This is a genomic window from Pseudobacteroides cellulosolvens ATCC 35603 = DSM 2933 (assembly GCF_001262605.1).
In the GTDB taxonomy this organism is placed as follows: domain Bacteria; phylum Bacillota; class Clostridia; order Acetivibrionales; family DSM-2933; genus Pseudobacteroides; species Pseudobacteroides cellulosolvens.
Genome location: NZ_LGTC01000001.1, coordinates 6,068,187 through 6,183,529 on the forward strand (window position 1 = coordinate 6,068,187; position 115,343 = coordinate 6,183,529).

General features: G+C 35.9%; 84 protein-coding genes, 1 tRNA gene, 1 other RNA gene, 4 pseudogenes and 3 riboswitches (2 of these 93 cut by a window edge). Of the genes and pseudogenes, 56 read left to right on the plus strand and 34 right to left on the minus strand.

Annotation, left to right across the window (positions count from 1 at the left end):
* The 6 genes from yedF to Bccel_RS25175 all read right to left on the minus strand — a co-directional run.
* A protein-coding gene (yedF, locus tag Bccel_RS25150) for a sulfurtransferase-like selenium metabolism protein YedF (protein WP_036943553.1) crosses the window boundary here: on the minus strand, positions 1 to 125 show its 5' end (the start). It extends 211 nt beyond the left edge of the window; 125 of the gene's 336 nt are visible here — the first part of the coding sequence; its start codon is at positions 123 to 125; the stop codon falls past the left edge of the window.
* A 216-nt stretch (positions 126 to 341) separates the two neighbouring features.
* Positions 342 to 977, minus strand: coding sequence for a CatB-related O-acetyltransferase (locus Bccel_RS25155; RefSeq protein ID WP_036943555.1), 636 nt, complete (start codon positions 975 to 977; stop codon positions 342 to 344).
* A 154-nt stretch (positions 978 to 1,131) separates the two neighbouring features.
* Complete coding sequence (locus tag Bccel_RS25160; protein ID WP_036943557.1) at positions 1,132 to 1,458, minus strand: DUF3795 domain-containing protein; 327 nt, start codon at positions 1,456 to 1,458, stop codon at positions 1,132 to 1,134.
* 134 nt (positions 1,459 to 1,592) lie between these two features.
* Entirely contained in the window at positions 1,593 to 2,039 is a 447-nt protein-coding gene (locus Bccel_RS25165) for a GNAT family N-acetyltransferase (protein WP_036943559.1), read from the minus strand.
* Between the two features lie 78 nt (positions 2,040 to 2,117).
* On the minus strand, positions 2,118 to 2,354 hold the full coding sequence (locus Bccel_RS25170; protein WP_036943561.1) for a hypothetical protein: 237 nt from the start codon (positions 2,352 to 2,354) through the stop codon (positions 2,118 to 2,120).
* A gap of 442 nt (positions 2,355 to 2,796) precedes the next feature.
* A complete protein-coding gene (locus Bccel_RS25175) occupies positions 2,797 to 3,513 on the minus strand; it encodes an MBL fold metallo-hydrolase (RefSeq protein WP_036943563.1) in 717 nt (238 codons plus the stop codon).
* Positions 3,514 to 4,390: 877 nt separating this feature from the next.
* Between Bccel_RS25175 and Bccel_RS25180 the strand changes: the two genes are divergently transcribed.
* The 9 genes from Bccel_RS25180 (at position 4,391) to ssrS (ending at position 14,726) form a co-directional block, all read left to right on the plus strand.
* Positions 4,391 to 5,794, plus strand: coding sequence for a VWA domain-containing protein (locus Bccel_RS25180; protein ID WP_036943565.1), 1,404 nt, complete (start codon positions 4,391 to 4,393; stop codon positions 5,792 to 5,794).
* Between the two features lie 193 nt (positions 5,795 to 5,987).
* Positions 5,988 to 7,358, plus strand: a complete 1,371-nt coding sequence (locus Bccel_RS25185; protein WP_050753841.1) for an S-layer homology domain-containing protein — start codon at positions 5,988 to 5,990, stop codon at positions 7,356 to 7,358.
* A 148-nt stretch (positions 7,359 to 7,506) separates the two neighbouring features.
* Positions 7,507 to 9,075, plus strand: a complete 1,569-nt coding sequence (locus Bccel_RS25190) for a rhomboid family intramembrane serine protease (protein WP_036943567.1) — start codon at positions 7,507 to 7,509, stop codon at positions 9,073 to 9,075.
* Positions 9,076 to 9,339: 264 nt separating this feature from the next.
* Positions 9,340 to 9,723 carry a BlaI/MecI/CopY family transcriptional regulator gene (locus tag Bccel_RS25195; protein ID WP_036943569.1) on the plus strand — a complete coding sequence of 128 codons (384 nt, stop codon included), beginning with the start codon at positions 9,340 to 9,342 and terminating at the stop codon, positions 9,721 to 9,723.
* Positions 9,716 to 12,127: a M56 family metallopeptidase gene (locus Bccel_RS25200; RefSeq protein ID WP_050753842.1), complete on the plus strand. Its 2,412-nt coding sequence runs from the start codon at positions 9,716 to 9,718 to the stop codon at positions 12,125 to 12,127. Before Bccel_RS25195 ends, Bccel_RS25200 begins: the two co-directional genes overlap by 8 nt.
* Before the next feature lie 204 nt (positions 12,128 to 12,331).
* Positions 12,332 to 13,075 (plus strand): stalk domain-containing protein, encoded by a 744-nt coding sequence (locus Bccel_RS25205; protein WP_036943571.1) that lies wholly within the window; start codon positions 12,332 to 12,334, stop codon positions 13,073 to 13,075.
* A 166-nt stretch (positions 13,076 to 13,241) separates the two neighbouring features.
* Positions 13,242 to 13,502 carry a YkuS family protein gene (locus Bccel_RS25210; RefSeq protein WP_036943573.1) on the plus strand — a complete coding sequence of 87 codons (261 nt, stop codon included), beginning with the start codon at positions 13,242 to 13,244 and terminating at the stop codon, positions 13,500 to 13,502.
* Between the two features lie 152 nt (positions 13,503 to 13,654).
* Entirely contained in the window at positions 13,655 to 14,374 is a 720-nt protein-coding gene (locus Bccel_RS25215) for a DUF421 domain-containing protein (protein WP_036943575.1), read from the plus strand.
* A gap of 140 nt (positions 14,375 to 14,514) precedes the next feature.
* Positions 14,515 to 14,726, plus strand: a non-coding RNA gene (gene ssrS / locus Bccel_RS29260) — 6S RNA.
* A 130-nt stretch (positions 14,727 to 14,856) separates the two neighbouring features.
* On the opposite strand, the gene cphA is transcribed toward ssrS, so the two are convergent.
* Complete coding sequence (gene cphA, locus Bccel_RS25220) at positions 14,857 to 17,496, minus strand: cyanophycin synthetase (RefSeq protein ID WP_036943576.1); 2,640 nt, start codon at positions 17,494 to 17,496, stop codon at positions 14,857 to 14,859.
* 314 nt (positions 17,497 to 17,810) lie between these two features.
* On the opposite strand from cphA, the gene Bccel_RS25225 reads away from it, so the two are divergent.
* The 4 genes from Bccel_RS25225 (at position 17,811) to Bccel_RS25240 (ending at position 23,853) form a co-directional block, all read left to right on the plus strand.
* Positions 17,811 to 18,284: an RNA polymerase sigma factor gene (locus tag Bccel_RS25225; RefSeq protein ID WP_036943578.1), complete on the plus strand. Its 474-nt coding sequence runs from the start codon at positions 17,811 to 17,813 to the stop codon at positions 18,282 to 18,284.
* A complete protein-coding gene (locus tag Bccel_RS25230; protein WP_036943580.1) occupies positions 18,271 to 19,485 on the plus strand; it encodes a zf-HC2 domain-containing protein in 1,215 nt (404 codons plus the stop codon). Before Bccel_RS25225 ends, Bccel_RS25230 begins: the two co-directional genes overlap by 14 nt.
* A gap of 40 nt (positions 19,486 to 19,525) precedes the next feature.
* Entirely contained in the window at positions 19,526 to 19,861 is a 336-nt protein-coding gene (locus Bccel_RS25235) for a hypothetical protein (RefSeq protein WP_036943582.1), read from the plus strand.
* A 566-nt stretch (positions 19,862 to 20,427) separates the two neighbouring features.
* Complete coding sequence (locus tag Bccel_RS25240; RefSeq protein WP_036943584.1) at positions 20,428 to 23,853, plus strand: NAD(P)-binding protein; 3,426 nt, start codon at positions 20,428 to 20,430, stop codon at positions 23,851 to 23,853.
* A 148-nt stretch (positions 23,854 to 24,001) separates the two neighbouring features.
* Here Bccel_RS25240 and Bccel_RS25245 read toward each other — a convergent pair whose 3' ends face one another.
* The 3 genes from Bccel_RS25245 to Bccel_RS25255 form a co-directional block, all read right to left on the minus strand.
* On the minus strand, positions 24,002 to 26,554 hold the full coding sequence (locus Bccel_RS25245; RefSeq protein WP_050753843.1) for a glycoside hydrolase family 9 protein: 2,553 nt from the start codon (positions 26,552 to 26,554) through the stop codon (positions 24,002 to 24,004).
* Between the two features lie 298 nt (positions 26,555 to 26,852).
* Positions 26,853 to 28,241 (minus strand): dockerin type I domain-containing protein, encoded by a 1,389-nt coding sequence (locus tag Bccel_RS30480; RefSeq protein WP_036943585.1) that lies wholly within the window; start codon positions 28,239 to 28,241, stop codon positions 26,853 to 26,855.
* Between the two features lie 378 nt (positions 28,242 to 28,619).
* On the minus strand, positions 28,620 to 29,948 hold the full coding sequence (locus Bccel_RS25255) for a dockerin type I domain-containing protein (protein WP_036943587.1): 1,329 nt from the start codon (positions 29,946 to 29,948) through the stop codon (positions 28,620 to 28,622).
* Positions 29,949 to 30,252: 304 nt separating this feature from the next.
* Between Bccel_RS25255 and Bccel_RS25260 the strand changes: the two genes are divergently transcribed.
* Both Bccel_RS25260 and Bccel_RS25265 read left to right on the plus strand, forming a co-directional pair.
* The gene (locus Bccel_RS25260) at positions 30,253 to 30,900 is read left to right on the plus strand and encodes a superoxide dismutase (RefSeq protein ID WP_036943588.1); all 648 of its coding nucleotides are present in this window, start codon (positions 30,253 to 30,255) and stop codon (positions 30,898 to 30,900) included.
* A 177-nt stretch (positions 30,901 to 31,077) separates the two neighbouring features.
* A complete protein-coding gene (locus tag Bccel_RS25265; RefSeq protein WP_050753844.1) occupies positions 31,078 to 33,198 on the plus strand; it encodes a sensor domain-containing protein in 2,121 nt (706 codons plus the stop codon).
* Between the two features lie 70 nt (positions 33,199 to 33,268).
* Here Bccel_RS25265 and Bccel_RS25270 read toward each other — a convergent pair whose 3' ends face one another.
* The 5 genes from Bccel_RS25270 to Bccel_RS25290 all read right to left on the minus strand — a co-directional run bounded on the left by Bccel_RS25270 (position 33,269) and on the right by Bccel_RS25290 (position 39,939).
* Positions 33,269 to 36,508 (minus strand): S-layer homology domain-containing protein, encoded by a 3,240-nt coding sequence (locus Bccel_RS25270; protein WP_036943590.1) that lies wholly within the window; start codon positions 36,506 to 36,508, stop codon positions 33,269 to 33,271.
* Positions 36,509 to 36,743: 235 nt separating this feature from the next.
* Positions 36,744 to 37,337 (minus strand): DJ-1/PfpI family protein, encoded by a 594-nt coding sequence (locus tag Bccel_RS25275; RefSeq protein WP_036943591.1) that lies wholly within the window; start codon positions 37,335 to 37,337, stop codon positions 36,744 to 36,746.
* A gap of 106 nt (positions 37,338 to 37,443) precedes the next feature.
* On the minus strand, positions 37,444 to 38,136 hold the full coding sequence (locus Bccel_RS25280; protein WP_036943593.1) for an SDR family oxidoreductase: 693 nt from the start codon (positions 38,134 to 38,136) through the stop codon (positions 37,444 to 37,446).
* Positions 38,133 to 39,143, minus strand: coding sequence for an SPL family radical SAM protein (locus Bccel_RS25285; protein ID WP_036943594.1), 1,011 nt, complete (start codon positions 39,141 to 39,143; stop codon positions 38,133 to 38,135). Before Bccel_RS25285 ends, Bccel_RS25280 begins: the two co-directional genes overlap by 4 nt.
* Complete coding sequence (locus Bccel_RS25290) at positions 39,103 to 39,939, minus strand: 5'-methylthioadenosine/S-adenosylhomocysteine nucleosidase family protein (protein WP_036943596.1); 837 nt, start codon at positions 39,937 to 39,939, stop codon at positions 39,103 to 39,105. The genes Bccel_RS25285 and Bccel_RS25290 overlap by 41 nt, the downstream gene beginning before the upstream one ends.
* Positions 39,940 to 40,193: 254 nt before the next feature.
* Here Bccel_RS25290 and Bccel_RS25295 point away from each other — a divergent pair, with 254 nt between their 5' ends.
* The 4 genes and pseudogenes from Bccel_RS25295 (at position 40,194) to Bccel_RS25310 (ending at position 46,857) form a co-directional block, all read left to right on the plus strand.
* A complete protein-coding gene (locus Bccel_RS25295; RefSeq protein WP_036943598.1) occupies positions 40,194 to 41,813 on the plus strand; it encodes a hypothetical protein in 1,620 nt (539 codons plus the stop codon).
* A 27-nt stretch (positions 41,814 to 41,840) separates the two neighbouring features.
* Positions 41,841 to 43,649: a hypothetical protein gene (locus Bccel_RS25300; protein WP_036943600.1), complete on the plus strand. Its 1,809-nt coding sequence runs from the start codon at positions 41,841 to 41,843 to the stop codon at positions 43,647 to 43,649.
* A 486-nt stretch (positions 43,650 to 44,135) separates the two neighbouring features.
* Complete coding sequence (pdxR, locus tag Bccel_RS25305; protein ID WP_242853144.1) at positions 44,136 to 45,668, plus strand: MocR-like pyridoxine biosynthesis transcription factor PdxR; 1,533 nt, start codon at positions 44,136 to 44,138, stop codon at positions 45,666 to 45,668.
* 23 nt (positions 45,669 to 45,691) lie between these two features.
* Positions 45,692 to 46,857, plus strand: a pseudogene (locus Bccel_RS25310) (aminotransferase-like domain-containing protein).
* A 43-nt stretch (positions 46,858 to 46,900) separates the two neighbouring features.
* On the opposite strand, the gene Bccel_RS25315 reads toward Bccel_RS25310, so the two are convergent.
* Together Bccel_RS25315 and Bccel_RS25320 are read right to left on the minus strand one after the other, a co-directional pair.
* Positions 46,901 to 47,866, minus strand: a complete 966-nt coding sequence (locus tag Bccel_RS25315) for an ImmA/IrrE family metallo-endopeptidase (RefSeq protein WP_050753845.1) — start codon at positions 47,864 to 47,866, stop codon at positions 46,901 to 46,903.
* Between the two features lie 162 nt (positions 47,867 to 48,028).
* Positions 48,029 to 48,463, minus strand: a complete 435-nt coding sequence (locus Bccel_RS25320; RefSeq protein ID WP_036943601.1) for a helix-turn-helix domain-containing protein — start codon at positions 48,461 to 48,463, stop codon at positions 48,029 to 48,031.
* Positions 48,464 to 48,628: 165 nt separating this feature from the next.
* On the opposite strand from Bccel_RS25320, the gene Bccel_RS25325 reads away from it, so the two are divergent.
* The 13 genes from Bccel_RS25325 (at position 48,629) to Bccel_RS25385 (ending at position 62,648) form a co-directional block, all read left to right on the plus strand.
* Complete coding sequence (locus tag Bccel_RS25325) at positions 48,629 to 49,276, plus strand: hypothetical protein (protein ID WP_036943603.1); 648 nt, start codon at positions 48,629 to 48,631, stop codon at positions 49,274 to 49,276.
* Complete coding sequence (locus Bccel_RS25330; RefSeq protein ID WP_036943605.1) at positions 49,258 to 51,870, plus strand: Ig-like domain repeat protein; 2,613 nt, start codon at positions 49,258 to 49,260, stop codon at positions 51,868 to 51,870. Before Bccel_RS25325 ends, Bccel_RS25330 begins: the two co-directional genes overlap by 19 nt.
* Before the next feature lie 541 nt (positions 51,871 to 52,411).
* Positions 52,412 to 52,552 (plus strand): SHOCT domain-containing protein, encoded by a 141-nt coding sequence (locus Bccel_RS30485; protein ID WP_154673484.1) that lies wholly within the window; start codon positions 52,412 to 52,414, stop codon positions 52,550 to 52,552.
* A 505-nt stretch (positions 52,553 to 53,057) separates the two neighbouring features.
* Positions 53,058 to 53,435 carry a response regulator gene (locus tag Bccel_RS25340; protein WP_036943609.1) on the plus strand — a complete coding sequence of 126 codons (378 nt, stop codon included), beginning with the start codon at positions 53,058 to 53,060 and terminating at the stop codon, positions 53,433 to 53,435.
* Between the two features lie 4 nt (positions 53,436 to 53,439).
* The gene (locus tag Bccel_RS25345) at positions 53,440 to 54,324 is read left to right on the plus strand and encodes a cyclic di-GMP-binding domain-containing protein, MshE-related (RefSeq protein ID WP_036943611.1); all 885 of its coding nucleotides are present in this window, start codon (positions 53,440 to 53,442) and stop codon (positions 54,322 to 54,324) included.
* A 321-nt stretch (positions 54,325 to 54,645) separates the two neighbouring features.
* The gene (locus Bccel_RS25350) at positions 54,646 to 55,011 is read left to right on the plus strand and encodes a hypothetical protein (RefSeq protein WP_036943613.1); all 366 of its coding nucleotides are present in this window, start codon (positions 54,646 to 54,648) and stop codon (positions 55,009 to 55,011) included.
* Positions 55,012 to 55,149: 138 nt separating this feature from the next.
* Positions 55,150 to 56,400, plus strand: coding sequence for a DUF4261 domain-containing protein (locus Bccel_RS25355; RefSeq protein WP_152966088.1), 1,251 nt, complete (start codon positions 55,150 to 55,152; stop codon positions 56,398 to 56,400).
* Between the two features lie 454 nt (positions 56,401 to 56,854).
* Positions 56,855 to 57,238, plus strand: coding sequence for an STAS domain-containing protein (locus tag Bccel_RS25360; RefSeq protein WP_036943614.1), 384 nt, complete (start codon positions 56,855 to 56,857; stop codon positions 57,236 to 57,238).
* 379 nt (positions 57,239 to 57,617) lie between these two features.
* Positions 57,618 to 59,186, plus strand: a complete 1,569-nt coding sequence (locus tag Bccel_RS25365; RefSeq protein ID WP_050753846.1) for a response regulator — start codon at positions 57,618 to 57,620, stop codon at positions 59,184 to 59,186.
* Between the two features lie 35 nt (positions 59,187 to 59,221).
* Positions 59,222 to 60,286 carry a sugar ABC transporter substrate-binding protein gene (locus Bccel_RS25370; protein WP_036943616.1) on the plus strand — a complete coding sequence of 355 codons (1,065 nt, stop codon included), beginning with the start codon at positions 59,222 to 59,224 and terminating at the stop codon, positions 60,284 to 60,286.
* 147 nt (positions 60,287 to 60,433) lie between these two features.
* Complete coding sequence (locus tag Bccel_RS25375; protein ID WP_050753847.1) at positions 60,434 to 61,525, plus strand: HAMP domain-containing protein; 1,092 nt, start codon at positions 60,434 to 60,436, stop codon at positions 61,523 to 61,525.
* Complete coding sequence (locus Bccel_RS25380; RefSeq protein WP_050753848.1) at positions 61,522 to 62,088, plus strand: sensor histidine kinase; 567 nt, start codon at positions 61,522 to 61,524, stop codon at positions 62,086 to 62,088. Before Bccel_RS25375 ends, Bccel_RS25380 begins: the two co-directional genes overlap by 4 nt.
* 475 nt (positions 62,089 to 62,563) lie before the next feature.
* Positions 62,564 to 62,648: transfer RNA gene (locus tag Bccel_RS25385), tRNA-Leu, on the plus strand.
* Positions 62,649 to 62,800: 152 nt separating this feature from the next.
* Here the strand turns inward: Bccel_RS25385 and Bccel_RS30680 are convergent.
* The 5 genes and pseudogenes from Bccel_RS30680 to Bccel_RS32220 form a co-directional block, all read right to left on the minus strand.
* The gene (locus Bccel_RS30680; protein ID WP_162181905.1) at positions 62,801 to 62,968 is read right to left on the minus strand and encodes a hypothetical protein; all 168 of its coding nucleotides are present in this window, start codon (positions 62,966 to 62,968) and stop codon (positions 62,801 to 62,803) included.
* A gap of 85 nt (positions 62,969 to 63,053) precedes the next feature.
* A pseudogene (locus Bccel_RS29270) lies at positions 63,054 to 63,273 on the minus strand (DMT family transporter); the annotation flags it as partial.
* 59 nt (positions 63,274 to 63,332) lie between these two features.
* A riboswitch (guanidine-I (ykkC/yxkD leader) is annotated at positions 63,333 to 63,436 on the minus strand.
* Between the two features lie 160 nt (positions 63,437 to 63,596).
* Positions 63,597 to 64,100: a cysteine hydrolase family protein gene (locus Bccel_RS25390; protein ID WP_036943619.1), complete on the minus strand. Its 504-nt coding sequence runs from the start codon at positions 64,098 to 64,100 to the stop codon at positions 63,597 to 63,599.
* A gap of 135 nt (positions 64,101 to 64,235) precedes the next feature.
* A complete protein-coding gene (locus Bccel_RS25395; protein ID WP_036943621.1) occupies positions 64,236 to 64,835 on the minus strand; it encodes a suppressor of fused domain protein in 600 nt (199 codons plus the stop codon).
* Complete coding sequence (locus Bccel_RS32220; RefSeq protein ID WP_276326156.1) at positions 64,832 to 64,954, minus strand: hypothetical protein; 123 nt, start codon at positions 64,952 to 64,954, stop codon at positions 64,832 to 64,834. Before Bccel_RS32220 ends, Bccel_RS25395 begins: the two co-directional genes overlap by 4 nt.
* Positions 64,955 to 65,438: 484 nt before the next feature.
* A riboswitch (cyclic di-GMP riboswitch) is annotated at positions 65,439 to 65,522 on the minus strand.
* 385 nt (positions 65,523 to 65,907) lie between these two features.
* Here Bccel_RS32220 and Bccel_RS25400 point away from each other — a divergent pair.
* The 11 genes and pseudogenes from Bccel_RS25400 to Bccel_RS25445 all read left to right on the plus strand — a co-directional run bounded on the left by Bccel_RS25400 (position 65,908) and on the right by Bccel_RS25445 (position 78,413).
* Positions 65,908 to 67,035 (plus strand): DUF2087 domain-containing protein, encoded by a 1,128-nt coding sequence (locus Bccel_RS25400; protein WP_036943622.1) that lies wholly within the window; start codon positions 65,908 to 65,910, stop codon positions 67,033 to 67,035.
* Between the two features lie 304 nt (positions 67,036 to 67,339).
* A complete protein-coding gene (locus Bccel_RS25405; protein WP_036943624.1) occupies positions 67,340 to 69,661 on the plus strand; it encodes an anaerobic ribonucleoside triphosphate reductase in 2,322 nt (773 codons plus the stop codon).
* Between the two features lie 18 nt (positions 69,662 to 69,679).
* A complete protein-coding gene (nrdG, locus tag Bccel_RS25410; RefSeq protein WP_036943626.1) occupies positions 69,680 to 70,189 on the plus strand; it encodes an anaerobic ribonucleoside-triphosphate reductase activating protein in 510 nt (169 codons plus the stop codon).
* Positions 70,190 to 70,467: 278 nt separating this feature from the next.
* Entirely contained in the window at positions 70,468 to 72,666 is a 2,199-nt protein-coding gene (locus Bccel_RS25415) for a sensor domain-containing protein (protein ID WP_050753849.1), read from the plus strand.
* A 93-nt stretch (positions 72,667 to 72,759) separates the two neighbouring features.
* A riboswitch (TPP riboswitch) is annotated at positions 72,760 to 72,871 on the plus strand.
* A gap of 95 nt (positions 72,872 to 72,966) precedes the next feature.
* Positions 72,967 to 73,740, plus strand: a complete 774-nt coding sequence (locus tag Bccel_RS25420) for a thiazole synthase (protein ID WP_036943628.1) — start codon at positions 72,967 to 72,969, stop codon at positions 73,738 to 73,740.
* A gap of 43 nt (positions 73,741 to 73,783) precedes the next feature.
* Positions 73,784 to 74,884 carry a 2-iminoacetate synthase ThiH gene (gene thiH / locus Bccel_RS25425; RefSeq protein ID WP_036943630.1) on the plus strand — a complete coding sequence of 367 codons (1,101 nt, stop codon included), beginning with the start codon at positions 73,784 to 73,786 and terminating at the stop codon, positions 74,882 to 74,884.
* Positions 74,885 to 74,915: 31 nt separating this feature from the next.
* A pseudogene (locus Bccel_RS32895) lies at positions 74,916 to 75,293 on the plus strand (hypothetical protein); the annotation flags it as partial.
* A gap of 42 nt (positions 75,294 to 75,335) precedes the next feature.
* Complete coding sequence (gene thiE, locus Bccel_RS32900; RefSeq protein ID WP_036943693.1) at positions 75,336 to 75,980, plus strand: thiamine phosphate synthase; 645 nt, start codon at positions 75,336 to 75,338, stop codon at positions 75,978 to 75,980.
* Positions 75,970 to 77,271 (plus strand): phosphomethylpyrimidine synthase ThiC, encoded by a 1,302-nt coding sequence (gene thiC / locus Bccel_RS25435; RefSeq protein ID WP_036943632.1) that lies wholly within the window; start codon positions 75,970 to 75,972, stop codon positions 77,269 to 77,271. The genes thiE and thiC overlap by 11 nt, the downstream gene beginning before the upstream one ends.
* A gap of 95 nt (positions 77,272 to 77,366) precedes the next feature.
* Positions 77,367 to 77,570 carry a sulfur carrier protein ThiS gene (gene thiS / locus Bccel_RS25440; RefSeq protein ID WP_036943634.1) on the plus strand — a complete coding sequence of 68 codons (204 nt, stop codon included), beginning with the start codon at positions 77,367 to 77,369 and terminating at the stop codon, positions 77,568 to 77,570.
* A gap of 6 nt (positions 77,571 to 77,576) precedes the next feature.
* Positions 77,577 to 78,413 carry a HesA/MoeB/ThiF family protein gene (locus Bccel_RS25445; protein ID WP_036943636.1) on the plus strand — a complete coding sequence of 279 codons (837 nt, stop codon included), beginning with the start codon at positions 77,577 to 77,579 and terminating at the stop codon, positions 78,411 to 78,413.
* Positions 78,414 to 78,640: 227 nt separating this feature from the next.
* Here the strand turns inward: Bccel_RS25445 and Bccel_RS25450 are convergent, their stop codons facing one another.
* Entirely contained in the window at positions 78,641 to 80,611 is a 1,971-nt protein-coding gene (locus Bccel_RS25450; protein ID WP_036943638.1) for a DNA topoisomerase 3, read from the minus strand.
* A gap of 162 nt (positions 80,612 to 80,773) precedes the next feature.
* On the opposite strand from Bccel_RS25450, the gene Bccel_RS25455 reads away from it, so the two are divergent.
* From Bccel_RS25455 to Bccel_RS25470, 4 genes are read left to right on the plus strand one after another with little or no spacing between them, the layout of a single operon-like run.
* On the plus strand, positions 80,774 to 81,205 hold the full coding sequence (locus tag Bccel_RS25455) for a YaiI/YqxD family protein (protein WP_036943639.1): 432 nt from the start codon (positions 80,774 to 80,776) through the stop codon (positions 81,203 to 81,205).
* A gap of 48 nt (positions 81,206 to 81,253) precedes the next feature.
* Complete coding sequence (locus tag Bccel_RS25460; RefSeq protein ID WP_036943640.1) at positions 81,254 to 81,697, plus strand: FHA domain-containing protein; 444 nt, start codon at positions 81,254 to 81,256, stop codon at positions 81,695 to 81,697.
* Between the two features lie 11 nt (positions 81,698 to 81,708).
* Positions 81,709 to 82,998 (plus strand): FtsW/RodA/SpoVE family cell cycle protein, encoded by a 1,290-nt coding sequence (locus Bccel_RS25465; RefSeq protein WP_036943642.1) that lies wholly within the window; start codon positions 81,709 to 81,711, stop codon positions 82,996 to 82,998.
* On the plus strand, positions 82,982 to 84,397 hold the full coding sequence (locus Bccel_RS25470) for a peptidoglycan D,D-transpeptidase FtsI family protein (RefSeq protein ID WP_036943644.1): 1,416 nt from the start codon (positions 82,982 to 82,984) through the stop codon (positions 84,395 to 84,397). The genes Bccel_RS25465 and Bccel_RS25470 overlap by 17 nt, the downstream gene beginning before the upstream one ends.
* A 105-nt stretch (positions 84,398 to 84,502) precedes the next feature.
* Here Bccel_RS25470 and Bccel_RS25475 read toward each other — a convergent pair whose 3' ends face one another.
* From Bccel_RS25475 to Bccel_RS32685, 7 genes and pseudogenes are all read right to left on the minus strand, one after another.
* Complete coding sequence (locus Bccel_RS25475) at positions 84,503 to 85,873, minus strand: carbohydrate-binding domain-containing protein (RefSeq protein ID WP_242853145.1); 1,371 nt, start codon at positions 85,871 to 85,873, stop codon at positions 84,503 to 84,505.
* Positions 85,800 to 86,234: a peptidase associated/transthyretin-like domain-containing protein gene (locus Bccel_RS25480; protein ID WP_036943646.1), complete on the minus strand. Its 435-nt coding sequence runs from the start codon at positions 86,232 to 86,234 to the stop codon at positions 85,800 to 85,802. Before Bccel_RS25480 ends, Bccel_RS25475 begins: the two co-directional genes overlap by 74 nt.
* Before the next feature lie 280 nt (positions 86,235 to 86,514).
* A complete protein-coding gene (locus Bccel_RS25485) occupies positions 86,515 to 88,482 on the minus strand; it encodes a carbohydrate-binding domain-containing protein (protein WP_050753851.1) in 1,968 nt (655 codons plus the stop codon).
* 253 nt (positions 88,483 to 88,735) lie between these two features.
* A complete protein-coding gene (locus tag Bccel_RS31820) occupies positions 88,736 to 90,988 on the minus strand; it encodes a carbohydrate-binding domain-containing protein (RefSeq protein ID WP_050753852.1) in 2,253 nt (750 codons plus the stop codon).
* A 176-nt stretch (positions 90,989 to 91,164) separates the two neighbouring features.
* On the minus strand, positions 91,165 to 91,854 hold the full coding sequence (locus Bccel_RS25495; protein ID WP_036943648.1) for a DUF4956 domain-containing protein: 690 nt from the start codon (positions 91,852 to 91,854) through the stop codon (positions 91,165 to 91,167).
* A gap of 87 nt (positions 91,855 to 91,941) precedes the next feature.
* On the minus strand, positions 91,942 to 92,676 hold the full coding sequence (locus Bccel_RS25500; RefSeq protein WP_036943650.1) for a polyphosphate polymerase domain-containing protein: 735 nt from the start codon (positions 92,674 to 92,676) through the stop codon (positions 91,942 to 91,944).
* Between the two features lie 320 nt (positions 92,677 to 92,996).
* A pseudogene (locus Bccel_RS32685) lies at positions 92,997 to 95,806 on the minus strand (beta-propeller domain-containing protein).
* A gap of 408 nt (positions 95,807 to 96,214) precedes the next feature.
* Between Bccel_RS32685 and Bccel_RS25515 the strand changes: the two are divergent.
* The 5 genes from Bccel_RS25515 (at position 96,215) to Bccel_RS25535 (ending at position 105,922) form a co-directional block, all read left to right on the plus strand.
* Positions 96,215 to 97,837 (plus strand): IS1182 family transposase, encoded by a 1,623-nt coding sequence (locus tag Bccel_RS25515; RefSeq protein ID WP_050753179.1) that lies wholly within the window; start codon positions 96,215 to 96,217, stop codon positions 97,835 to 97,837.
* Positions 97,838 to 98,235: 398 nt separating this feature from the next.
* On the plus strand, positions 98,236 to 99,444 hold the full coding sequence (locus Bccel_RS30490) for a hypothetical protein (protein WP_050753855.1): 1,209 nt from the start codon (positions 98,236 to 98,238) through the stop codon (positions 99,442 to 99,444).
* Positions 99,441 to 102,845: a glycosyl hydrolase gene (locus Bccel_RS25525; protein WP_050753856.1), complete on the plus strand. Its 3,405-nt coding sequence runs from the start codon at positions 99,441 to 99,443 to the stop codon at positions 102,843 to 102,845. The genes Bccel_RS30490 and Bccel_RS25525 overlap by 4 nt, the downstream gene beginning before the upstream one ends.
* A gap of 149 nt (positions 102,846 to 102,994) precedes the next feature.
* On the plus strand, positions 102,995 to 104,341 hold the full coding sequence (locus tag Bccel_RS25530; RefSeq protein WP_036945027.1) for an ATP-binding protein: 1,347 nt from the start codon (positions 102,995 to 102,997) through the stop codon (positions 104,339 to 104,341).
* 255 nt (positions 104,342 to 104,596) lie between these two features.
* Positions 104,597 to 105,922: a sensor histidine kinase gene (locus Bccel_RS25535; protein ID WP_036945026.1), complete on the plus strand. Its 1,326-nt coding sequence runs from the start codon at positions 104,597 to 104,599 to the stop codon at positions 105,920 to 105,922.
* A gap of 46 nt (positions 105,923 to 105,968) precedes the next feature.
* Here Bccel_RS25535 and Bccel_RS29880 read toward each other — a convergent pair whose 3' ends face one another.
* The gene (locus tag Bccel_RS29880) at positions 105,969 to 106,103 is read right to left on the minus strand and encodes an AgrD family cyclic lactone autoinducer peptide (RefSeq protein WP_152966091.1); all 135 of its coding nucleotides are present in this window, start codon (positions 106,101 to 106,103) and stop codon (positions 105,969 to 105,971) included.
* A gap of 44 nt (positions 106,104 to 106,147) precedes the next feature.
* Entirely contained in the window at positions 106,148 to 106,762 is a 615-nt protein-coding gene (locus Bccel_RS25540) for an accessory gene regulator ArgB-like protein (protein ID WP_050753857.1), read from the minus strand.
* 274 nt (positions 106,763 to 107,036) lie between these two features.
* Between Bccel_RS25540 and Bccel_RS25545 the strand changes: the two genes are divergently transcribed.
* Entirely contained in the window at positions 107,037 to 108,548 is a 1,512-nt protein-coding gene (locus Bccel_RS25545) for a hybrid sensor histidine kinase/response regulator (protein WP_036945024.1), read from the plus strand.
* Here Bccel_RS25545 and Bccel_RS25550 read toward each other — a convergent pair.
* Positions 108,529 to 109,263, minus strand: a complete 735-nt coding sequence (locus tag Bccel_RS25550; protein WP_036945023.1) for a LytR/AlgR family response regulator transcription factor — start codon at positions 109,261 to 109,263, stop codon at positions 108,529 to 108,531. The two genes, Bccel_RS25545 and Bccel_RS25550, sit on opposite strands and share 20 nt — an antisense overlap.
* Positions 109,264 to 109,467: 204 nt before the next feature.
* On the opposite strand from Bccel_RS25550, the gene Bccel_RS25555 reads away from it, so the two are divergent.
* Entirely contained in the window at positions 109,468 to 110,355 is an 888-nt protein-coding gene (locus Bccel_RS25555; protein ID WP_036945022.1) for a phosphatidylserine decarboxylase, read from the plus strand.
* A gap of 202 nt (positions 110,356 to 110,557) precedes the next feature.
* The gene (locus Bccel_RS25560; RefSeq protein WP_050753858.1) at positions 110,558 to 112,708 is read left to right on the plus strand and encodes a substrate-binding domain-containing protein; all 2,151 of its coding nucleotides are present in this window, start codon (positions 110,558 to 110,560) and stop codon (positions 112,706 to 112,708) included.
* 197 nt (positions 112,709 to 112,905) lie between these two features.
* Here the strand turns inward: Bccel_RS25560 and Bccel_RS25565 are convergent, their stop codons facing one another.
* A complete protein-coding gene (locus Bccel_RS25565) occupies positions 112,906 to 113,967 on the minus strand; it encodes a peptidylprolyl isomerase (RefSeq protein ID WP_036945021.1) in 1,062 nt (353 codons plus the stop codon).
* Between the two features lie 140 nt (positions 113,968 to 114,107).
* Between Bccel_RS25565 and Bccel_RS25570 the strand changes: the two genes are divergently transcribed.
* Positions 114,108 to 115,343: the 5' portion of a DNA topoisomerase III gene (locus Bccel_RS25570; RefSeq protein ID WP_036945020.1), read on the plus strand. 930 nt of this gene lie beyond the right edge of the window; the window shows 1,236 of its 2,166 coding nt (coding positions 1–1,236); the start codon lies at positions 114,108 to 114,110; its stop codon lies beyond the right edge, outside the window.

Sequence of the window (115,343 nt, forward strand, 5' to 3'; positions counted from 1 at the left end):
ATGATAACATCGGGTAATTTCTCAGATGCCCAAAGCTTTCTTAAAAAAGCACCTAAAAGCTTTATGCCTAATTCATCATCACCTTTTCCAAAAGATTCATTATTTATAATAATTGCTGTTTTCATTCAGTGTCCTCCCCAAGATAAAATGCAAATACGTTTGTACAACATTGTATTATAGCAAAAAATAAGACCAATATATAGAGTAAATCAAGAACTCCGTCCCATTTCTACCAATTCAGATCAATTATGGCCAGGCAAAGCGTGTGGTTGCTTATATTGTTAAGTGTCCACAACGCCCACTGACCTTAGATAGCTTCTATTATAACCTTCAATGAAGAATTATTCAAAGAACAGTTTATCAATTTCCCCATTCATTATATAGGGTAAAAATTGTTGTATCTTTTCAAAAGACCAATCCCACCATTGTATCTGCTGCAATTTATTAATAGTTTCATCATTAAAACGCTTTTTGATTTCTTTCGCAGGAATACCACCAACAACAGTATATGGAGGAATATCCTTTGTTACAACTGCTCGTGTTCCGATAATTGCACCATCACCAATATGAACGCCAGATAAGATAACCGCTTCATATCCTATCCAAACATCATTACCAATTGCAATGTCTCCCTTATTATCCCATGCAGACTTTACATGCTCTTTATTTAATTTCCATTCTTCAAAAAATAATGGAAATGGATAAGTTGAAAGTGATTTAAGAGTGTGATTGGCACTTGTAAAAAGGAACTTTGCCCCACAAGCTATGGAACAAAACTTGCCTATAATCAATCTATCTTTATTTATGGGATAGTGATATAGCACATTATTCTTTTCGAATTGCATGGGGTCAGACACAAAATCATTATACATAGTATAATCGCCAATTATAATATTGGGATTTGTAATTGTATCTTTCAAATATATTGTTTCAGAGTCATTTGTTCTGGGGTATATTTTTTTATCTGGAATAGTCATATAGATCCTCCTAAGTTTTATTATTTAATAAACTATTCCAGTAATTACAATGCACTTTTTCACATTATCACCATCCTTCAATTATATTAAAAGTAAACTTTGATCATAATCTGTATTCCTACTTACAATATGTTTAACATATATACTATTGTTTTTACTCTTTTGTTATATTCTTTTGATTCCAATTCTCAAGCCACCTTTTTACTCCCATAATCCTCAATTGCTGCTGATTTAATATTAAATCTTGTCCAAGTTTAATCCAACTCTCTGAAAACTTTTTGAATCTACTGCAAGGAAACGTTTTACATTCAAAACAGAATTCATATCCTTTTTTTTCTTTACAACACACATAAATACTTTTACAATTTCTTTCCTTGCAGTGTTTTTCTGCACCTAAACATGGATTTTTATATCTTAAATAATTGGGACATCCTCCACAATAAATTCCACAAGGAGGTACAAAACCATTATATTTTTTCATATAAAATCACGCCTCCTATCATGCTAAAAAACTTAATCTTAGATAGACCAAAAAGCTAGACCCCGATAGCAGATATGTAGTATAATGTCGGCATCTGCGACGGCATTTCTCGGGCTTTTTTGGGGAGGCCCCGCTTATTTTCGAAATATAAATTTTTGATTAGGATATCCAAATTCCATTACAAGTTCGTCTTCGACAAACCCCATTTTCTTATATAATGCTCTTGGTGCATGGCCTTTTGGATCATCTTCCCTAAATGTAGTCACCCATATTTCTGAATTTTCCGGAAACATTGTAATCATTTTCTCAATCATTGCTGTTGCAATTCCCATTTGTCGATGGCCTGGATGTACAGCCATACATGATAAGGTTTTCTGCTTAAGTGAATATATTAATATACCAACTATTGTTTCCTTATGTTTTACACAAATTGCACTTTGCCGGTTGATATTCTTTACAAGCATTTGCCGATAATCTTGCATTACTAAACCCGGAAAATTATCTTTTACAACATCAACCAGCCGTATCCAATCTTCAACATCACTTAGTTCTGCAAAAGTGCAAGTATATCCTGTTTTCATACAAATTCCCCTCTCATAGTATATAAAAGATTTTATTTCACAATAAATAACATATGTAGATTAACTAAATCTCCAAAACTACTTCTGTTGCAATATTTGATTCTTACACACCTTATAATAAAATTCAATATTACCTTCATCGCCATTCTTAAGTCTCTTATATACCTTACCAATGGGGTAACATTCAAAACTCTTAAGATGTATAGTAATAACTTTAGTATTTTGGTTTGAAATAATTTGCTGATGAATAATTTCACACAATTGTTCAACCTTCTCAACACTATTCTCACTATAATCCAACTCAATATCATACATCTGAGCTAATCCAAAAACATGACTTGATCAATCACCAATAATACTTTGTAATGAACTATCTGACATTTTCTTATCCTCCAAAGAAAAACTTCGAAGCTTTTCTTACTAAACTGCATCTATGGATGGATTCAATAACAACTAATTACATATAAATAAAGCAAATAAACGAACTATTTTCGGTTATGCTTTATTTAATATATCCATTCAAGTAATTTTTTTTCGTAATTTTATCTTATCATGATTCAACGATAGTTAATATGACAATACAAAAATTAATAGCATCATACAAGTAATTTTTATCTATTTTAGCTATATGTTTTGCAATAGGGGATTATAGCATGAAATAGGACTGTGACGCACCGATTTTTGTTCTTTTCCCTTCTTTATTAATAAAAAATCCCACAAATCATTCTTGCAGGTATATTTTTGTGAGGAGTCAAAATCACAGAAGCAGTTCTTCATAGCAGAATTCTGGAATTATTATATTTCTAACTTCTCTTCCTTCTATTTCATTTTTTATATCTTTAACATTTACTGTCCAGTCACAATTAATTAAATGATTACCTATTATGTATCTGGGTTTTAACCTTTCTTGAATTTCACCCAATTCCTGTATATGTAGATTAGAGGCCTCTCTACTGCACATTTTACCCATTACCATATCTTTGATTACCAAACTATAAACCAAAGCATCTAAATTATATACTTCAGGGTCTTCAAAATAAAACGCATGGCTATCACCAGTGATATATATCTTCTTTTCTTTATACTTGAGCAAGAAACTAATATGGTCTGGTTCCCAATCAATAAAATGCTTTGTTTGATACACTTTTATTTTAAGTTTGTCTACCTCTAGTTCGATAGGACTACTTATATTTGGTGGGTATACTATTTTTAAATAATCCGGATTTAGGCTTGTATTTGCTAATAATGGATAAGCTATACTAGGTGGTCCAATTATTAGATTATTAGTTGTAGAGTTAAGAATTTTTGGAGCACTAAAATGATCTCCATCACTGTGACTAAATAAAACTATATCTTTACTACTTAATTTAGGTGGAGTTAAATAATTGTTGAAAGCGTCAATAAATACGCTAAAATCTTCAAATTTAATTTCAAGACTACCAATTCCTAACAACTTAATTTTTATAATACTCATTCTATCCTCCGAATTTCATTTAGTAATTCAATATTTAATTGCACACAGATAACATATAAGATGGGGTAGGTTCTGCAATTTCGCTGTTAGCTCACAGATTTTCGTATGATTTCCGGTTCCGCTAGTATTTCCACCCCCAGAAAGAGCCTGAATTATTTCAGCATTCTTTGGTAGTGGTTCATTATTTATGCTTTTATTTTCCCATCTTTGTTCATTTGTATGCTCCCATTTATTATTCTTTTCTACAATGCTTTTCTTATCTTTAAAATCACCACAATGTTGCTTTTTTCAGCTTCTGTTCTTATAGAATCAATATTTAGAATAATATATCTTGGCTTTTTATCTGAATTGGATAAAGAAGGAATGTAATCTACTAATAATTTGTAATATTTCTGTATGGTTTAAATTCTAACTTCATGTTTCTCCTCCTTTGAAGCCAAACTTATAAAACCTGCGACACGATACCGCAACCTGCATCCGATTTTAGTAAATAAGACAAATAAACTAACTATTTTGATTATGTCATATTCAATATATCCATTCATGTAATTTTTTTATAATTGCATTTTATCATGATTTAAAGGTAATTAATAGTATTTTAGCTAACGAAAGGAGTATAACAAGTTGTAAAACTCTCTATATGTAAACAACAGGCAATATAAAAAGCTTGATTAAATAGGTATGTACTGGAAAACGCAATGGCTATACAGTGCTTCTAAAGAACTATTAAAATTATATATAAACACGCTTACAACTTTTTCAGAGTTTGATATAATTTATAAAATAAGGTATTTTCAAATTAAGAAATATAATGGATACAACAATTGGGCGGAACAATAATTGTAGTGATTATAGAATAAAACGGAGGATTACCTGAATGAATAGTATGATTAAAGGCCAAAAGGCAAAGATTCTGGATGTTGTAGGCTCAGAAGTGTTTGAAGTAGGAGTATTTATCGATGCGTCAATGACTGTTGATATTACCTGTTTTGGGCTGGATGATAAAAAGCAGTTATCTGACGATAGATATATGATATTTTACAACCAGATGAGCTCACCTGAGAAAAGCTTAGAAATGACAGAAAACAAGCAAAACAGGGGAACCTTCAAAGTAAACCTTTCAATGCTGTCTTCTACAATTAAAAACCTTGTTTTTACTGCGACAATTGACGGCGAAGATAAAATGTCGGATATCGTATCTGGAGAATTCCATATTTCTGCTAATGGACAAAAAATGGTCAGCTACCAATTTAATAATAAGGATTTCAAGAATGAAAGGGCGGTAATAATTTCGGAAATATATTTTAAGGATGTATGGAGAGTCGGAGTAGTGGGTGATGGCTTTGATGGAGGACTAAGTGCCTTGCTAAAGCATTTCGGCGGGGTGGATGCGGATGAGCAGTCGGTGCAACAGCCGGTACAGCAACCGATGCAACAAGCAACAGCACAGAGCTCTGATGCAGAGAAACAAAACTCTATACCAGTAGGACAAACTGTTAACCTTGAAAAGAGGATAAAGCTTGAGAAAAAAATGGAAGAAAGGGCACCGCAAATTCTTTCCCTCGCTAAGAAAGCAACAGTTTCTTTAAAGAAAGCGGGATTGGAGAATCATACTGCCAAGGTTGCTCTTTGCTTGGACATTTCAGGCTCTATGAGTTCTCTTTACAAATCCGGCAAAATTCAAAATTTTGCTGAAAGAATTTTAGCTCTTGGTTGCAAGTTTGATGATGATGGATCTATTGATGTGTTCCTGTTCGGAGCCAAAGCTCATGAAGCGGGGGAGTTTAGTATTGATAATTTTAATGGCTATATAACATCTCTTACACAAAGATATCCTCTTGAAGGAGGAACTTATTACGGCAAGGCTATGAAGATTATCAGAGAATTCTACTTTCCAAACAGTATTAATCGCAAAATAACAAAGGCAAAATATCCTGTATACGTAATGTTTGTTACTGACGGTGCTACATTTGATGAAGATGTGACATGTGCTAACTTGCAGGATTCTTCATATGAAGGTATATTCTGGCAGTATATGGCAATAGGAAAGTCTTCCAAGGATGTGAAAACAAAAGGAATAGGAGGGTTCTTTAGAAGTCTTGCTGCAAGTGATTTCAGATTTTTGGAGGAATTGGACAACCTTCAGGGAAGATTGATTGATAATGCAAACTTCTTTAGTGTAGAGGATCCTTCAAACATTTCAGATGAGGAATTATATGATTTGTTAATGAAAGAGTATCCGACATGGCTGAAACAGGCCAGTGAGAAAGGTCTGATTTGATAATATGGTCAATTCACTGATATAAGTCTATATATAACTACACAAAAATATGCGAACAGTCAGCTATTCGCATATTTTTTGTTTGTATATACGCGTGCTTTTTACTCTTGACTGATTAAAATCATTTTTTGACTAATGGATTTTTGCATGATATCATATTAAATGCTATATAAAGGTTAGGAGATATTTGGTAATGAGAAAAGAAAGATTAAAGGCAGTCATGGCAATGGCACTTATTATTCCGGCTTTATGCATGCCTGCAAAAGTTACAGCTGATATAAACAATAGCTTTAGTGACATACACTCGAATAATTGGTTTTATTCCCCGGTTCTAAGGTTAAATTCTTTAAAAGCAATTTCAGGTTTTCCGGATAACACATTCAGGCCTTACAACTATACTACAAAGGCTGAATTTGTTAAGATTTTATTGGATGCATTCAAAATACCTGTTGAAAATGGGCATGACTACTCCAACATAAAGGATCATTGGGCTGACAATTATGTGTCTACTGCAATAGCCAATGGAATAATTCCTGAAAGTACATATAATGGTAGCTTCATGCCTGATAAGCTAATTACAAGGATTGAAATGGCGTCTATGATACTGTCTATGCTGAATGTTCAATATGTTAATGATAAAAGTCCTTTCGATGATATTTCCAATGAGGTATCCACTACAGCTTTTCATGAATACTTGATAATGGGAAGCATTAAAGATGGAAAAAGATATTTTAAGCCTTATTCCAATGTAACCAGGGCTGAAGCAAGTGCAGCTATAGTCAGGGCTATTGATTATATGGAAAACTCCAATGGATACAAGAAAAATTCACATAAAGAGTTGGTGCAGCAGGAAAAATTAATTGCAAAGCAAAAAGAAGAAATCAGAACACAAGAATTGTACAATACTCTTGTTAAGCCATCGGCTGTTATAGCACAAGTCACTGAAAATGCAAAATTATTTTCGTCATACTATGCACCGTATAACGTTGTAGGAACAGTGAATAAAGGTACTAAGGTAGAAATTATCTACGGTATGTATACGCAGTGGTTTTATGTATCCTACGGCAATGTCAAGGGATGGGTTTCTGGAAAGGTGCTTTCAATACCCCCTGATCCGCCTACGAATACCAATAAGATGACAAAGGAGCAGCTTGAAGGGTTTGTAAACTATAAGGGATTTGCCAGCAATGCTCCATATTTTGTGTGGGTTGATATTGACAGGCAATTGACTCATGTATTTTCAGGATCAAAGGGAAATTGGAAGCTAAATAAAACGATTCAGTGTGCAACAGGTAAAAATGAGTCGCCAACCATCAGAGGAATATTTACTGTATCTAGAAGAGGAGACTGGTTCTACAACCCCAGATATAGGAGTGGTGCCAAGTATTGGGTGGAATTTAGCGGGGACTACCTTTTCCATTCAATCTCCTTAGATTCGTATGGAAATATAAAGGATCCTACATTAGGCAAAAGAGCATCATCCGGTTGTATTAGATTGTCAATTGAGGACAGCAAGTGGATTTATACTTATATTCCCGCAGGTACTACTGTATGGGTATATTAGTCATTCCTTAAAAAGGTATATAATTAGTTTTTTATAAAATGCCTGAATTTTACTCAAAATCAATGATATAATAAATTATAAATATATGAAAAGATTAGTAATACTTTTATTAGAATTTAGGGCAATTAATTTAAATTAGAGGTGGCAGATGAAAAGAGAGTTTACTTATTCATTATTACAAGCTTTAATTAAAGACCGTGATTTCATGCCTTTGCAGGACGCAGAAGGTAAATACAGCATATATGATAAAATAAATATTCTTACAAAGGATGCTTATGGAGCATTAGTTATTGTTGAATTATTGGATGGAGATAGTTTGACAAGCGAGGAGATTGAAGAAAGACTTAGAGGAAACCAAAACATTATTTACCAGATAGAAGAAGGAATTGCACAATATATTTATGAGGTGTTCATTTTTAGCTCATATCCCGAGCAGGATAAACTGAATGTAATTAAAGCAGCACAGTATCAAAAAGCAAAAGATAGGAAATATATCAAATGCTTAAGTGTAAACCTGGAAAACAAGTCAGTTGAAAGGTATTTTAAATTGCCTCTCACCGATGAGGGAATAAGCAAGAACATAAAAGCTATAATGAAGCAAGGGATATCTAGAGAAATCGTAGATGTTGATATCGAAGAAGTTGTAATGCAAAAAAGGAATGAGTTTCACATTAAGTTAGAAGCTAAGACACCTATTCTGTCCTATGCATTAATAGCTTTGAATGTAATAATATGGATTGCATTGAGCTTATATTCGGCACAATCAGGCACAAATTTTAATGAATTACTGCTTAAGTTTGGTGCAAAAGAAAATACACATATATTATCAGGTGAGTATTGGAGGTTTATAACTCCAGTATTTTTACACTTTGATATACCCCATCTTGTACTCAATTGCTATTCGTTGTATGCATTAAACATTGTGGAAAGAGTATTCGGGCATGTGAAGTTTTTGGCAGTTTACTTAATTGCAGGTATTATGGGGAATATTGCAAGCTTTTTGTTTTCAATGGGCCTGGGGGCTGGAGCATCAGGTGCTATATTCGGCCTGCTTGGGTCACTGCTTTATTTCGGTTTGCAAAGGCCTACACTTTTCAAAGCTTATTTTGGTGCTAATGTATTTGTTATGATTTTTATTAACCTTGCATATGGTTTTTCAAGATCGGGAATTGACAATTTTGCACATATTGGTGGTCTTATAGGTGGGTTTTTAGCTACAGGTGCGGTTTCAGCTTCAGATAAAACCAAGTGGTACTTAAATAGATTTATTTACATCGCTGTAACTATAGTGATAGTTGTATCAAGCCTTTTCTATGGTTTTGGTAATCCGGAAAGTAAAATAACCTTGAAGGTAAATGAAATGGAGGAACTTGATAAAAACCAGAATTGGAATGAGGTAATAAAGGCTGGCAAAGAAATTTTAGCACTAAACCCAAAGAGTGAATCAAATAGAATATCGGTATATTGGACTTTGGCAAAAGCACAGGGAATGACAGGGGAGTTTGATGATGCTGTCGAGAATGCAAAAAAATTGGTTGAGATTGATCCAACGAACGGACGTTATATTTTAGGATTGCTTTACCATGATATGGGACAGTTTGAAAAGGCCAGGGATGAGCTGCTTGAAGCAAAGAAATTAATGAGTGATAAGGGTAATGGAGGAAGTAAGGAGATTATATCAAATATTGATAGTATTTTACGGAATATGGGTTATTGATATTGTTTAATGTATTAGAACTTATTTATTGATTTAAATGTAAATCTATATAAAACTGTATAGCAGGCAGGTGAGGTGAAAAATCTTACCTGCTATTATTTTTATGTCTGTGAAATTACAGTTTATGCTGCTCATTAATCTCTTGCGGTAGCATCAAAGCTGCAGAAATGCAAGCGACTTTGTTCTAAAAGAACCTTGACATATTGAGGTTACAGTTGTAAACTGATAATGGGTTACAACTGTAACCTTTAAGGAGGTAATGATATGGGTTCATTAGCAGCAAAAATAACAGATTCAGAAGCAGAAATAATGCGAGTATTATGGGAAGCAGGATGCGAGCTTCCTATTGCGGAGATAAGAAAAATATTGGAGGAAAACAGTAATTGGGAAACTTCCACAATTAAGACACTGCTTCGGAGGCTATGTGAAAAGGGCGTTGTTTTGGCAATAAAAAGGGAAGTATTCTATTACAAGCCTCTTGTTAGTGAGGCTGAATTTAATGAATACTCTACCCAAAACCTGATTGATCGTTTGTTTGCAGGCAGTGCCAAAAAGCTAGTGGCATCCTTAGTAGGAAGCAAGAAACTGAATAAGTCGGACATTGATGAGCTTCGGAATATGTTTAAAGTAGGTGATAAGGATGAATGAAATCGTTAAGGTTGTGTTGTCCCTCTCATTGTCCGGCAGCATTCTTGCCTTGTTTGTACTTGTATTGAAACCATTAATAAGGCATAAAGTATCAAAATCCATACAATTTTTACTTTGGATAGTAGTTGTTTTTAGATTTTTATTACCATTCTCTTTTGAAAGCAGCTTTATTAATGAGTTGTTTTATAATCGCGATGTAATAAATCATCCCATAAGCTCTCAGAATCCTATAACCCAAAATTCAGACAGCATAGACAAAACTTTAGATTCAACCGACCCCAACTATTCAATCAATTTATCAGAATTATCAGAATCATCGAAATCAAATAATTCATCTAATTCATCTGTAGAGGCCCAAACTTCAGGCTTTCATGGAAATGTGGCTCATAGTCAAACAATAAGTTGGGAACATTTTATTGCAAACTTAAAAGATCTCCTTAACAGATATGCCCTATATATTTGGATATTAGGAATATTAACAGTTTTAATTTACAATCTGGCAGTATACATAAGATTCATAAAGCAAATAAAAAAATCAAATATACCGACAACTGATGAGCAAAACCAGGTTTTAAATAACTTATTAAATGGACGTTACAAGCTGAAACTTTTTCTAAATCCATATGTGGAAACACCAATGCTGATTGGCGTAGCTAGCCCTATGGTTATCATTCCCGACATAGACTTTTCGGAAAGGCAGCTTAAGTATATTCTGCTTCATGAGATTAACCACATGAAGAGGTTTGACATAGCAGTAAAGTGGCTGACAACGATAGCTCAATCCATTCACTGGTTTAATCCTCTGATGTACCTTGTAAGGAAGGAAATCAACCATGCCTGCGAATTAGCTTGCGACGAAGCTGTCATAAAAAGCCTAAGTGAAAAAGAAAAGCAGGACTATGGGGATACCCTTATAGATGTTGCAGCAGTTGGTAAACATCATATAGGAGCATTACAAGCAACCATGTATGAAGAAAAAAAGAGCCTCAAGGATAGACTTATAGCCATAATGAATCATAAAAAGAAGTCAAAAGCCATAATACTTCTATCTGTAGTTCTATTTGTATCCGTTATAGCAGGTGCCTTGTATTTAGGAGCAGGTATTGGAATGAGTGCTAATACTCCAAATATTTATATTAGTGCTGAATATGAAAATACAAAGACAGCAGTAATTGGAACCTATTCATGGAATTCTGTTCATGCTGACTCGGTAAGTCCGCTTGATATGAAATACAAGCCTGACAATGTAGTTAACATAAGCTCAAGACAGCAATTGTCAATAAGCACACAAAAATTAAAAATTGACAGGAAATATGATTTCACATTAAAGAGTCTTAAGGTTTATAAGGATGGCAAAAAGGTACAGTTTGAGTCTCCTGAAACAAGTATAATGAATGGGGTTTTATACTGTCAGGCACCGATTGATAGCGGTGAATATATATATGAAGTTATTCTGGGGTTTAAAGATAGAGGGCAGGTGAGTTATTATTTTGTTGTTCGAGTTGATATGATGACCTTTGATTTAAACCGGATTTCAAAGTTCAGAACACCTTATGTAGGTGATGCACCCAAGGTTTCGGATTTGGCACAAAACTTGCCTCCGCCCGAAAAAAGTTTTAATCAAAGATATATTTCATTGGAAACAAATAAGCGACCCTATGGACTGACTATGTTTTATGAACTTAAATATGACGGCACATATGTTAGTGAATGGCCGCTTATAAAAAGAGGCGATGGAAGCTATTCCAATCTGCAGAAGAATGCACTGGTTTTATTTTGTATGATTGATAATGTAGATAAGGTGACATTTGCATTCCGCAAATCACCGTCTGATGGAAAGCTTGATGAAGCAAAATATGACTCGAAATTTACTTTCTTGCGGAGCGATTATGAAAGGTATGGGGATCTTTTTGTACTAGGTAAAGACCTTCACAGGCTTCTTGGTGTTTTGGAAGGTAAGAATATTGATATAAAGGCTATAGACGATGCAAATAATATAAATAAGCAAGAATTCTCTAACGAAGAGATTATGGCAGCAAGTGCGGTCATTGAAGAATACTTTCGTGCCGTTAAGGCAAAGGATGAAAAAGCTATTTTAAAAACCTTAACACCAAGATACAGTGGTCCAAATGTAAGATTGTATGGTGATGAAACCGTTACATTAATATCAAGCCAAGGTAATTCTGATGATCCTATGAGATACAGCTATGTTCAAAATGGCCGAGGAAAAATAAATGGTACAAATGTGGAAAATGTGATCGTGTTTAAAGTGAAATATAACGTCCATTACCCGAAGGGGGTTGTTACTGGCCCACTTAATGAGGGTGATTATTCAGATTGGAATGTGATTCTAGTCCGTAAGGATAAAAATTCTCCGTGGCTCATAGACGATCAGGGATATTGAATGTAAAAACTTGTAAACATAATATTGTGTTTTGTCCTACAATTTTGTTTTAAACGAGTTTAATAAATCCATATATACTATGAAAATAGAGGAAAATCAGCTTGTATCATCCTTTTTTCAACCTAATATTGGTTGACATAAAGCATGCAACATTATACAATTATATAGGAAAAACTATCTTAATAATAAAAGGAGTAGAAACTTATGAAAAAAGGTATAATGGTACGAATTGCAGTTTTAGCCAGTGTTTTTATGTTCTGTATTGGAGTTGTTGCTTTTGGGGCTTCAATGAGTACTGAAATAAAAGCCATACTCAGCAAAGAGATTAAAATCAGGTATTCAGGAGCTGTTCAGGAAATGAAAGATGCATCAGGAAATGCTGTGTATCCCATTTTATATAATGGCACTACATATATTCCCGTTCGTTCTGTCAGCAATATGTTGAATATACCTATAAACTGGGATGGTGATACAAAAACTGTTATTATCGGAACAGAAGAAAAACAGCCCAAAAGTGTATTGAGTTTCAAGGCGAAGACATCCGGTCATAGCAGTAAAGTAACAGATAAAGGTTCGTTAACTGTAAAAGGAGAATTTGGAGCAGATATAAAATATAATGATGGAATAGCTTATGAGCTTTGGAATGGTGGTGCTTCTGAGGGAATTAGTCCGGCATATAAGGCTGAAGTAGGCGGAACATATAGTAAATTGTCATTTGATGTGTATCTTTCAACTAAAGATGCACATATTGGCAAACAATTTACAATATATATTTATAATGTTGATACTGGAGAAACCTTGGCAAATATTAAAGTTGATGGAGGACAGATTAAAAAAGTTGAAGAAATTGATATAACAGGAGTAAAAACAATAGGATTCTCAGCAAATGGTATCTCTGGAGCAGGAAGTCACGGCTATGCATATTTCTTTAATCCTACAGTTAAATAATTTATAAATTAGAGTAAAATACATAAAAAGATGGCATCTTTTAAATGGATGTCATCTTTTGCTATGTCTGGGAAATCGTCATATATACTGTGCCTTAATAACCTGCATCATTTTTACATGTATACCAGCACTTCATGAGGGAAAAATAACGACGAGGTGATGACATATGAAAAAAATAGGTGTAGAAAAAGGTTTGACTAACGTTGCAGACTATTTAAAAAATCAAGGATATAAGGTAGAGATACTAAGTGAAAATATTGAAAATAATATTGCAAAATATGGCAATCTGGACGTAATTGTTACTGCAGATTATAACACTAATATGATGGGCTTTTCTGATACGTCCACCAACATTCCTGTTATTACTGCCAGCGGGCTTACAGCAGAAGAAGTAAAGAACATGATAGACCAGAAGGCTGCTAAATAAAACCAAATTTGAAGCGATTAGTAAACTGACAATTAGTCATCAACCCTCCTACCTGTGTATCTCAAGGGGCAGGAGGGTTGAGTCATTATAGCGTGATTTGAATATTGGACCACAGGCTGTAGACATAATTTTCCAAAGGAGGAGTTAAGATTATGAAACAAATAATACTTGAATCCATATTGTATACTGTAATAGGCTATTTTATAGCTTTACTAATCGCAAGGGCAGTTGGCAGAAAAATGATTTCCCAAATGACTTTTTTTGATTATGTTATAGGGGTTTCTTTGGGTTCAGTAACAGCAAATTTAGCTATGGTATCGCAGATTCCGAATTCATCTGCTATTAGTGTATTAATTACATTGGCTGCTCTTACCGTTCTACTGGACTATGTTCACATTAAAAGTTTTTTTATAAGAAAGAAACTGGACTCGGAACCAACAGTTCTAATTGAAAATGGTAAGATAATTAACCAAAACATGAAAAAAAGTCATGTTACGATCAATGAACTCTTGATGCAGTTAAGAGGAAAAAATATGTTCAATATAGCCGATGTGGAGTTTGCTATTTTAGAAACGGATGGAAGTTTATCGGTGCAACCCAAATCACAAAATTTGCCTTTAACTCCATCAGATTTAAATATTTCAACAAAGTATAAGGGACTGACTAAGGATTTGGTGATTGACGGCAGCATTATGTCTGAAAACCTTAAAGATATCAAGCTTGATGAACAATGGCTTTATAGTAGAATCAAAGATTATGGAGTGACAGATATAAAGGATGTATTTTATGCAGGTCTGGACTCTTTAGGTAACTTGTTTGTATCCAAAAGGCAAAAAGGCAGTGAAAGGCATGGACAGCATGGTATTGAATAGAAGATAATATACATAAAAAATCTTGTATAACAACGCATTCCTAAGCAAGCCTTCATCAGATTATATTAAATAGTATTAAAAGACTTTAAGTAGTGTTGCTATATATTCATAATCCAGATATAATAAGATTCAGATGTAAAGTTGACCTGAGATGTACGGGAAAGCTTGTTGTTTGAACCTACAAATGAAATAAGGGAGTCTAGCTTTGAAAGATGAAATCAGACCTCAGTACTAATACCGCCATACTGCATAAGCAGTGTGCAACGGCAGGGGAAGGTTGAAGTTTTCAACAGGACACCCACCTAGTTAAGGCTAGGTGTCAAACAGCAAGTGAAGGCATTTTGGGTATTTAATTACTTAATAATTAATAGATAATTTTAATATAAATATAAGAGTACTCTTTGATAGGCAGAAAGCCCATAGAATTTAAAGTGGTATTAATCACTTTTATTTTATGGGCTTTAGTTATATAAGCCTAAACGTCATACAGGTATTGGTTGTACCAGTTGCTCTTCTGCAAAGACTCTCTCTTGGTAATCCTTAATAACATCTACCAATGGCTGCATTTTCTCAAAAAACACAACAATTACGTCACCTTTTGCGGCTTGCTGTAAAGCTATTCTTAAAGATTCCGCCTCATCCGGTATTACTTTAATGTGTTCAGTGGAAATACCGGATGATAATGCTCCACGGTATAAAATGTTCGCAACTTCCAAAGGTTGTCTTTCACGTAAATCCTGGTCTTCCTTAACATAAATATAGTCAAAAGAACTCCCGGAGATTTTTCCTACATTAAAAATATCCGTATCAAGCCTGTCTCCGGGGACCCCTATGACCCCTATCAGCCGTGAGGGGTTTAAGGCGTTCAATCCCTCAATGGTAACACGATAACCTTCAATGTTGTGTCCGTAATCAAGAACAACCTTGAAATCTTTAAGATCATAGATGTTAAAACGTCCTGGGTTGCTGTTTGCATCACAGGTGAACTCACTCAAAGCTTCCCATATGGAATCAAAGGATATTCCAAGAGCAAAACTTGCACCAATTGCAGCCATGCTGTTATAGATATTATGCTTTAATCTGCCTCCAAGTGTTGCCGGGATGTCTGTTAAGCTTATGAAGTTCCTTGTAACACCCATACAAGTTATATAAATTCTATTATTCCTCTTGTAGACTGCGGACCCGCCATTGGCTATGTGATCTAGCAGTATGGGATTTTCGTCATCTATAGAGAACAGTATCTGGTTTCCCTTCGCTTTTCCCCTTGCCTTCATCACCCAGGTATTATCAGCATTAAGAACACATGCACCATCGCCTTTCACCGCTTCAATAACAAGTGACTTTGCATGGAGCAATTCCTCCATTGTATTAATTCCATCGACACCAAGATGATCTTCTGTAAGGTTGGTAAAAACAGCGACATCAGCTTTATCATAAGCCAAGCCATTCCGCACAATACCGCCTCTTGCTGTCTCAAGCACGGCGGCTTCAACCATCCGGTTATGAAGTATTCTATTGGCACTTTTAGGTCCTGTTGTATCTCCATCTTCAATGCATGTATCATTAATATAAATCCCATGAGTGGTTGTTGTGCCAACCGTAAGCCCCTGCCGCCTTAAAATACTGCTTATCATTCGGGTAGTGGTGGTTTTTCCGTTGGTTCCTGTAATTGATACTATTGGTATTGAGGATGGAGTACCCTCTGGAAACATCATATCTAAAATCGGGGATACCACATCTCTTTTTTGCCCTCCGGTAGGGTTAATATGCATTCTAATTCCTGGAGCAGCATTAACTTCTACAATGGCGCCATTATTTACACCCAATGGCTTTGATATATCAGGGGTAACAACGTCAATTCCTGCAATATCCAGACCTATCGCCTTTGAAGCTTCTTCAAAAATCTCTATATTTTCAGGGTGAACAAGATCGGTGCAATCATATGCTTTTCCTCCTGTGCTAAGATTTCCATTATCCCTTAGCCATATTTTTTGGTTCCTGTCAGGTATATGAGAGAGGGCCATACCTTGCTTATCAAGAACAACCTTCATACTTTCGTCTACCTTGATCTTAGTAAGGGGTTTTTCATGATCTTCTCCACGAAGCTCATTTTGGTTTTCAATTTCTATCAACTCCTGGATTGTATGTTCTCCATCCCCTATAACATGAGCGGGAACCCTTTCTGCTGCGGCGACAACTTTACCGTTAACAACCAATACACGATAATCCTTGCCTTCAATGTATTTTTCGACAATACATTCTCCATCGAGGGTTAGTGCCTGTAAAAATGCCTCCTTAAGTTCGTTCTCATTTTTTATATTTGTAAATACAAATTTACCCTTACTGCCGTTATGAGGCTTTACCACAACAGGGTATCCTATTGCATTTGCTTCAGATATAGCTTCATCAATATCCAGGACTAACTTCCCCTTCGGAACTGGAATAGAAACTTCCTCCAACAATGCTTTTGTTAAATGCTTGTTACCTGCCGAATCTACCGATATGCTGCTTGTACCTTCATACAGCGTAGCAGATATCTTTTTCTGGTATTTTCCATAACCCAACCTTATCAGATCCCCATCATTTACCATACTGACAGGAATACCGCGTTTTTTCGCTTCAGCTATGATAGCTCCGGTACTAATGCCTATATCATATCTGATACATATTTTTTTCAACCTTTCAAGTTCACTATCTATATTAACAGTTCTACCATTAATTAAATTATTCAATGTATCTATAATAAATAAACCACATGCTTTTCCAATTACTGTGTGAGGACATGTAAAAATTACATGATATATATCATCCTTCACTTGACGAGCTTTTCCATGCTTTATATCATAACCCAGAATTTTCTGCACTTCCAGGCATAAATGCTCCGATACATGAGCAAGGTAGGTGCCTTCCTTAAGTCTGTCAACAAAACCCCCTACATAACCGGTACAGCACTTATGCTCTTTTATTCCCGGGAAGAGACCGATGATTTGTTCATTCAAAGTCCCAATGTCCTTTGTAGGAGTATCTGCAAATTCACCAAGCTTTACTTGTAACCTCACAACCGGTTCCCTCAAACTATAAATATTAGGAGCATCAAAAACTCGTATTTCTTCTATTTCCAAACTTCTCACTCCAATGCTTGATTTTTTTGTATATATATATTCTGAAACATTTGATGGAGAAATATTTTTGTGAATAATGTATGAAAAGTATTATGAGTTACATTTATACCATAATTATGCTTTTTAGAGAAATTGCGTGATTTATCCGACTGCTTTTCATACAGATATATTGATATTTTTTCCTTTGTTGGTGTTATTACAATTGTTGGAATTTTGTGGGCGTTAATTTGAATTTTAACAATTCACATTTTTAATTGTAACTTTTGACCACAAAATTCCGTTATAATTAGTGTATTGGATAAAGGGGTGAGTATGTGGAGGGCTTTAAAAAGATTTACAAAGATAACTATTATAAAGTTAACAACTACCTAAGAAATATTTGTAAAGACATTGAGCTTGCAGAAGACCTAACTCAGGAAACCTTTTATAAAGCCCTCTTAATGTTTTATAACGACAAATCATCCTATTTATGCACTAAATGGCTAATTCGTGTTGCACACAATAATTTTATAGACTATGTGAGAAAGAACAAGATTAATATGGTGAATTTTGAACCTTTTCATGAGGATGTAAAAACTGAGGTAAATAGTGATACTGATAAAATACATTTAGTTGAGGCATTAGGGATGCTGACGCTGCGTTTTAGAACAGTATTATTGCTAAAGGACCACTATGGTTTTTCATATAAGGAAATAGCGGGGATCATAAATTCTACAGAGTCTATAGTTAAGGTAACTTTGCACAGGGCAAGGAAAAGGTTTAAGGAGGTTTACAATGACCATGAATGAAGAATTGGGATCACAGTGTGAGGTAGTAAAAAAGAGTCTGCCTGATTTTTTGGAGGGAAAATTGTCAGAAGGTGAAAATGAAAGTATTGAAAATCATCTCAAAGAATGTGATGAATGTTTTAGCATACTGGAAGGTTTAAAGGCTGATTCTATTTTGGAGTCAAATGAAAAGGAACTGGAAATTAAGGAAAGAAATCTGGAAAACAGATTTTTTAAAAGGGTATTTGGCAGAATAGTTTTAGCTTGTGTGTTGGTGATTGTTATTTGCTACATAGTTCTTACATTTATTTTCCAGACAATATTGGCAAAGCCTTTGATGAAGAAACATGAGATGATAATTGGTGCCCTAAATGACATTGTTCAGTTCAATATCCCCGGGGGAAAGGCTAAAGGTGGATGGTTAGGCCGTCTGGGTCCTCTTGAATCCATAAATGTATTTGAGTTTGAACAGCCTCTTTTATATAATAACACCCGCAGCGGAAAATTTGATTTGGCTGTTCCAAATTATATTGGAGAAATAGACTGGAAAACCACATACATAACTAATGGTGATGGTACGGTGTTTGACTGGCGTGAACCTGCTTTTAGAAATGAGGACTCTCTGAAAGAAGTAAAACCCAGACTTGAAGCGGTTAAAGATTGGAGTGTATGTTCTTTGGTTGTCTATTTTGAAAAGCCTGTAACTCTTGAGAACCTGGATACCATGGTTGCTAAAATCGATAATGGCCATAGAGAATGGTGGTTTTCCATTGATATAAGAGGCCTTGATATAAATAAATGGGGCTACAAAAACACGGGTTTATCGCATACTAGTTGGGGATTTCCGTTGGATATAGAAAGAATGGGCTTTTTGGCACCAGATGTAACTGGTTCACCCAAAAACGAAGCTGCTTCAAATGATGGGGTGGAAGATGGCACTAACCTGGATGAGTTATGGGCTCTTGATCCTAAACAACCTGTATCTCAAAGCTTTAAATATTTCAAAAATGAAATGAAGAGGTTTATTGAGTACTCGAAATACCTTAAGGACGATGAGTTCACTTCCGACATCATAAAGGTCAATGATCTGATTGCATCAAAAAGCCTCAGATTTAACGGTGCACTTTTAAAAGTTCCTACCGCATCGGCACTTAAGCTTTTTGAAGACAAAAACATAGCTGATGTTCGTATTGTAAAGGTTGACTTTAATTATAAAGGATGAATATCTATATTATAATAGAAGTGAGTTAGGAGTGATAAAATTGAATTCAAAAATTGGGCTAGGTACTCTTTCAATCCCTGCGTTTTTTATTGGTATTTTATTTTCAATCAAAATCGGAAGAACATTCTGTCTTGGAACGATATTATTAGATGCCATAGGAATAAGCAGAAGTTCAGTGCTATACAACAAATTATTTTTATCATTGATTTTTTTTATAGTAGGGTTTATACTTGGGTTGGTTTTCAAGAAAGATGAGGGGGCGAGCTTTGGCAAAAATATGTGTATGATTTTTGGTTCTGCAGTTATTATTTTTCTGGTTGCTGCATATGGATTTCATGTAGATTTGCTTTATCCGTTTTATAAATTTCCAGCTTAGGATAGCTATAATAAAAGTTTGGCCAAATTGTTCATAAAATCAACTGAGAACAATTAATCTGCAAAGATATTGAAATATTCTGCTGTAACTCTTTAAAAATGTCGAAACATGAAATGACAAATTGCAAATATTCAGCTATAATAAATATGGTCATAAAGAATGTTAAAAAAATAACTTACTTTTGATATTATAGTGTAATCTTGCATCTGGCATAGCAAAGCAAGGAAGTTTTGAAAAAAGCATTGACGCTTCAAAAGTTTTATTGCCTAAGTAAGTATATAATTCTAACCGTATCTATTAGGAAGTAAGAGATGATTAATATTACTAATTCTTCTATGATTACCAGATTGGTGCTATTCCGTTGATATATAAATATGGTATTGATGCGGTTTATATATAATCCTTCCAAAATTGTGTTTTATAAATAGGATTTTGAAAGAATTATATAACTCATCCCTTATATACCAATGGACATGTTTTATAGTATTCCATATATATTATGTGCGTACTGCAAAACATTTATTATAAATTTTTAAATTAAATTATAATGTAAAGAGGAAAAGGTTATGAAAACATTAACAAATCACAAGCGAATTAAAGTTACTGTCAATGGCCGTGAAATTGAGGTTTATGACAATCTGACCATCCTTCAGGCGTTAATGCAGGAGGATATCCATATACCTCATCTATGCTATGACATCAGGCTTGAAAGGTCAAATGGAAACTGTGGGTTATGCGTGGTAGAAGTAGAAGGAAGAGATGTGAAGGCGTGCCAGACTCCTATTAAAGAAGGAATGGTTATCTGCACCAATAGCCCTAAACTTGAAAATTATCGTAAGATACGTTTAGAGCAGCTACTTTCAGACCATAATGCAGATTGTGTTGCCCCATGTGTGATGACTTGTCCGGCTAACATAGACATCCAATCCTATCTTCGTCATGTGGGAAATGGAAATTATGAAGCTGCAATCCGTGTAATCAAGGACAACAATCCTTTCCCTATAGTATGTGGCCGTGTATGCCCACATACATGTGAAGCAGCATGCCGCCGCAATCTTGTAGATTCACCGGTAGCAATCAACTATGTAAAGAGATTTGCAGCAGACTTGGATATGGAAAAGGGGCCATGGATTCCGGATGTAAAACCATCAACAGGTAAGAAGATAGCAATTGTAGGTGCAGGTCCTTCAGGTCTTTCAGCTGCATATTACAGTGCAATAAACGGTTATGATGTAACTGTATTTGAACGCCAGCCACATGCAGGCGGAATGATGAGATACGGTATTCCTGAATACCGTTTACCAAAAGCTACTTTGGATAAGGAAATCGATATTATGAAGAAGATGGGTGTCAAGATTATGACAGGTAAAGCGTTAGGAACGCACATCCGTCTTGAAGACCTTAATAACGATTTTGACTCGGTTTATCTTGCAATAGGTTCATGGCGTGCAACCCCTATGCATCTTGAGGGAGAAAACCTTGAAGGTGTATGGCTTGGAATACAATACCTCGAGCAGGTAACAAAAGGTATGGACATAAAACTTGGTGATAATGTAGTTGTAATTGGTGGTGGTAACACTGCCATAGACTGTGCCCGTACAGCACTTCGTAAAGGTGCTAAATCAGTTAAGCTGATCTATCGCCGTACCCGTGAAGAAATGCCGGCTGAGCCATATGAGGTTGAGGAAGCTTTGCACGAAGGAGTAGAAATGCTGTTCTTGATGGCACCAAATAAAATTGTTATGAATGGCGGAAAGAAAACACTTCACTGTATGGAAATGCAGCTTGGAGAACCTGACCGTTCCGGCCGTCGTCGTCCTGTTCCTGTTGAGGGCAGTGATGTTTTGATAGATGCAGACACAATTATTGGTGCAATTGGTCAGAGTACAAACACTCAGTTCCTATATAACGATATGCCTGTTAAGCTTAATAAGTGGGGCGATATAGAAATTAACGGCCATACTATGCAAACATCTGAAGTTAAGATATTTGCAGGTGGCGACTGTGTTACAGGTCCTGCAACAGTTATCCAGGCAGTAGCAGCAGGCCGTCATGCCGCTGATGCTATGGATAGTTTCCTCACAAAGGGATATGTTCATGAACAAAACGCAGACTATAGCTGCAGTCGCGGCTCCATGGAAGATCTCCCTAAGTGGGAATTCGAAGAAATGCCTAAGATTTCTCGTGCCAAAATGCCGGATCTAGCTATTAGTCAGCGTAAAAATAATTTTGATGAAGTTGAGCTCGGACTTACTGAAGAAATGGCTAGAGAGGAAGCTAGACGCTGCCTTAAATGCGGATGTAAAGAGCGTTATAGTTGCGATCTTAGAAAGGAAGCTCAGGCTCATAAAGTTGAATATGTGAATCCGATTCATGAACGCCCATTTGTACCTATAGTGGACGATCATCCATTTATTATTCGCGACCACAATAAATGTATTTCCTGCGGACGTTGTATTGCAGCATGTGCAGAAATTGAAGGTCCTGACGTTCTTACTTATTATACAAAACATGGAAGACAGCTTGTTGGAACCAAAAGTGGTTTACCACTTCAGGAAACCGACTGTGTAAGCTGTGGTCAGTGTGTGAATGCTTGTCCTTGCGGTGCTCTGGATTACAGACGTGAAAAAGGCAAGGTATTTAGAGCAATCAATGATTCAAATAAGGTTGTGGTAGGTTTTGTTGCTCCTGCGGTACGCAGTATCGTTTCATCTTATTTTGGTATCCCATATGATGAAGCATCACCTTTCATGGCGGGAATATTAAGAAAAATGGGATTTGATAAGATATTTGACTTCTCATTTGCTGCCGACCTGACAATTGTTGAAGAGACAACAGAGTTTTTAACACGTGTTGATAAAAAAGGTGTAATGCCTCAGTTTACATCATGTTGTCCGGGATGGGTAAACTTTGTTGAAAAACGTTATCCTCAAATTATACCACATCTTTCAACATGTAAATCACCACAGCAAATGATGGGTGCGACTGTTAAGAATCATTATGCAAAGCTGGCTGGAGTAAAAAAGGATGATCTTTTTGTAGTATCAATAGTACCATGTCTTGCTAAAAAACATGAAGCTGCACGTCCGGAATTTGCTCCTGAAGGAATCAGAGATGTGGATGCTGTTCTCACTTCAAGTGAAATGCTTGAAATGGTTGAACTGTTGCGTATAAAGACTTCTGATATAGTACCTCAGGAGTTTGATGATCCATACAAGAGGGTAACAGGTGCAGGGGTTCTATTTGGTGCATCGGGTGGTGTTGCTGAGGCTGCTCTACGTATGGCTGTTGAAAAGCTCACAGGAAATGTGCTTACGGATCATCTTGACTTCGAAGAAATTCGTGGTTTTGAAGGCCTCAAGGAAGCTACAGTTGATGCAAACGGTACAAATGTACGTGTTGCGGTTATAAGCGGCCTTCATAATGCAGAGCCGATCGTGGAAAAGATAATACAGGGTGTTGATGTTGGGTATGATCTTATAGAGGTTATGGCATGTCCTGGTGGATGTATATGCGGTGCAGGGCATCCGGTACCTGAAAAGATTGATGCCATGGAAAAACGCCAGCAGGTTCTTGTAAATATAGATAAAACTGCTGAATATCGTAAATCTCAGGAAAACCCTGATATACTGAGACTTTATAACGAATTCTACGGTGAAGCAAACTCTCACCTGGCACATGAGTTGCTGCACACAAGCTATACGCCAAAAGTTGGTGACAATGCTTGCAACACTGTTCGTAAGAAAGCCAACTCGACCTTTGTAACACAGGAATTCACCATCTGTATGTGTGATTCATGTGCAAGCAAGGGTTCAAAAGAGCTGTATAGCAATATGTCTGAGACTATAAAGAAACTGAAGATGGATTCCTTTATAAATATAAGAACTATACGTTTAAAGGATACCCACTCAGGCAGCGGAATATATATAACTCTTAACGGCCAACAGATTGATGAATCTGCACTTGGCAGTACATTCAAGAGTTCTAAATAAACCAAATGTAAGAGTGTTAAAGCTTTTAATATAATATAAAGGGCTGCTGCAAATATGTATTTTATCTAATACATTTTGCAGCAGCCTTGTTATATATAAGAGATTAATAGCTCAAAATAAATAATTATGTTGAGAAGTAGTGATTGAATTAATCAATATGCACTGTACCTGGTTCCGGCAGCTCATATTCATCACCAAACCTCATTGCTAAAGCCATTACATCGCTCATATTTACTGCTCCGTCATTAGTTAAATCGCATTTTTTGTTAAAATTCGGGTCTTTTGATGTTGTACCGAAAGCTAATGCCATTTCTACAACGTCTCTCATATTGACTTTTCCATCTCCATTTATATCCGCTGGATTAGGCTTCTTTGGAGGTGAAGTAGGAATAAGGCCTCTAGCTTCCTCAAATGAAGCCAGCCATGCAAGTGATGCATTAAGATCAACATTAACTTCATTAGTCAAATAATTAAAATAATCATCTTCATAGCACTTCTGAGCAGGTAAATAGTTAGAATCACCATCTATTACAGCCCTCATTGCATTAAGAAGTGAAGTTGCCCCACTAACTAAAAATCCACCTGGAGCCTTTGGCAAATTGTGGTTATCCTGGTAAGCAAACAATCCATGGTTTGGATTTATTACTGGATTTTCACCATAACCTGTGATATAACTCTTAACCATAGGATTTCTGCCTAAAAGGTAATCCATAAACTCGTTAACACCATTTACATACTTTTTGTCTCCGGTTAAAGCATAGGCATACGCCATAACTATTGCATTATTTGCTCCAAGAAGGTTTGAACCTTGTGGGTATCCCCTTAATACAGAAGACTTGCTGTAATAAAATGGAGAAGTAATATATCTTTCAGCTAAAGGCATGCTATAGCCTTGTCCATTTTGAACTGATATGTATGAATCAGCTACTTTGGTTATATTCTTCAAAGCCTCAGGGAATTCTTGAGTTTTGTTCAGTGCCAGCGATATTGTTCCAAGACCTGCAGTAAAATCAGGCTTCATGCTTTCCTGCAGCACATGGCTATCATATTCAGGTATTTCTAAAGCCATCTGGCAATAATGCTTTGAGCCTTTTATATAATCAAGATATACACTTTTTCCTGTAGTTATATAAAGCTCACAAGCTGCCCAATAGAATTCATCATCAAAATAATCAGAAGGATACGGATTTATAGGTGAAGGACCGTTGTAGGGTTGGTATACCAGCGGATTTTTTTGTGCTGCTTCCCATGCGATTTCAGCATAAAGAAGGCATTTTCCAGAAAAATTACTGTCTATTGATTTCCAAAGTCTTGATGCCTGTGCTGCACATGAAGCAAGATAAAGAGTGGCATCTGTCGATGGCGGGGAGTATAATCTTTCTGTTATGGGTTCGCCTGTAGTAGTCAGGTAATTAGTATTGCCTTTGATTAGATAAGATGCCATACCGGCACAATCATAGCCTTCAGGAATTTGCATTCTTAGAAGTCCTTCCATACCCCAGCGTGCTTCATCAAGTATATCGGGGTAACCGTTTCCGCTTTCAGGAATATTCATTGAATTATCTTTGAAGGCATCAACTTTTCCTGTAACCAAGGCATTTTCATATTGGTTCTGCATTTTCCATAATGCCATCCCATTATAAGACAGATACTTTGTAGAAAATCCTCCGTCGTACCACCCACCTGTAGCATCAAGTATGTTTGGACCATTGTAGCTGGCAGTACCCGAGTAGTTTGCTTTATCAGGTAAATCCCCTGCAACTCTGGACCATTGGGGATTTTCACAGTAAGGCATCTTAATGTCGATGCCGCTTCTTGCATGATAAAAATATTTTAATGCATCATATTGCAGTTTTGAGTAAATATTATTTCCTATGTCAAAGGGAAAGCTTGAAGCATCGCCAGCGTATAGAGTATATCCTGTACCTGGTGTATTATAATCAGAAAAGTCTATTATCTGAACATATTCCCCTGATGCATGATCCATACGATAAGAGCTTGTTTTGCCTGACGCAACAATAGTACCCTGACTGTCCTTAAGCATCCAATTAAAAGGAGTATTATAATGTGTTTTTAAAGTGGCTTTTTTGACTGAATCCGGGTAATATCCCAATTGATTAACCCTTATATCTATTACAGGGGTTGGAGTTGGATCTGGATCAGGCGTATAACCAATAATTGAAGCACTGATGATCTTTACTTCGTTCGGTAAGGATCCGGCTAATTCTCCTCCTAAATGAAAAGCAAACTGTGCATCCTTATAATCCTTATCTGCTGTAAATGTGGTTTCGATTTGAAGTACCTTGTCAGCAATAAGACTAAATGGAGACCATTTATTATTCCATGCCTCGCCGTATGGTTCTCTCTTATCACCTATTTTTGCATATACCTTGCAATTCTTTGAAGCAACAAGCTTGAATTGTAGACGGTAAATTTGTCCTTGATAAAGACTAAAATCATCATGTACGACAGCTATATCCCATTTGTTTGTGCCTTTGGCATCCATATGTACAGTAAGGTTACCGTCTTTTACATATGAGTACGCCAAGTTTGAATTGCTAGTCATAAGCCTCCATGGTGAGCTAAAACCATCGGTAAAATCTGTTCGTTTTAGTAATTGGGATTGATCACCAAAGCACGTGCTGCTTAACAATGTAAGAACAAAAACAAACAAGACTGACACGACTGCTCTTTTTAACATTTTAATTCCCCCTTATAATTAATAAATTTAATAAATTATATATTTAAATATAATTTTATTACAGTATGAATAGTCAGGAATACATGTATGACAATATTATATCGAACATTATTATGCTTTACAATATGTATTATGTATATTAAGAAAATGTAACAGTAAGTGGTAGGATGGAAATTCATAAATATCCCAAACAGAACATGATAGGATATTGTCAACCTTTATTATTATAAATATAAAACAGGTATGGCGGATTAAATAGCCATACCTGTTTTATATTTAATAAAAGTTATATTTATAATTATGGAAGAGTGCTGAATTCATATATAATGCTGTCGTATGGTTCATACGGACCATGGGTCCAGTAATAGTCATATTTGCCCGTCTGAATTTCTCCGGAAGGAGAAAAATGTGACTTTATCTGACAACAATAAACTGTATTTGGCTCTAATCCTGTAAGTTGAAAATCCGATGTGCAATAAGTGATGCCAGAGAAGAAACTGTTAGTATCGTCACGTTTTAAAGTCAATTCTTTAGAAATTCTATTATCTGGATTATTTTTCATCCAATAAACCAATGCTGTATCATTTGATATATACGCAGAGCCGCTAAATTTTATATCAGTCGAAATAATAGCAGAATCCTTGGTGATATCACTTGCAGACATATTGGTTGTTACTTCATAAGGAAACTTGTGAAATGTTGGGTAAGGACTAGTCGGGGTTGGAGTCACATCCGCGGATGGAGTTATAGTAGGTGGCGTAGTTGGGGTAGGAGTATGTGTTGGAGTATGAGTGGGTGGACATGTTGGATCATCAGCAAGTATGTAGTAAGTTATAACTTCACCGCCTTGAACGGTTAATACCAAAGGATCTCTTGAAGCATCAGAACCTTCTAGAATATAATATGGATCTACACTTCCCCATGTATCAGTAATTATAGTGACTTTTGTTCCCTGAAGAAAAGAAAGTTTTTGAATATTATCGCCCCATGAAGCTGTAATTATACTTTCTCCTTCTATGGATGGAGGTGAAATAATTACTGAACCGCCTCCAGTACCGCCAATATCGTCATTACCTACAACACGTAATGTTATTTTTACAGGATATGAATAATCACTGGATATTTTGTTAAAATGCTTGGATAAAGTCACAATATCAGTCATATTTATTACATTATCGCAATTGAAATCTCCAACAGCATTAAAGCTTGTATCTTCAGAAGTCATACCGAAACTTTTGGCCATCTCAATTACATCTGCCATGTTTATGGCATTATCTTGGTTTATATCACCTGCCCACATTGTTATAGGTTCTTCTAAGCTTCCGGCATTTACAGCACTATTTGCGTATGTTTTTGTTAAATATCCTGGCTTACTAATCGTAACATCCCAAGGAAGAGTACCAATAGCGTAAAATTTAATATAGCCATCCTGATTTGTTTTGTCTTGATGTTTGATATCGCCTTTACATGAAAGTTGAATTTGAAAGTCCTTTAAGGCTAAAGGCTCACTTGCGTTAATGTCTGGTATTACTTTAAGCTCCCAATCATATATACCGGTAGGATATGGACTGGTTACAGGTCTTGTTGGAGCCGATGTATCAGCAAAGCTCTGAACGGAGCTAATTCCGGCTAATAGAGTAATTAGTAAAATTGTTATAAAGCATTTGGCTTTTCTTATGCAAAACATAAATATTACCTCCTTTTGATTATAAATAAGATTATGAAATGTAAAGCATAATTTACTAAAGGGCAAACTTATACACTTATAGGATGACATCCCCTTGCATATTCTAATATAATTATATACCATATGCTTCAAATTGCAAGAGAAAATGTATTATTTGTTTTACAGTACGAAATGGCATTGTAAACTATTGTTTTTGGCCTGGTTTTTAGCTAAAACTTTATAAGTATAGCTCAATTATGCATTTATGGCTAATAAAATTATTTTTTTGTTTATAAAATTCTTGTTTAATTTATAATTATGAAATTAACAGGTATGGCCAATTACTTAACCATACCCTGCTTTATCCCCCATAACCATGCTATTGCTGCAGAATCACTTCTACGGAAGCGTACTGAACTCAAATATACCAGTGGTGTATGGTTCATCCGGGCAGATGACATATTTATATGTAAAATTTCCCGTCTGCAATTCCCCATTAGGAGAAGCACGCATTTCTACCTGACAACAGTAGGTTGTATTTGGCTCTAGGCCGGTTAGTTGGGAATTTGATGCTTCATTGTCATATCCTAGTTTAATTAATCTGGATGATTTATCTTCGGGAGTGTCCTTTTTCCAATAAACCAAGGCTGCATTATCAGATTTATAACCATAAGAAACATTTATAACTGTGGATATAATGGCTGAATTCTTAGTGATATCACTTGCTGAAAATTTGGATGATATATGACAAGTTCCCTTGTGCAATAGAGGATAAGGGCTAGTCGGAGTTGGAGTCTGGCCAGGGGGTGGAGTTATTGACGGTGTAGGTGTAGGAGTTGGATCTTTAGCGTAGAAGTAATATGTAATTTCCTCTCCACCTTGAGCGGTAAATACCAAAGGATTTTCTGAGCTGTATGCACCACTAATATTACAAGAAAAACCTTCACTTCCCCACGTTTTAGCATTTAAAGTAACTTGTGTTCCTTTGGAAAAAGGGAATTTTAAAGATCTTTTGCTGCTATCGAATATGAATCCAAGTTTTTCGGTACCATCATTAGATATTGTCGAAATAGAAACTTCACCACCTCCTTTTGTGTTACTATCATTTATAATATTTAACTTTATTTTTACATTTTCAGATGTATCAGATGAATAATCTTCAGAAGCTTTATTAAAATGCTTGCATATAATAATGACATCGGACATATTAATTATTTTATCACAATTAAAATCTGCGGCAATATTGAATCCAGGGTCCTTGGAAGTTACACCGAAGCTCTTTGCTATCCCAATTACATCTGACATGTTAATGATGTTATCCTGATTCACATCACCTGCCCACATCAATATAGGGTCTTTTAGGGTTCCTAATGTAATAGAGTTTTGGCTTTTGTAGGTTTTTGTCAAAAAACCGGGCTTACTGATGGTCACATTCCAAGGAAGTGTGTAAACACTTAAAAGCTTAAGATAACCATTTTCGTCCGTTTTCCCCTGAAAGGTTGATCCTTTATATTCCAGTGTAATTTCAAAGTCCTCGAATACTGCAGGGGTATTTTCAGTCAAGTCAGGTTTTATATAGCACTCCATATCATAAACACCGGCCGGATACGGGTTGGACAAAGGAGTTGGTGATGGGGACTGGGCAAAGGATTGAATAAAATTTATGCTTACCAATAAAATTATTAATACAGTTGACATGTAAAACCTAGTTTTTGTTTTAGGAAACATAAGTAATACCTCCATTTTTTGATTATAAATTCAACTACAAAATGTAAATCATTATTTACTAAGGGGCAGACTTATAGACTTAATGGGTAACACCTCCTAACATATATTGACATATTACATTATAATTATATACTATATGCTTCGAATTGCAATAGAAAATGGATAATTTGTTTTACAGAACACAAAAGAGTTTTGTAAATTATGATTGAAAGTTGAGCTTTGTTAACAATTTATACTCTCTTGCACAATCCATGAAATAATTGAATAAAATGCAGTAAACAATTTTGAAACAGGAGGAATTTTTATGCAATACTCAATGGTCCTTCCAGGGCAACACCAGTTGCCCTCTCTTCCATATGCGTATAATGCCCTTGAACCTGTAATAAGCAGTAGAACACTCAGAATCCATCATGATAAGCATCACAAGTCCTATGTAGACGGTTTGAATAAAGCAGAAATAAGCCTTGTAGAGGCACGCAGACAAAATAATTATGAGTATATAAAATACTGGGAAAAGGAACTGGCGTTTCATGGCTCAGGCCATATATTACACAGTATTTTCTGGACAATTATGGGACCGAAAGGAACTGGGGGACAGCCTGGGGTCACTACTATTCCGCTGGTAAATAACTACTTTGGCAGTTTTGATGCATTCAAGGACCAGTTTAAAAATGCCACTGAGAAGGTGGAGGGGTCAGGATGGGGGATTTTGGTATGGCAGCCTGCGTGGAGACGACTGGAAATACTTCAGGCAGAAAAACACCAGAATTTAACTCAATGGAGTGGAATTCCCATTTTAGTATGTGATGTATGGGAGCATGCCTACTACCTTGATTACCAGAATGAGCGAAGGAAATTTATTGATGCCTGGTGGGATATTATTAACTGGTATGAGGTTGAAAGAAGGTTGGTCCTGGCAATTAATGGTCAGGTGCCGCTTATGTACCTATAAATTAAATATTACCTCCGATTCTATGCGAGTGTTGACTGGGTTAAGTCAATACATAAATAAATTACGGAAGTTATAGTTCAGTCATTACTAATATAATTTATATTTTATGACGATATATTTTATATAAACAACTATATTTAAACTTTTATTTATAGTTGATTGTTTGAGGAGGTAACTATGCCCTTATTGGAAGAACTCTATAACAATTTAATACAAAAATCTAATAACGGGTATGCCTTTTTTAGTGTTGTAAAAGAGGATAACGAGTATTGTACGGACTTAAGTTATATTAAAATTAATAATGCTTATGAAGAATTAACAGGTTTTAAAGGGACACAGGTACTTGGCAAAACGGTCCGTGCACTTCTTTCTGAGTTGAAAATTGAAGGCGGTGAATGGATAAGATGCTTGATAGATACAAAGATGGAGGATTATCCTATAGACGCTGAAGTGTACTCAAAGCCAACTGAAAAATGGCTTAAAGTACAAGCTTATTTACATGGAAATGAATATGTCATGCTTAACTTAATTGACATTACTACCCAAAAACAACTAAATGAGCAATATGTAGAATATAAGCGAGCACAGGATGCATTTATGGTGCTTGCTGAAAGATATAGGGTTGCAGTAGAATGCTCAAGAGATGTTATATGGGATTTGGATGCAGTTACAGGAAATATATATATTTCCGACAGATTTTTTCATACTATCGGTTATGAGAAGGAAGAATTCTTTAAAATCAATGGAAGTATATTTGAAGCTATCCATTCTGATGACAAGGAGGGCCTTAATCAGGCTTTAACACACCATATTGAGGGTAAGACTGAGAGTTTTTTAAGTGAGTTTCGCATCAAAATGAAAAATAATGAGTATAAATGGTTTATCGCTAAGGGAAGAGCTGTTGTTGATAGTTACGGTAGAATTGAGAGGATTGCTGGCTCAGCGTCTGATATCACCGAAAGGAAAAACTATGAAGAACAGATAAGACGATTGGCATATTTCGACTTTTTGACAGGACTTCCAAACAGGGCATTCCTCATTGAATTATTAGAAGCAAGAATGAATGGTTGTGAATCAAATGACTGTTCTGGTGCAATCATTCTGGTTAATATAGACAACTTTAAGTTAATAAATGATACATACGGTCATTTCTTTGGCGATAAAATGTTGAAGATTATTTCAGAGAGGCTGTGCAATATAGAGATAAATAACAAAAAGGTAATACTGACCAAGCTTGGTGGGGATGAGTTCCTATTTATTATAGATAAACCTGATAATAAAACGGAAATTGAAGAAATAGCAGTTGTGATTCTTAATAGTTTTAAACAGATTGTATGTTTGGAAGATAAATCTTTTTATATTACTTGCAGCATGGGAGTGGCTCAATATCCTGAAAATGGCATCAAGGTATATGATATTATAAAAAATGCTGATACTGCTATGAATAGGGCCAAAGCTAACGGTAAGAATTGTTGTGCATTTTATAATCAGGCTATGGGCACCGAAATTGCAGAAAAGCTTGAGATGGAAAATTATTTGAGGCTTGCTTTAGAAAGAAATGAGTTTAAGCTTTATTACCAACCTCAGGTAGATATAGCATCTGCAAAAATTATAGGGTTTGAAGCACTAATTCGTTGGTTTAGCCCTAAATATGGCCTTGTATCTCCCATGGCATTTATTCCTTTGGCAGAAGAGAATGGCCAAATAATAGAAATCGGAAACTGGGTAATAGAGAATGTATGCAAATTTGCAGTGAAAATAAACAAGCTGCATGATAAAAACCTTCATGTAACATTAAATGTTTCAGCTGTGCAGTTTATGCATGAAGAGTTTATTGACAAGTTGTTTGATGCAGTTGAGAAATATGGTGTAAATCCACATAATCTAGGTATTGAACTGACAGAATCAACACTATTGGAATCTTCTGAAAACATTGTTGCAAGACTAAATAAGTTAAGGAACGCCGGCTTCAAAGTTTACCTGGATGACTTTGGTACTGGGTATTCTTCCATGACCTATTTAAGAAAGCTTCCTATAGATATAATCAAGATCGATAAATCATTTGTGGGTGATATTGGAAATTATGAAGTGGAGAAAAAGCTGTTGAAGTCAATAGTACACCTTGCCCAAGAAATCGGCCTGAAGGTTGTTGCGGAAGGTGTTGAGACCAAGGAACAGCTGGATTTTCTAGCCAGCAGCAAGTGTGATATAATACAGGGATTCTTATTCAGCAAGCCTGTTTCAGAGGAAGATGTTGAGAAGATGCTTACAGAGCTTAGCAAGGTTGATTCGATATAAAATATATAAAAAGTGATTTTACCGTAATAAAAAGTGGTAAAATCACTTTTGCTTTAATTTTCCAATCCATCTACATCTTCTTATAAAGCCGATACATAATAATAGCTGCGTCACCCCTCGTACATGAGCCGACACCATTAAAACAGTTGTCAGGCTTTTTAACTATCAGACCTTCTCTGCTTCCAAGGGCAGCATATTTCCTAACCCATTGAGGTATGCTGTTTTTATCTGCAAAATTTAAGTATTTGTCCAGATTTTTTGGATAGTAATACCCCGCTCTTTCATTAAGGGTGGCAGCACAAATTTTTACTATTTCCTGTGCGTTAATAATTCTGCTACCTCTAAAGGTCTTATCTTCATAACCATCTATTATACCTTCGCTACTGGCAATTGATACCATATTGTAATACCAGGCGGTCTTTAAAACATCTTTAAAATCACAGGCAGCATCAACATCTATAAGATTCAAGCCTTTTACAATGAGGCTTGTAAATTCGCTTCTGTTGATTGATGCATTCGGATCAAAAGAATTATTATTTCTTCCGCTTATAATACCCTTTGAAGCAAGAACCTCCACTGCCTTTTTCATTTCAGAATTTTCCTTTCCTATATCCTGAAAGGATTTTTTATCCTCCACAATGATATAATCGCCGGAAAATGCAGTGCTTATCTGGAGTACTTTATAATCCAAATCCTCATGTCCACCCATATTATAAAAATTGTCATCTGATTCATGCAGCATGGTGCTATACTCGGGGTCGCCATCTCCATATGGAAGCTCATAGCCGATTTTTCCGCTGATCTTTTTAATTGTTCCTAATCGTGGACTTGTGAATTTCAGGTTTATCCTGCTGCTTTTAATATTTTTAATATCAAGGGATGTCTTCTTGCTTTCGGTAAGTGTTATTGTCATATTATCGTTTAGCTGGTTTTCTGCATACTTGTTAAATAAAATGACGTTTCCCAGATTTGTTGAAATCCTTACATCTACCTTTTCCTTCATAATACCTATGATATCTTTATCGCAATTCAAGTTTATTTTATTATGAATTCCATCTACCAAGACGTTGATACGTGTCCTGATATCCCTAATGTCTTCGGTGATATAATCCTTTAAAATTTTTTCAATATCACTTTTAGCTTCTTTGACTATCTGACTTTGAGGCAATATAAGATTCTTATTTATTTCCACCTTGTCACCGACGGGATTAACTCTTCTAAGGCTTATATCCTCAATAGCTTTTTCGGCCTTTTTTATAAGTGCTTCATTCATATCACCATATATGTCACTAGTACCTTTGTATTGATCAGCTAATTTGGTTATTTCTGATTTAAAGTCATCCAGCTTTTTGTTATAATCGGCTGCAGACAATATGGGTGGAGGCTCGGGAGTATTTGATGGTGCTATTGTAAATGAAGGCACAGGTGTATCTGATGATTCAGGTGACGCAGCTGCAGGATAGCTTGTTGCAGAATTATATATAATGCTATAGGGTGTAGGTGTAGCAGTTGATGATGATGTAGGTGTAGCGGTTGGCGATGGTGTGGGTGTAACTGTTGATGGTGGTGTGGGTGTAGCTGTTGATGGTGGTGTTGGTGTAGCATTTGAAGGAATAAGAATTTCATTTGTATTTATATCTATATTTCCTCTATATGATAGTGAATAAGCTACTTTTGTATCTTTATCGGAAGGAGTTACCTCAGGCACCTGAAGTGTTACCGCATTTGAACTTTTGTCAACGCCGTAGATATCGAATGTAACAGCTTGTGGTACTCCGTTTATTATGCTGTTAACGGAAAAATCTTCACGGTTAACCGATTCAGCATTTATTCCGGCCATGTATATTTCAATCATGTTATCTTTTAAGAATGTACTGCTTATAAAAGGCTCAACAGGTATATATAAAGGATCTTCATAATAGGACCCGTTTATTTGTCCCAACATTAAAAGTTCACCGGAGGTATTGATGTAACTGCTTGTATTGTAAGTAGTTGCAAAGCTGGATACATTATCTGCCAGTAGGATTGGTGAATGCATTATGTAAGATTCTCCACCTTCGGATGATTCATCCCTTCCAAGCTGGAAACTCCAGTTGCTTCCCCAGCCGTATAAAGATCCATTGTTATCTAAAGCAAGAACATGTGAATCTGTTGAGGATAATTCTTTAATATTGTCCATTACTAATCCGGGAGCATCCGGAAATGTTTCTGTGAGCCTACCCAATTCGCCGTTATAGTTTGAGCCCCATGAGTATACTGATCCATCAGACTTTAAAGCGTATGATGAATTAGTAGCTACAACAACATCTGCTACATCGTCCAATACTTTTGAAGGCAGATTTTTTATATCAGAAATTTCGTCTCCTTCCAATTGAACATATTGCTTTTCTCCCCAGGTCCACAAAGAATTATCCTTTTTGATTGCATAGCATGTATAATTTCTTACTTTAATTTTCTTTACATCATCCATAAGCTTGACGGGTATATTACTTACGATATCGGGATTGTTACCTAGCACTCCAGAGGAGTTGTATCCTAAGCCCCACAGACTGTGTTCAGCTTTTAGCATTAATACAAAACATGGGCCGCCGGTAACATCTACTACATTGTCTGTCAGTTTTTGAGGTGTTGTAGAAGGCTCTGATTCCCCATCAATACTATCACCCCATCCCCAGAGTGTAAGATCGTTCTTTATTGCATAACAATGAGAATAGTCATCGGCATAAATTTTGTATACATCATCCATTACACTAACAGGCTTTGGCCTGTAAGTCATAGTACCGTCTCCGATCTGCCCATATTGATTACTGCCCCAGGACCAAAGCTTTTTATCGCTTGTCAAAGCTAGAATATTGCCCCCAGCACCTATGGATACATCAGCAACACTCTCCAGCATTTTTACAGGTGAGGTAGGTATAACGATTGGGTCATTTATTGGTTCAGATTCATCTGATTCAGGGGCTTCCTGATTAAAGCTATTATTGTTATACCACTGCCAAAGACTGTCATCATCGAGGATACCGATAGAAATATTAGCATTGGTAAAGATTTTTTTCCATCCATAAGGTGATACTGCTGGTGATTCTTCCGGTGAACCGGTTTCAACAGGCGTAGGCGTAATTTGCGATGAACCAGTATCAATAGGTGAAGGTGTAACTTCTGGTGAATAACCAGAGTCGGTAGAAATAGGAGTGGTCTCTTCAGCTTCTAATGGGATGTCTTCTCCTGCTGCAATGCTGCAAAGTGAACCTAATGGAAGTAAATTCAAGATTAAACATATTGTCAGTAAATAGACTAAAAAACGCTTCATAAAAATATCTCACTTTCTAATGTAAGTCATGATCAAAAAATAAATTTCATTCATGCCTAAACTTCAATACAATGTTAAAAACAAAATTGCAAGGAATTTTGTTATGTTACCAATATATATAATAATCCTTGTTGTAATGGTATACAAGAAGAAATTTTCCACAACCTAAAAAGGCAGCCAAGTAAGCTGCTCAATTCTCAAAAAACATTTATGTTTAAATACATTAAAAGATTAATCACTTGGTGTTTTTTTTAATGGTAATCTTTACACCCATTACGCCCAGAAATTTTGAAAGCCAATCTGGATGGGCCGGCCAGGCTGGTGCTGTAATGAGATTATTATCCACATGTGCTTTATCAACATCCACATTAATATATGTGCCTCCTGCTTTTTCTACATCAGGCTCAAGGGCGGGATATGCACTTAAGTGTCTGTTTTCAACAACACCTGCAGCAATCAGTACCTGTATGCCATGACAAATAGCTGCTATGGGTTTATTAGCATCAGAAAAGTGCTTCACTATATCCAGAACTGTTTTATTGAGACGTATGTATTCAGGAGCACGTCCCCCAGGGATTACAAGAGCTGCATAACTAGAAGGATTTACACTGTCAAAGTCTGCATTGAGGGAAAAATTATGGCCTCTTTTTTCACTATAAGTTTGATCGCCTTCAAAATCATGTATAGCAGTTCTTATAATGTCACCGGATTTTTTATCAGGGCACACTGCATCAACAGTAAAGCCTACCATTTGAAGAGCCTGAAATGGAACCATTATTTCATAGTCTTCAACGTAATCTCCAACAAGCATTAAAATTTTCTTTGACATAATTATACCTCCTTGATTAAATTTGCATAAATGTTGATTTTATATATAATAAGTATATATAAAATGGAAAAACAATGCAATATTATATGTTTAAGGAAGTGATTAATTATTTTCTTTTAATCCTGTTTAACTGTGGGCGAAGGGTTATGTCACTAACAACAATGTTGCTGCTGTTTGAAAGTACATATTCCAGTGCATCAGCTATTTGCTCATCCAGTATTGCTGCACCGTCTTCGTCTGTATAAGTAAAATCAAGAGAATCATAGAAATTACTTTTGGTAATATCAGGATGAATAGTTGTGATCTTAACGCCAGATTTTCTGACCTCCTCAAAGAGGCTTGTAAAGAAGTGAGAAAGTCCTGCCTTAGTAGCTGCATATGCACAACCATGGGTGCTGACTTTTTTTGCTGTAACCGATGATATTGATAAAATCATGCCTCTGCTTTTTTTCAGCGACCTCAAAAGAAGCTGGCAGAGGATCAAGGGAGCCTCCAGATTAGTACGGATCAGGGTTTGAAGATCCTTAACTGCTATCTGTTCATGGGGGCCGAAGCAGCCTACTCCTGCATTGTTTATAAGAAGGTTTATTTCGGGTTCATGATCCAATATGGATGAAACAGTTTTTACTAGTTGATCGGTATTTAAAAGATCACACTCTACAGGTATAAAGTTGGTATGGGAAAAAGGAATGCCATTCGAACGTGACAGGCCGTAGACCTTATAGCCCAAGGATACCAGCCTCTTTGCCATAGCATGTCCTATACCCTTTGATGAACCTGTTAATATTGCAGTCTTCATAATGTAAATATTCTCTCCTTTTTAATATATTTTGAAAGTATATCAATGTGTTTTGATTTGATTTCCTCCTGGGTTTCAAGTGGGTAGGATACCACATCATTATAATGACTGTAGTCCTGTGCAAAAAGCCAAGAATTATTTTGCTTCTCAATCCTTTTGAAAAAATCATGGGACATGCGGAAAAAACCATAACCCACATCTAAAATATCATCAGAATGAATTTTATCGAAAATATATTGGAAAAAAGGTTCATAAAGAGCATCGGTACCAGGATTGATAAATATCGGATCAAGGCAGATTCTGATTTTGTATCCTTCACTGATAGCTGTCCTTATTGCTTTAAGCCTTATATCCAAAGAAGGTGTATGCTTTTCGAATTTTTTTATAATGCCTTCAGGTGAGAGTGTAAAACCGATAATAACATTTTCTGTAGGCGGATAATTTCTATAGAAGCTTTCGTTGCCGCTTTTGGTACGGATTTCTACTGTTATATCGGTATTTGCTTTGAAAAAATCATAGAAATACTCCATATAGGGTATAGCATTATGAAAAGCAATTAGGTCAGTGTCATAAGAGGCAGCCAGATAAATGGGTTTATTTGAAGCTGCATCTTTTATAGCTTGTTTATATTGCTCAGTGTTCACAAATGCAACAAGGTTTGCTGATGGATACATCCCTTGAAGATAGCAGTACTCACAATCAAAAACACAGTTTAATAAAAAGGATGTATAACAAAAGTTGGTGTGCCCAAAGTTCTGGCAGACCTCAGGACCTTTGTACAGAAAATTATCTTTCTTAACAGCCAGTATCAATGATTGGTTATGCTTTTGAATAGAGAAATTCTGCTTTGGGCGGTTGAATACATCCTTATAGTTGCGGATTTTAATAATCGGTGTACTAGAATGATTTTTAAGTATTTCTCTGGTAATTGGAAACTCAAAAGCATTTTCCTCTATATATATTGAATTAAAAAGTCTTTTGTCTGATATCTTCGATGATTTGTACAAAGATTTTCTTCCCCTCCAATTTAGTGTTAGCCTTGTTATCAAGATATTTTTTCAGAACTTCTATTGCAGTCAACCCTTTTGTTTTGGCTTTCTTTACTTCTGTCTGAAGAATCCCCTTCATAGCAGAAGAAAGCCTTACATTTTGTGAAATTACTGAAATGAGCTTTTCCTCCTCTTCAAAGTTAGGGGAGCTTACCATGAGGGTCAATTGTTTTAGCTCATTAATTATTCTATCCAATATTGGGATGTTATTGTTTATATAACCCCTAAGGACTTGTTTATCAAGATTTTCTGGAGTAAGGAAGTCTGAAACTATTTTTAATATGGCCACCTGATGAGTGTTAAAAAACTTATAGGAAGCTTCCATAATTCCTGCAGACTCCATATCAAAAAAGTTATCTTCATAGCTACTGTTATCGTGTGTGACTGGTTTGGAACAGCAAGCTAAAGGTTCCTTAGGTAAATCATACCCTGCATAAACATCAGGGTAATAGTCCTTTCCTGTATCCAAATCGGTTACCTTATTTATGAGAAGCAGGCTGCCCAAGGGGTATTTTCTAATCCTTGCACCGCAAAAACCTACATTTATAATAATATGATTGGCAGTTGAGCTGTATGTGGAACGTAAAAAGGTTATGGCTATAGCAGACTTAACCTTTCCAATTCCGCTGACAATAAGAGAGATATCTTTATTGGCAAATACCGGATATGGATGAACAGACATATCCCTTTTAAGCTTGTAGTGATCAATAATTGGAGATGCTTCCAACATAAGTGCAGTTACAATATAGATCATAGTTTCAAAAGTTCTCCTCCCACTTGTTGTATAGTAAATTTGTGAGGAATTTCCTGTAATATTATATCATATGGTTGACTAAGCAGAAAAGCTATGTGATTTTGTTCTCGATGCCATAACTTCTTAATTTGTCCATCCATATATGTTATTTATTTCTAGCTAATGATATAATATAGTAAATTAAATACTTCTATATTAAAAGGAATAATGTAATATTATTAACACTTTTAATATGGAATAGGGGGGAATGTAGATTGAAAAGTTGTGGATATGATCTGCTGGTACAAGTTGATGAGAGGGTTTTGAACAAGGGCTTGGCCGCTTTGTTCTACACTGGAAAGCTTAAAGTAACAGGAACATATTCGTATGTTCAAGGTGTTCCGGAAGAGCTGAGAAGTTTTACAGAAGTAAAATACAAGGTCCGTTTGAAGAATGAGCCGTATATTGACTTTCTCGAAAAAGAGACAGTTGGAATAAGGCTATCGGTAGAAGCTAATCTTAATGTATTGACCGGTGTTGATATTGAAGTTGACCTGGATTTCGGTGCAACTGCCACATTTAAATTCGACCCCGAAAACAAAAGCGTAACATATGACTTAACTGAAACAAAAATATATGATATTCATATTGAGGATAAGCTTCAATTCCATCAGAATGTACTTGAGCGTGTTAACCTCATAATAAAAATCTTATTAAGGCACTATTTAACTGAAGATATCAAAACTATATCCCTCCCATTGAAGCTGACGAGCATTGGGCTTAACCTTCCTACCATACCTGATTCAAAAGATAATCTTCTACCTGTTAAGCTAGGTAACATTACAATTCTCAATAACCGCCTGCTGACAGTGGCTGTTAACTTCTTTGACAGTACAGGGGGAAGTTTTGAAGAAGTATCGGATATGACTGGGGGAGCAGAAATTTTTACAGCCATAAGTTATAGTACTCTGCAGAAGATTGCAAAATTCTGGTGGGATAGAACAAGCATAGAGAAGAAGAAAGAATTCGAAGGAAAACTTCCAATAAATGCACGAAGAACGCTGTCAAAGGGGATGGATCTTGCCGCTAAACTCGTTACCCTTGGGATTGTAGAGCCTCAGACAGAAATAAGGAAAGCAGATCTGATTTATGATTGCCTTGTTGAGGTTCTTGATCTGCCCCAATTCAGCTTTACCGGCGGAAATAAGGTGCTTATTAATAATTTGAAGCTCATGGCTTCAGTTAAAGCACATCTTGAAACAGAATCACACAATATTGTAAAAATTGATACAAGCGGTCCTATACCTGATATTATTACACCATGGGAGGATGACCGGGTAATATCTGAGAAGGACAAGAAGAGCTCAATACTACATATTGCTGAGGTAATAAATTTAAATATTGAATCGGCAGAGTGCATTGTATCGTTAGACGAGCAAAACAGGCTGGTCTTGAAGGTTATTGAAGCTGATTTGGAGCTCGATTTTGGTGAGAAATGGTATCAAAATTTTGGCGAAAACATTATGAACAAATTTCTTGATTTTATGGAAACAAATATTGTAAGCAAAATTCCTCCTATCGTCATTTCACCATCACTTCTTCTTGAAAATGTGGACGTGCTTGGCTACTCCTTCAATGTTGAGAGAACAGAAATAGTTTTAAATGAGGATGAGATTTCACTAAATACAAATATCAATATACGAGAGCTCTCCGACAAATCCATACCTGTACCCCTTTATATAGGCAACAAAAAATCCTTAAAACTGCACAGGTTTGACTGTCAGGTGGTTGAGGATATAGATTTTACACACAGGGCCGGTTACCATGGGGTTTATGAAGCAATCAAGGATGGATACAAACCTTGTGGTGAATGTTTAAGAGGATATTCGGTTTGATTTTATGATGAAGGGAGTGATTAAAATATGAAATCAGCAGGTTATGATATAGCACTTCTTGTTAATGAGAGATTTTTAAATCAATTGTCAGGTGCCTTGTACTACAGCGGTTTTCTTACAATTAACGGTTCGGTGGATTTTTATAAGGGGAAAATGTGTTTGGAGCATGAATTAATGGATTTTAGAAAAGAATTTTCTCAGGGGCTTGAAGGAAATGTTCCAACAGAGCTACAGGGATTTTTAAAGATGGACTTCAGGTTTAAGCTGACATCTGAGCCTTTAATAAGATTCATTCCAGGGAATGGCCTTGATGATCAAAAAATAAGCATAAACACAGGACTTAGGATTTACTTCTTTTTATGGCAGGGGCTCGAGATCAAATTTGATGCTAGAATATCAATAACTACACCAATAAAAATAGGTGATAATCTGCAGTTGGTGGCAGACCTGGAAAATGCTGGTGTTATGGAAATGCAGCTGAAATATGGTGCAAGTATGAAAAATCAGATGACAATGGACCTTGATAATATTGTTGAGAATGCACTTAAAATGTACTTTGCCAACAGGAAAATTTGCCAGAGGATTGAGCTGCCATGTATAAGCAAATTGGTTAAGGAAGTAAAACAATACATACAACCGGATAAGAATGAAGAAGGCAATGACCTTGGTATTTTGCCTATAACTCTTGATGCAGTAAAAATTGTATCACCTACAATGTTGGCATTGGGTATAAATCTCATGGGTTATAAAGGTGGGGACCCTGGGCTTTTACATGAGTTTGCAAAAAACTGCAGCCTGGCGGTTGCTGTGTCGGAGACAGCTATTTTCAAGGTGTTTTCTTATGTATGGAATCATTCCCGTTTCTCCAGAGCTCTTGGAAGCAGCGGCAACATGTGGCTTGTTAAGGATAACGATTCGTTAACAGGTGTAAAAACAGGAACCTTAAGAGTAAAGAAGCTGGATGATTTCTTTAAGAAGGTCAGCGATATAAAAGCATTTATTGATAAAACTGTTTCAAAAGCCATAACAGGAGGATTTATAGAGGCCAGCACTGTATATAAGGGAATGGAATTTCAGTATGGGCTGGGTGTAACCCTGAAAAATGAGCCTAAATTTGATCTTTTAGGCGGTAATTTGGTCTCTATTTATAACATGGCATTTAGTGTGAACTTAAGGCTCGCTTGCTATTGCACAATTGAGTACAAGGTGGAAGTTGATACCAATGGATGGTTTCCCGACTGTCTCACCCCATGGGATGATGATATAACAATCTACACAAGAAACAAACGTCTCAGGCTTTTTGACAGGCGTTTGAGCCTTAGCAATCTTGAACTTAAATATGGGCGTGGAAAATTGGTCTGGGATGATGAGAGAAATGCATTAAGTTTTGAAGTGGAAAAGATCAACCTCTATTGGAATTTTGAAGATCCTAATTCGCCACTTCACGGACTTCCCGGGGATTTGATAAACTGGATCACTGACCAGTTGGAAGATGATATTGTAAAGAAGATACCAAAGGTTACAGTAACACCAACATTGACTTATGGTGTGCCGTATATTCCATTTCCTCTTAAAATTACAGGAAAAAATATTGAAGTTACCAACAGTGAAGTTATTATGGCCGCTGACCTGGAATTTGAAGAGCTTGGGAAGAGCACTTATCCGGTACCCAAGTACATTGTTAATATTAATAACGGCGAAATCCATAAAATTGGCTGTGATTCGGTTATAGATACTTATGAGGTCCATCAGCGAAGCTATCATTTGCTCAGTGAAGCACTAAATCACGGATATGATGGATGCAGCAAGTGTTTGCCGGCATTTCACAAGAAATAATAAGCATAGAAGTCACACATAAAGTGCTAAATATACAAAAATATTCTAATACTGTATTGATTTATGGCAGATTTATGATATAATTAAGTTACAGGTTGGAGGCCCTCAAGGGCTTGTTCAGTACTAGCAGCGGCGGTTGTTAGTATTGGATGGGTAGGGTGATTGTTATCCGGATTTAAATGGTGGGCATTGCACGTTTTGACTGCGGTGTCGAGAAACATGGAAAGATTAGTGCCGGATGTAGACTTGATCTCCCAACTTGTAACTGAGAATTTATGGCTGCCCCTTAATTGGGGCAGCTTTGTTTATGCCTGAGAGATGGGAGAAGTGTAAGCGGCGGATAATATCCGATGCTTGCACTTTTTTGTGTCTTGCATCAATATTACATTTTTAGGAATGGAGTGCTAAATTGGATGGGTATAATAATTGGTTATTGGATGTTGTGAAGGTGTTAATATGGTTATATAATTAAATTGGATTAGTCCAATGGAGGTGATTGGCATCAAAATTGCAATTGATAAAAATATTAATACACCAATATATTTGCAAATATTTGAACAGATAAGGGGACAGATTCTTCGAGGAGAACTGATGCCGGGTTTTAAGCTTCCTCCGGAAAGAAAGCTGGCCGATAGCCTGGGAGTTAATAGAAGTACTGTATTAAATGCATATAGGGAACTTAAGGCAGAGGGATTTGTAGAGTCCAAAGTAGGGAACGGCACTATTGTTCTAGCTTGTATTCAGGAAGAAATTAATAAAACCAATGAGTTTAGTGAGCCTACATGGAATCACATTTTCAGCCAATATTCTGCTGGGTTTGATTCACATATGGTAAAGGATTTGCTGGCATTGGCCAGCAGAAAGGATGTAATCTCATTTGCCACAGGTATTGCTGCACCTGAAAGTGGTCCCATTGAAGCGTTGGAGGGAATTGAACGGGATATTATAGAAAACAGGAATTTCAGGCCGCTGCTCCATTCACCAACAGAAGGATTTGTCACACTTCGCAGTGCTATAAGCGGTTTGATGCATAAAAGAGGGGTCTACTGCAGTCATGAAGAAGTTATGATTCTTTCGGGGTCACAGCAGGGCATTGATATAGCGGCAAGGGTTCTATTGGATCCTGGAGATATTGTGGTGGCCGAAGAACCAACATTTTTTCCGGCTGTTCAGGCTTTTAAAGCAACAGGGGCCAGAATAATGGGTGTTCCGGTTGATGAGAATGGTATGAGGATTGATGATCTGGAGCAGCTTCTTCAAAGGTACAGACCAAAGCTTATTTATACCATGCCAAGTTTTCACAATCCATCAGGTGTAGATATGGATCTTGCAAGGAGAAGGCGGCTTATAGAGTTGGCCAACAGGTATCGGATATTGATAATGGAGGATGATGCATATGGTGATTTATGCTATGAGGGGCATCAACTACCGCTATTAAAGTCGATGGATGGCAGCGGATATGTTATTTATATCAGTACATTTTCCAAAAATGTATATTCAGGTTTAAGGCTTGGATGGATGGTTGCACACAAAAAGGTTGTTACAAGATTTGCACAAGTCAAACAGATCATGGATTTACACTCAAGTAGCTTGTCCCAGGCTATAATAGAAAAGTTTATTTTAAACGGCGGTATAGAAAAGCATATATCAAAGCTATGCAAAGATTACAAATACAAAAGGGATGCTATGTGTGATGCACTTTCCAGGTTTGCACCCGCAGGAATGACATGGACCAGGCCAAAGGGCGGATATTATGTGTGGTGTAATCTCCCGGAAGGTATATCGGCAACAGATCTTGTTTCAAAGGCTGCAGAGAAAAAGGTGGTTTTTGTACCAGGCACATCGTTTTATTTATCGTCAGGCCAGGGTGATAATCAAATACGTCTCAATTTCACATATGCTTCATTAAGTGATATTGCTGTAGGAGTGCGATACCTCTGTGAAGCGATAAAAGAACTGACTGAAAGCAGTAAAAAGAATGATCCTTACATGGATATTGAAATAAATCCAATTGTTTGATGAAAATGGAGGTGTTTAGGATGATGGATTATAAATTTGCAAACAGGATAGCAAATTTAAGGGCATCGGAGATAAGGGAAATATTAAAGGTGACAGAGCGGCCGGAGGTGATTTCATTTGCAGGCGGGCTGCCGGCTCCAGAGCTTTTCCCAGTAGAAGAAATAATAAATATAAATAGAATTGTACTTGAGGAGAATGGAACTAAAGCTCTTCAATATTCTACAACAGAAGGTTATATTCCACTAAGAGAATGGATTGCTGACAGAACCAATAAAAACATGGGCTCATGTTTTACCTGCGAAAATATACTGCTCACACATGGCTCCCAGCAGGCATTGGATTTGACTGGCAAGGTATTTTTAGATGAGGGTGACGTGGTTTTATGTGAAAGTCCCACATACCTTGCAGCTATAAGTTCAGGGAGGTGCCTACCGACAATGAAGGAATGTTAACTGATGAGTTGGAAAAGATTCTTGAAAGTACTGAAAATGTTAAGCTTATTTATGTGATTCCGGATTTTCAAAACCCAACTGGAAGGACTTGGAGCATAGGAAGAAGAGAGATGCTTGTTGAGGCTGCAATGAAATATAATGTTATGATAATTGAAGATAATCCTTATGGTGAGCTTAGGTTTGAAGGTGAAGCTCTCCCGTCAGTAAAATCTTTTGATAAAATGGGTTGTGTAATTTGCTTGGGTACCTTTTCAAAAATATTTTGTCCGGGTTACAGGATTGGATGGGTTGCAGGAGATGAAAATCTAATATCCAAGTACGTTCTGGTAAAACAGGGTGTTGACCTTCAGTGCAATACAATAGCTCAGATGGAGATCGCAAAGTATCTTGAGCTGTATTCAATAGATGATCATATTGCCAAGATAAAGCAGGCTTACAAGAGCAGGAGGGATATTGTTGTAAAAACCATGGAGGAAGAATTCCCGGAAGGAGTGACGTTTACAAAGCCTGAAGGAGGATTGTTTGCATGGGTTGAGCTTCCTCAAGATATAGATTCAAGGGATGTTCTTGTTAAATGTCTTGAAAAAAATGTTGCTTTTGTGCCGGGAGGATCATTTTTCCCTAATGTAAACAGATATAATACCTTAAGGATAAATTTTTCAAATATGCCTGAAGACAGGATTGTAGAAGGCATAAAATTATTGGCTATGGTATTGAGAGAATTTATTTGTGTATAAAAAGTTACTAATTATTAATCTTTTTATTGTACTTTTCATATAGCTACAAGTCACCTTGTGCAATAGCTTCTGCGACTAATTCAGGCTGTTCCTCATACCAGGGTTTGATGTAGCTGCTTTTAAAGAAGACTGTTTTGCTCCCGCAAATTTCACAATACCTTCCATTGCCCGGGCTGTGGTAATCACAATGAGGATTATGTTCTTTGCTGCAAGTATTAATTATGTTTGCCCCGCAACTTTTGCAGTTGCTGCTTAAAAAGCAGCCGCTGTCATCACCGCAAATTGGACAGGCAATTGCTTCACTGTTGCCGTTGACCTCAATTCCCTTGTAGTAGGTACGAAGGACACCATCTTCGTTATCCTGCCATTTGCTTCCGCATATCATGCAGTATACTGAATAAGTACTCTTTTCCGTATTGCCGCATTGTGTGCAAATGATACTTTTCTTAGGATTTAAGAGGTCAAGCCGCCTTAAAACCTGTATTCTTGTAGTTAGTGCTGAGACTGAAACATTAAAAAAATCAGCTACAGCTTCTAATGAATAAAAGTTACAGCCAAGCAAAATGCTTTGAGGCATGAGGAGTCTGCCGGCAAACTCATTGGCTTCCAGGTCTTCGATATATCTTTCATTAGGTGTTTTAACATCATCGCTAATTGAGAGATGATCAAGAATAACATGTCCAAGCTCATGTGCAATTGTAAAATTCAGCCTTCGGTCTTTGGATTCTTTGAAAGGATAATTTATTTTGTTTCTGTTTAAAATTATCTGGTAATCATCACTCTCCGGATTGTATATGGATATGGCATCAAAATTGCTGCTGACATTTGAAACAGTTCCTACCTGCAAAGATAATTCGCTGCTGTTAGCGATTGTATCAAGGAGCTGTACGCAGTCAACAGGCCATTTTGTTATAAAATATGTGCTGAAAAATTGGCGTATTTTATAATCAATGAACTTTCTGCGGTATTCCGGAATTTGTTCAATTGTATAATTGTCTATATGATTCATAGGATTATCCCTCCATAATAAGAACGTGTGTTCTGTATAATTATACAGAAAACCCTATATATTGTAAATACATAAATAGGATAATTTTTTAAAAAGCCAAAAGGATTTTCTGCTGAAAAGCCAGGAAGCCTTTGCTAGAGCAGGTGATTCAAAGGCTCTGGTTTATTTTTTACGTTTTTTATTCTTATTAAGAAGGGAAGTTGCGACAGCTTTTATAGCTGATATGTCTTCTGAAGACAGCTCTTTAGATATCCTGTAGGCAATATTTGCCCAGTCGCTGTCCTTCTCATACATCTCCTTAGCCATTCTAAGAATATCAACAACATTTCCCTTATCGTCACGGAATACCTTTTCAGTATATCCTGAGTGGTCAATTGTTTCTTCAATGTAACCTGCTTTTATCAGAAGCTCTTCATATGGTACCTCGAGATGTGGTGCCAGTGCTTTCAGTACAGCCGGAGTAGGATTTTTTCGCTGTCCTGTCTCAATTCTCCATACCTCAGTATTGCTTATACCTGCTCTTTCGGCAAGCTGACGCTGCGATAACTCTCGCATTGTTCGTATGGACTCAACATATTTCCCAAGTTCTGTTGACATTATAAATCACCTCAATTTTAATTATATATCAAAAGTTGCTGATAAGCAACGATTTGTTATTAAATTATTGCTAAATATTGACGGTAGATATTAAAAATGTTATAATTGTTGTGTAACCATTAAGAAACGCAGCTGAATAATTTTATTTAAGGAGGAGTACATAATATGAATAAAAAGAGAATGGTACTATTAACAGTTATTTTTCTTATTTTGAGCATACCAATGGTTATTTTCGGGGAATCACAGGATATTAAGGATGTAATGTGGGATGGTATGACATTTACCTACGATTCCAATCAAGAGCCTTGGACTGAGGATGAGCTTCAAATACTAAGAAAAGCAGTTAATGATTTTTACCCTGAAATTGGGAGAGTATATGGAAGACCATTTATGGCAATGACAGTAAATATAGTTAAGGACCCTAACTTGAGCTGTGAGGGGGATTATGATGAAAATATCATAAGGTTAAGGAATTTAAATGATTTATCTGTAGTCTTAAACCAGATGCTTCACCTATTTCATGGAGCTTGTCAAATAAAGCTGGACAGCTTCGAGGAGGGTATGGCTTCGGCGGCGGGAAGGATAATATTAGAGAATATACCGGAATACAGAAACCAGATGAAGTTAAGTACAGCATATTATGAAGCATTGAATCAGGAAATGCTTGGTGGAAATTACAAAGACGGGCTCGACTCCAAATTGCATAATGAATTGTGTGATTATGCCTGGAGTAAGGTTTATACTGAGAATAGTGAATTCTTTGCAAGTTTTATGTTAAATTATATCAAAAATATATGGATGATCTTGATATAATAAGCTCAGAGGATAAGCTTGTGGATCTGGCGGAAGAAACTCAGAGGACGGTTGAGGAAATGCCATTTAAGGCATGGTATGGCAGGCAGGGGTGCTTGAAGCAAAAACCAGCAAATGGTGTTTTTATTAATGCATATCCACTTGTGTATAAAGCTTCAGAAGTCAATTTGATTGAACGCTATGGATTTAATAGAACCATTATGAGAAGGTATGATGATCTAAGTTGGAAAATTACTGATTTTAGTGGACAGGAGCTAATTTCCGGGAATAGCAATATGGGCGATGATTTTGCCGATTTAAGCAAAATGTTAAGTGAATCAGGATATTGTGGAAGGATCAAAGTTGTTTACAAGTCCGAATACGAAGGAAAGGTCCTAGAAGATGTATCTTATCAGTATTGGGATCCATTTCAACAAGAATTAGGAGTGTTTGGTATTGTTCCAAACATAAACAACGGAATAATAAAGTTTTATACTGAGGATGGCATGACTATGGAAGCAAGTATAATCAATGGAGCTTTTTCTGCTAAGGAGCTTAAAAATGTAAGAGGTAAAATAACTGCTTCAATTAATACATATAACGGTCAGGTTCTTTATAAGACTTTTAACAAAAATGAAGGAGATTACTATCTTTATATGGCACCGCCTGTACCTGTCGATTTAAAAGTCAGTTCAGAAAATGGTTGTATAAACCTGGCTTGGACTGGAGAAGGTTTACAGGGTTATAATGTTAAAAGAAGTTCAATACCTGGTGGAGAGTATGTTACAATAGCTGAAAATATTATTGGAGATAAGGAGCAGGTTATTTTTACAGATGATATTTCGGATGGCACAAGATATTACTATACTGTTTCAGCAGTGAATGGTGGTATTGAAAGTCTTGATAGTCCTATAAGGACATGGATAGAACCATATGCAACATCTACAGTGATAAGGCAGAATGCAGGGAGTTTTGAGGTTGATAGTCCGGTTGCATTTGGAGTAGAGGTCACTTGCGAGAATGGAAACTATCCGTCCGGCAGTGTTATTATTCGAGAGGGTGATATGGTAATTGGGGAAGAAAAGTTGCAGTGCACTAATAGTAATATGTCAATAGCAAACATAACAGTATATTTTGCTTTGGATGGCGAACATAGCATTACTGCAGAATACATTGGAAATGAAATGTTTCAAAGTAGTAAATCAATGGATTTTATAGTATCTATAGAGAAGTATAGTTTGAAATTAATGCTGTCAAGCGTGCCTTCTATCTCAGTACCAGGGCAGCCTTTGGTTTTAACAGCAATAGCATCAGGAACATATTCAACATTGCCTAGAGGTACTGTTTTATTTATAGATGGAAATGCAGATAAAAATGTAATTCTTGGAGAATCTAAGTTGACCCCATTGTCAACAGGTAATAAAGGTATTGCTGAAATAACGGTAAACTCATTATCAGAGGGGGAACATTACATAGTATTACATTATGTAGAAGGTGAAGATTATCTAAAAACATTTGATTCAGTGAGACATTTAGTCAGCAATAAGTATATAGCTACTGAGACAACTTTAAAGAGCAATTATAATCCCATAGCTTATAAAGAAGCAATAACGTTAACAGCAACAGTCAAGAGTACAAAAGGCCAGGCTACAAGCGGAAGGGTTGTATTCAGGGATCTTGACGAGGTTATCGGCACTGTAGATATAGTTCCTGTGGAGGGCACAGATTATTCAGAAGCGGTGCTTAAAAAGCAAATAAACTTTGTAGGTATTCATCATCTGACTGCTGAATATCAGGATAATGATACCTATGCAGGAAGTGTAGGTAGGCTGGATCAGTTGCTTGTAAGTAAAGAGCGGAACGCTATTGAATTAAATATCGGTAGCGATACTGTATCAGGTGAACAAGTGCTATCTGCAGATTTAACCTGGCTTGAAAAAGAAGTGTTTCCAACAGGAAGTGTAGTATTCAAAGACGGTGATAATGTTATAGGAGAAGCTTCCTTCGAAATAATTGATGAAACGAAGGCTGCTGCTTCCTTAAAGATTAAAAGCCTCACACCAGGATTTCATACAATAACCGCGATTTATAACGGTGATATTTGCTTTAATGGTTCTAGCGACTCAGAGAATATTACAGTTACTGCACCTTTAAAAAAGAAGTATAAGATATCAGGGTGGTTGGAATCAGGTTCTAGTAAAGATTGTTCGGGGTTTTCAGTAAAAATCGAGGGGAATGATTATTTTGCTTCTACAAATTCCTTAGGGTATTTTGAACTGACTGATGTTGATGAAAGTGATGCAGGTTATTCAATCAGTATAACTAAGCCTGGTCATTTAAAAAGGATTATATCCTTGGAGAAGCTAAATGGGGATGTACAGATTGGAAATGAAGAATCTAAAATTCAGATATGGCCTGGTGATATTGATCAGGATGGGACAATAAATATGAAGGATGTTATTATGATAGCAAAATTATACAATGTTAGCTCAAAGGAATCCGGTTATAATGCAGGATATGATTTGAATCAAGATGGAGTCATTAATATTAGTGATATTATTGCTATTGCAAAGCATTTTAATGCATCCACTTCGTCTTATAATAATGCTATATAGGTTCCATCGGTGTAAAATAACTGTTCTATGTATAGACTTGGACTAAAAAATTAATTATATTAATCTATCATGGGGGTAGGTTGAAGCGTTTTGCTTTAGCTTGCCCCCTTAATTTTGGTATAAAACTGGATGATTTCTAAACTAAGCTGTTATCTATAAGAAACAAAATAAAAAAGTTATTTTTAATATTGACGATAGGTGACGAGTTCTGGTAAAATATAAATGTAACCTATAGGGGACGTAAACGGATCGATTATATAATCGGTACAAACAATAATGTTGTTAATAAAGAAATCACTTTGCGGTTTTTGTTGCGTTGCTAAAGAGTGAAAACTGGCATGCAATAGAGAGGGGCGGGTTCTCATGTGAAAGAATAAAACACAATTTAATAGCTAATAGCAATTAATTACATTAATAAATTTCACATTTAATGAATACTTTATTTAGGAGTTATTGGAAAAATTAGAATAGTGGGTAGAGTATGAAAAAAAATAAAAAGTATTTTTTGTATGAGAAAAATCCAAGGAGGTTCTACGAAAAAATGAATATCGAGAAAAAAGATCCGGGTATGCAATATATATTATCCAAGCATATTCTAAAACACCTGCTGTTAAAAGGTGTTATAACAGAAGATGAATATAAACGTATAGATAAAGAAAATATAAAGAATCTGGAACAATAGGCTTTTGATTTATAACTTTCAATACACTATTTCAATAAAGATAAAGGTAGCCAATATAACCAACTCCTTCTTAGGAGCAGTATGTTATAGAATGATTTAAATATTACTTCCAATTCCTACTCAAGTTTTAAAGCGGAAGTTAAATTTGAGTCATTGCTATAATTATTGCCAGGAGGGAGTTTTTTTATTATATAGCATATACACTATCATAAAATGATAAATATTCTTTACACATTTTTTAAAATTTATGTTATAATATAATGAGTGAATTTTATATAATTTATTTTTATAGTACCCTTAATCATATCGTTAAAAGTTCGGTCTTTCATTTAGTTTATTAAATGTTCTTTTAGATATTAATGTTTTAAAATATTAATTAAGAGTTCCATAATTCAGCTTTAGACTGCTCGATGTCACATTGTCTCATTATTATGCTTGGAAATATGTTGTGTTATATCTGTGCTATACATTTACACTTCAAACCAATAATTAAGGAGGAAATGTTATGAGTTCTAATTCATTAAAAGTTCTTGTTTGTGATGATTCTATTCTAATTAGAAAAAAGTTAAAGGATTGCTTGCAGGAATGTGGTTGCAGCGAGGTTCTTGAGGCATTGGACGGGCAAAAGGCTGTGGATATATACAAGGAAGAAAAGCCTGATTTGGTTTTTATGGATATTGTAATGCCTGTTAAAAGTGGTATTCAGGCTACCGAAGAAATAATAGAGTTTGATAAGAATGCTAAGGTGGTAATAGCTTCCTCGTCCGGTACAAAAACCCATTTAAAACAGGCCTTAGAAGCAGGTGCATATGAATTTGTCCAAAAGCCTGTTGATGTAGCTCAAATAAAGAACATTATAACTAACTATAAAAAGGAGGGCTAATTAGATGTTTACACAACTTTTCGGAAGCTTTCTTTTAAATAAAAAATTAGTTACAAATGAACAATTAATGGATGCTTTGAATTACCAGAGCCTGGTTCGATTAAAACTGGGTGTTCTCGCTGTAAATGCGGGCTATATGACATCGGAAGACATCAATAAGGTCCATGATGTTCAGTCTAAAGTGGATAAGAAATTCGGGGAAATTGCCATTGAGATGGGGTTTTTGGATGAAGAAAAAGTAGATAAACTTCTCTCATCACAGAAAACTGGTTATTTACTTTTGGGACAAGCATTGGTTGATAAAAATTATATGACTATGAAGCAGTTTGAAGAAGCAATTAATATGTACAAAAAGGAACACAGTCTGACAAGTGAGCAACTACAGTCTGTCGATAATGGAGACTTTAATCAAATTGTTAGCGGGTTTTACAGCTTTGACAATCTTCCAGGAGGCGAAATCTATAAAAATTATTTTTCTCTTCTTTTTCGAAATATTGTTAGATTTGTTGATGGAAGCTTCATTCCTAAGGAAAAGAAGCCTATTTCCAACTATAAATATCAGTGGATGGTAACCCAAAATATATTCGGTAACATAGGATTGGATACATATATTTGCGGGGATGATAAAGCGTTTATAGGTTTTGCCAATAAATTTGCACAGGAAAACTTTACTGAAAATGATGAATATGTACAGGCTTCATTAGGAGAATTCCTAAATCAGATAAACGGTTTGTTTCTTGTGAATATGTCAAATAGCAATGTGGAATTGGAATTAACTCCACAGGTCGTTAATAATAACGGCGTCATAACGGAACTATCGGAAGCTTACTGTATAACAGTTGAGTTTTCTTTCGGTGAGATTGATTTCATAATATCCAAGTCAAACTAAATAATTATATAGTTATATAGGTAGCACCCGAATTCATTTTTAGATTCGGGTGCATTTTAATTCCAAATTGCATTAAGTTGTAATTATTGCTAAAATATAATTCATGGATACTTTAATAAAGCTACCGAACTGTAAAGTTATACATAAGTTCGCTTGGACGGTCATATCGCTTCGATTCATTGCTCGCCCATGCAACCAGGAACAGCCTTCTTAGGCGATTCTACCCAAATAGTATAACTAGTTTTAAGTTCGGTATCTTTGATTAGTCACTTTTAATTATATTTAGAAATAGCGGAATTATAGCAAAAGGACGGAATAATAATGACTATAAAAAGGGAATGGGGTATTGGCGGTTATATAATTATTGGGGCTGGCATTTTGGCAACATTGTCAATGACTTTGAGTTGGGTAAATTTATCTTCATTGTCCTGCAATGGTATCCAACAACGCACATACTTCTATTTGGTTTTTTTTATTTATCCGATTATTATAACCATCAAAAATTATAAGATAAACGAGCTGATTGGATATGTAAGCAGCTGCCTTGCGATACTATGCGGTATTAAGTATATAACGACAAAAAACACTTTCTTTTTTGGCAATTTATCATCTATAGGGGCATATGTGTTTACTCTTTCATCAATTATACTTATGGTTGGGGTTTATAAATATAAAAATAAGACTTGAGATTGCAAAAAGCTAATAGCCAATCATAATAAATATCTTGCAGTAATCACAAAACTGGGCTAAGATTAATACATGTAAATTTATAATATTAATTTGAAATGAAAGTCTTTATATATAAAATTGTTTTGGAGGTGCTATATGCCTAAGGGGTTATTTTCACAAGGCATGGTGGTTCTATTATCGGAACCTGTTTTATTTAGTAAGTTGGAGCAAATTTTTGCAGAAGATTTTAAACTTGTGGCAAAGAATGAGAATTCCGAACAGTGGTATTTTGGAGGGCCGAGTGTTCTGATTTCTTATCGGCCAGAAGTTAATGGTTATATTACAGTTGATGTGGTTGATAAACCCTGGCCAGACCATATGGGGGACCCGGAAAAAGAAGAAATGCTTTTTGGAGCATGGTCAATGGGTTATTTCGGCCCTTTCACTTATCCAGGCAGCCTAAGTCATTCAGCCCAACAATCATGGCTTTATGAGGATGGGAGCAAGAATGCAGCTGAGCACAAAGCTTTTATAAGAATACGCTCAAGTTATGTTTTGGGTAGCAATGTGGACAAGGATACCCCTGTTTTACCTAAGAATTATGATCCGGGACATGAGATGATGTTTTTAACAAAGGTATGCCAAAATGTGCTTCAAATGTCAGAAGCATTATGCTATTTTAATCCAAATGGAGAGTGCCTGGCTTCCGATGAAATTGTGGACGGTCTTCTGGAAAGATATGAAAAGATGGGTATGTATCCACTTGAAATATGGTCCAATATTCGACTGTTCAATTTCCCTGACAGTGACAAATGGGCTTTGATGGATACAGTTGGCATGGGCCAGCTTGATACTATAGACCATGAGGCGATATTTATAAAAGGTGAATTTGATCCAAATGATATTGTGAACTTTTTCAGAAACACCGAAGTGTTCTATCTCAATAACAGAGGGCTGGTCTTTAAAAATGGTCAAATAGTTGTGGGACCGGGCGGTGTATGTTGGCAGGGTGTGGCTATTAAGGAGAGTATTGCAGCTCCTCCAAGATCGGTTATTAGATGGTTCCCGGCTGATGGCAGTGAAAGGCCTGAAGCATATTTGGGTGGTTTACCTAATTATGTGAATAAAAGCGTTGATGATTTAGATGAAGCTGAAGAAGAGGAAGAAGATGATGAAGGAAAATATGAATTTGAGCACAAAGTTGAAATCAATGAAGATGAATATGATAATGGTGAAAATGATAAAGATAAAGATGAATATGAGGAATATGAAGCAGATTCTCAAGACATAGAAGAAAAAGAAGTTAATGAAGTTAAAGCAGATAAAGAAGATAAGAAAAAAGAAGAAATAGAAGATAACGAGGGTAAAGAAAAAAAAGGCTTTTTCAAAAGAATATTCGGAAAATAAAAATATCTCGCAGGTTTTCATACCTGCGAGATATTTTTATGTCTAGGAAACTATGGTGTATTCTACACCACAATTTCTCATGGTATTAAGGTTGCAAAATCACTTTATGATTTTCTCCAGGTTTTTTAATGTCTTTAAAGAGGATAATGAAATCTTTTGTAGAATTATTTATATATCTCATTTTTTATAATAAACCCATTCATAAATTAACTTATATCTTGTGCATCTGTTTGCCTTTTTACCACAAAAAAAATTAACTATAGAAATTGTACTTGCTGACATAGTATTTATAATCGTGTTCTTAACAAAGATTATGTTAAGTAGTGGTTAAATTATTAATTCTGATTTTATGCGATTGTTGGCAAGCTAAGTCAACTTAGGAAGCGAAATTTACTGCAGAAGTTATATTTTAATCATTCTTAAGGATTATATCTAAGAAAGGAATGAAGATAATATGAATAAAGATTTAAACTCAGATATTTTATTAATATCAGAGTCAATAACAGAAAGAAACCAAATAATTAAATTCAATGGATGTCTTGTTTTCAATACATCACAGATGGCAAAAGCTAAGATAAATAAAATCTTGATTGATGCTGAAGGATATATTCTTGATTTTTCCGGTATTACAAAAATAGATAGTGCTGGGTTTGGAGTAATTTTTAACTTTATGAGTAAAAAGCCTCAAAAGTCTGCAGTGGTTGCAGTCGTTAAAGACTTGTTCATAATAGAACTTTTCAAGGTAACAAAAGTAGATCAAATACTGCCCCTTTGTTCTTCAATTGAAGATGCAGCAGAAATAATTGATTTTATGATGGTCAAAAATACCATGGCGTGAATAGCAGGAATTTTGAATATATACAAAAAAACAAAAATAAGGTGCAATTAAACACCTTATTTTTGTTTTGGGGAGACTTCAATTAAATATCATATTAATTTTTGTACTGACTCCATTAAATTATAGAACCAGAAAACCAATATGTATCTTATATTACTATTATTCCATATATTTTCAATGTATTTATTTGATATATAATAGCATTTTTTTGCTTGATTGATGCAAAAAGAAATGAATAGCATTTTTTTGTCATGACTTTAGCAGAATTTATTATAGATGTTAAAACAAATACAAAAGTATGTCGAAAATAAATTAAATGCCGATAATAGATAATATATCCGATCTTATAATTTAAAATATTCTGGTGGTGAAAATCGTTATGAAACCTGATGTTACAATAAATAAAGTCAATGATTCGGCTGAAGATGAAATGATTGTACTATTGGAAAATGATGATGAAGAAAAGGAATGTTCAGACAACTGGAAAATATTGGTGGTAGATGATGAAGATTCTGTTCACAGCATAACGAAAATAATTCTTGAGGATTTTAAATTTGAGAATAAAGGCCTGAGAATTTTTGACGCTTATTCGGAAGATGAAGCAATGGAAATAATCACAAAACAACCGGATATTGCGGTGGTTTTACTAGACGTTGTAATGAAAACGGATGATAGTGGTTTTAAATTTATAAAGTATGTTAGAGAAGAGCTGGGAAATAAGATTACCAGGATTATTTTAAGGACAGGTCAGCCTGGCCAGGCACCTGAGAGAGCTGTTATTATTAATTATGATATAAATGATTATAAGCTAAAGTCAGAAATAACGGCAGATAAGTTATTTGTATCTGTTCTGACAGCATTAAGATCTTATAATGATATGAAAGTCTTAGAAAGCAGTAAAAAAGTTCTTGAAAAAATTATCAAATCATCATATCAATTATATAAGAGCCAATCCTTTAAAAGCCTTGTAGCAAGCATGATGTTACAACTAGATTCAATAGTGGATATTAAGAACAAAGAAAATCCTGAAATATCAATTATAGGGGCAGTCAGGCATGAGGATTCATATTATACTGAGTTTGCAGTTGGCGAGTACATGGGCTGCATAGGGAGAAAAATTGAAGAAGTACTACCTTCAAAGTCTATTGAAATAATTAACAGAGCTATAAATAAGAAAGACAAAGTGCAAGAAGATAAGCATTTTGTTTCCTACTTTCAGAATTATTTAGGCTCCGAGAACATTATATACATCAAAAATAATAAGGAATTTGGCGATATTGAAATGGAGCTTACTGAAATTTTTTGCTCCAACATTTGTATGGCGTTCGATAACTTTTTTCTTAAACAGGAAATTCATACAAGTCAGAAGGAAATGATATTCACACTTGGAGAAATTGCAGAATCAAGGTCTAATGAGACAGGATTTCACGTTAAAAGAGTTGCAGAATATTCAAGGCTTATGGCTTTAGAATCGGGGTTATCTGAAGAAGAAGCTGAGATAATTAGTATTGCTTCTACCATGCATGATGTAGGTAAGCTTGGAATACCCGACTCAATATTAAATAAACCAGGTAAGCTTACTGTTGAAGAATTTGAGTGTATAAAAACACATTCAACTATCGGTTACAACATGTTAAAAAGCTCAAAAGGTAAGGTAATTAATATCGCGGCTACAATAGCTCTTCAACATCATGAAAAATATGACGGGACTGGCTATCCATATGGATTAAAAGGCACGAGCATAGATTATTATGCAAGAATTGTAGCTATTGCTGATGTATTTGATGCACTGGCATCAAAAAGGGTGTACAAGGATTCATGGGACACCGGTAGAATAATAGAGCTTTTCAAAGCTGAGATAGGTAAACATTTTGATCCTAAGCTTACGGATATATTTCTTAATAATATAGATCAGATGCTGAATATAAAAAGTAGTTTTCCAGATTGACTATTTGAAGAGTATAAGTGATAGGAGGCTATAAAATGAAGACATGTTTGAGATGGGTATTGTTTTTTATAATTCTTAGCGTTGCAATTATTGCAGGAGGTTGCGGGAGTAGATCTGACGATAGCCTTTTGGATAAGGCAAAATCTAATAATCCCGAAAAACCTGATAAAAGATATAAAATAGGCATATCTCTGCCTAGTCTCCAGGAAGATCGCTGGATAACGGATTTTAAGGTTATTAAGGAGGAATGTGAAAAGCTGGGGATAGAATTGATATATGAGAATGCAGAGATGGATGCAGTAAAGCAGGCTACACAATGTTCAAGCATGATTATGAAGGGCATACAACTTCTTATATTAATACCCTATGATACTGAAAAAGCAGCGGTAATAGTTAGGGAGGCACACTCCAAGAATGTAAAGGTTTTAAGCTATGATAGGTTAATTATGAATGAGGATATTGATTTATACATATCTTTTGACAATGAAAAGGTTGGGGAGTTAATTGGCAAAAGCATTATAGAAGCCGTACCTAAAGGTAATTATGTATTTTTTACAGGTGCACCTAACGATAGAAATTCCTATTATATCTCAAAAGGTGTTGAAAAATATTTAAAGCCTTTGGTTGATAAACGTGACATAAAAGTGGTGACTAAAGAAGCTATAGTAGATTGGAATCCGGATAATGCATTTAATTTAATGAATAAAGCTATAAAAGATAATAAGGGTAATATACAGGCAGTTATTGCTCCAAATGACGGTACTGCAGGAGGATGCATCAGAGCACTGGCAGATAATAATCTTGCTGGAAAAATTCCAGTAACGGGTCAGGATGCAGAAGTTTTAGCTGCTAGAAGGATTATTGACGGTACCCAGCTGATGACAGTATTCAAGGATACTCGTATGCTAGGAAGAAAGGCTATTGAAGTTTCATTAAAAATGATTAATAATGAAAAAATTGATACAACAACTAAGATTAACAATGACAAAAAGGATATACCTGCCATTCTCTTAGCACCTATTTCAGTAAATAAGGATAATTTGGATGAATTACTTGTGAAAAGCGGATACCTTAACAAGGACGCTGTATATAGGAGATAAGGAATGACTAAAATATTACTTCCGATTTCTACTCGGGTATTGACGGGTTAAGTCAACGCTTAAGTGAATTTTATAGCGGAAGTTATATTTTAGTTATTACTATTCACTTGATAACACAATTAATTTCGAAATTGTGGAGGTGGTTGAGTGATAAATATTTTTCGAGATTTAGGCATAAAGGAAAGAATAAAAAGAGTGTTCAAGATTAAAAGTTTGAAGACAAAGATTATAATACTCATTCTGGCTGCCACTATTCCTATAATACTCTCTTCCGTAATTAGCCTTTTGATCAACGATATTTATTTGGCCAAGTATTTTTCCATGCATGAGAAATTATTGACAGTTGACAAAATACTAACAAATTGTGTAAAGGTTTTGCCGGTTATCAGAGAATATATAAGTGATCCATTGCTTCATGAAAATAGAGATATGTATTACCAACTAAAAGCGGAAATTGAAAAAGAACAGAAAAAGATAGAAGTCTCGTCCGACCAGAAGTACTTGTATTTTTCAAGCGATGTGTCACTGTATCTGAAACTATGTGACAGCAGTATGAGTATGTCTGAAAAGTATGACTCGCGAGTAAGAAGCAGCTATATAAAGATTGAGCTTCAAATGGATAATGTAAAAAAATCTGCAATAGATCTAACAATGCAGGAACTAAATAAAGGAAATCAAATGAGGGATTATATAAGTAAAAAGATGTGGAGGTTGAATATAGGAATATTTGTTATAAACGTAGTTCTGATTATAGTAATTATTTTGATGGTATATATGGTTCTGAAGAGGGTTACAATCAGTTTGGCAAAACTTGAAAATATGAGTTTTCAAGTTACTCAGGGGAATTTCGATATACCTTTTGCCAAAGTTTCAGGGGATGATGAGATAAGTCTTTTGTCAAGGGCTTTCAATGAAATGATTATAAGTATTAAGGTTGCCTATATAGAGATTGATAATCGTCAGGTGGAACTTGAAAAATTGAATATGGATCTGATTGAAACCAATTATCAGTTGAAAACAATAAATGAGGAATTGAAAAATGCACAGGAACAAATCATCCAGTCTGAAAAGCTTGCATCATTGGGAGGATTAGTAGCAGGGGTTTCCCACGAGATAAACACTCCTATCGGTGTTAGTGTATCCGCGGCATCCTATCTTCAGGATAAAAACAAGGAATTGATTGATAAGGTTAACACTAATTCATTATCAAAAAAGAATTCAAGCATTATACCGATATGATTGAGGAAACATCCAATATTCTACTATCAAATCTTAAACGAGCAGCAGATTTGATCGGTAGTTTTAAGAAAATTGCTGTAGATCAGACAAGTGAAGAGAGCAGAGAAATAAATCTTATTGATTATATTAAAGATGTTGTTACAAGTTTAAAGCATATTTTAAAGAAAACCAGCATTGATATAAGAGTAGAGAGTGAATATGATGAGATTGTTTTGAAGACATATCCAGGACCTTTGGCCCAAGTAATAACCAATCTAATTATGAATTCAATCATTCATGGATTTGAACCGGATGAAGAGGGCCTTATCCATATAAAAGCAAGTAAATCCAACGATGACTTCGTTGTTTTGCATTTCAGTGATAATGGCAAGGGGATGAGTAAAGAAATACAAAGGAGGATTTTTGAACCATTTTTTACAACTAAAAGGGGTCAAGGTGGTTCCGGTTTAGGAATGTTTGTAGTTTACAATATTGTATCAAAATATTTTGACGGTAATATTGAATGTGTAAGCAGTGAAGGCAAGGGGGTTATGTTTACAATTAACTTGCCGACAATAAAATGAGTTGGTATAAGACGGTCCTACGTCAGCATTTTCCATAGATTTTATGTAAACTGATAAGTTATAATATATATATGAATGAGGGGGTGTGGTTATGTTTGGAGATGACTACAAATTAGTTCCAAGAACGTATTCCATCAAAAGTTATAAAAGACGTGAATCTACCAAACTTAAGAAGGCTTTCAAGATTACATTTTACACTATCATTTTATTGGTGATTATCGGTATTTCTATCTTATCAGCAGCTCACTATATTTAAAAAAGTTACATACCACTAAAGGTACTGAAGTAATAATGGCTTTGCCCTAATGTTTTAGAGATTCTAGTACCTCTACATGCTGCAACTGGGTTAAAACCCCAAATATGACATATAGAGGTGCTAGAATTTCTTATTGTCTATTTGAGATTTATTCAATTTTACCGGCTTGACAAATTTGATAAAGCGAATTATAATATTATAGACTTTGAAATATTACATGCGGATGTGGTGGAATTGGCAGACGCGCTGGATTTAGGTTCCAGTGGGCAAACCCGTGCAGGTTCAAGTCCTGTCATCCGCACCAAGGGTTTAAGAAGATTTTAATTTTCTTAAACCCTTTTAATTCTAATTCTATTTCTAACATACTTCTAACACATTTAAAACAAGTTACTCTCCATAATAATCAAGCCACTCTCCTGGTACATAACTAAAACGGTTTAACCTTTTTTACTAATTTCATCTATTATCAATCATTTTGAAATATACGTTGCTTTTATCATATTCTTGAAGTGTGTGATGAGAGGTACCCTCCACAAATTTTAGCTGTGTTTTTTCACATTTACTGATAGCTGAAGAAACAATTTGTAGAGCTCCTTCTAATTCTTGTTTTGTATATTTTCCCATAGCATTTCACCTCAAATTCTGATTTGTTGGGTTGTTTATAAACAGTTCAGGTCATATTATAAAACTATTGTGTATTAGTAGAACACCCTAAAATTACAGTCCCAACAGTACCGATTCCTGTCCAAATTGCATATGCAGTTTAATGGAAGGCTTTTTAAAGCTAATGATAAAAAATAGAAACTTGCAATCATCCCAAATATAGTAAATATATTTGGCACGAGTTTTGTAAAACCTTGTGAATATTTTAATCCAATAGCCCACCACACTCCCAAAAGTCCGACAATAACTAATAGTAACCATTTCATAACTTTCACTCTCCTGGCAATGTATAAAAAATAAAAAAGCCGTGGTAATATTGTGAAATATCTCCCAGGCTTTTATCCTTCCGTGAACACAGCAGACTGTGCGTTTTATCTTGGACCAGACCAGTTATAATTTTTAAACTGCGGAACCCTATAAAACCTTAAACTATTTAGATTTTGTTTACATTTAAAAAATAACAAAAGGTATGTAGTCAGTCAATGGACCCCTTAGTTCACAATCGTGACCATTGTATTTTATTGTCGGTTGGTGCACACGCTAAAGCGTTCATTTTAGTAGTAACTCTTATCAACTTTGATGCTACACTTTATATAAATTTTGCTCCCAGTTTCTTTAATTTCTCATTATACTTATTTGCTCGTTTGTGAAACATAGTACCTATTGCATCTGTATTAATAGTAACTTTATATCCAGCCTTAATAGCACCTAATGCTGTTAAAGCCACACAACCTCCACCATCAACACCAATTACCTCTATTTCATCAATATTTAATTCATCCAATTTTTCTTTCAATTTAGGATTAGTAAATGCATCGCTCTTATACTTCTTAAAAAAATAATTTGATACTACTTCTAAGGTATTCACTAATTCTACATTTTCACTCCCTTCAAATGCCTTAAAAGGTGCAAGCTTATTGATTAAATTATCTTTCATAATATTTAATATGTAAAAAATCGGATTTCCTTCATTATCTTTAATTACCTTATTTACAGCAGCAATAAGTTCCTTGTTGTTATACTTAAAAAATTTTGCATGGGCATCTCCTACGCAAATATTCTGCATGTCGATAACTATAACTGCTTTAGCCATAATTCTCATCCTCACATTTCTATTATATTATTTATTCATGCTATACAATATTAGACATTCTTCGTAGTACTGCCAAAGTAATTCTGCACCACGGATAGTGCATCCTTAAATTCTCTCTTATTCACAGTATATAGACTAAATGATAGGTTCTCTATTTAGGTCACTAATTAATGGAATTCCATTAGAAATAAACAATTCCAATAATTTTGTTTGTCCATTTTCTATTGCATAATTCATTTCACTGTCACTGATTGACATAGCTATAAGTAACCTGCCTTTTCCATTAGGTAAAATGAATTCACTTTGTATAGGTTCCGGAGGAATACATATCAAAAAATTACAATAATCAGTCATACTAATTCTTATTTTTTCTACAGTCAATGCACCTACGTCATAAACCCTTTCTAAAATACCTACATCTTGGAATATTTCCATTTGAACTATATTATTAAGAAAGCCGTATGGCCATGTGTTTTTTTCTTTTGCCAATACAACTATCTCGTATCCATATCCAGCCCATTCCTCAGGAACTTTCCTAGGCAACCTTGAAACAACTACTTGCTCAAAACTTGTAGCTTTTCCATCGGTACTATTAATTTTTGAACGTTCAAGTTTAGATTTTGCAGGCATGTCTGAATTTGTTAGCCCAAAAGATGAAGTAACCCATAATCCATTAAGTTTCTCCGAGTATATTTGTATCAAACATCCGCCAACCCATATACCCGTTAAATTCATGAGTTTTGAACCTCATCAGGAAAGGGTCCAAATTGATTTTCCCAAATTGATTTTCTGGTTTCATATACTTTATCCCAAATATTTTCTTCTTTCTTCTTAAAGAAATCAAACAACCCCATATACAATTCCTCCAATTATACTAAAATAAATAACGGTTAATATGAATTTCATTAAGTACCTTCAATGCCTTACCTGCAAATTATCCCGCCAAGTATGATAAGTCTTTTCGGCGTATTTCACAGAACAATTGCATTTACAAGAATATGTTCGTTTATGCACATAGAAGTGGCAAATAAACGAATTATTTAAAGCTATCCCTTAATCTGTTTATTGTTTTATAGATCCATTTAATTTTATCATGATTCAATGATAGTTAGTAGGACTTTTGGATGCAGACTTATTTATATCAGAACCATTAGAATAAATGGTTCATGAACTGGTTTGAGTAAATTTCCTGAACATAAAAAAAGGATTCTATTGAATCCCAATTAACACAATTATTTAGTTCCTATACGCAAACTTCCTTAAAAAAACATGGTATAAGGAAATAATATCTAGGACCTATCTCCTCTCAATGTTAAAGAGTTATAAACAGAACCTTTTAATGGTAACCTGGCGATCATAGCATACTGCCTTAGACCCACGGCTTTGCGTCATAATCTTTCGAAAACTTTGCCCTGTTTCATAAGTCTCTATTTATATCTCCTTATACCGAGTAGAAATAGGAGGTTTACGTACAATTATATTGTAGCATCCTTGTCGAAAAATGTACAACTTAGTAATTCCTCTTTTAATCCTCAAAAGTTTTATATAGGGTGATTAAATAAGAATGGGTTTTCAAATCATCAAATTTTTAAGTAATACTAGATGGGACGTAGTATAAAAAATAATTTTATCACTAATGTGGGTGTTTGTCAAATGTTTCTAGATTAATTTTTTATAAATGTTACTAAAGATTAAAGATATGGCTAATATATACGATAAAAAGAATAGATTGTGATTATTGACAATATATAAACAAAACTATAAAATGTTTGTAAAAAAACAAACTTATAAAGAAGGTGTTTGGAAATTGGGCGGGAATGAGAGGCTGTTTAATTCTTCCATATCGGATATGAAAAGAGGTTACTCAGATGAGGTGGATGAATATGTATGCTTGATTTGCGGAGAATCTGTACAAAAAGGGGTAATATATCCCAAAGATAATGTGCTTTATGAAGCTGAAAAGTACATGAAGCTTCATATCGAAAGTACTCATGGAAGTATTTTTGAGTATTTGACAGACATGGATAAGTCTCTAAGCGGTTTATCACACCACCAGAGTAAGCTTCTAAAGCTTTTTTATCAAGATATGAGTGATGAGGAAATAAAAAATGAAATGGGTATCGGAAGCAGTTCAACTATAAGGAATCATAGATTTGTTCTTCGGGAAAAGGAACGTCAGGCAAAAATATTTCTTGTATTAATGGATCTTTTAAGAGAGGGTTCTAATAAGAATTATAAGAATGTGAAAAGACGGATTTCTGACGTGGCATGCAGCAAAAGAAGTGAAGTAACCCGGGAGGAAAAGGATAAAATTATTGAAAGGTATTTTCCGGAAGGTGTTTATGGACCATTAAAGGCTATAGACATGAGGGAAAAAAACAGAATTGTTGTTCTTGAACAGTTAGTAAATAGATTTGAACAAGATAAACTATATTCAGAAAAAGAAGTTAATGAAATTTTGAAGGAGGCATTTCCTGATTTTGTTACATTAAGGCGTTATCTTATAGAATATGGGTTTATGGACAGAAAGCAGAATGGAAGCCAATATTGGGTCAGGAAATATGATCATGGAACGGAGGGGTTGAACTTGGAGCGTAAAAAGGAGCTAAAGAATCAGTATAAGGAAATAAAGACTGAAGCAGGAATATACCAGATAAGAAATGTTGAAAACGGCAAGGTATTTTTGGTAGTTACACCAAATTTAAAAACCATTAATGGAAGGCAGATAGAGCTAAATACCGGTGTATACAGAAATAAGCTTCTTCAGGAGGATTGGAACAAATACGGGAAAGATGCATTCGTATTTGAGGTGCTTGAAGTATTGGAACAGCCTGAAGAGGGTTATTTTGATATGAAGGATGAACTGAAAAAATTGGAGAACAAGTGGCTGGAAAAGTTGCAGCCATATGGAGATAAGGGGTACCACAAAAATTAGTCCACACACTTCTTATATTAAAATAGCATGTATAGATAACCAACTGCTATATGTATATAAAATCATGGTGTATGCTGCATCATGATTTTTTTATAGCAGGGTTATAAACCATTTGGTGATTTTGTTTACTATTGCTAAATATCGGATTGACACAATATATTGTATGTGATAATATTAAGTCACTAAATATTGCACAAAACAAGTGCTGTAAATACAGGTCTTTTAATAAAAGCTTTTCGATAAACGAAGGCTTTTATTGTGTCTTATGAAGGTATGTACAAATATAGGGAGGATACGTACAGGTATGATAAGTAAAATCAAAAAACGTGATGGAAGAGAAGTTCCGTTTAATATTGAGAAAATAGCTAATGCTATATTCAAGGCTGCTTCAGCAACCGGAGGCAAGGACTATAATACAGCAATGGCTTTAGCCATAAAGGTTGCAGAGTATATTGAAAACTCCCAAAGAAATCTTACTCCTACTGTTGAGGAGATACAGGATGCTGTTGAAATAATTTTGATGGAGACAGGTCATGTACGCACATCAAAGGAATTTATATTATACAGGGCTGAACGTACTAGAATCAGAGAAATGAACACCAGACTAATGAAGGTCTACGAAGAGCTGACATTTAAAGAAGCCAAAGACAATGACATGAAGCGTGAGAATGCCAATATTGATGGCGATACTGCAATGGGAACAATGCTTAAGTATGGCTCTGAAGGTGCGAAGCAGTTTTATGAGATGCGTGTCTTAAAGCCGGAGCATGCCAAAGCCCATAAAGAGGGTGACATACATATTCATGACATGGATTTTCTTACACTTACGACAACATGCTGCCAGATTGATATAGCCAAACTTTTTAGAGGCGGTTTCAGCACAGGACATGGACATTTAAGAGAGCCAAATGATATTCATAGTTATTCTGCTCTAGCTTGCATAGCAATACAATCCAACCAGAATGATCAGCATGGGGGTCAGAGCATACCAACCTTTGATTTTGGTATGGCACCGGGTGTAGCCAAAACATTTATAAGGCTGTACAAGGAAAACATGGTTAAAGCCTTGACTTTACTGGCTGGCTTGGAAGATGCAGAAGAACACACAAATCTCATTGTTGATAAAATAAGGGCAAACTATGGATTAGATCCTACACTGGGGCATGGGGAGCTCTATGCCAAGTATGAAAAGGAATTGTTAATTAAGCTTGTTAAAGATGAAGATATAGCTCGTAAATGTCAAAATTTTGCGATTAAAACAGCAGATACTGAAACAGACAGAAGGACATATCAGGCTATGGAAGCTTTTGTTCATAACCTTAATACAATGCACAGCAGGGCTGGGGCACAAATTCCTTTCAGCTCCATCAATTACGGAACGGATACTTCGCCGGAGGGTAGACTGGTAATAAAAAATCTTTTGCTGGCTACAGAAGCTGGATTAGGTAATGGAGAAACCCCAATATTCCCAATACATATTTTCAAAGTTAAGGAAGGGGTTAACTATAATCCGGAAGATCCTAACTACGATTTGTTTAAGCTTGCATGTAGGGTAAGTGCAAAAAGGTTGTTTCCAAACTTTTCTTTCCTGGATGCACCATACAATCTTAAATATTACAAGCCTAGCCAACCTGAAACCGAAATTGCATATATGGGATGTCGTACAAGGGTTATTGGAAATGTTTACGATACTGATAGAGAGGTTATTTATGGCAGGGGGAATCTTAGCTTTACAACGGTAAATCTCCCAAGAATAGCACTTAGGAGTAATAAAAACATCAATATTTTCTTTGATGAATTAGAAAGAAAAATAAAACTGGTTGTTGATCAGCTTTATGAACGTTACAAAATTCAAGCAAGCAAAAAAGTTAAAAACTTCCCATTCCTTATGGGGCAAGGAATATGGATTGATTCCGACAAACTGGGGTGGGATGATGAGATAGGAGAAGTACTTAAGCATGGAACATTGACTATGGGGTTTATTGGGCTTGCCGAATGCCTTAAGGCTTTGATAGGAAAGCATCATGGTGAATCACAGGAGGCACAGAATTTAGGCATTGAAGTAATTGGATTTATGAGAAACAAAATGAATGAAGCCAGTGCCAAATATAATATGAATTTTACGCTAATAGCTACACCGGCAGAAGGAACGGCTGGAAGATTTGTAAAGTACGACAGAAATATTTATGGAGTTATAGAAGGTGTAACAGATAAGGATTATTATACAAACAGCTTTCATATACCGGTGTATTACGAAATAAGTGCATTTGATAAAATAAGGCTTGAGGCACCCTATCATGAACTTACAAATGCCGGACATATCACTTATGTGGAGCTGGATGGGAATCCGTCGCAAAACTTGAATGCATTTGAGAAGATTGTACGGGCTATGAAGGAAGCCGGCATAGGATATGGGTCCATTAATCATCCTGTAGACAGGGATCCTGTATGCGGATTTACCGGAATCATAGGCAACGAGTGCCCGGCATGCGGTCGTCAGGAAGATGATGTAAAGTTTGAGAGGATTAGAAGGATAACAGGTTATCTTGTTGGTACTCTTGAACGATTCAATGATGCAAAGAAGGCAGAGGTAAGAGATAGAAAAAGGCACTATGCAGGAACGTAATCTCTGGAGGTAATAAGTATGAGCAAGTTTATTAGAATTGCCGGAGTGGTTAAAGAGTCAATTGTTGATGGTCCGGGTTTAAGGTATGTAGTTTTTGCTCAGGGGTGTAAGCATAATTGTAAAGGCTGCCATAACCCTCATACCCATTCCTTTGAAGGTGGAAGTATTGTTGAAGTGGATAGTATAATAAGCGAGATGAAAGCTAATCCCCTTTTAGATGGTATAACCTTAAGCGGCGGAGAGCCTTTCGAACAGGCCGAATGTTTTGGCCAGCTTGCGAAAAAGGCTAAAGCCAACGGCTATGATGTAATGACTTATACCGGATATTCCTATGAAGATATATTGAAGTGTAAGAATGAAAGAGTAGGATGGGATGAGCTTTTTGAGAATTCAGATGTTATTGTAGACGGCAAATATGAAGAAAATAAAAGAAATCTTATGCTAAGTTACAGGGGTTCTGAAAATCAGCGCATTATAGATGTAGGGCAATCAATTGCATTAAATAAAATAGTTCAGATTGATATTTAATAAAATGAAATAATTAACATTATTTTACAGCTCGGTATCTCTAAAATATCATGACAAAAAGTGGTTTGACAGTAATGGTTAATACTGTTAAACCACTTTTTGTCATGTTGCCGGGGTAGTCAAACGCAATTTAAAAAATCAGTCATATTCAGGGATAATATTACATTTTATTTATAAAAAATGGAGGATAATTCAAAGATGTGTAGAATATACTCGTATGCAATCCTGCTTATAAAATTAAATGGTAACGTACACATAGGGTAAAGGTGGTAAAGAAAATGGAGTTTGCGGGTAGGTTCTGTAAGATGGTGATAGAAAATATGAGCAATGCTTTTGCGTACCACAGAATTATTTTAGATGATTGTGGAAGTCCCATTGATTATGAATATATAGAAGTCAATCTTGCATTTGAAAAGCATACAGGGCTTTCAAGGGATATGGTAGTTGGTAAAACTATCAGGCAAATTATACCTCATATTGATAACGATACAGCCAAATGGATAGAGTTTTTCGGGCAGGTAGCTATAAGCGGTAAGGCTGCAACCAAGGTTCATTACTCAGAGGTTTTTGACAGATGGTATTCTGTAAATTCTTACTCACCTGAAAAGGAATACTTCATTGCAATTTTTAATGACATAACTGAGTTAAAGAAAAATGAAGCTATCCTTTTAGAGAAGAATGAGAAGCTTAATGAGATGTATGGGGAACTTAGCAAATCGGAAGAAGAACTGAGGATACGGTACGAAGAACTTCAGGCTAAAAATGGCGAAATTAAAAGAATGAATGATATGTATATGTTGGTTTCAGATGCAACAACTGATGGTATCTGGTACCCCGATGTACAGGGCAATAAAAGGGTTTTTGCCGGGAAATGGCATGAAATTTTGGGTTATGAACCTGATGAACTGCAGGAAATTGATATATGGAATGATATTATACACCCTGACGATTTGGATAAAAATTATGAAGAATATTTACGCCATATTGACAATAAGACTGAAAAATATGAATATGAATGCAGAATGAAGGCAAAGGACGGAAATTATAAGTGGATCAGAGTAACCGGTAAGGCAATGTATAATAAAAGTGGAAAAATACATATGCTGGCTGGTGCTATTTCTGATATAAGTAAGTTAAAGGAACAGGCAGCATATATTGAATATTTGGCATTTCATGACTCATTGACAGGACTGCCTAACAGAGCATTGTTCATGGATAGGTTGTCAATAGCTGTGGGAATGGCGGAAAGAAATAAAAGGAATGTTGCAGTTGTATTGCTTGATGTAGATAATTTTAAGGAAATCAATGATAGTATGGGGCATGATATTGGGGATATATTTCTTAAGATAATTGCAAAACGTCTTTCTCAGAGTGTCAGAAACTATGAGACATTGGCAAGGATAGGAGGAGACGAGTTTGCTGTATTGCTGCAAAATATTAGTGAGCAGGATGAGGCTTTTGAGTTTTGTGAACGCCTTAGAGATGCTGTAAATGAACCTTTCGAGCTGGAAATGCATACATTCAATATAAGCATTAGCATCGGCGTTGCCATGTATCCAACTGATGGAAAGAATATTATGGAAATCCTCAAGAATGCTGATACTGCCATGTATAAGGCAAAAGCAATTGGTAAGAATAACATCCAGTTTTTTAGCCTGGATATGAAGCAAACAATGATAAGGAAGCATCTTATCGAGAGGAAGCTAAGAGCAGCACTAAAGGATCAAAAGTTTACCCTCAATTATCAGCTTCAAGTCGATTTGAGTACGGGCAAAACTAGAGCCATAGAAGCCCTAATCAGATGGTTTGATAAGGATTTAGGTATTATAGAACCGTCGGAGTTTATACCTATAGCAGAGGAAACAGGCCTGATTGTCCAAATCGGAGAATGGATATTTGAGAATGCCTGCAGGCAGGGGGCACTATGGAATGCTAACTGCTATCCTGATGTATTGATATCCATTAATGTATCATCTATTCAGTTAAAGCAAAGTAACTTTTCTGAAATGGTGAAAAGAATACTAAAGGAGACAGGCTTAGAGCCATCACATCTTGAATTGGAAATAACAGAAGGAGTTCTTGCTGATTCATTTGAAAAGATACGTTCAATATTGGAAGGGCTTAGGAGTATTGGGGTAAAGATATCCATGGATGATTTTGGGACAGGGTACGCTTCTCTCAATTATCTTAAGAATTTGCCTTTAAATACCCTTAAAATTGATAAAAGCTTTATAAAAAATATGGACGAAGATTCTGTAGAAAAAGATATTACAGGCTCCATTGTATCTTTAGTGCATAAGCTTAATCTAGAGGTGGTAGCAGAAGGTGTTGAAACCAAGAGTCAGCTTGACTATCTTAAAAGCTGCAAGTGTGATAATGTTCAAGGCTATTTGTTTGGAAGGCCTGTACCGGCAGAAAGGGTTCAGGATTTAATGACAAATGTATCATGCATGCTATTGGACAGATGGATAAATTAAGGCATGAGTAAAGAACACAAAAAATGAAATATTGCAGTAATATAAATAATGTGTTATAATTTTTTAGCGATAAAAATATAATTGAATATAAAATTTATATGCTAGGGGTGCTTTAAGAAATGACTAAAGCTGAGAGAAACCTTTGTTTCAACCCTATGAACCTGATACGGATAATTCCGTCGTAGGGAAGCGATTGTAATACTTATTTAAAAAAGAGAGCTTATCCTTACGGGTAAGCTTTATTTAATTTTCAAAGGAATTTTTGTCTCTAGGGAAATTTAAAGAGGGGGAGCTGGAAAAATGTCTAAGGATGTTTTGGTTATTGGAGGAATAGAACTAAGAAGCAGATTGTTTATAGGTTCAGGCAAATATTCTTCAAATTCACTTATACCCAAGATCGTAGACAGGTCAGGAGCACAGGTTGTTACTGTTGCTGTCAGGCGTGTGGATCTTGATTCGAAGGATGAAAATATGCTGAATTTCATACCTAAGGAATGTGTTTTAATGCCTAATACTTCGGGGGCTAGAAACGCGGAAGAGGCTGTGAGAATTGCACGCCTTGCAAAAGCTATGGGCTGTGGGAATTGGATAAAGATTGAGGTAATATCTGATACCAAGTATTTGTTACCGGATAATTTTGAAACACTTAAGGCTACTGAAATATTGGCCAAGGAAGGGTTCGTTGTTTTACCTTATATGAGCCCGGATCTTATGATGGCAAAAAGGATGAGAGATGCAGGTGCTGCTGCTGTAATGCCACTTGGTGCTCCTATTGGGACAAATAAGGGCCTTAAAACAAAAGAGCTTGTTAAGATTATGATTGATGAAATTGACCTTCCTATCGTTGTAGATGCCGGAATAGGCAAGCCTTCCGAGGCTGCCGAGGCTATGGAGCTTGGAGCATCGGCTGTGCTTGTTAATACTGCGATTGCTTCAGCAGGTGATGCGGTGTCGATGGCACAAGCTTTTGCATTAGCTGTTAACGCAGGTAGAATGGCTTATCTGGCAGGGACAGGAGCAGTAAAGGATTTTGCTGAAGCTTCATCACCCCTTACCGGATTTTTGAATGTCTAAGAAATAGTCTAGTGATATGTATATAGAATAGATGGTGAATAATATGAGTTTTTATGATGTAATAAAAAAATATGAGCAGAATGCCGTCCTTGAAAGGATACAAAGTGTAAGCAAGGAAGAGGTGACAAGAGTACTTTCAAAGGAAAGTTTTTCTATTGATGATTATTTTGTCCTCATCTCTCCTGCTGCCTCCGGCTTTCTGGAAGAAATGGCAAGAAAGGCACAGAAGATAACCCTTCAGCATTTCGGAAGGGCAATGGTCTTATATGCACCTTTATATCTTGCCAATTACTGTGTTAATAATTGCTTATACTGTGGTTTTAATGTTCACAATGAACTGGATAGAAGAAAGCTGACAATGGAAGACCTGAAGATTGAGGCAAAAGCTATTTCCCAAATGGGTATAAGGCACATCCTTATTCTTACAGGTGAATCCAGAAAGCATTCTTCTGTAGAGTATATTAAAGAGTGTGTAAAGGTTATATCAGAGTATTTTACGTCCATTTCCATAGAAGTTTATCCTTTGGATGAGGAGGAATACAGGCTTCTTGTAAATAATGGAGTTGATGGCCTTACAATTTATCAGGAGGTATACGACGAAGATGTATATAAAATAATGCATCCGTCAGGTCCTAAAAAGGATTACCATTATCGTCTTGATACACCTGAGAGGGGATGCAGAAGCGGTATGAGGTCTGTAGGCATAGGTGCTTTGATGGGCCTTGGAGACTGGAGGACAGAGGCTTTTTATACTGCACTTCATGCACACTATCTTACAAGCAAGTATCCTGAAGTTGAAATCAGCCTGTCAATTCCCAGGATGCGTCCTCATACAGGAAGCTTCGAGGTTCCCTCACCTGTGGATGATAGGGATTTTGTGCAGATTATGCTTGCGGCAAGGCTGTTTTTGAGACATGTAGGTATAACTGTTTCCACAAGGGAAAGGTCTTGTTTTAGAGACAACCTTGTAGGCCTTGGAGTCACAAGGATGTCAGCGGGCTCAGTTACTGAGGTTGGGGGATATAATGAAAAACATGGTGACGGCCAGTTTGAAATATCTGACGACAGAAGCGTTGAAGAGATCAGACAGATGCTTTATAGTAAGGGCTTTCAGCCGGTATTTAAGGATTGGCAGTACATATGACAAAATTATATGATTAGGCAGGTGAGATAAGGTGGAAGGGTTTGAAAGACTGATTGATGCCAATATAAATAGGGCATCAGAGGGGTTAAGGGTATTGGAGGATATATCAAGGTTCTCACTTAACAACAGGGAATTGACTTCGAAACTCAAATCATTGAGGCATGATACGAGAAAAAGTATGAATGGATATGCCTTTGATATTATACAATATAGAGATTCGGAAGGTGATGTAGGACCATCAGTATCGGAAAAGCTTGGAGTGGACGGCAAAAATGATATACGTGAGCTTGTGGCAGCTAATTTTAAAAGGGCACAGGAAGCTATAAGGAGCATTGAGGAAACACTAAAGATAATGGGAAAGGACGAAGTTTCAAGGATCTATGAAAGAATCAGGTACGGTCTTTATACATTGGAAAAAGAGTTTTCTCTTGCATTAAAGCCTTTCGTAAGGATTGATTGCCTGAAAACAGATATATACTGTCTTACGGCAGAAGAATATTCTTTAGGAAGGGATAATATTGAAGTAGTTTCCAGGATGTTAGAAGCAGGCATAAAGCTTATACAGTACAGGGAAAAGGACAAAACCATGATGGAAAAATACCGCCAGTGTATTAAGATAAGGGAGATGACTTATGCAGCAGGTGCAACCTTTATAGTAAACGATAATATTGAGCTTGCGAGAAGTGTCATGGCAGATGGTGTACATATAGGCCAGGATGATCTTCCCCTTTATGCAGCCAGGCAGCTGGTGGGTAACTCAATGCTTATTGGGGTTTCCACACATTCGCCGGAACAGGCGATGAAGGCCATTGAAGGCGGTGCGGATTATATTGGTGTTGGTCCCGTTTTTAAAACTTTTACTAAAAAGGATGTATGTGATCCTGTTGGATTTGAATATCTTGATTATGCAGTGCAGAATGTTAAAATTCCCTTTGTTGCTATAGGAGGGATAAAGCTGCATAATCTAAAAACGGTAGCGGAGCATGGTGCCAAATGTGTGGCCCTGGTAACGGAGATTGTAGGTGCAGAGGATATTGGTGAGGTAATTGCTTCTGCCAGGAATATTATGAAGGGAGTTAATCAAAATGGAATATAAAACACAAATGGAGGCAGCTAGGAAGGGAATACTGACCGAGCAGATTAAGAAGGTAGCTGAAAAAGAGGGCATGGACCCTCAAAAACTTCTGGTATTGGTTGCAGAGGGAAGAGTAGCGATACCCGCAAATAAGAACCATCCAGGTTTGGAGCCTGAGGGTGTTGGAGAGGGATTGAGGACCAAAATCAATGTAAATCTTGGCATTTCAAGGGATTGCAGAGATTTTGAATTTGAGATTGAAAAAGCAAGGAAGGCCATAGAAATGGGGGCTGAAGCTATAATGGATCTTAGCTCCTATGGAAAGACAAGGGAATTTAGACGTAAGCTGGTAGGAATGTCGAAGGCTATGATAGGCACTGTTCCCATGTATGATGTTATTGGACACCTCGATAAGGATTTGGGGCAGATATCGGTGCAAGAGCTCCTTGATGTTGTAAGGGTACATGCTGAGGATGGTGTGGACTTTATGACCATCCATGCAGGTATTAACAGAAAGACAGCTGAGAGGCTTAAAAACAATGGAAGGCTTACAAACATTGTTTCAAGGGGTGGATCACTGATATATGCATGGATGGAGCTGACCGGCAATGAAAACCCATTTTATGAATATTTCGATGACCTTTTGGAGGTTTGCAGGGAATACGATGTAACAATTAGCCTTGGTGATGCATGTAGGCCCGGAAGCATACACGATGCTACTGATGCCTGTCAGATAGAGGAGCTTATAACATTGGGAGAACTTACAAAGAGGGCTTGGGCCAAGGATGTACAGGTTATGATTGAAGGCCCTGGCCATATGGCTATTAATGAAATCCAGGCCAATATGGTACTACAGAAAAGACTTTGCCATAATGCTCCTTTCTATGTACTTGGGCCATTGGTTACCGATATTGCACCGGGATATGACCATATAACAAGTGCTATCGGTGGAGCAATTGCTGCAGCAAGCGGTGCAGATTTTCTTTGCTATGTAACCCCTGCCGAGCACTTGCGTTTACCTGATCTGGAGGATATGAAGGAAGGCATTGTGGCGGTTAAGATTGCTGCCCATGCTGCAGATATAGCTAAAGGTATAAAAGGAGCTAGGGAGCAGGACTACCAGATGAGCCTTGCGAGGAAGAACCTGGATTGGGAAGGTATGTTCAAGTTGGCTATTGATGAAGAAAAGCCAAGGAAGTACAGGAAATCGTCAATACCTGAAATTGAAGATTCCTGCACAATGTGCGGCAAAATGTGTGCAGTAAGGACAATGAACAAGATAATGTGCGGAGAAAGACCCACTTTTGAATAGGAAAACAATTGTATAAGTAATGGCTAGGAATACGAAGTTATTTCTTAGGCATTACTTAGGCATTACTAAGTACGGACGGATAAAGGAGGATTTCCATGTACACTGTTACGGTAAACGGAAAAAAGGTAGAGTTGGAAAAAATTCTTTCCATAAAGGATTATCTTGAATCAGCAGGAGTTGATCCAAAAATCGTTGTAGTGGAATATAATTTTGAAATCCCTGATAAGTCAAAATGGAACGAAATAACATTGAAGGATGGAGACAACCTGGAAATTGTTAAATTTATCGGGGGCGGTTGATGTATTATGGATAAAGCTGATACAAATAGTGAAAATTATGAGGGTTTAAGATATTCAAGGCAGATCATATTGGACGGCTTTGGGGCAGAGGGACAGGATAAGCTTAAAAAGGCAAAAATACTTGTTGCAGGGAGTGGAGGATTAGGTTCTCCTGCTCTTCTGTATCTTGCAGCGGCAGGCGTTGGCAATATTGGAGTTGTAGACTTTGATACTGTTACAATATCCAATCTTAACAGACAGGTGCTGCATTTTACTTCCGATATGGGAAGAAAAAAGACGGATAGTGCAGAGGAAAAGCTTTATAAGCTCAATCCTGAGGTGAAGGTTATAAAGTATAATACTCGTATTCATATTGATAATGTTGAGGATATTATTTCAGGGTATGATGTTGTAATTGATGCCACAGACAATTTTACAGCCAGATACCTCATAAGTGACTGCTGCTATTTTATGAAAAAGCCGCTTGTAGAGGGAGCTGCTGTAGGTCTTGATGGTATCCTCATGACAATAATTCCAGATGAAACCCCCTGCTACAGATGTCTTTATCCTTATCCACCGGAGGATGGTGTACTTCCAACCTGCAGTGATGTTGGCATACTTGGTGCTGTAACCGGAGTAGTAGGCTCAATGCAAGCACTTGAGGCAATTAAGTTTATAACGGGAATGGGTCAAAATATAACAGGCAGGATTCTTACCTTTGACGCACTGGCAAGCAGTTTTAGAGAGGTAAAATGGGCAAGAAGGGAATCATGTCCTTTATGCGGTAAGGAGCCTAAGATTACCGAATTGGTACAGTATAAGGTAAAGTGCAGGCTGAAAGGCATTGAAGTGAGTGAGAAATAGAAAAAAGTTAGTATTTGCACAAATAAAGCTTGTAAATAAATAGGACTATTTATAAAAAAACAGCTCTGACAACCTATATGTAGGATGTCAGAACTGTTTTTCTTTTATCTATATTTTTTGCAATAATCATTTTATATTTTAATTACTGCAAAACATTTTCCTTGATTCATATGCTGTACGATAATTTCTCACGACAACGATCATGCCCTAATAAAATCGAAGTGATTTTATTCTTTATTCGCATGTTCTTTCATGATATTAATAATACTCATATTGCCGTTATTGGACCTTTTTACTTTTTCAATTGTTCTCTTTATATAATTGTGAAGCTTTTCTCTAAAAACGTCCTCGGTTGTTTCATTATTTTCCAGCATAACAAGGCCTTTTTCCCAGCTGGCAGTGAGTGAAGGATTCAATAATTCTTTAGCGGTCATACGCACTAGCTCTACTATTGCCTCACCTTTTAAAGTTGGTGTTACAACCTGAGTTTTGGGATGGATATTTATATATTTTATATCCTTTAGCTTTTTAATGATACCTGATCTTGTTGCAGAGGTACCTATACCGGAGGTTTTTATTTGCTCTCTAAGCTCTTCGTTTTCAATAAATTTGCCGGCCTTTTCCATGGTTATAATAAGAGAGCCATCTGTATATCTTGGAGGAGGCTTGGTCTCCTTTTCTTCCAGTTCAAACCCGTTTACATTGCAAGGTTCTTTTTTAACCAGCTTATGGATAGGGGAACTGCTGGTGTCATCTTCGTCCTTTGTGGAAACCTCATAAACTTCTTTCCATCCAGGCTCTTTCAAGGTCTTGGCAGTAGTCGTGAAAATTTCTCCAGCTACTTCAGTTTCAACCTTTACTGTGTTAAACTCCGCCGGAGGATAAAATACTGCAAGAAATCTCTTAACTATGAGATTGTATACGTTTTTTGTGTCGTTATCCAGCTTTGACAATTCAGTAGTAACATACGTAGGAATTATTGCATAGTGGTCGGTGACCTTACTGTCGTCTACAAATCTTTTTGAGGTTTTGTTTACTTTAAGATCGCCAAAATCCTTTATCCTTTTTACAATGTCCTTATACGAAGAGTTTGAAAAAAGACCGTTAAGTATTTTTGGCAGCTCTGTAACCACATCAGTAGATAAAACCCTGCTGTCTGTCCTAGGGTACGATATCATTTTCTTCTCGTAAAGGCTTTGTGCTATTTCAAGGGTTTTATCGACAGGCAGTTTGAATTTTTTATTTGCTTCTGACTGTAGTTCGGCAAGGTTAAACAGCAGTGGCGGCTGTTCATTTTTTACCTTTATTTCTACCTTTTTAACTGATGCATCCTTACCTTTAAGTTTTTCTATAATTTCTTCTGCTTCTTCCTTGGAAATATACTTTTCCTCTTCTTGATTATCCTTTTCATCCTTCTTTTTAGGTCCGGCCTTTTTAGGCTGCCATTTACCCTTATACTCAATATTGCTGGTCTGTGATGTGAAATTTGCTACAATACCATAATGTATCTTAGGTATGAAATTCCGTATTTCCAGCTCTCTGTCAACGACCAGACCTAAAACACAGGTCATAACCCTGCCTATTGCGATTACTGAGGACTTGCCTTCTTTCAGAAGATTTGAAAGCGTTCGCCCGTACTGGCATGTATAAATCCTGCTGAAATTCATTCCGAAAAGCCAATCCTCTATAGCCCTGTTATAGGCAGATATTCCAAGAGAGTCGTATTCTGAAAGGTCTTTCGCCTCATCAATACCCTTTTTAATGGAATCGTCAGTATGGGATGATATCCAAACCCTTTTGGAAGGTTTGCTGCATCCGCTTTGTGCTGCTACCAGCCTGAAAATGTATTCACCTTCGCGACCACTGTCGGTGCATGAGTAGATATAATCCACATCTTCCCTTAACATAAGGTTTTTGATTGTTTCAAACTGTTTTTTTACTCCACTGTCATCAATTACTATATATTTGTATTCTTCAGGTATTATAGGCAGATGTTCTACCTTCCATTCCTTGTATTTTGTGTCGTATGCATCAGGAAAAGCCATAGTGATGAGATGACCAAAGCACCATGAAATAATAGCATTAGAGGACTCGGCATAACCCCGTGCCCTGTCGCTTTTTGATATGGATACTCCCAGGACATCTGCAAAACTGGCTGCTACGGAAGGTTTTTCGGTTATATATAAATTCTTTCCCAATTACTATCTCCCTCATGGTAAAAGATTAATTGCTCTATCAATTATAAATAATGAATAGAGGATTTTCAAGTGATAACACCTTATATTTCTGGAAATATTACGTTATAATAAGAAATGACTAAAAAATTAATTGGAGAAAGTCTGAAAGGGAATGTGGGCTTTATGAATATATTGGTTGATGCAGATGCATGCCCCGTTAAGAGTATTATAGTGAGAATTGCAAAAGAAAAAAACATAAATGTTTTTATGTTTATAGATACCAGTCATATATTGGATGATGGATATTCAAAGACTATCACAGTAGATAAAGGCCGTGATTCGGTTGACATAGCATTAATAAACAAGGTAACAAAGGGAGATATTGTTGTGACTCAAGATTTTGGCGTGGCGGCTCTGGCTTTGGGCAAGGGGGCAAATGCCATAAACCAAAATGGCCTTATTTACTCTAACGATAATATTGACAGGCTGCTGTTTGAAAGGCATATTTCACAAAAAATTAGGCGTGCAAAGGGAAGGGTATCAGGCCCCGGAAAAAGAACCCCAGAGGATGACCAGAAGTTTGAAGAAGCATTAAAGCGGTTGGTGATGGAATAGAATTGATATATAGGATCGGTAATGATTTGGAATAGGAGGGATCAAGAATTGTTTGAGATACTTTCTTCGCTGCTCAAATATTTATTTGTGACTGTTATATATCTGTTTATTTATGGTGTAATACGTTTAATCTATCTTGATATAAAGTCTGCCAGCAGTCAAAAGTTTGAAATTAAGAAAAACATACCGTACCTAAAGCTTATAAATATAAGAGAGCAGTTTGATTTTAAGATAGAGGAAATTTATATGCTTGGCAAGGATGTAGATATTGGGCGGTCAGCTAAAAACAAAATAATTATCAAGGATCCTTACATGTCCACAAATCATGCCAGGTTTTCATATAAGGATAGAACGTATTTTGTAGAGGATCTTGGCAGCACAAACGGTACATTTGTCAACGGCAGGCAAGTGAAAAACACTGCCATGCCCATAAAAGACGGTGATAAAATTCGCATTGGGCAAGTTGATTTTCTGTTTGTTTATGGCGGATAGGGGGAAGGAGTATGCTGAAGTTACTGAGCTTGAAACGCCCTGTAAATATGTTGGTTATAGCCAATATTCTGGCGTTCGGATTATTATATTACTATAAGAAGCCATATGATGAGATGGTATTGCTGGAAGGATTTATTGTAACAGCACTCATATGTCTGTCTTATTTCTTTATTGTGAAAAAAAACATGGGTGACGAGTATTTGTTTTTGGTAGTTGCAATGCTTGCCAGCCTAGGTGTTTTAATGATCTACCGTTTGGATCAGGAAAGAGGCTTTAAACAGATACTATGGCTTGTGATCGGAATAGCATTATTTTTTATGAGCTATTATATATATGGAAAAGTAAAGATCAGGGATAAGCTGATGTTTTACTATTATGCCGCTGCAATAATGTTATTTATGGCAACACTGGCAATTGGCAGCAGTATTAATGGGTCGAGGAACTGGATATTGATCGGCGGATATAGCTTTCAGCCGTCAGAGATAATAAAGATATTGTTTGTTTTGACAATCGCTTGCTATTTTAAGAACTCTGAACAGCTTATATTAAACTATAAGTCTGTAAATTTAAGATGGAAATTGAATAACAGCATGCTTAAAAGCAAAATTGTTTTTTTTCTTATGGTTTATTCCTACATAGGCTTGTTAGTTCTTCAGAAGGAATGGGGTACGGCACTTCTGCTATTTTTAATATTTTTCATGGTGCTATATGTCTTTGATAATGATATCAGGCTACTTTTGCTTAATGGTTCTGCTGCAACTATCGGCGGGGTTGGAGGGTACTTTTTTGTACACCATATAAAAATAAGGGTGCAAATGTGGCTAGATCCTTGGGCTGATGCGGCAGGCAAGGGCTACCAGATAACCCAATCCATGTTTGCCATAGGTGCTGGAGGTTTTTTCGGCAGGGGCATAGGACTAGGCAATCCATACTTGATACCGGAGGTTAAAACGGATTTTATATTTTCGGCTATTTGTGAGGAAATGGGCATATTTGGCGGGATAGCTGTCATTTTGCTGTATTTTCTACTGGTATATAGAGGGTTTAAAATTGCACTATATATTAAGGATTTGTTTAAGAAGCTTGTTGCTTTAGGTATTACATTAATGTTTGGATTCCAGACATTTATAATCATAGGAGGAGTAATAAAGCTTATACCCCTGACAGGAATTACTCTTCCATTCATAAGCTATGGAGGAAGTTCCTTGGTATCAGGGTTTATAGCATTAGGAATACTTCAGGCATTATCTAAAGAGTCTTACTCTGGAGAGGAGGACACTGCTGATGCAGAGGAACAATAAGATTATCCATGTTTTAGTATTTATGTGTGCTATCTTCTTTAGCCTTATGGCATACCTGACGTATTTCCAGCTTTTTACTGGAAAGAAGATTGAGTCCAGTTCATTTAACCGCAGGCAGCAGTTGAAAGAAGACGATACAAAAAGAGGGGATATTTACGATAGAAATGGTGTGGTTTTGGCTGAAAGCACAAATATAAAAGGAAAATGGCAAAGAAAGTACCCTTTTGGCAGTTTATACAGCCATGTTATAGGCTACAACTCGGAAGTATATGGAAGGGCACTTATTGAACAAAAGTACAACAATTATTTATTGGATATAAGTGAATTAAAATCGGTTATGGGAATTAACAGTAACTTGTTGAAGGGCAAAAAAGTAGGAAACAATCTATACCTGACTATTGATAATAGGCTACAGAAGCTTGCAAATGATCTGTTAGGGGCAAAAAAGGGTGCTGTGGTTGCAATGGATCCTAAAACAGGTGAGATATTAGCAATGGTAAGTAAGCCTGGGTTTGATCCGAATAATAGTGCTCTTACGGAAAAGTGGAAGGAGCTTGTGGATTCGGAAGACAGTCCGTTTCTTCCAAGAGCTACTCAAGGCCTCTATGCACCTGGATCAACTTTTAAAGTTGCCATAGCTGCTTCTGCACTGGAAAACGGTTTAGATAATATTACCTTTAATGACAAAGGGACTGTGAATATTGACGGTAAAAACTTTGACAACAGCAATAAGAAGGCTCATGGGAAAATAGATCTGGAAAAGGCCCTTGTTGTATCAAGTAATGTAGCATTTTCTCAAATTGGAGTAAAGCTGGGAGAAAAGAATATAAGGGATATGGCAAACCGTATTGAGATGGAAAAGAATATAGCCTTTGATATTCCTTTTAAAAAGAGTACTTTCCCATATACCAGAATGGAGAAGACAGATATGGCATCGGTAGCGATAGGACAGGGGAAAATACTGGTTACTCCTCTTTATATGGCAATGCTGGCTTCCAGTATTGGAAATTATGGTGTGATGATGAAGCCAATGCTGGTTAACAGGGTTGTAGATCCTGATGGAAAAGATGTGAAGAAATGGGCTCCGGAAAAGTTAGGGAATGCTTTTACTGCTGATGCTGCAAAAAAAGTTAAGAATATGATGGTCAGGGTGGTAAAAGAGGGAACAGGTAAGAGTGCTGCTGTAAAAGGTATCAATGTAGCAGGAAAAACCGGAACAGCAGAGAATGAGTTGACGGTAAATGGTGAAAATAAGGAACATGCTTGGTTTATAGGTTTTGCTCCGGCAGAGAACCCTAAAATAGCTGTAGCAGTAATAGTGGAATACAGCGGTGGGTCTGGAGGAACCGTTTCTGCTCCAATAGCAGGGAAGATCATGAAGGATTATCTTGATAGATAAAGGGATTAATATGAAAAAAGGAGGAATTAGCATTGGAATGACTAACTCCTCTTTTTTTCTTTAATCAACCACTTTATTATTAATTAATGATCAATTTATCCTTATTTACCGTGTTCTCCAGTTAATTGCAGTTGTTGGTGAAGTAGTTACTGTGATTGTTGATACTGCTGTTCCACCAGTGTAAGAAGCACCTGCTATTAAGTCGTTTATTTCGGTACCGCCTAAAACAGTTCCACCGATATAAAGGGTATATGCAGAGCCTTGTTTTAATTCAGATGAGGAGAAAACTATTGAATAGAAGTTGCGTTTGGGTTTGGTTATAGCAAGTACTTTTCCTGTGGAATCCTTAACGCAAAGTGCAGTATTGGCAGTTTGTGCTGCTGTAAGCATAGTAGCAATTGTATATTGTGGTGAGGCCCCTGTAGGATATTCATTCATGCCATTATTTGAGCCTGTAATTAATACCAACCCGCCGCTTATTGTGAATGTTCCGTTAACATCAGCACCTGGCTCTCCTGTAGAACCGCATACAATAACAGTACCACCAGTGAATTTTGCATTACCGTTAATATCTATGGTATCGCCTTTTGTTGCACTTAAATAAACTGATCCGCCGTTTATGCTGAGCTGACTGCCATCATTTGCTTCTGTACGTTTGCCCATTGATGAATTTAATGAGTCATCGGTTGATTCAATAGATAAAGTACCTCCGTTGATGTTTGTTAATTTGGATTGAATACCTTCATTACATTTTATAACTTTAATATTTCCGCCATTAATTGTTACTCCTGTATCTGTTGTAAGACCCTGGCTGCCGGCAGAAAGAGTTAATGCTCCATCCTCTATAAGTATTTCCTCAGTTTCGCTTTGGAGAGCATCCTTAGACACGGTAATGTTTAATGTTCCGCCTTTTATATTAAGTGAACCATTTGCATGAATACCGTCATTAACTGCAGATATAACAATTATTACACCATTTTCAATAGTTACATCATCATCACCGCTTATGGCGTGATTGAATTTACCGGTTATATTAAGAGTTCCTTTTCCCCTAATTTCCAAGTCGTCATTGCTAAATAGAGTTCCTTTAGCAGTCTGGTCGGTGTATGTACTTGTGTCAGTTAGTGTATTTATTGTATTTTCTTCTAGAGTTATAAAGAATTTATCTGCATTTTTACAATATATTGCAGGACCATTTGTATTTGTTATATTTGCACCGCTCAATCTCAATTTAACTCTTTCAGTGGTATCAATAATTATCATACCATTTGACAGGGTTCCTTTTACAATATGATCGCCTCCAGCTGTGATGTTCACAGTGGTTCCGCTGACCGATATGCCTGTTCCTATATAGGTTATCGAGCTTCCCAGGTTAATTGTACCTGTGTTGAGCTTCCATTCTTCACCGGGTTCTACTGATGTGGCAGGTGTGGGAGTAGGCGTTGGTGTTGATAGTTCTGTCTTGTGTAATATCACCAGCCAACATACCAACGGGTGAATTAGGTGAACCTAATACAATGTTTCCTTGACCTGCAGCAGCAGTAATTGTCCGTGTCAAGTAGCCGCTTTTACTGATCCTTATAGTATATCCTGACTGGCTGGATGCAACATCTGAGATTTCAAAGTATCCGTTTACATCAGTCATGGCACTTTTTCCGTTTTCCGATGCAATAACGTTAAAATTTGAATACAGGCTGCTGTTTGTGGTTGTAAAGGATGGTCTAATATAGCCCGATATCTTGTTTCCCGCTGCAGATACATTTAGGTTTGCTGCAGGTGCCGTTATCACGGTTAAAAACATTACACCTGTAATCAGCTTGGTTAAAAGCTTTTTCATAGTAAAATCCCCCTACTATATTTTTATTTTAGTCATGAATTAACTGGTCAATGTGGGCATTTCAAAAAGCTGAAATAATGATATTATTCGAACAAACTTGAACAATGTATTTTTTGAAATGTCCTAATATATAGTTATTTAAAATATATTTACAATTTTGTTAGGGGTATAAAAATTTCCTGGACATAAAAACTAGAAGGAATCAGTCTTCCGACTAACGCCTTCTATATTTTTCGCAACATATATAGTTTGTTTACACTAAGCAATTATCTTAAGAAGATTACCAGGTTGGCCAACCCCCACCTGGGAAACCACCACCACTCCAGTTAACTGTAGTGGTTGGAGATTTGTTTATTGTTACAGTCGCTACTTGTGTTCCCCCATTATAGGTACCACCGGTTATTACTCCGTTAGCTTCAGTGCCGCCGGATACAGTACCACCGGAATATATTGTATATGTAGAGCCATTTTTAAGTTCAGGTGATGAGAAAACTGCATAAATATAGTTACGTTTTGGTTTGGTGATAAATAATACTTTTCCTGTAGAATCCTTTACACAAAGAGCAGAATTAGCAGCTTGAGAAGAAAACATTGCAGCTATTGTATATTGTGAAGATGCTCCGGTTGGATATTGAGCCATCATGGAACTTGGGCCGCAAACAAAGAATGTTCCACCGCTTACAGTAAATGTACCGTTAACATCGGCTCCAACTTCAGGTGCTGACTGAGGTCCATGTATTACAGTGGTTCCGCCTGAAACCAAGACTGATCCATTGCTATCAAGAGGATCACCATTTGTAGAATTCAAGTATACTGATCCACCTGTAATTTTAATGAGACTTCCGTCATTCTGTGCTGAACCGCCACCCTTGGATGCATTAAGCCCATCATCAGTTGATGTGATATTTAGTGTACCGCCATTTACAGTAATAGTTGAACATTCTACACCTTCTTTAGCCTTTGCAATGGTAACAGACCCATTGTCTACTGTTATCACAGTATCAGATGCCATACCTTGGCTGCCTGCATTTAGAGTTAATGTACCGCCTTCAATGAGTAGTTCTTCTGTTTCAGTTTGCAAGCAATCCTTGGTTGCAGTGATATTAAGTGTTCCGCCCTTAACATTAATTGAGTTATTGGAATGAACACCGTCAGATGCTGCAGAGGTAACTTTGATATTACCGTTTTCAATAGTAATATCATCGTCGCCGCTAATTGCGTGATTGAAATTTCCTGTTATATTCAGAGTTCCGTTACCTTTAATTTCAAGGTCGTCATTACAAGATATTGTTCCTTTAGCGGTCTGGTCACTGTATGTTCTTCCATCTATAAGTGTATTTGTTGTATTTTCTTCTAAAGTTATAAAGAATTTATCTGCATTTTTGCAATATATTGCAGGACCATTTGAATTGGTTATATTTGCACCGCTCAATCTCAACTTAACTCTTTCGGCAGTATCAATAATTATCATGCCATTTGACAGGGTTCCTTTTACTGTATGATCGCCTCCAGCTGTGATGTTCACAGTAGTTCCGCTGACTGATATACCTTTTCCTGTATAAGTTATTTGGCTTCCCAGGTTTATTGTACCTACATTGAGCTTCCACTCTTCACCAGGTTCTACTGATGTAACAGGTGTGGGAGTAGGAGTTGGTGTTGATGAAGGAATGGTAGTTGGTACTATTACAGGAGTGATAGCAGGATAGCTGCTGGAAGTTTTGCCAAAGGCTGTCGCCAGTATTATCACATCTTCCATATTGATGGAACCATTGGAATTTATATCTGTGCTTTCTGTGTATTTGACATCATTTTTAACAGCGTTAAAGCTGCCAGCTATTTTTATTGCATCGCTCATATTAATGGTGCCGTCTTGTGTGATATCACCAGCTAATAAATCTACAGGTGAATTAGCTGAGCCTAAAACGATGTTTCCTTGATCGGAAGGTGCATTAATTGTACGTGTAAGATACCCGCTTTTGCTTATTTTAATAGTGTATCCTGAGCCGCTTGGTACAATATCTGTTATTTCAAAGAATCCATTTGTATCAGTCATGACACTTTTTCCGTTTTCCGATACAACAACGTTAAAGTTTGAATACAAACTTTTGTTTGTTGTTGTAATAGATGGTTTGACATAACCTGATAGCGTTTGTCCAGAAGCTGCGGATACGTTTAAACTAGTTACAGGTATAATTAACGAAGTTAAGACAATTGCACCTGTAATCAGTCCGGGAATGAGTTTTTTCATAAGTAATCCTCCTTTAAAATAGTTCAATATATTGTGATTTGTTTAAATGTTTTCGTTTAACTACTTTTTCATATAGTTATTCAAACTAAGTTATGGCTTTTAATGGGGGAGTTTGATAATACCTAATTAATTAAATCTTAAATTTTATTGTAAGCATGCTGTTGCAAAAAGTGTAAAAATATAAGGAATTAGCCTTATAACCTAATCCCTCATATTTTTACAAAATGACTTATGCATAAGTTTCAAGTATAAGTTAAATTGTACCTATTGATATTATTGTTCCGCCGATATAAGTTGCTCCGGTTATTAATCCGTTTGATTCAGTACCTCCTGAAACAGTTCCATCAGTATAGATAGAATATGCGGAGCCTTTTGCAAGATCAGGAGAAGAGAATATTACTGAATTATAGCCATATTTTGGTTTTGTTATAGCATGTACTTTTCCTGTAGAATCCTTTATGCAAAGAGCTGAACTTGCTGTTTGAGCTGATGTGAATGATACAGCTAATGAATTCTGTGAGGATTCTGCTGACGGATACTGGTATACAGTTACATTTGTGCCTGCCAATAATACCGTTCCACCGTTTATTGTAAATGTACCGCCAGATACACTATCAGATTGTGACTCTGGTCCATGTCCTACAACGGTACCACCGTTGATTGTTATAGACACACTGCCGTTAAGAGGATTTGCTTTCTTTGAAATCAGGTATAATGAGCCATTGTTAATAGTAATTGAAGGAGACTCTATAGCTGCATCACTCTTTGTAACATTGATAGTTCCGCCGTTTACTATTACCTCTGTATCAGAAACCAAAGCCTGACCTCCTGCGGAAAGATTTAGTGTTCCCCCATCTATTGTGAGTTCTTTGTCTTCATTTTGGATAGCATCTTTGGATGCTGTAACGCTTAGTTTTCCTCCTGTAATATCAATTGATCCATTGGCATGAATACCATCGCTTACTGCAGATATAACATTAATATTTCCATTTTCTATAAGAATATCGTCCTTGCCGGAAATGGCATGGCTGTAATTACCTGTTATATTTAGAGTTCCCTTACCTTTGATTTCCAGGTCATCGCTGGTATATAGAGCTGCATTGGTACTCTGATCACTGTATGTTTTTCCATCAACGAGGGTGCTGGTTGTATTCTCCTCTAGAGTAATATAAAACTTGTCCGCATCCTTACAATATATAGCTGGACCAGTTGAGTTGGTTATGCTTGCTCCGCTTAACCTCAGTTTAACCTTTTCAGTAGTGTCAATACATATCATTCCGTCTGCCAAAGTACCTTTTACAGTATGATCGCCTCCGGCAGTGATATTTATAACAGAGCCGTTAACAGATATACCTGTACCTGTATAAGTTATTGAAGTCCCCAGATTAATTGTACCTGCATTGAGCTTCCACGCATCAGGGTCCACTGGTGTAGGAGTTGGAGTAGCAGGTCCTGTAGGTGATGAAGTTGTTATAGGAGTAACTGCAGGATAATCATTTGAAGTACTATTAAAGCCTTTTGCTAAAATAATTACATCTTCCATATTAATGGAACCATTTATGTTTATATCTGCTGCAGTGCTGTAGTTTGCATCAGTTGTGATTGCATTAAAGCTATTGGCTATTTTTATAACGTCACTCATATTGATAGCGTTATCTTGCAAAACGTCACCAGCCCACATTTCTACAGGAGCAGCAGCGGAACCTAGTGATATGTTTCCTTGAACGGATATATTGCTGATTGTACGTGTCAGATAACCGGTTTTGCTTATATTTAATGTATATCCATACTCATCTTCGGTAACACCAGGTATTTCAAAGTATCCATTAGAGTCAGTCATAGCAGTTTTACTGTTTTGTGCTATTGCAACTTTGAAGTCTTTGTACACATTCTTATTTATAGTAGAAAAGGACGGTTTTACATATCCGGATATTATGTATCCTGTTGAGGGGACACTCGATATATTTTTATTTCGTGGTGTTGGGTTTGAGGCAGTTGTGAATTCAGAAGCACCATCAGTAATGCGGCTATAGGATTGGTCGTCTACAAGTGCAGGAAATTTTACAGAGTCAATTACTACACCGTCAGACTTTTTTAAAGTGATGGTTTCTCCTGCTGAAGTCAGTTTGAAATTGGTATGTAACTGCCCATCAGTTGCCACTTTGTTTTTATCCGATGCCCATATCAATATATAACCATTGGCTGGAACTATCCCTCCCGATATTATCCAAGCTGCACTATCATCAGAAATAGTATAACCTGTTAAATCAACAGGCTGGCTGCTTCCATTGTAGATTTCAATCCAGTCGGAATAAGCACCACCCAACGCTCCATTTTTTGCGTCGTCTACATCTCCGTCCCTTAAGGTGGCAGTATTTGCTGCCATAACCTCGTTGATAAACAGTGCTTGTCCGGATTCGGCATATCCTTTCAAATTTACTGAAGGTATCATTGCTGCAGTTAGAATAAGTGTACCTGCAATGATACCAGGCATAAGTTTTTTCATAGTTATCCCCCTTTAAAATTATTTAATATCTATAAAAATGTGGTGTCTTACAAGAATTGAAATGTACTGATAGCAACAAATGTAGACACCATAATTTTTACGACGATATTAAGATTGCAAAATCGCAAGCGACTTTGTTTACTGTTTTATTTATCTCATATACTGCTCCAAACTTTTTAATAAGAAGCAACATCAGCATTCATTGACAATATAATATTCAAATTACCGTTTCTACAGCGTAAAGCATCTAAAAACTCTTTTTGATTGATATCTTCCTTCATTTTTACACTATAGACCAGCTCGAATAATGTCCCAAGGTCTGTAGTCTTTATCTTTCTTAGCTCATAACTGGTTGTATATTTTTCAAAAACATCATCAAACACGCCCTGATAATCCAGATCTTCAGGAATTGTAATCTTTAAAAGCTTACTTGTTACATTGCTTACACCAAAATTCATTTTGTTTAAAACTACCATGAACAAGCACAAAATGGCTGTAAACAGTGCGGCATATCCGAAAAAGCCGCTGCCGCAGGAAAGACCTGCTGCCATTGCAAATAACACATATGAAATATCCTTTGGATCGCCGGCTGCACTTCTGAAGCGTATTATTGCAAATGCTCCTGAAAGACCAAAAGCCCTTGCAACATTGTTGCCAATAAGTAAAATAATGATTGCGATTATCGGAGGCAGCATTACCAAAGTCAAAGAAAAGCCTTGTGGTGATGACGCTCCTTTGTTATTTGTCTTCATAAATGTAAAACTTATAACTATTCCTAATACAAAAGCTGTAAAAATGGTTAAAAGTGCAGTGGTAAAATTTAATGTTACATTAATTTCTGCCATATTAAAAATTTCGTCTATCATTTCAAATCATTTCCTCCTAGAATAAATTTAAGAATTTATCTCTATATATATTTTGTGATTAAAAGTCATAAACCGCTTTAATTCGGTTTACATAACTACCTTTGAGCTTCTAACCTTACTTATCATGGTTTTAAACTCTGTTCCGTATTTTGAAAAACTTTTCTTATATAGCTTGTATTCACTCAGCATCCTGGTAAGCCATATGGGTATGGTCTTCTCAGCTTTTACTTCCATTAGCCAGACATCCTTGTCAAGAAGTTGCTCACCATGATCACCTAACTCCAGGCGTAAGTCTTCTCTTCTTGTTCTAATGTTTGTATCAAAGGTAATTCTAAGGTCTCGATTGTCTCGACCGAAGTAAGCCTTTCTATCATACGCCAGATAGAGCTTTGGCTCTAAATCATAAACCGACAAAAAATACTCAATTTCATTCAGTACCTGTCTGTTCATATATTTCTTCAGCTCAGGCTTCTGTCCTGTAGCTACAAAATCATATGCTTCACTTAGTACTAATTTAGTTCTTCTTTTGTTAACTAGACCAAATACTTTTTTCTTGATTTCCAAATAAACCTTGTCATCAAGAGAAGGAACACCATAGGCACGCAAACGAAGCTTTTCCTTATATTTGGGTTTGGATAATGATTTTCGGATGAGATGATGATCATCGGTATCATAATAGATATTGGCGATTGTGTAAAAATCATGTGTTTTGTTGTATTCATCCAGTTCCATGTACTCATCCAGCGTACGTAGAACCTTTTCATAGGTATCGGTATTCATCATGAATTTATTCTCATACCTATTAAATACTTCAATTGCCATAACAAACTTACCCCCTTTTACTAATTTTTATTAATAAACTACCAGACTTTTTAAGTAGGTAGTAAAAGATAATATTTATTAACCGGATTTAAATAAACTATGGATTAAAGATTATATTTAGAGCTACCTATCCTAAATATAAATTACAATGTTAGACTAAGGTTTGAGTCACGTAAATGAATACAAATTTTACTTTTTTCTTATTTCTTAATATTAATTTTAAATTATTTGCAAATTAAAATCTCCGAAAAATTGTGGCAAATATATCTTACAACAAAAATTGACATAGAACAATAAGGAAAAAGGACTATATTCATACTTTATTTTTTGTCAAAGTATTTGAAACCCAGTTCCTTCATTCCAGTATAATCTGTTGCTTTGATGCATTCACCTGATAATGTATAAAGCACATTGTTGATATAGATTATCCTGTCAATAAATGACGGATCTTTGGTGATATGGTCGTCAGTTATTGCAGGAATGTCCGATTGTGAAAGATGAGAGATTTTACCCCTGAGCTTGAATCCTTCACTGCTGCTTACATTATAAACATATGCTCCCTGAAACTTAATAGTACCATAAGATGAATCATTCCTGTCATTCTCTTCATTAACCGGCTTTTCAGTAACACTTACAGGGAAAGCCATTATGTTTGGATCTTTCATATATAGAAGAGATTTGTGATTTCTGAGAAGTTCAGAATCACTTCCGCGATCTCCTATGATTTCTACAAATTTTTCCTTTGGGTTGTTTACATCCGTCACATCAAACATAGCCATTTTTATACCCTGGTACCAGGAAAAGAATTCATTCCCGCCGCTAGTATCTTTGCCAAAGCCAATAATATGATTTTCGTCATAGGGATGCAAATACTCACTATAGCCTGGAATTTTAAGCTTTCCAAGTAGTTTTGGCTGTGTCGGTTTTTTTAGATCAATAACAAAGAGAGGGTCTATCCTCTTAAAGGTTACCAGGTAAAGTCTGTTACCTATGAAACGAGTTGAGTAAATTTGCTCACCTGGAGCAAGACCATTAAGAGATCCGATTTGATTTAACTTATCATCCAGTATATAAACCCTGCTGGATAAGTCATTCATACCGTAATACTCAACAGCCAGCCTCAGATTGCCATTATATTCATCCATTGAGAACTGGTTATGAAGCATACCGTCAACAAAAGCCGTATCACATTCTCCAAGGTCGTTACCCTGCATTTTCACCCTGTATATATAAGTTCCATATTTATAATCAACATAAAAATCAGTTTGATTTAATGTGGTCCAGAAGTCATTTAAGCTGTTATCTATAGCTGTCCTGGATGACTCTGCCATATAGATGTATTTTTCAGAAACATAAATATTATCTGCATTTCCGGCATAGGCTTTCAAAACTAAAGGAGTGTTTTTATTGTCCATAGGGAATACAGAAATATAATTGACAGCACTTATACTTTTACCTGTATTGGACAAATAAAAGAGATTATTGTAATCAAAATCTTTTTTGCTCTGTGTACTTGCTGTATCATCATATTGAGGATAAATAATTGTATTATCCTTTGACTTTACATCGGATGTTGTTATAACATACAGTCTGTTTTCTATAAGCCTTGATGATTTATAGGTTCCTTTTTGCGTTATTGTTCTTTCAGCGACAGGCTTTCAGGATTTGCAACATTATAGGTCCTTATAACTGTGTTTCCCAAATTAGTTTGGTAATATTGGTCATACTCGCTAGATTCACTGTCTTCCATTATGACAGTGATGTAATTTTTATAGAGCATAATTTCAACAGGTGTCAATTGTTCGCTAGAAAAACTTTTGGTATAAATAATTTTCATTTGGTCGGCTGGAGATGTCTTCACAATAACAAGATCATTCTCTTTTATATAATATATGTAGTTGCCGTCTGTTTTAACTACATCACCCTCGTCTATGCCTTCAACCTGTGTATTTGTCTGGGAGACGGAGTCCTTGGATTGAACTGATGCGGCATTTTCGGTCATCCCTGAACTTCCTAGGCGGGGCCAGAATGTATGATCAAGAGCACTTGCATTTCCTAAAAAGCCTATACTAAGCAGGTATGGGAGATCAAACCCGCTGGGATTGTGTACATTCACATTATATTTATTTGCATTTTCTATTATACCGGTATAATTGCTTTTGCTGCCTACAGCCTCAATACCCGCTTTTTTGGCTTCTCTTGGACTAATAAGTCCGGCTGCTGTTATTACAATATTAAAAATGATGAGGATAGATGCCAGAATAGGAAAAAATATTTTCCTATTGGGTTTTATTATTAAGTTTTTCTTAATACCCATTTCATTGTGATCTTCTTCATCTAATGGTGTCGGGTTGTCATCATTCATAGCTTCGAATGAAGCCAAACGGTCTTTTCTCATCTTAAAGGCTGCAAGTATTATTATGTTAAAGATAAAAAATACTGCAAAAAGAAGCATAATACCCAAAGGATCAGTAGTATTGATATTGTTTTTATCTTTTATGAAAAACCACACAAAATAAAGAGAAAGTATGAAAATATTTTTAAAGAACTCAACCCCAAATCCTTTACCAATGTCAGCTGAAATTGTGTAGAAAAAAGTACTTCTATAACCCAATATCATGCGGCTTTTTATATTAGCACCTAAAAAATCTACTATTCCAAGTACAGATGACAACATTATCAGAAAGACTATGACTGAGATTACTAGAGGTATTGAATCTTCTGAATAATCATAAAACCTTGAATATGTTGCGAAAACAAAAATAGCTGCAAATAACCTCATTATGAATGATAAAACGAAGTATATCAAATATTTAATAATTACTTTAAAAGAAGGGAAAGAAAAAAAATTATTAAGTGATAGATCCCTTTTATCAAAATTGAGCAATATTGAAGAAATAATGAGGCATATAAGTATAAAAGATATTAAAAAGGATAAGGTAGTTAGTAATCCCCCAATTGATAAGTCTATACCTGACTTTCTAAGTAAAATGTCTTCCCACGATATAAATGCGGAGAGTATTAGAAAAAGAATCTCAAAAATTGTTAAGCCAACGCTCATAAGAAGGACCCTTGACTTATGCTTTGTGATAATCTCCTTAAATGATATTCCGGTAGCATTATTTTCCATATCATGGCTCCTTTTCGATAATACTGGATATATTAAATGTTTGATTTCTAAGTCTTAACACAAATAAACAGTTGACTGTGGACTGTTGAAGTATTACATACCTTATTATTTCATTAATTATAAATAAAGTCAATTAAATGCAGCTCTAGTCATACACTACCTTCCAACTGACATAAATCTACCAGTGAAATAAGTTCACTTTAAAAACCATGTAAAATTTTGTTTAGGTATTTGTAGAAGATTATAACAATGGTATAATTAATAAGTAAAAGTATATTTTGATAAGAACACAGTATGGATAATAGTTAAGGGGCTGTTGCACTAAGAAATTAGTGTAGGAGCCTTTTTTACTTGCAAAAAACAATTGCCAGACTATTCAAAGTCCGGCAAAAGGTGTAAAATATTTTTATGCTAGTAAAAAATTTAACACATAAAGATTATACTACGCACGGTGGTTTCTATCAATTAAAATTGCCGTTAAATGTTGAATGTATGATTCCGAATGATGATTCTGTAAGGTTGCTGGGTCAAATTGTAGAGGAGATGAATTTATCAGAATTATATAAGACTTATTCCCGTTTAAGGAAAAAACAAGCAACCCCAACACAGATGCTGAAGATCATGCTATATGCTTATATGAATAGTAATTATTCTACAAGGAAAATCGAAAGAGCCTGCAAGCGGGACATTAATTATATGTACCTTCTTGAAGGCTCGCCTGCTCCGGATTATACAACAATTGCAAGATTCAGAAGTATTCATTTTGCACCTGTTTCAGAAAATCTTTTGGCACAGTTTACGCAGATGCTTGCTGAAAACAAAGAAATTTCAATGAAAAATCTATTTATTGATGGGACAAAGCTTGAAGCTGCATCAAATAAATATACTTTTGTCTGGAAAGGTTCTGTCACTAAGAATCAGAAAAAACTGATGGATAAGCTCCCAACTTTTTTAAAACAAACAGAAGAGAATTTTGGATTTAAGATTTTATATGGTGAAGAAATCAAGATGCACCATTTGAAAAAGCTCAGACGTAAACTTTGCAAAATAAAAAACGATGAAGATATTCAATTTGTCTCTGGTATAGGAAAAAGAAAATCTCCTCTCCAAAAAACATTTGAACAGCTGGATGAATACATATCAAGGCTCAAGAAATATAATAAGCATCTGCATCTTATGGGGGATAGAAATAGCTATTCAAAGACAGACCCTGATGCAACCTTCATGAGGATGAAAGAAGATGCTATGAAGAATGGGCAATTAAAACCCGGCTACAACATTCAGTTTGGGGTAGATGCTGAATATATAGTATGGATTAGTGCTGGACCACAGCCTACAGATACAACCACGCTAATACCATTTTTAGACAGCATAAAGAGTCGTTTGAAGTATACTTACAGAAATATAGTTGCAGACTCAGGCTATGAAAGTGAGGAAAACTACGTCTATCTCGATGAGAACGGTCAGCTTGCTTTTATCAAACCTTCCAATTATGAAATTAGTAAGACACGGAAATATAAAACTGATATCAGTAGGAAGGAAAATATGAGCTATGACAAAGAAAACGACTTTTATATATGTAGCAGCGGTAAAAAGCTTGTAGCCACAGGGATTAAATTCAGCAAAAGCAAGACTGGCTATAGAAGTGAGAAAACCTGTTATACATGTGAAGATTGCACTCAATGCCCTATTAAATCAAAATGCATTAAGGGAAACAGCAAAAAGCCATTGGAAGAACGAACCAAGCATCTTGAAGTTTCAAAACTATTTCAGCAAAAACGTGAGGCAGCGATAACCAGAATCCTTAGTGATGAGGGAAAAGAGCTCAGAATGAACCGAAGTATTCAGTCTGAAGGTGCTTTTGGAGAAATAAAACAAGATATGGGATTCAGACGTTTTTTGTGTAAAGGGAAAAAGAATATCTTGGCAGAATGTATTCTTCTTGGCTTAGCTCATAATGTAAACAAACTGCACAACAAAATTCAGTCAGAACGATGTTCTACATATTTACATCCATTAAAAACAGCTTAGATAAAAATGTTTATAATAAAGAGCATAAATCAGTAAGCTTTATTTGCTATACTCTTTTTTCAAAAGAAAGAAAAAGAATATAATATTTTGGTTAAAATATTTCACTATCATTATAGAAATGGGGCGTTGTACTACGATTATAAATCGTAATTGCAACAGCCCCATCTATGCAGCTCAATTTTAAATCAATACTATATAAATATAAGATATAGAACATACAATATCTTTTGGTCTTTGCTTTATGATGTGCCTAATATAGTTACGAAAGGAAGGTGCTTAATTAACCAGGTTTTATTAAAGTAGGTGTACAAGATCAGGGCACTAATTAAATGTAGTTGGTTATAAGTTATAGAGACTTAGAAGGTATTAGAATAATTTTATTTTAGGAGGAAAAGTTAATGTTGAGGAAAAGAATGCTCAGTACTTTTGTGAGCTTTGCAGTGATGGCATCATCTGTTGCATTGCCCATGAGTGCAGGTGCAGCCGCCGGAGAAGTTGATACAATAAGCATCTCGGGATATATTGCACCGGATTTTAAATCAAACAACAAATCAATTAATTCAGATTTCAAAGTTTCCGTAATGGGAACTACATTAAATGCAGTTACTGACTCTCTGGGCTTTTTCAAAATTGAGGGGGTTCAGAAACAAGACGAAGGATACGATCTGGTAGTATCAAAACCGGGATATCTGTCAAGACTGGTTAAGAATGTTCCCGGAAGCACAGAGACATACATATCAACAGCTGAAAAGCCCCTTGATTTGTGGGCAGGAGATATACCTAAAAACGGTATTGCCGATAATATGATAAACATGGCTGATGTTTTTGCTGTTGCTAAAGCCTTCAATACAGTGAAGGGTGATGCAAACTATAATGCAGATGTTAACTTTGACATGGATGCAACAGTAAGCATGCAGGATGTATTAATAATAGCAAAGCATTTTGGTGCCACACCTGCTGATTATGTTGATGTTGCTCCTATGACTCCAACACCAACAAACACACCAACACCAACATTTACACCAACAAATACTCCAACACCTAAACCAACAGTAAAACCCGGACCAAAGACCGACATTAATGTTTACAAGGACAGCTTGTTGACAGGTTGGCAGGATTGGTCATGGACAAGCGAAAGAGATTTTGCAAACACAACTGTAGCAAAGGAAGGTAATTCAATAGCTGTTACATATACAGATGGGTGGGCTGCATTATCTTTATACAGTCCGACAAAGATAGAAACGGCAGGTTATGAAAGCATCAATTTCTGGGTAAATGGCGGTGACAGCGACAAGAAGCTAGGCCTTTATTGCATAACCGATGCTACTGAAGATACGGCAAGTACAACAGTAGAGTTTACTGCAAAAGCAGGGGTATGGACAGAAATAAAAGTGAAATTAAGTGATTTGGGTAACCCTGAAACAATTCAGAGAATTAACATTCAGGAACGTTCCGGGGCAGCTCAGACTCCAATATATGTTGATAACCTAACTCTGGCAGCTATTCCGCAAGCACAGCCAACAGCAAAGACATTTACAGTTTATGATGATGCTTTAGCTGCGGACTTCAGGATTGGTCATGGAGTACTACCAAGGACACAGAAGTGACAACAACTGTTAAAAACGGTACCAAGTCACTTGGGGTAACATACACAGATGCATGGGCAGCATTATCCATTTACAGCAGTCAGCCGATAAAGACAGAAGGATACGATTATATTAGTTTCTTTGTTAACGGCGGAGACAGCGATAAGAAACTGGGATTTTATATAATTAGGGATGCAGCAGATGATACATCGGAAAGTCCTAAAATTAATTTTACTGCGAAAGCAGGAGAATGGACAGAAGTTAAGGTCAAAATGAGCGAGCTGGCAAATCCTGAAACAATCCAGAGGATTAACATTCAAGAGCTTTCCGGTGCAGCACAAACTCCAATTTATATTGATGATTTAAGCCTGATAGGTGAGGCACCAATTGTTAAGGAGAAGGTTATGAATATTTATCAGGATTCATTGCCAACAGGTATGCAGAACTGGTCATGGAGTACTACTGCTGATTTTGCTAGCACTGCCAAAGTTAAAGAAGGAACTGGTGCTATTTCTGTAGAGTATACAGATGCATGGGCAGCTTTGTCACTGTATAGTGCACAGCAAATAAGACCAGAGGGCTACGATAGCATCAAATTCTGGATAAATGGCGGAGACAGCGATAAAAAATTGGGATTCTCCATAGTAAGGGATGCAGCTGATGAAACATCAGAAAGTCCTAAAATTAATTTTACTGCAAAGGCAGGAGAATGGATAGAAATAACTATAAAATTGAGTGAACTTGCAAGTCCTGAAACAATCCAGAGGATTAACATCCAGGAACTCTCAGGGTCAGCACAAACTCCAATGTATATAGATGAGATCCGTTTGGTTGGAACTACATCAGGCAATGAACCAAAGCCAACACCGATTCCAGATCCAAATCCGGGACCAAGAACTGATAAGGCTAAAATTTCAACAAGCGGATATGATGTTAGTCCTATTGATGCAGTAGATGCAAAAGCTACAAAAGAAACTACATCATTGTTTGCGGCATTAAAGGGTATCGGCGGTAAGAAGCTTATGTTCGGACAGCAGCATGCTACAACATTCGGTCTTACAACCGGCGGAAGCAAAGATGGCACCAAGTCGGATGTAATGAATGATGTAGGTGCGTTCCCAGCAGTTTTTGGATGGGATACGCTCTCTATTGAAGGAAAAGAGTCACCTGGTAATACTTCCTTACCTGTTGAAGAAAACATTAAATTGCTTGCGGATGTAGTAAAGAAGGCACATGCAACAGGCGGGGTAATAACATTAAGTGCACATATGCCTAACTTTGTTACAGGCGGAGATTTCTATGATTTGAATGGAAATGTTGTTTCGCACATATTGCCGGGCGGATCAAAGCATAATGAATATAATAAGTTCCTTGACAACATTGCGACTTTTGCTAAAAGCATAAACGATGAAAATGGAAATCTTATACCTGTAATTTTCAGGCCTTTCCATGAAAATACAGGAAGCTGGTTCTGGTGGGGAGCAGCATTCTGTACGCCGGATCAGTACATTAAGCTGTATCGGTACACTGTTGACTACTTAAGAGATGTTAAGGGAGTGCACAATTTCCTTTACGCATATTCACCTTCAAGCACTTTCAGCACTGAAGCAGAATATCTTGAGCGTTATCCAGGCGATGCTTATGTTGACGTATTAGGTTTTGACCAATACGACGACAGCGGCAGTATGACTTCAGAGGCTAATTGGATGAAGTCCATTGTTAGCCGTGCTGAACTGTTGACAGCGATGGCGGATAAGAGAGGCAAAGTTGTAACAATCACTGAAACAGGTATTGCCAGTGGTATCAAGAAAGAAAACAATGTGAATAAGAGCTGGTTTACAACACTTCTTAATGCATTGAAGGAAAGTGCGGAAGCTGGAAAAAATAAAGCAGCATACATGCTGGTTTGGGCGAACTTTGACATGAACCAGTTCTGGGTACCATATATGCACCATTCCATTTATGGTAACAGTGAACTTTTACAGGATTTTGTTAATTTCTATAATGATGACTTCACAGTATTCAGCGATACAATAGATGGATTCTATGGTTTGGATGTTGATACTGTTGCAGAAAAGTCTTATATGTATATCTCCAATCTTTATGATGGAAGTACAGTTAATGGACCTTATACTGTAAAAGCAAAGGTATTTGAGTATGATAAAAAAGTTTCAAAAGTATCACTAACTGCTGGAAACACTGAACTTCCAATGTCCAAGTATACAGACGGACAGTATGGTGTTCTCTGGACTCCAACAATTGAGCAGAACGGAACCAAGATGGATTTGACTGTGACTGTATTATATGATGATGACACAATGTCAAAAGAAAAAATAAAAATTAAGGTAATGGCTGATATACCTTTGAAGCAGTATACATTCGATAGGGAATTAGGCAATATCAGCTATGATGGTTCATATGCTCCTGAAGGTGCAAGTGCAACAGGTGCTGTTTCTTATGATAGTAATCTTAAAGCAGTTAAGGTTGATTCCAAGTTTGTTGACAACGATGACGGCAGTGACTGGACATATCAGGAATTAAAGGTTAAGCTTTCGGGAATAAATAATGATGTAGATATGTCAAAGGTTAACAAAGTGGCGTTCGATATAATTTTACCTGAAAGTGTAAAAGACACACTCTTTAAGCCATACACAATGGCATTGATGCCAGCTGAACCGGGATACAAAAAATACGGTGAAGGGGCATTACAGCTGCACTTAAGTGACTTTAAACAAGATACTGTGGAGACAGGAGATTATGGTAAGATGTATCGCTACAATGTTCTTGTTGACCTGGAAGATGCAACAGCGACTGGATTGATAATGGCTTTTGTAGCTTTTGACTGGAACTATGAAGGACCTATATATATTGACAATGTAGCTTTCATAAGCGGTATTAAGGTAAAGCCTGCTGATCCTACATTAGTAGATGATTTTGAAGGATATTTTAATGACAATGCAGAGCTTAAAAATGCTTATACCCCAGCAGGAGATACTTCAACAGTTTCTCTTGTATCACACAACTTGGGCAAAGCTGTCAAATTTGACTACACTATCGGTGGAAATGGATATAGCGGAATTGTTAAACAATTGGGCGGTGCTGATTGGAGTACACTTAATGCATTGTCAATGAACATTAAGCCTGATGGATTAAACCAGAAAATGGTAGTGCAAATCAAAGCCAACGGTATATACTTCGAGGTTTATCCAACTTTTGCTGATACAACAGAGAAAAATCTAATATTGAAATTCTCTGATTTCACACCTGCCCCATGGGAATCAGAACCTAATAAAGCAGCTTTGATGATAGATAACCTTAATGACATAGAAGCTATTGGCATATATGTTAACCAGGTTGATGGATTTACAGGTAATGGTACATTGATAATGGATGATATAAAAGCTGTAAGTGTAGCTTCCTAAGGATTGATTGAAGGATTAAAATTATATATACTGAAATTATAAAAGGGCGGGCTACTACAGACCCCGCCTTTTTACTGCACTACAATTTCTTACTGCAACGTAAAAGGTTATCCTGGTGATATGACTAATTGATAAGGAGTATTTGAGATATGTTTAGTAAAATTAAAGAAGCTAATATATGCTTAGGATCCATAACTATTTACAGAGGTATATTACAGGATGAAGTTATTGCAAGCCTTAATAAGCTGGTAAAATATATTGATAACAACGACATTGATCCTCTTACCTTTGCTGGTTACTATGGTGAGTTTTATCATATCCTGACAAAAAATAATTCTTTTAATTCATTTGTTTATTATGTGTTTAAGAGAATGATTTATGATGAGAATGCATTCAGTGATTATGCCAGCAGGGAGGTAACAAGGAAAATAGATGTTAATATATTAAAATCTGTAGAACATGATTTGGACTGTATTCAAAAAATATCCCAGCTAACATCAAAGGATATTAAGGACTATGTTATATCGGCACTCTGTAATGACGAGTCTGAGAAGCATTTGGTAAGGGTGCTGCCTGATTGGGATTTTTCCCATATACCGGTGGATGAAAGTACCAATGAAATTATGGAACTATTTATGTCGCAAGAGAGCTGGCAAAACTCTTTAGAAGCACTGATAGAATTTTACAGAGTCAGGGGCTCAGGAAAATTCGCAGAGTATAAGGGATTTGTTTGGGAAAACAGCCGGAACGGTCATGGGCTTACAGGAGTTGAAACACCTGATCCAGTTAGGTTATCGGATTTGGTAGGATACGAACTTGAGCGAAAAGAAGTGATAGAAAATACAAGGTTTTTCGTGGAGGGCTTAAGGGCAAACAATGTACTTCTTTACGGAGACCGTGGAACCGGCAAATCATCCACGGTCAAGGCACTTCTCAATGAATACAGCGATCAAGGACTAAGGATAATTGAGGTTCCAAAACAAAGTTTGTCTGATCTTCCTGAGATAATCAGGATGGTTAAGGACAAGCCCCAAAAGTTTATACTATTTATTGATGATCTTGCCTTTGAGGACAGCGAAGAAAAGTATACAGCATTAAAAGCAGTTTTAGAAGGTGGCCTTTCAATAAGATCCAGGAATGTTGTAATATATGCAACTTCCAACCGGAGGCATCTTATTAAGGAAAAGTTCAGTGATAGGGTAGGCTTAATGTCAAATAATAACGATGATGAAATCCGTGCAGGAGACACTATCCAGGAAAAACTATCCTTGGCGGACAGGTTCGGTATTACCGTAACATTTAGTTTGCCTGACAAAAAAAGGTACTTGGATATTATAGACAACCTCGCAATGAGTAGGGGATTGAATGTAGATAAGGAATGGCTGCACAAAGAAGCTATGAAGTGGGAGCTTTTATACAACGGTCGTTCTCCAAGGACTGCACAGCAATTTATTGATTGGGTTGAAGGATTTAGTTGCCTCGGCTCGTTAACTTAGTCATGATAAAAAATTACTTCTGCATAGCTTGTTTTACAAATTCAACTTTTACAAGGGCAGATTGGTCTACACCCAATAATCTGTCCTTGATGTTTGATACGCATCTACCTTAAAGTGTGTACTTGCAATGCAAGGCTATTGCTCAATCTTATATCCGCCAATTTATTACAAGTGTTGTGTTATTTCTTAAGTTCTGTTATTCTTACTCTAGAGCATTTCGGAGGCTAATTCTCAATCTTCATGTAGGGGGCTATTATGGGAAGTATAAATCCATTTTTTTTGAATTTTACCTCATTGTTTATACAGTGTATTGTGCTGGGGACTTTTGTACTTATTCTATTTGACAGGAAGTTATCATGGGAGAGACTTGTAATATTTTCTTTTTTAAATACCGCAGCAAATGTATTACCTATACAAATTGTTTCCAGAACTGCCTATTCGGAAGTGATTTTTGTTGGTATATATTTTTTATCCATGATTTTATTGATAAGGTATATTCTTAATCTAAGATTTTTATACTCAATATTAGGAACATGTGTTGTTTTTCTACTTTCAACCATTGTGCAATATCTAGTTATAGCTATACTAAAGATATCACTCCAAGGGTTTGACTTATTTACATGGCTTGCCGCCTCGCCGTTAAATTCATTTATAATGAGGCTTTTAGGCACATTTATAGATTTTTTAGGGGTTCTTGTCATATATTACTTCAAAATAAAAATATATATGCCTGCAGATATCTATAGGAAACGAAAAATTTCAATAATTCTTAATATTTTTATTATTGCAATGATAATTGTACCTGACATTCTGTTTTTTGAAACCACTGTAATAAAAATACCCAGTGAACTGGTTTTATTTAATGCTGCTTCAGCTTTTGTTCTCCTGGTTCTTAGTACCAAAAACTCCATTAAATTCGGCGAACTTGAAATGACCAAACAGGAGCTGGAGTTTCAAAAGCTCTATAATAAAACCTTGGACGATCTTACCGATAATCTTAGGGGATTTAAACATGAATTTAATAATATTATTTCCTGTATTCAAGGTTATCTTTACGTAGATGATATTAAAGGCCTTAGAACATATGTATCTCAGATACAGAATGAGGCAAGAACAATGAACAATATGGAACCGCTAAATTCATATGTAAAAGATAATCCTGCAATTTATGGCCTTCTTCTTTCAAAGTTGTCATATTCACAGGTTAAAAATATAAACTTCAATATTCGTGTTTTTTCAAAAATAGATCCACACAATATCAATGTTTTGGATTTATGCAAGATGCTGGGTATATTGTTGGACAATGCATTAGAAGCAGCGATAGAATCCGATAAAAAGTATGTAGAATTCATGGTAAAGGAAGACCATTCTTCAAACTCATTGATAATAGAAATCAGTAATTCGTTTACCGGCAACCCAGATATAGAAAAAATCTTTGAAAAAGGTTTCTCAACAAAGGGAGTGCATAAAGGTTTTGGGTTATGGGAACTGAATAGGATCATTGCCAAAAATCATCAAAATGCAAAACTAACAACAAATATATCAGGCAATTTATTTAATCAGAGAATCGAAATAATATGATTCAAAGAAGTTTGGGCCCTAAACTTACTTGAATTTTACAAACATATCACTTTATTAATGACTTTGGAGCTTTTGGCTGATACGCTGACCAAGGAATACTTGCATAAGTGGAAATTGATGCCATAAACATTGCCAAGGCAGCAACTGTTATAGATACCATAAATAACAGCTTCTTACGCATACATATCACCTCCCTTCGTTTAAAAAGTTATAGTCAAAATATACTTAGGATTTACCCAATTCTCCTCTTCCCGGCAAACAGCCAAGAAGCTTATATCCCAAGGGGGACAGTAATAATAGAAAGGGAATAATGGAAAAAAGTATAACATTATATATAACTTTATCAATATTGTAAACTCTCAAAGATATAAGAAATATTATTATTGCGATAACAAATGAGGACAGCTTTTGATAAAGTCTTAGCTTTTTACTTATTATTGGCTTTTCCAATGTGTCAGCCGGAGCATATACTATTATAGCTAATATATTCATAATAAAAATAATCACTGATGGTATTAAGGAATTAATTAAGAAAAATTTCGATATTAGTACTGGACCATAAAAAGTAATTACTGATATTATAAAACATAAAGTCCTTGTTTTGGCATGTGCTCCCCCTGCAGCAATTCTTAAAGAGCCATATACGATAAGGGAAATTACTACAGGTTTTAAAACTCCTAGTATTAGGGCTGACATGAAGAAAAAAGCCAACAAGAAGGTGTTATAAATAATTATATCCAGTCCATACTTTAAAACTTCTTCTTTTTCCTCGTCAATTCCATCCATACTACTTTTGATTAAATTGGTAATCTTAATGCTCAATATGTCTATGATAACCATCACCCCTATGCAATAGTTTTACCAGTATGAAATATTATTTTAAAACATTTGATTTATATAATTTAATTTATATAAATTATACATTAAACTAATCTTTATAAAATTTAAATGGAAATTCTATGAAAGGCCTTTTTCATTATATAAAAATTTATTATGGGTTTTCATAATATAAAAACATCCTTTTATATTATACTAGTATTAATTATTATTAAATGCTGTATAATATAAATACATGCCATAAGCTATCTTTATCATCACTTCAGGAGGTATTGATATGTACAATTCTCAGTTCAAAGTATTATTAGTAGATAACAATATTGATGATCAAAATACCTTTAAAAAAAACTGTTTAGATCAAAAGCTTCCATATGAATGTGAAATAACCGATAGTATTAACAGTGCAAGACATATATTAAGTAAAAAGCACATTGATATCATAGTATCTACTGATGTATTGAGTGATGGAACTGTCCTTGATTTCATGCGTTTAGAAAATGTTCCACCTCTGATTGTCCTAACAAAACCAGAGGGTATAGAAATATCTGTAAGGGCGATAGAAATAGGTGCATATAACTATATAATAAAGGATGAAAACGGCAACTATCTTAAAATATTGCCGGTTGTAATTAATAAAGCCATTGATTTGTTTAAGTCACGACAAAATCTTATTAGCCTCTCACATGCAGTTATGAATGTAGAAGATAGTATATATATTTCAGACCTTAATGGTAAATTGGCTTTTGTAAATAATGCCTTCAGCAAAGTTTACGGTTATCAAAAGGATGAAATTTTAGGCGAATACACAGGTAAACTGTGCAACGGTTGCAGTAATACCATAAGTGTCGGTCTGAAAAATTGTAGAATATGCAAAAGTGAATTTAACAAGGAATGTATGCACAGACATAAGTCAGGATATCATTTCCCTGTATTGCACTCAAAGTCGCTTGTAAAAGATGAAAATGGTGCTGATTTTGGTATTATTGGTATAACACGTGATATTACAAATCTTAAGCTTACTGAAATACAACTTAGAAGATCAAGGGAAATAGCTGAGGTTTCTGCTAGAGTTAAGAGCCAAATACTGTCCAATATAAGCCATGAAATCAGAACCCCAATAAACGGTATATTAGGGATGCTTCAACTGATGAAGATTTCCAAGCTAAATGAGGACCAGAGAGAGTACGTTGATACTGCCTGTAAATCAACCTATTCTCTAATAAAAGTTGTAAATAGAATATTCGACTTCACCGAGGTTGATTCAGATAACACCGATTTTAATGAAGTAGAGTTTAACCTCGAAGATGTAATAAAAAGGACTATTGATGCTTATATTCCTGAAGCAAAAAATAAGGGCCTTAATATTTATTATGACATATTGGATGATGTACCTAAAAGTATTATCGGTGACAATGATTTGCTGGCTAAGGTGCTGGAATGCCTAATCGATAATGCAGTTAAGTTTACCGAAAAGGGGAAAATCAATTTATCAGTTAAAAAAATACAGATGTATGATGCTTCGGTTCAACTAGGCTTTTTTGTTCATGATACAGGCATTGGAATCCCACAAAATAAAATTAATGAAATTTTTGATTTGTTTAATCAGGCGGATAATTCAACCACCAGAAAATATGGTGGAATGGGACTTGGTCTTGCTCTTGCCAAAAAGATTGTTGAGTTTCTCGGAGGCTCCATTAATGTTAGCAGCAAAGAAGGTGCTGGAACAGTTTTCGAAGTGTCCCTTAAATATAAGCTGTTTGCACCGAGTATCAAATACATATGTATTTAGTCTCAGTCCTAAGGTAATCCTTATATTTATCGCCTATATAGCATTTATGCCCTGTAATAAAATGTAATTCTTTACTCTTGAAATCAATCTTGGAAATATAGGATGCATTGGCAATAAAAGACTTATGACAGCGGATAAAACTCTGGTCATTTAGAATGGAGCTAAACCTTTCTAAAGAATCATAGCATGATATCTGGTCATTAGCAGTATAAATATTAACTTTAAAACCTGACTTCGCAATATAAATAATATCCTTAAGCTTTACCTTAAAAATACAGCTTTCAGCCTTAATATGAATGAACTTATCATCATAACCGCCTTGATTTAGAATGGATTTGTAATCCTTTTCAATCCTTAAAAGGCATTGTTCAAGGACTTCAAAAACAACCGGCTTTGTGAGGAAATCAAATGCTTTTACCTTAAAAGCTTGTAATGCATATTCAAAATGTCCTGTTATAAAAACTATATAAGCAAGGCAATCAGCCTCTCTTATCCGCCTAGCCAGTTCATATCCATTTTCAGAGGATTTGAGATCAATATCAATGAAAAATAAATTTGCAGAATGATCTTTAAGATAGTCATCAACTGCACCTGTGTTTGAAGCCTTACAAACTATCTCACCGGAAATATTATTATCTGTCATTATCTTTTCTATAGCTCTGGTTGTTTTTTCAAGGATTACCAGGTTATCATCGCAAACTACAATTCTAAACATATAATATCCCCTCCTAGCTTAATAAAAACTGTTAGAAACATTTTTAATTAGTATTATATTAACTTTTCTATCGGTCTATTCAGTAAAAAAATTAACATAAATATGTTAAGAATATAAGCATATTTTATTTTATTGAAATATACTCTAATAAAAGCTATATTATTATTTGTAACACCAATATTGCTTATTAGGGAGAAAACTATAATGATAAAGGTCTACAACAGACGCACAAAAGGGTATGAAGTTGAAAATGTTGCAGGAGGTAAATTTTTAAATGCTCTTTATGGTACTGTTCCAGGAAAGATGGGTTTGGAGCTTTTAGTAAAGAGGAAGTTTTATTCATATGTATCAGGTGTTTTTTGTGACAGCAGAAAAAGTGCCGGGCTTATCAAAAAGTTTATTAACAGCTATAATATAGATGTTTCGGAATGTCAGGATGAAGTCGGAAGCTTTCAAACTTTTAACGAGTTTTTTATTAGAAAAATGAAACCTCATATGCGTCCTTACGATAATGAGCCGGGTAAGCTACTTTCGCCGGGGGATGGCAGGATGTACGCATGGAAGGATATCGAAATAAATAAACTTGTTCAGGTAAAGGGCATTTCCTATTCTCTTAGGGATTTATTGAGAGATGACAGCCTTGCTTCAAGGTATGAAGGGGGAATCCTTGTTATACTAAGGCTTTGTCCTTTGGATTACCACAGGTTTCATTTTATAGATGGAGGGACTTGCAGTAAGACTGTTAAAATAAAGGGCCATTACTATTCGGTAAATCCTGCGGCTTTAAGACAGGTTGCCCGTTTGTACTGCCAGAATAAAAGGGAGTACAGTGTGTTTAAATCGGATAACTTCGGTGATGTATTGTATATAGAGGTAGGTGCAACATCAGTTGGATCAATTATTCAGACATATATTCCTGACCAGCGAGTCTTAAGGGGTGATGAAAAAGGTTACTTCAAATTTGGAGGATCAACCCTTATTATGTTGCTGGAAAAAGGTGCGGCCAATATTGATGATGAAATACTTGAACAAACCGAAGCGGGGTTTGAAACAAGGGTGTTGGCTGGGGAGGTAATAGGAAGTAAAAAATAAGGTAATACCTTGCTATGATTATAGATTCCGAACTGTAAAGTTAGTATAACTAGTTTTATAGTTCGGTATTTATTGTATCGTATTTATCTTATAAAGAAATATGGAATTTATCCGATAAATACAATAAGATTTTATGTGGTCAATAGTATACGAATGTCCATATTCCCTTGCTTTCGGTATGCTATGAAAGGATAAAGTATTTATGGATAAAAAGCGTTGCAATATAGGGGTAATTACCGTATATACTGAGAATTTTTATTTCGGATCTTTGCTAAAGGGCATACAAAGTATAATAAAACAAGAAGAAGGAAGACTTTTTATATTCAATACATATATGCTGGATAAATTCAGAATGGATGCGAAAGATGATGAAGATTATTATTCATTTTCAGTTAACCACATAGATGGATGGATAATTCTCACTTTAAGCTTGAAAGAGGAATACGCCAATAAGATTCTTAATACTGGGAAACCTTTTGTCTTTGTAGGACATAGGTCCAAATATTATAACAATACTTCTGTGCGTGATGACAGCTATAATGGTGGAAAGCAGATTACTGAGCATTTGCTGGCCCATGGGCATAAGAGAATAGCTTATATAGGTGCAGGTATAGTATATGATATGGTAGAAAGGCATGCTGGATACAAAAAAATACTTGAAGGACATGGTTTTTACGATGAAGGTATTGTCTATAATGTTGCCAGTCCTATGCCTGAGTATGGAAAAGAAGTTGCTGCAAAAATGATTAAGAGGGGAATAGATTTTTCAGCCATATTTGCTGCAAATGATTACTTGGCAATGGGAGTGATAGAGGGATTAAAGGAAGGCAATATTAATGTTCCGGAAGATATAGCAGTTATAGGTTATGATAATTCGGACAGCGGCAAAATGTATATACCTACTTTAAGTAGTATGAATCAGAATACTTTTGAAATTGGCAGAGAAGCAGGAAGAGCTGTAATTGGACGCATAAAAGGGGAGAATGTGGGTAAAGAAATATTGGTAAAATCAGAGCTGATCATAAGAGAGTCTTGCGGCTGTAAATATAAAGGAAACTCAGCAGAAGATTATATAACAACTGAGATTATGGAAAAGAAAAGCTCCATGGTAGAAAGACTTGAAGAGGTTTTATATAAAAATTCCGATCTTGGTACAAAGCTATTTGAGTTGAACATTAGTGATATAATAAATCTTATTCCACAAATAACCGATGAGTATACCTGGTTTTGTTTCGGTCTGTTTAAGGATGGAAAAGAATCCAAATATAAAATAGTTACCCAGACAGTTGTTGATAATATTAGAAAAATAAATGAGGATAAAAAAATAGAGTGTGATTTGGAAAATTTTCCGCCTTTAGAATGCATGCCGGATTATGAATTGGGCAAAAACGATGTAATACTTGTGGTACCAATATCCACGGAGAAAAAGAATATAGGAATTATGGCATATGTAACTAAAATTCATGAAGAAACTACTCTATTTGTACATGATATTCATATGTTGATGTATAACCTACTTGGAATAGCAATAGATAGAAATTTGGTAATGACAGATTTAAAGGAAACATTGGAATCTCTTAAAAAAACCCAGGAACAGCTTATAGAATCCGAAAAACTCGTATCTTTAGGACGTTTGGTATCAGGCATTGCTCATGAGATTAATAAACCTATAGGTGAAGGTGCTGCTGCTACAGAGTATCTGAAAAAAAATGTACTTAAGTTGAAGGAGCTATTTGATACAAACAAGCTTACAAAGCCTGAACTAGCAGAGATGCTGAAAGAAAACGATGAGTTGGTAAAAACACTTTTTGCAAATTTACAGAAGGCATCTGACCTTATCAAAAGATTTAAGCAGATTGCAGTGGATAATACAATTGACGAAACAAGAGTTTTTAATGTTAAAGAATGTATAAACGATGTAATATTAAGCATTGATGTAAAATCAAGAAATCATAATATAACAATTAATGTAGAGTGCCCTGAAGAACTTTACCTTATGTGCAATCCTGGAGATTTATACCGGGTATTTACAAATCTAATTCTAAATTCAATAACACATGGCTATGATGAAGGTAATAAAGGTGAAATATCAATTGCGTTTGAAAAGCAAGAAAAAAGCCTGGTTTTGGAATATAAGGATGATGGAAGAGGGATAGAAAGTGAAACATTTGGTAAAATATTTGAACCGTTTTTTACAACTAAAAACAACAACGATGGCTTAGGACTGGGCCTGTATACGGTAAACAATATAATAAAGCAAAAGTTTCGTGGAACTATAGAATGTGAAAGTGAGTACAATAAAGGCACAAGCTTCAAAATTTACCTTCCATTGTCATTGATTGCAAATGAGTAATTATTTTGATAATTTGGACTTTAGAGACCAAACTGCAAAGTATCGATTTGTTATATATAAAGAAGGGCAAAATATGCATAGCATGCTGGGATTGGTGTGATATAAAGTTAAATGGAAGGTCTTAAGTGGACCTTCCATTTTTATTTGAATTTTAATTTCTCATGACAACATCAGGGTAAAAAACACTTGATGATTTTTTACAGAACACTTATTGAATCTATAAGCTTATGGTTGGGTTTTACTGCATAAGCTGAGTCCTTAAGCCATATGTCTTTCTGTTGGTCATATTTTTCAGTTTCAATATCTGTTTTTATTTCTGAACGAACATCATCAAGGGATAATCTTTTAATGTACTTGATTACATGATAACCAAATTTGGTTTTTACAAGGCCTATATCGCCATCCTTTGCACTAAAAATCCATTCATCATATTCTTTGGTTGCAATTCCTTTGGCAGCGATAACTTCTCCACCCTTATCCTTTGAACCCGTGTCTTCCGAATACTGCTTTACCAGACTATCAAAGTCAGTTCCGCTTTTTGCCTTGCCCAGTATTTCCTCTGCCAGTTTTTTCTTTTGATCCAACTGTTCTTTAGGTAATTCTTTATCTTCCTTGTCTGTGGTTTTTATAAGAATGTGCTTGGAAACAACCCTGTCATAAGTTTCCTTGTGCTTATTGTAATAATCATTTATATCCTTGTCGGATACATTTAAGTCTTTTTTAAATTTATCTACAAATATTTCATATGCCAGAACATATTCCTTGTATATGGCTTCATACTGGCTAAAGCTGACCCCATATGTATTCTGCGTATATTTTTCTGCCTTTTTTTGGTCACCTTGTCCATTTTCCTTGACTATTCCGTCCATGTGTGCTTTGATTTTATCCAGACTTTGCTGGTCCAATTGGAGATTTTGAGATTTAGCCTGAGCCAGAAGTATTTTTAGTTCTTGTATTGAAGTGAGGCTTTTTTCCTTGGCAACTGCCACAGGATCATTACCCGCGACTTTGGTTTTCCAGAAATTTTTTATCACAGATTCTTCTTTGCCATAGATTCCGGTTAGCTTCTCCATATCTCGCTTGGCGTTTTTTAAATAAAATATAAATTCATCTTTGGTCACTCTTTCGCTGCCGATTGTAGCTGCTATCTCGCTAGTATCAGGTGTGGTTGTGCTGTTTGATTTGTCTGATGAACATCCTACGGCACCTGCAATTATTGATAATGACATAATTAATAGTATAACTTTTTTAAAAACCATTTTTCTCTTTCCTTTCTTTGGTACTTTACTTCATAATTTATACACAGATGATTTTCATACTATAAAAATTCCTAATAATATGATAACATGTAAAGAACATAATTTCTATAACTTTAAGGCTAAAGGAGATTGACAAGTAAATGGGACGGATTCTGGTTTTAACAGAAAAACCTTCGGTGGGCAGGGATATTGCCAAGGTTTTAAATTGCAATCAAAATGGCAACGGATACATTTCCGGTTCAAAATATATTGTAACATGGGCATTGGGTCATCTTGTGACCCTTGCAGATCCTGAGGTGTATAGTGACAGGTATAAGGCATGGAAGCTGGAGGATTTGCCCATGTTGCCTGACAGAATGGAGCTTGTAGTTATAAAGGAGACTGCAAAACAGTTTAAAGTGGTTAAGGAGCTTTTAAGAAGAGAAGATATTGATGAGCTTGTTATTGCCACTGATGCGGGACGTGAAGGAGAACTGGTAGCAAGGTGGATAATAAAGAAGTCAGGCTTTAAAAAGCCAATAAAAAGGCTCTGGATATCATCACAGACAGACAAATCCATAAGAGACGGGTTTAACAACCTAAAGCCGTCAAGGGAGTATGACAACCTCTATAGGTCGGCTCAATGCAGGGCTGAGGCGGATTGGCTGGTGGGTCTTAATATTACGAGGGCACTTACATGTAAATATAATGCACAACTTTCGGCGGGAAGGGTTCAGACACCTACTTTGGCTATGATTGTAGAAAGGGAAAACGAAATAAACAGGTTCGTTCCCAAGGACTACTGGACCATTGAAGCCAAGGTGAATGGATTTTATTTAAGGTGGCAGGATAAGGCTTCAGGGCAGACGAGGATATTTGACAAGTCTAAAGCTGATGCCATAGCGGCCAAACTGACTAATAAAATGGCAACTGTAGTTGATATAAGAAAGGAAGCTAAGAAAGAGCCACCGCCTCTTGCATACGACCTTACCGAGCTTCAGAGGGATGCCAACAGGAGGTTTGGATATTCAGCAAAGCAAACATTATCAATTATGCAGAGATTATATGAAATGCATAAGGTTGTAACATATCCAAGAACCGATTCGAGATATATAACTGACGATATCGTTCCTACATTAACCGACAGGCTCAAAAGCATCGCAGTAGGACCATATGTGGAGCATGTACGTCAGATAATGAGGAATAAGATAGTTGTAACAAAAAGGTTTGCAGACAACAGCAAGGTAACAGATCACCATGCAATAATTCCTACAGAACAATATGTAAACTTAAGTGCATTAAATGCCGAGGAGAGAAACATTTTCGACCTGGTGGCAAAGCGGTTTATAGCAGTGCTAAATCCTTCCTTTGAGTATGAGCAGACCACTATAAAAGCG

Coding starts and splice junctions, on each gene's coding strand:
- Bccel_RS30480 (WP_036943585.1), bottom strand. CDS start 28,241: ATGTTTTGCATAAGAAAAGCCAAATGCTTTATAACAATTTTACTAATT.
- Bccel_RS25185 (WP_050753841.1), top strand. CDS start 5,988: ATGAGAAAAGAAAGATTAAAGGCAGTCATGGCAATGGCACTTATTATT.
- Bccel_RS25275 (WP_036943591.1), bottom strand. CDS start 37,337: ATGTCAAAGAAAATTTTAATGCTTGTTGGAGATTACGTTGAAGACTAT.
- Bccel_RS25200 (WP_050753842.1), top strand. CDS start 9,716: ATGAATGAAATCGTTAAGGTTGTGTTGTCCCTCTCATTGTCCGGCAGC.
- Bccel_RS25455 (WP_036943639.1), top strand. CDS start 80,774: ATGAATATATTGGTTGATGCAGATGCATGCCCCGTTAAGAGTATTATA.
- Bccel_RS25240 (WP_036943584.1), top strand. CDS start 20,428: ATGAAAACATTAACAAATCACAAGCGAATTAAAGTTACTGTCAATGGC.
- Bccel_RS25485 (WP_050753851.1), bottom strand. CDS start 88,482: ATGAAAAAACTCATTCCCGGACTGATTACAGGTGCAATTGTCTTAACT.
- nrdG (WP_036943626.1), top strand. CDS start 69,680: ATGAGCAAGTTTATTAGAATTGCCGGAGTGGTTAAAGAGTCAATTGTT.
- Bccel_RS25300 (WP_036943600.1), top strand. CDS start 41,841: ATGAAATCAGCAGGTTATGATATAGCACTTCTTGTTAATGAGAGATTT.
- Bccel_RS25390 (WP_036943619.1), bottom strand. CDS start 64,100: ATGGCTAAAGCAGTTATAGTTATCGACATGCAGAATATTTGCGTAGGA.
- Bccel_RS25155 (WP_036943555.1), bottom strand. CDS start 977: ATGACTATTCCAGATAAAAAAATATACCCCAGAACAAATGACTCTGAA.
- Bccel_RS25160 (WP_036943557.1), bottom strand. CDS start 1,458: ATGAAAAAATATAATGGTTTTGTACCTCCTTGTGGAATTTATTGTGGA.
- Bccel_RS25415 (WP_050753849.1), top strand. CDS start 70,468: ATGGAGTTTGCGGGTAGGTTCTGTAAGATGGTGATAGAAAATATGAGC.
- Bccel_RS25405 (WP_036943624.1), top strand. CDS start 67,340: ATGATAAGTAAAATCAAAAAACGTGATGGAAGAGAAGTTCCGTTTAAT.
- Bccel_RS25535 (WP_036945026.1), top strand. CDS start 104,597: ATGGGAAGTATAAATCCATTTTTTTTGAATTTTACCTCATTGTTTATA.
- Bccel_RS25540 (WP_050753857.1), bottom strand. CDS start 106,762: ATGGTTATCATAGACATATTGAGCATTAAGATTACCAATTTAATCAAA.
- Bccel_RS25330 (WP_036943605.1), top strand. CDS start 49,258: ATGGATGATCTTGATATAATAAGCTCAGAGGATAAGCTTGTGGATCTG.
- Bccel_RS25445 (WP_036943636.1), top strand. CDS start 77,577: ATGGATAAAGCTGATACAAATAGTGAAAATTATGAGGGTTTAAGATAT.
- Bccel_RS25340 (WP_036943609.1), top strand. CDS start 53,058: ATGAGTTCTAATTCATTAAAAGTTCTTGTTTGTGATGATTCTATTCTA.
- Bccel_RS30680 (WP_162181905.1), bottom strand. CDS start 62,968: ATGGGAAAATATACAAAACAAGAATTAGAAGGAGCTCTACAAATTGTT.
- Bccel_RS25245 (WP_050753843.1), bottom strand. CDS start 26,554: ATGTTAAAAAGAGCAGTCGTGTCAGTCTTGTTTGTTTTTGTTCTTACA.
- Bccel_RS25325 (WP_036943603.1), top strand. CDS start 48,629: ATGAATAAAAAGAGAATGGTACTATTAACAGTTATTTTTCTTATTTTG.
- Bccel_RS25190 (WP_036943567.1), top strand. CDS start 7,507: ATGAAAAGAGAGTTTACTTATTCATTATTACAAGCTTTAATTAAAGAC.
- Bccel_RS25365 (WP_050753846.1), top strand. CDS start 57,618: ATGAAACCTGATGTTACAATAAATAAAGTCAATGATTCGGCTGAAGAT.
- Bccel_RS25205 (WP_036943571.1), top strand. CDS start 12,332: ATGAAAAAAGGTATAATGGTACGAATTGCAGTTTTAGCCAGTGTTTTT.
- Bccel_RS25380 (WP_050753848.1), top strand. CDS start 61,522: ATGATTGAGGAAACATCCAATATTCTACTATCAAATCTTAAACGAGCA.
- thiH (WP_036943630.1), top strand. CDS start 73,784: ATGAGTTTTTATGATGTAATAAAAAAATATGAGCAGAATGCCGTCCTT.
- thiC (WP_036943632.1), top strand. CDS start 75,970: ATGGAATATAAAACACAAATGGAGGCAGCTAGGAAGGGAATACTGACC.
- Bccel_RS25495 (WP_036943648.1), bottom strand. CDS start 91,854: ATGATAGACGAAATTTTTAATATGGCAGAAATTAATGTAACATTAAAT.
- Bccel_RS25320 (WP_036943601.1), bottom strand. CDS start 48,463: ATGTCAACAGAACTTGGGAAATATGTTGAGTCCATACGAACAATGCGA.
- Bccel_RS30485 (WP_154673484.1), top strand. CDS start 52,412: ATGAATATCGAGAAAAAAGATCCGGGTATGCAATATATATTATCCAAG.
- Bccel_RS25180 (WP_036943565.1), top strand. CDS start 4,391: ATGAATAGTATGATTAAAGGCCAAAAGGCAAAGATTCTGGATGTTGTA.
- Bccel_RS25500 (WP_036943650.1), bottom strand. CDS start 92,676: ATGGCAATTGAAGTATTTAATAGGTATGAGAATAAATTCATGATGAAT.
- Bccel_RS25270 (WP_036943590.1), bottom strand. CDS start 36,508: ATGAAGCGTTTTTTAGTCTATTTACTGACAATATGTTTAATCTTGAAT.
- Bccel_RS25195 (WP_036943569.1), top strand. CDS start 9,340: ATGGGTTCATTAGCAGCAAAAATAACAGATTCAGAAGCAGAAATAATG.
- Bccel_RS25370 (WP_036943616.1), top strand. CDS start 59,222: ATGAAGACATGTTTGAGATGGGTATTGTTTTTTATAATTCTTAGCGTT.
- Bccel_RS25260 (WP_036943588.1), top strand. CDS start 30,253: ATGCAATACTCAATGGTCCTTCCAGGGCAACACCAGTTGCCCTCTCTT.
- Bccel_RS25355 (WP_152966088.1), top strand. CDS start 55,150: ATGCCTAAGGGGTTATTTTCACAAGGCATGGTGGTTCTATTATCGGAA.
- Bccel_RS25565 (WP_036945021.1), bottom strand. CDS start 113,967: ATGGTTTTTAAAAAAGTTATACTATTAATTATGTCATTATCAATAATT.
- Bccel_RS25395 (WP_036943621.1), bottom strand. CDS start 64,835: ATGAATTTAACGGGTATATGGGTTGGCGGATGTTTGATACAAATATAC.
- Bccel_RS25290 (WP_036943596.1), bottom strand. CDS start 39,939: ATGATCTATATTGTAACTGCACTTATGTTGGAAGCATCTCCAATTATT.
- Bccel_RS25550 (WP_036945023.1), bottom strand. CDS start 109,263: ATGTTTAGAATTGTAGTTTGCGATGATAACCTGGTAATCCTTGAAAAA.
- Bccel_RS25465 (WP_036943642.1), top strand. CDS start 81,709: ATGCTGAAGTTACTGAGCTTGAAACGCCCTGTAAATATGTTGGTTATA.
- Bccel_RS25420 (WP_036943628.1), top strand. CDS start 72,967: ATGTCTAAGGATGTTTTGGTTATTGGAGGAATAGAACTAAGAAGCAGA.
- Bccel_RS25560 (WP_050753858.1), top strand. CDS start 110,558: ATGGATAAAAAGCGTTGCAATATAGGGGTAATTACCGTATATACTGAG.
- Bccel_RS25210 (WP_036943573.1), top strand. CDS start 13,242: ATGAAAAAAATAGGTGTAGAAAAAGGTTTGACTAACGTTGCAGACTAT.
- Bccel_RS25470 (WP_036943644.1), top strand. CDS start 82,982: ATGCAGAGGAACAATAAGATTATCCATGTTTTAGTATTTATGTGTGCT.
- Bccel_RS25230 (WP_036943580.1), top strand. CDS start 18,271: ATGACCATGAATGAAGAATTGGGATCACAGTGTGAGGTAGTAAAAAAG.
- Bccel_RS30490 (WP_050753855.1), top strand. CDS start 98,236: ATGTTGAGGAAAAGAATGCTCAGTACTTTTGTGAGCTTTGCAGTGATG.
- Bccel_RS25165 (WP_036943559.1), bottom strand. CDS start 2,039: ATGAAAACAGGATATACTTGCACTTTTGCAGAACTAAGTGATGTTGAA.
- Bccel_RS25480 (WP_036943646.1), bottom strand. CDS start 86,234: ATGAAAAAGCTTTTAACCAAGCTGATTACAGGTGTAATGTTTTTAACC.
- thiS (WP_036943634.1), top strand. CDS start 77,367: ATGTACACTGTTACGGTAAACGGAAAAAAGGTAGAGTTGGAAAAAATT.
- Bccel_RS25215 (WP_036943575.1), top strand. CDS start 13,655: ATGAAACAAATAATACTTGAATCCATATTGTATACTGTAATAGGCTAT.
- Bccel_RS25280 (WP_036943593.1), bottom strand. CDS start 38,136: ATGAAGACTGCAATATTAACAGGTTCATCAAAGGGTATAGGACATGCT.
- Bccel_RS25530 (WP_036945027.1), top strand. CDS start 102,995: ATGTTTAGTAAAATTAAAGAAGCTAATATATGCTTAGGATCCATAACT.
- Bccel_RS25170 (WP_036943561.1), bottom strand. CDS start 2,354: ATGTATGATATTGAGTTGGATTATAGTGAGAATAGTGTTGAGAAGGTT.
- pdxR (WP_242853144.1), top strand. CDS start 44,136: ATGGAGGTGATTGGCATCAAAATTGCAATTGATAAAAATATTAATACA.
- Bccel_RS25315 (WP_050753845.1), bottom strand. CDS start 47,866: ATGAATCATATAGACAATTATACAATTGAACAAATTCCGGAATACCGC.
- Bccel_RS25255 (WP_036943587.1), bottom strand. CDS start 29,948: ATGTTTCCTAAAACAAAAACTAGGTTTTACATGTCAACTGTATTAATA.
- Bccel_RS25350 (WP_036943613.1), top strand. CDS start 54,646: ATGACTATAAAAAGGGAATGGGGTATTGGCGGTTATATAATTATTGGG.
- Bccel_RS25515 (WP_050753179.1), top strand. CDS start 96,215: ATGCTAGTAAAAAATTTAACACATAAAGATTATACTACGCACGGTGGT.
- Bccel_RS32220 (WP_276326156.1), bottom strand. CDS start 64,954: ATGGGGTTGTTTGATTTCTTTAAGAAGAAAGAAGAAAATATTTGGGAT.
- Bccel_RS31820 (WP_050753852.1), bottom strand. CDS start 90,988: ATGAAAAAACTTATGCCTGGTATCATTGCAGGTACACTTATTCTAACT.
- Bccel_RS25175 (WP_036943563.1), bottom strand. CDS start 3,513: ATGAGTATTATAAAAATTAAGTTGTTAGGAATTGGTAGTCTTGAAATT.
- Bccel_RS25555 (WP_036945022.1), top strand. CDS start 109,468: ATGATAAAGGTCTACAACAGACGCACAAAAGGGTATGAAGTTGAAAAT.
- Bccel_RS29880 (WP_152966091.1), bottom strand. CDS start 106,103: ATGCGTAAGAAGCTGTTATTTATGGTATCTATAACAGTTGCTGCCTTG.
- Bccel_RS25345 (WP_036943611.1), top strand. CDS start 53,440: ATGTTTACACAACTTTTCGGAAGCTTTCTTTTAAATAAAAAATTAGTT.
- Bccel_RS25360 (WP_036943614.1), top strand. CDS start 56,855: ATGAATAAAGATTTAAACTCAGATATTTTATTAATATCAGAGTCAATA.
- Bccel_RS25545 (WP_036945024.1), top strand. CDS start 107,037: ATGTACAATTCTCAGTTCAAAGTATTATTAGTAGATAACAATATTGAT.
- Bccel_RS25265 (WP_050753844.1), top strand. CDS start 31,078: ATGCCCTTATTGGAAGAACTCTATAACAATTTAATACAAAAATCTAAT.